The organism is Pseudomonas sp. UV AK001, from assembly GCF_046097675.1.
Classification (GTDB): Bacteria; Pseudomonadota; Gammaproteobacteria; order Pseudomonadales; family Pseudomonadaceae; genus Aquipseudomonas; species Aquipseudomonas kribbensis.
The window spans coordinates 171,056-266,522 of sequence record NZ_JBJUVZ010000011.1; the positions used below are offsets into that span (position 1 = coordinate 171,056).

At 61.2% G+C, this 95,467-nt stretch carries 91 protein-coding genes and 1 pseudogene (1 of these 92 only partly in view); 17 read left to right on the top strand and 75 right to left on the bottom strand.

Annotated elements, in window-relative coordinates; translation table 11 throughout:
• The 3 genes in view from ACKLNA_RS25575 to ACKLNA_RS25585 are tightly spaced (at most 12 nt apart) and all read right to left on the bottom strand, a layout consistent with a single transcriptional unit that may run on beyond the window.
• Positions 1 to 1,122, bottom strand: the 5' end (the start) of a protein-coding gene (locus ACKLNA_RS25575; RefSeq protein ID WP_408987491.1) for an efflux RND transporter permease subunit. Its footprint begins 2,001 nt before the window's first position; 1,122 of the gene's 3,123 nt are visible here — the first part of the coding sequence; its start codon is at positions 1,120 to 1,122; its stop codon lies off the left edge, out of view.
• A complete protein-coding gene (locus tag ACKLNA_RS25580; RefSeq protein WP_408987492.1) occupies positions 1,112 to 4,195 on the bottom strand; it encodes an efflux RND transporter permease subunit in 3,084 nt (1,027 codons plus the stop codon). Before ACKLNA_RS25580 ends, ACKLNA_RS25575 begins: the two co-directional genes overlap by 11 nt.
• A 12-nt stretch (positions 4,196 to 4,207) precedes the next feature.
• Positions 4,208 to 5,335: an efflux RND transporter periplasmic adaptor subunit gene (locus ACKLNA_RS25585; protein ID WP_408987493.1), complete on the bottom strand. Its 1,128-nt coding sequence runs from the start codon at positions 5,333 to 5,335 to the stop codon at positions 4,208 to 4,210.
• Positions 5,336 to 5,528: 193 nt separating this feature from the next.
• Here ACKLNA_RS25585 and ACKLNA_RS25590 point away from each other — a divergent pair, with 193 nt between their 5' ends.
• Positions 5,529 to 6,134 (top strand): TetR/AcrR family transcriptional regulator, encoded by a 606-nt coding sequence (locus tag ACKLNA_RS25590; RefSeq protein WP_085710525.1) that lies wholly within the window; start codon positions 5,529 to 5,531, stop codon positions 6,132 to 6,134.
• Between the two features lie 93 nt (positions 6,135 to 6,227).
• Here ACKLNA_RS25590 and ACKLNA_RS25595 read toward each other — a convergent pair whose 3' ends face one another.
• A complete protein-coding gene (locus ACKLNA_RS25595; RefSeq protein WP_085710524.1) occupies positions 6,228 to 6,668 on the bottom strand; it encodes a heme-binding protein in 441 nt (146 codons plus the stop codon).
• 268 nt (positions 6,669 to 6,936) lie between these two features.
• On the opposite strand from ACKLNA_RS25595, the gene gcl reads away from it, so the two are divergent.
• The 8 genes from gcl (at position 6,937) to ACKLNA_RS25635 (ending at position 16,277) form a co-directional block, all read left to right on the top strand.
• On the top strand, positions 6,937 to 8,712 hold the full coding sequence (gcl, locus tag ACKLNA_RS25600) for a glyoxylate carboligase (protein WP_134825910.1): 1,776 nt from the start codon (positions 6,937 to 6,939) through the stop codon (positions 8,710 to 8,712).
• Positions 8,713 to 8,773: 61 nt separating this feature from the next.
• Positions 8,774 to 9,556, top strand: a complete 783-nt coding sequence (hyi, locus tag ACKLNA_RS25605) for a hydroxypyruvate isomerase (protein WP_249484164.1) — start codon at positions 8,774 to 8,776, stop codon at positions 9,554 to 9,556.
• 43 nt (positions 9,557 to 9,599) lie between these two features.
• Complete coding sequence (locus ACKLNA_RS25610; protein ID WP_047292610.1) at positions 9,600 to 10,493, top strand: 2-hydroxy-3-oxopropionate reductase; 894 nt, start codon at positions 9,600 to 9,602, stop codon at positions 10,491 to 10,493.
• A gap of 88 nt (positions 10,494 to 10,581) precedes the next feature.
• Complete coding sequence (locus ACKLNA_RS25615; RefSeq protein WP_085710520.1) at positions 10,582 to 11,856, top strand: glycerate kinase; 1,275 nt, start codon at positions 10,582 to 10,584, stop codon at positions 11,854 to 11,856.
• Positions 11,853 to 13,268 (top strand): pyruvate kinase, encoded by a 1,416-nt coding sequence (gene pyk / locus ACKLNA_RS25620; protein WP_408987494.1) that lies wholly within the window; start codon positions 11,853 to 11,855, stop codon positions 13,266 to 13,268. The genes ACKLNA_RS25615 and pyk overlap by 4 nt, the downstream gene beginning before the upstream one ends.
• A 145-nt stretch (positions 13,269 to 13,413) precedes the next feature.
• Positions 13,414 to 14,328 carry an urea transporter gene (locus tag ACKLNA_RS25625; RefSeq protein ID WP_408987495.1) on the top strand — a complete coding sequence of 305 codons (915 nt, stop codon included), beginning with the start codon at positions 13,414 to 13,416 and terminating at the stop codon, positions 14,326 to 14,328.
• 21 nt (positions 14,329 to 14,349) lie between these two features.
• A complete protein-coding gene (locus ACKLNA_RS25630) occupies positions 14,350 to 15,174 on the top strand; it encodes an ion transporter (protein WP_408987496.1) in 825 nt (274 codons plus the stop codon).
• Between the two features lie 104 nt (positions 15,175 to 15,278).
• Entirely contained in the window at positions 15,279 to 16,277 is a 999-nt protein-coding gene (locus ACKLNA_RS25635; RefSeq protein WP_248742937.1) for a sulfate ABC transporter substrate-binding protein, read from the top strand.
• 55 nt (positions 16,278 to 16,332) lie between these two features.
• Here the strand turns inward: ACKLNA_RS25635 and ACKLNA_RS25640 are convergent, their stop codons facing one another.
• Positions 16,333 to 16,953: a hypothetical protein gene (locus ACKLNA_RS25640; RefSeq protein ID WP_408987497.1), complete on the bottom strand. Its 621-nt coding sequence runs from the start codon at positions 16,951 to 16,953 to the stop codon at positions 16,333 to 16,335.
• A 243-nt stretch (positions 16,954 to 17,196) separates the two neighbouring features.
• On the opposite strand from ACKLNA_RS25640, the gene ACKLNA_RS25645 reads away from it, so the two are divergent.
• The gene (locus ACKLNA_RS25645; protein WP_408987498.1) at positions 17,197 to 18,384 is read left to right on the top strand and encodes an MFS transporter; all 1,188 of its coding nucleotides are present in this window, start codon (positions 17,197 to 17,199) and stop codon (positions 18,382 to 18,384) included.
• Positions 18,385 to 18,421: 37 nt separating this feature from the next.
• Here ACKLNA_RS25645 and ACKLNA_RS25650 read toward each other — a convergent pair whose 3' ends face one another.
• A complete protein-coding gene (locus ACKLNA_RS25650; RefSeq protein WP_265811929.1) occupies positions 18,422 to 18,826 on the bottom strand; it encodes a type II toxin-antitoxin system HicB family antitoxin in 405 nt (134 codons plus the stop codon).
• 169 nt (positions 18,827 to 18,995) lie between these two features.
• Between ACKLNA_RS25650 and ACKLNA_RS25655 the strand changes: the two genes are divergently transcribed.
• From ACKLNA_RS25655 to ACKLNA_RS25665, 3 genes and pseudogenes are all read left to right on the top strand, one after another.
• Entirely contained in the window at positions 18,996 to 19,883 is an 888-nt protein-coding gene (locus ACKLNA_RS25655) for a LysR family transcriptional regulator (protein WP_408987499.1), read from the top strand.
• An 84-nt stretch (positions 19,884 to 19,967) separates the two neighbouring features.
• A complete protein-coding gene (locus ACKLNA_RS25660; protein WP_408987500.1) occupies positions 19,968 to 20,435 on the top strand; it encodes a helix-turn-helix domain-containing protein in 468 nt (155 codons plus the stop codon).
• Positions 20,432 to 20,972, top strand: a pseudogene (locus ACKLNA_RS25665) (PIN domain-containing protein). The gene ACKLNA_RS25660 and the pseudogene ACKLNA_RS25665 overlap by 4 nt, the downstream one beginning before the upstream one ends.
• 88 nt (positions 20,973 to 21,060) lie before the next feature.
• Here the strand turns inward: ACKLNA_RS25665 and ACKLNA_RS25670 are convergent.
• The 10 genes from ACKLNA_RS25670 to ccmA form a co-directional block, all read right to left on the bottom strand.
• Entirely contained in the window at positions 21,061 to 21,468 is a 408-nt protein-coding gene (locus ACKLNA_RS25670; RefSeq protein WP_085710507.1) for a hypothetical protein, read from the bottom strand.
• Between the two features lie 25 nt (positions 21,469 to 21,493).
• Positions 21,494 to 22,693 (bottom strand): c-type cytochrome biogenesis protein CcmI, encoded by a 1,200-nt coding sequence (gene ccmI / locus ACKLNA_RS25675; RefSeq protein WP_408987501.1) that lies wholly within the window; start codon positions 22,691 to 22,693, stop codon positions 21,494 to 21,496.
• A complete protein-coding gene (locus ACKLNA_RS25680; protein ID WP_114881915.1) occupies positions 22,690 to 23,160 on the bottom strand; it encodes a cytochrome c-type biogenesis protein in 471 nt (156 codons plus the stop codon). The genes ccmI and ACKLNA_RS25680 overlap by 4 nt, the downstream gene beginning before the upstream one ends.
• Entirely contained in the window at positions 23,157 to 23,693 is a 537-nt protein-coding gene (locus tag ACKLNA_RS25685) for a DsbE family thiol:disulfide interchange protein (RefSeq protein WP_011333088.1), read from the bottom strand. Before ACKLNA_RS25685 ends, ACKLNA_RS25680 begins: the two co-directional genes overlap by 4 nt.
• Positions 23,690 to 25,678 carry a heme lyase CcmF/NrfE family subunit gene (locus ACKLNA_RS25690; RefSeq protein ID WP_408987502.1) on the bottom strand — a complete coding sequence of 663 codons (1,989 nt, stop codon included), beginning with the start codon at positions 25,676 to 25,678 and terminating at the stop codon, positions 23,690 to 23,692. The genes ACKLNA_RS25685 and ACKLNA_RS25690 overlap by 4 nt, the downstream gene beginning before the upstream one ends.
• A 3-nt stretch (positions 25,679 to 25,681) precedes the next feature.
• Entirely contained in the window at positions 25,682 to 26,137 is a 456-nt protein-coding gene (gene ccmE / locus ACKLNA_RS25695; protein ID WP_065261104.1) for a cytochrome c maturation protein CcmE, read from the bottom strand.
• The gene (ccmD, locus tag ACKLNA_RS25700) at positions 26,134 to 26,310 is read right to left on the bottom strand and encodes a heme exporter protein CcmD (protein WP_011333085.1); all 177 of its coding nucleotides are present in this window, start codon (positions 26,308 to 26,310) and stop codon (positions 26,134 to 26,136) included. Before ccmD ends, ccmE begins: the two co-directional genes overlap by 4 nt.
• On the bottom strand, positions 26,307 to 27,062 hold the full coding sequence (locus ACKLNA_RS25705; protein ID WP_085733725.1) for a heme ABC transporter permease: 756 nt from the start codon (positions 27,060 to 27,062) through the stop codon (positions 26,307 to 26,309). The genes ccmD and ACKLNA_RS25705 overlap by 4 nt, the downstream gene beginning before the upstream one ends.
• A gap of 78 nt (positions 27,063 to 27,140) precedes the next feature.
• Entirely contained in the window at positions 27,141 to 27,809 is a 669-nt protein-coding gene (gene ccmB / locus ACKLNA_RS25710) for a heme exporter protein CcmB (RefSeq protein ID WP_085710502.1), read from the bottom strand.
• The gene (ccmA, locus tag ACKLNA_RS25715) at positions 27,806 to 28,441 is read right to left on the bottom strand and encodes a cytochrome c biogenesis heme-transporting ATPase CcmA (protein ID WP_408987503.1); all 636 of its coding nucleotides are present in this window, start codon (positions 28,439 to 28,441) and stop codon (positions 27,806 to 27,808) included. The genes ccmB and ccmA overlap by 4 nt, the downstream gene beginning before the upstream one ends.
• 198 nt (positions 28,442 to 28,639) lie before the next feature.
• On the opposite strand from ccmA, the gene ACKLNA_RS25720 reads away from it, so the two are divergent.
• Together ACKLNA_RS25720 and ACKLNA_RS25725 are read left to right on the top strand one after the other, a co-directional pair.
• Complete coding sequence (locus tag ACKLNA_RS25720; RefSeq protein WP_408987504.1) at positions 28,640 to 30,214, top strand: flagellar hook-length control protein FliK; 1,575 nt, start codon at positions 28,640 to 28,642, stop codon at positions 30,212 to 30,214.
• Positions 30,211 to 30,540 carry an EscU/YscU/HrcU family type III secretion system export apparatus switch protein gene (locus tag ACKLNA_RS25725; RefSeq protein ID WP_085710498.1) on the top strand — a complete coding sequence of 110 codons (330 nt, stop codon included), beginning with the start codon at positions 30,211 to 30,213 and terminating at the stop codon, positions 30,538 to 30,540. Before ACKLNA_RS25720 ends, ACKLNA_RS25725 begins: the two co-directional genes overlap by 4 nt.
• 54 nt (positions 30,541 to 30,594) lie before the next feature.
• On the opposite strand, the gene ACKLNA_RS25730 is transcribed toward ACKLNA_RS25725, so the two are convergent.
• The 14 genes from ACKLNA_RS25730 to flhA form a co-directional block, all read right to left on the bottom strand.
• A complete protein-coding gene (locus ACKLNA_RS25730) occupies positions 30,595 to 30,990 on the bottom strand; it encodes a DUF2802 domain-containing protein (RefSeq protein ID WP_085710496.1) in 396 nt (131 codons plus the stop codon).
• The gene (locus ACKLNA_RS25735) at positions 30,991 to 31,476 is read right to left on the bottom strand and encodes a chemotaxis protein CheW (RefSeq protein WP_007959223.1); all 486 of its coding nucleotides are present in this window, start codon (positions 31,474 to 31,476) and stop codon (positions 30,991 to 30,993) included.
• Positions 31,477 to 31,561: 85 nt separating this feature from the next.
• Positions 31,562 to 32,515, bottom strand: a complete 954-nt coding sequence (locus ACKLNA_RS25740; RefSeq protein WP_408987505.1) for a CheW domain-containing protein — start codon at positions 32,513 to 32,515, stop codon at positions 31,562 to 31,564.
• Between the two features lie 2 nt (positions 32,516 to 32,517).
• On the bottom strand, positions 32,518 to 33,306 hold the full coding sequence (locus ACKLNA_RS25745) for a ParA family protein (protein ID WP_007959220.1): 789 nt from the start codon (positions 33,304 to 33,306) through the stop codon (positions 32,518 to 32,520).
• 43 nt (positions 33,307 to 33,349) lie between these two features.
• Positions 33,350 to 34,240 (bottom strand): flagellar motor protein MotD, encoded by an 891-nt coding sequence (gene motD / locus ACKLNA_RS25750; protein ID WP_085710492.1) that lies wholly within the window; start codon positions 34,238 to 34,240, stop codon positions 33,350 to 33,352.
• 12 nt (positions 34,241 to 34,252) lie between these two features.
• Positions 34,253 to 34,993: a flagellar motor protein gene (locus tag ACKLNA_RS25755; protein ID WP_085710490.1), complete on the bottom strand. Its 741-nt coding sequence runs from the start codon at positions 34,991 to 34,993 to the stop codon at positions 34,253 to 34,255.
• A complete protein-coding gene (locus ACKLNA_RS25760) occupies positions 34,993 to 36,126 on the bottom strand; it encodes a chemotaxis response regulator protein-glutamate methylesterase (RefSeq protein ID WP_408987506.1) in 1,134 nt (377 codons plus the stop codon). Before ACKLNA_RS25760 ends, ACKLNA_RS25755 begins: the two co-directional genes overlap by 1 nt.
• Positions 36,127 to 36,175: 49 nt before the next feature.
• A complete protein-coding gene (locus tag ACKLNA_RS25765; protein ID WP_408987507.1) occupies positions 36,176 to 38,461 on the bottom strand; it encodes a chemotaxis protein CheA in 2,286 nt (761 codons plus the stop codon).
• 37 nt (positions 38,462 to 38,498) lie between these two features.
• Positions 38,499 to 39,287 carry a protein phosphatase CheZ gene (locus tag ACKLNA_RS25770; RefSeq protein ID WP_085710486.1) on the bottom strand — a complete coding sequence of 263 codons (789 nt, stop codon included), beginning with the start codon at positions 39,285 to 39,287 and terminating at the stop codon, positions 38,499 to 38,501.
• 17 nt (positions 39,288 to 39,304) lie between these two features.
• Complete coding sequence (locus ACKLNA_RS25775) at positions 39,305 to 39,676, bottom strand: chemotaxis response regulator CheY (RefSeq protein WP_003183998.1); 372 nt, start codon at positions 39,674 to 39,676, stop codon at positions 39,305 to 39,307.
• 167 nt (positions 39,677 to 39,843) lie between these two features.
• Positions 39,844 to 40,584: an RNA polymerase sigma factor FliA gene (fliA, locus tag ACKLNA_RS25780; RefSeq protein ID WP_007951959.1), complete on the bottom strand. Its 741-nt coding sequence runs from the start codon at positions 40,582 to 40,584 to the stop codon at positions 39,844 to 39,846.
• On the bottom strand, positions 40,581 to 41,411 hold the full coding sequence (gene fleN / locus ACKLNA_RS25785) for a flagellar synthesis regulator FleN (protein ID WP_003222917.1): 831 nt from the start codon (positions 41,409 to 41,411) through the stop codon (positions 40,581 to 40,583). The genes fliA and fleN overlap by 4 nt, the downstream gene beginning before the upstream one ends.
• Before the next feature lie 113 nt (positions 41,412 to 41,524).
• Positions 41,525 to 42,865: a flagellar biosynthesis protein FlhF gene (gene flhF, locus ACKLNA_RS25790; protein WP_085710485.1), complete on the bottom strand. Its 1,341-nt coding sequence runs from the start codon at positions 42,863 to 42,865 to the stop codon at positions 41,525 to 41,527.
• 11 nt (positions 42,866 to 42,876) lie between these two features.
• Complete coding sequence (gene flhA, locus ACKLNA_RS25795) at positions 42,877 to 45,006, bottom strand: flagellar biosynthesis protein FlhA (protein ID WP_408987508.1); 2,130 nt, start codon at positions 45,004 to 45,006, stop codon at positions 42,877 to 42,879.
• 239 nt (positions 45,007 to 45,245) lie between these two features.
• On the opposite strand from flhA, the gene ACKLNA_RS25800 reads away from it, so the two are divergent.
• Both ACKLNA_RS25800 and ACKLNA_RS25805 read left to right on the top strand, forming a co-directional pair.
• Positions 45,246 to 47,597: a hypothetical protein gene (locus ACKLNA_RS25800; RefSeq protein ID WP_408987509.1), complete on the top strand. Its 2,352-nt coding sequence runs from the start codon at positions 45,246 to 45,248 to the stop codon at positions 47,595 to 47,597.
• A 512-nt stretch (positions 47,598 to 48,109) separates the two neighbouring features.
• A complete protein-coding gene (locus ACKLNA_RS25805; RefSeq protein WP_408987510.1) occupies positions 48,110 to 48,484 on the top strand; it encodes a DUF6124 family protein in 375 nt (124 codons plus the stop codon).
• A 100-nt stretch (positions 48,485 to 48,584) separates the two neighbouring features.
• On the opposite strand, the gene flhB is transcribed toward ACKLNA_RS25805, so the two are convergent.
• The 45 genes from flhB to ACKLNA_RS26030 form a co-directional block, all read right to left on the bottom strand.
• Positions 48,585 to 49,724 carry a flagellar biosynthesis protein FlhB gene (flhB, locus tag ACKLNA_RS25810; RefSeq protein ID WP_408987511.1) on the bottom strand — a complete coding sequence of 380 codons (1,140 nt, stop codon included), beginning with the start codon at positions 49,722 to 49,724 and terminating at the stop codon, positions 48,585 to 48,587.
• Between the two features lie 3 nt (positions 49,725 to 49,727).
• Positions 49,728 to 50,513 carry a flagellar biosynthetic protein FliR gene (gene fliR / locus ACKLNA_RS25815; protein ID WP_408987512.1) on the bottom strand — a complete coding sequence of 262 codons (786 nt, stop codon included), beginning with the start codon at positions 50,511 to 50,513 and terminating at the stop codon, positions 49,728 to 49,730.
• 3 nt (positions 50,514 to 50,516) lie between these two features.
• Complete coding sequence (gene fliQ, locus ACKLNA_RS25820; RefSeq protein WP_085710476.1) at positions 50,517 to 50,786, bottom strand: flagellar biosynthesis protein FliQ; 270 nt, start codon at positions 50,784 to 50,786, stop codon at positions 50,517 to 50,519.
• Positions 50,783 to 51,541 (bottom strand): flagellar type III secretion system pore protein FliP, encoded by a 759-nt coding sequence (gene fliP / locus ACKLNA_RS25825; RefSeq protein ID WP_085710474.1) that lies wholly within the window; start codon positions 51,539 to 51,541, stop codon positions 50,783 to 50,785. The genes fliQ and fliP overlap by 4 nt, the downstream gene beginning before the upstream one ends.
• Positions 51,541 to 51,963 (bottom strand): flagellar biosynthetic protein FliO, encoded by a 423-nt coding sequence (gene fliO, locus ACKLNA_RS25830; protein ID WP_408987537.1) that lies wholly within the window; start codon positions 51,961 to 51,963, stop codon positions 51,541 to 51,543. Before fliO ends, fliP begins: the two co-directional genes overlap by 1 nt.
• A gap of 57 nt (positions 51,964 to 52,020) precedes the next feature.
• The gene (gene fliN, locus ACKLNA_RS25835; protein WP_408987513.1) at positions 52,021 to 52,479 is read right to left on the bottom strand and encodes a flagellar motor switch protein FliN; all 459 of its coding nucleotides are present in this window, start codon (positions 52,477 to 52,479) and stop codon (positions 52,021 to 52,023) included.
• Between the two features lie 56 nt (positions 52,480 to 52,535).
• Positions 52,536 to 53,504 (bottom strand): flagellar motor switch protein FliM, encoded by a 969-nt coding sequence (gene fliM / locus ACKLNA_RS25840; protein WP_003222890.1) that lies wholly within the window; start codon positions 53,502 to 53,504, stop codon positions 52,536 to 52,538.
• 9 nt (positions 53,505 to 53,513) lie between these two features.
• Positions 53,514 to 54,017, bottom strand: a complete 504-nt coding sequence (gene fliL / locus ACKLNA_RS25845) for a flagellar basal body-associated protein FliL (protein ID WP_085733741.1) — start codon at positions 54,015 to 54,017, stop codon at positions 53,514 to 53,516.
• Between the two features lie 145 nt (positions 54,018 to 54,162).
• The gene (locus ACKLNA_RS25850) at positions 54,163 to 55,539 is read right to left on the bottom strand and encodes a flagellar hook-length control protein FliK (protein WP_408987514.1); all 1,377 of its coding nucleotides are present in this window, start codon (positions 55,537 to 55,539) and stop codon (positions 54,163 to 54,165) included.
• 105 nt (positions 55,540 to 55,644) lie between these two features.
• Entirely contained in the window at positions 55,645 to 55,992 is a 348-nt protein-coding gene (locus ACKLNA_RS25855) for an Hpt domain-containing protein (RefSeq protein WP_085710468.1), read from the bottom strand.
• A 30-nt stretch (positions 55,993 to 56,022) separates the two neighbouring features.
• A complete protein-coding gene (locus ACKLNA_RS25860; protein WP_408987515.1) occupies positions 56,023 to 57,726 on the bottom strand; it encodes a SpoIIE family protein phosphatase in 1,704 nt (567 codons plus the stop codon).
• Positions 57,727 to 57,731: 5 nt separating this feature from the next.
• A complete protein-coding gene (locus tag ACKLNA_RS25865) occupies positions 57,732 to 58,037 on the bottom strand; it encodes an STAS domain-containing protein (RefSeq protein ID WP_119428818.1) in 306 nt (101 codons plus the stop codon).
• Between the two features lie 101 nt (positions 58,038 to 58,138).
• Entirely contained in the window at positions 58,139 to 58,588 is a 450-nt protein-coding gene (gene fliJ / locus ACKLNA_RS25870) for a flagellar export protein FliJ (RefSeq protein ID WP_114881898.1), read from the bottom strand.
• 6 nt (positions 58,589 to 58,594) lie between these two features.
• The gene (gene fliI, locus ACKLNA_RS25875) at positions 58,595 to 59,953 is read right to left on the bottom strand and encodes a flagellar protein export ATPase FliI (RefSeq protein WP_085710464.1); all 1,359 of its coding nucleotides are present in this window, start codon (positions 59,951 to 59,953) and stop codon (positions 58,595 to 58,597) included.
• Positions 59,943 to 60,749 (bottom strand): flagellar assembly protein FliH, encoded by an 807-nt coding sequence (gene fliH / locus ACKLNA_RS25880; RefSeq protein WP_408987516.1) that lies wholly within the window; start codon positions 60,747 to 60,749, stop codon positions 59,943 to 59,945. Before fliH ends, fliI begins: the two co-directional genes overlap by 11 nt.
• A 4-nt stretch (positions 60,750 to 60,753) precedes the next feature.
• Positions 60,754 to 61,773, bottom strand: coding sequence for a flagellar motor switch protein FliG (fliG, locus tag ACKLNA_RS25885; RefSeq protein WP_007958288.1), 1,020 nt, complete (start codon positions 61,771 to 61,773; stop codon positions 60,754 to 60,756).
• Complete coding sequence (gene fliF, locus ACKLNA_RS25890; protein ID WP_085710461.1) at positions 61,766 to 63,553, bottom strand: flagellar basal-body MS-ring/collar protein FliF; 1,788 nt, start codon at positions 63,551 to 63,553, stop codon at positions 61,766 to 61,768. The genes fliG and fliF overlap by 8 nt, the downstream gene beginning before the upstream one ends.
• A 15-nt stretch (positions 63,554 to 63,568) precedes the next feature.
• Positions 63,569 to 63,898, bottom strand: a complete 330-nt coding sequence (gene fliE, locus ACKLNA_RS25895; protein WP_085710460.1) for a flagellar hook-basal body complex protein FliE — start codon at positions 63,896 to 63,898, stop codon at positions 63,569 to 63,571.
• Between the two features lie 128 nt (positions 63,899 to 64,026).
• The gene (locus ACKLNA_RS25900) at positions 64,027 to 65,418 is read right to left on the bottom strand and encodes a sigma-54-dependent transcriptional regulator (protein WP_408987517.1); all 1,392 of its coding nucleotides are present in this window, start codon (positions 65,416 to 65,418) and stop codon (positions 64,027 to 64,029) included.
• A 5-nt stretch (positions 65,419 to 65,423) separates the two neighbouring features.
• Positions 65,424 to 66,635 carry a sensor histidine kinase gene (locus ACKLNA_RS25905; protein WP_408987518.1) on the bottom strand — a complete coding sequence of 404 codons (1,212 nt, stop codon included), beginning with the start codon at positions 66,633 to 66,635 and terminating at the stop codon, positions 65,424 to 65,426.
• A 110-nt stretch (positions 66,636 to 66,745) separates the two neighbouring features.
• On the bottom strand, positions 66,746 to 68,221 hold the full coding sequence (locus ACKLNA_RS25910) for a sigma-54 dependent transcriptional regulator (protein ID WP_003222863.1): 1,476 nt from the start codon (positions 68,219 to 68,221) through the stop codon (positions 66,746 to 66,748).
• Positions 68,222 to 68,393: 172 nt separating this feature from the next.
• A complete protein-coding gene (locus ACKLNA_RS25915) occupies positions 68,394 to 68,690 on the bottom strand; it encodes a hypothetical protein (RefSeq protein WP_011333045.1) in 297 nt (98 codons plus the stop codon).
• Between the two features lie 10 nt (positions 68,691 to 68,700).
• A complete protein-coding gene (gene fliS, locus ACKLNA_RS25920) occupies positions 68,701 to 69,099 on the bottom strand; it encodes a flagellar export chaperone FliS (protein WP_085710456.1) in 399 nt (132 codons plus the stop codon).
• 129 nt (positions 69,100 to 69,228) lie between these two features.
• Positions 69,229 to 70,692 carry a flagellar filament capping protein FliD gene (fliD, locus tag ACKLNA_RS25925; RefSeq protein WP_408987519.1) on the bottom strand — a complete coding sequence of 488 codons (1,464 nt, stop codon included), beginning with the start codon at positions 70,690 to 70,692 and terminating at the stop codon, positions 69,229 to 69,231.
• A gap of 81 nt (positions 70,693 to 70,773) precedes the next feature.
• Positions 70,774 to 71,130, bottom strand: coding sequence for a flagellar protein FlaG (locus ACKLNA_RS25930; RefSeq protein WP_085733754.1), 357 nt, complete (start codon positions 71,128 to 71,130; stop codon positions 70,774 to 70,776).
• A 71-nt stretch (positions 71,131 to 71,201) separates the two neighbouring features.
• Positions 71,202 to 72,053 carry a flagellin domain-containing protein gene (locus tag ACKLNA_RS25935; protein ID WP_064594348.1) on the bottom strand — a complete coding sequence of 284 codons (852 nt, stop codon included), beginning with the start codon at positions 72,051 to 72,053 and terminating at the stop codon, positions 71,202 to 71,204.
• Positions 72,054 to 72,297: 244 nt separating this feature from the next.
• The gene (locus ACKLNA_RS25940) at positions 72,298 to 72,564 is read right to left on the bottom strand and encodes a hypothetical protein (protein WP_408987520.1); all 267 of its coding nucleotides are present in this window, start codon (positions 72,562 to 72,564) and stop codon (positions 72,298 to 72,300) included.
• Complete coding sequence (locus ACKLNA_RS25945; RefSeq protein WP_408987521.1) at positions 72,561 to 73,853, bottom strand: motility associated factor glycosyltransferase family protein; 1,293 nt, start codon at positions 73,851 to 73,853, stop codon at positions 72,561 to 72,563. The genes ACKLNA_RS25940 and ACKLNA_RS25945 overlap by 4 nt, the downstream gene beginning before the upstream one ends.
• Positions 73,854 to 73,940: 87 nt before the next feature.
• A complete protein-coding gene (locus ACKLNA_RS25950; RefSeq protein ID WP_085710450.1) occupies positions 73,941 to 74,867 on the bottom strand; it encodes a ketoacyl-ACP synthase III in 927 nt (308 codons plus the stop codon).
• 226 nt (positions 74,868 to 75,093) lie between these two features.
• On the bottom strand, positions 75,094 to 76,146 hold the full coding sequence (gene pseI, locus ACKLNA_RS25955) for a pseudaminic acid synthase (protein ID WP_408987522.1): 1,053 nt from the start codon (positions 76,144 to 76,146) through the stop codon (positions 75,094 to 75,096).
• Positions 76,143 to 77,645, bottom strand: a complete 1,503-nt coding sequence (gene pseG, locus ACKLNA_RS25960) for a UDP-2,4-diacetamido-2,4,6-trideoxy-beta-L-altropyranose hydrolase (protein WP_408987523.1) — start codon at positions 77,643 to 77,645, stop codon at positions 76,143 to 76,145. Before pseG ends, pseI begins: the two co-directional genes overlap by 4 nt.
• The gene (gene pseF, locus ACKLNA_RS25965; protein ID WP_408987524.1) at positions 77,642 to 78,337 is read right to left on the bottom strand and encodes a pseudaminic acid cytidylyltransferase; all 696 of its coding nucleotides are present in this window, start codon (positions 78,335 to 78,337) and stop codon (positions 77,642 to 77,644) included. Before pseF ends, pseG begins: the two co-directional genes overlap by 4 nt.
• Positions 78,334 to 78,954, bottom strand: a complete 621-nt coding sequence (locus tag ACKLNA_RS25970; protein WP_408987525.1) for a pseudaminic acid biosynthesis-associated methylase — start codon at positions 78,952 to 78,954, stop codon at positions 78,334 to 78,336. The genes pseF and ACKLNA_RS25970 overlap by 4 nt, the downstream gene beginning before the upstream one ends.
• 31 nt (positions 78,955 to 78,985) lie before the next feature.
• A complete protein-coding gene (gene pseC, locus ACKLNA_RS25975) occupies positions 78,986 to 80,143 on the bottom strand; it encodes a UDP-4-amino-4,6-dideoxy-N-acetyl-beta-L-altrosamine transaminase (protein ID WP_408987526.1) in 1,158 nt (385 codons plus the stop codon).
• Positions 80,140 to 81,141 carry a UDP-N-acetylglucosamine 4,6-dehydratase (inverting) gene (gene pseB, locus ACKLNA_RS25980; protein ID WP_085710442.1) on the bottom strand — a complete coding sequence of 334 codons (1,002 nt, stop codon included), beginning with the start codon at positions 81,139 to 81,141 and terminating at the stop codon, positions 80,140 to 80,142. The genes pseC and pseB overlap by 4 nt, the downstream gene beginning before the upstream one ends.
• A 25-nt stretch (positions 81,142 to 81,166) precedes the next feature.
• Positions 81,167 to 84,091 carry a TIGR00180 family glycosyltransferase gene (locus ACKLNA_RS25985; RefSeq protein ID WP_408987527.1) on the bottom strand — a complete coding sequence of 975 codons (2,925 nt, stop codon included), beginning with the start codon at positions 84,089 to 84,091 and terminating at the stop codon, positions 81,167 to 81,169.
• A gap of 49 nt (positions 84,092 to 84,140) precedes the next feature.
• On the bottom strand, positions 84,141 to 84,869 hold the full coding sequence (locus ACKLNA_RS25990) for a cephalosporin hydroxylase family protein (RefSeq protein WP_085733765.1): 729 nt from the start codon (positions 84,867 to 84,869) through the stop codon (positions 84,141 to 84,143).
• Between the two features lie 29 nt (positions 84,870 to 84,898).
• Positions 84,899 to 85,564 carry an acetyltransferase gene (locus ACKLNA_RS25995; protein WP_119428837.1) on the bottom strand — a complete coding sequence of 222 codons (666 nt, stop codon included), beginning with the start codon at positions 85,562 to 85,564 and terminating at the stop codon, positions 84,899 to 84,901.
• Entirely contained in the window at positions 85,561 to 86,682 is a 1,122-nt protein-coding gene (locus ACKLNA_RS26000; protein WP_408987528.1) for a DegT/DnrJ/EryC1/StrS family aminotransferase, read from the bottom strand. Before ACKLNA_RS26000 ends, ACKLNA_RS25995 begins: the two co-directional genes overlap by 4 nt.
• On the bottom strand, positions 86,679 to 87,905 hold the full coding sequence (locus ACKLNA_RS26005) for a methyltransferase domain-containing protein (protein WP_408987529.1): 1,227 nt from the start codon (positions 87,903 to 87,905) through the stop codon (positions 86,679 to 86,681). The genes ACKLNA_RS26000 and ACKLNA_RS26005 overlap by 4 nt, the downstream gene beginning before the upstream one ends.
• Positions 87,902 to 88,462: a dTDP-4-dehydrorhamnose 3,5-epimerase gene (gene rfbC, locus ACKLNA_RS26010; RefSeq protein WP_408987530.1), complete on the bottom strand. Its 561-nt coding sequence runs from the start codon at positions 88,460 to 88,462 to the stop codon at positions 87,902 to 87,904. The genes ACKLNA_RS26005 and rfbC overlap by 4 nt, the downstream gene beginning before the upstream one ends.
• A complete protein-coding gene (gene rfbG / locus ACKLNA_RS26015; protein WP_408987531.1) occupies positions 88,459 to 89,541 on the bottom strand; it encodes a CDP-glucose 4,6-dehydratase in 1,083 nt (360 codons plus the stop codon). Before rfbG ends, rfbC begins: the two co-directional genes overlap by 4 nt.
• The gene (gene rfbF, locus ACKLNA_RS26020) at positions 89,523 to 90,296 is read right to left on the bottom strand and encodes a glucose-1-phosphate cytidylyltransferase (protein WP_085733770.1); all 774 of its coding nucleotides are present in this window, start codon (positions 90,294 to 90,296) and stop codon (positions 89,523 to 89,525) included. The genes rfbG and rfbF overlap by 19 nt, the downstream gene beginning before the upstream one ends.
• 250 nt (positions 90,297 to 90,546) lie before the next feature.
• Positions 90,547 to 92,955: a calcium-binding protein gene (locus ACKLNA_RS26025; RefSeq protein ID WP_408987532.1), complete on the bottom strand. Its 2,409-nt coding sequence runs from the start codon at positions 92,953 to 92,955 to the stop codon at positions 90,547 to 90,549.
• 220 nt (positions 92,956 to 93,175) lie between these two features.
• Positions 93,176 to 95,467: beta strand repeat-containing protein (locus ACKLNA_RS26030; protein WP_408987533.1), on the bottom strand; the 2,292-nt coding region annotated here is incomplete at its 5' end.

The window sequence follows — 95,467 nt, forward strand, 5'->3', positions numbered from 1 at the left end:
GAAAGTGCCGAGCAGCGACAACGGCACGACGATGGCCGGGATCAGCGTGCTGCGCCAGTCGCGGAAGAAGCCGAAGGTCACCAGCGTCACCAGCGCGATCGAAATCAGCAGGGTCACTTCCACGTCGTGCAGCGAGGCGCGAATGGTGGTGGTGCGGTCCATCAGGATATTGATCTTGATCGCCGAGGGGATCGAACTCTGCAGGAACGGCAGGTCGGCTTTCACCGCATCCACCGTGTCGATCACATTGGCGCCGGGCTGCTTGAACACCACCAGCAACACCGCCGGTTTGCCGTTGGACAGACCGAAGTTGCGCAGGTCTTCGACGTCTTCGCTGACGTCACCGAGATCGGAAATGCGCACCAGATCGCCGTTGCGCTGCTTGACCACCAATGGTCCGTAATCGCTGCCCTGATAGAGCATGTCGTTGGCCTTCAGGCCATAGGACTGATCGCCGACCAACACCGTGCCTTTGGGCAGATTCACGTTGGACGCCTGAATAACCTGACGCACTTGCTCCAGGCTGACGCCATAGCGATTGAGCCGGTCCGGATTGAGCTCGATGCGCACCGCCGGCAATGCCGCGCCGCCCACCGTGACATCGCCTACACCCGTGGTCTGCAACAGCCGCTGTTCGAGCAGGGTCGAGGCCACGTCGTACATCTGGCCACGGGTCGCCGAATCGGAAGTCAGGCTGAGAATCAGGATCGGTGAGTCGGCCGGGTTGACCTTGCGGTAGGTCGGGTTGCCGGACAGGTCGCTCGGCAGGCTGCTGCGGGCGGCGTTGATCGCCGCTTGCACGTCCCGCGCCGCGCCATCGATGTCGCGATTGAGGTCGAACTGCAAGGTGATGCGGGTCGCCCCCAGCGAACTGGACGAGGTCATTTCAGTGACCCCGGCAATCTGCCCGAACTGACGCTCCAGCGGCGTCGCCACCGATGACGCCACCGTACTCGGGTCGGCACCGGGCAACGAGGCACGCACGCTGATGGTCGGGAAATCCACCTCCGGCAGCGGCGCCACCGGCAGCAGGTTGAACGCCAATACGCCAAACAACGCCAGCCCGACCGCCAGCAGCGTGGTGGCGATGGGGCGCTGGATAAATGGCGCGCTAAGGTTCATCGCGCAAGGCCTCGGCCGCCACTGGCCGGCGCCGGGCGAAGCGCTGCTCGAGGCCATGCATGGCGAGGAAAATCACCGGGGTCGAGAACAGCGTCAGCAACTGGCTCAGCAACAGCCCGCCGATGATCGCGATTCCCAACGGATGGCGCAGCTCCGAGCCGATCCCGGTGCCCAGCGCCAGCGGCACCGCGCCGAACAAGGAAGCCATGCTGGTCATCAGGATCGGCCGGAAACGCAGCTCGGCAGCCTGACGGATCGCCGCCACCGGATCGAGTCCGCCCTTGCGCTCCAGCTCCAGGGCGAAGTCGACCATCATGATGCCGTTCTTCATAACGATGCCGATCAGCAGCACGATGCCGATCAAGCCGATGATGTCGAACTGCGTGCCGGTGATCAGCAATGCCAGCAAGGCGCCGAGCGCGGCGGACAGCAGGGTCGAGAGAATCGTCACCGGGTGCACGAAGCTCTCGTAGAGAATCCCCAGCATCAGGTACACCACGATGATCGCCGCCAGCACCAGAAACACCTGATTGGACAACGACGCCTCGAACGTCGCCGCCGCCCCTTCCAGATTGGCCTGCACCGACAGCGGCAGGCCGGCCCGGGTTTCGATGTCCTTGAGCCGCGTCACCGCCGTGCCGAGGGTCTGGCCGGGGGCGAGGTTGAACGAGACATCGGCGTAGGGAAACTGCCCCAGACGATTGATTGTTACCGGCGCGCGAATCACCTGCATCGTCGCCATGCTCGACAGCGGCGCCACCCCGCCGCCGGGAATGTCGACGTAGAGCCCGGTCAACAGATCCGCCAGATTGTGTGGCGGATGGTCGGTGGCGATCACCACGTGATACTGGTTGAGCTGGGTGTAGATGGTCGACACCTGACGCTGGCCGAAAGCGTCATACAACACGTCGTCGATGGCTTGCGGCGTGATGCCCAGACGCGACGCGGTGGCGCGGTCAAAGTTGAGCTGGATCTGATTGCCGAACTGCATCGCCTGGCTTTGCACGTCGGTGAACATCGGGTCCTGCTTGATCGCCGCCAGCAGTTTGTTGGTCCAGGTTTCCAGTTCGCCCGGGTCAGTGGCTTGCAGGCCGAGGCGGTAACTGGTGGTCGAGACGGTGGCGTCCAGCGTCAGGTCCTGCACGCTGTGCAGGTACAGGCGAATCCCGGCGTCGTCGGCATTGGCGTCGGAGAGCCGGCGAATCACCGCTGCACTGCTGTCACGGTCGCCGTGGGGCTTGAGGTTGATCAGCAGGTTGCCCTGATTGATCGTCGGGTTGGTCTGGTCGATGCCGACGAATGACGACAGGCTCGCCACCGCCGGATCCTTGAGAATCCGCGCCGCCAGCCGCTGTTGCTCGCTCTGCATCTGCTGGAAGGAAATGCCCGGCGAGGCCTGGGAAATGCCCTGGATCAGCCCGGTGTCCTGCTCGGGAAAAAAGCCCTTGGGCATGATCACGATGATCAACAGCGTCAGCAACCCGGTGAGCACCACCGAGATCAACGTCAGCCCGCGATGCAGCAGCACCCAGTCGAGACCTTTGACGTAATAGCCGTTGACCCGGTCGAAGAAATCGACCCGGCGTTCCTCGTGTTTGTGCTTGAGCATCCGCGAACACATCATCGGCGTCAGGGTCAGGGTGATCAGCGCCGAGATGACGATGGTCACCGCCACGGTCATGGCGAATTCGCGAAACAGCCGGCCGACCACATCGCCCATGAACAGCAGCGGAATCATCACTGCGATCAGCGCCACCGACAGCGAAATGATGGTGAAGCCGATCTGCTCCGCGCCCTTGAGCGCAGCCTGCATCGGCGAGTCGCCGGCTTCGATGTAGCGGGTAATGTTTTCGATCATGACGATGGCGTCATCGACCACAAAACCGATGGCGATAGTCAGCGCCATCAGCGTCAGGTTGTTCAGCGAAAACCCCACCGCGTAGGCCACCGCCAGGGTGCCGACCAGCGTCAGCGGCACGGTCACCGCCGGGATGATCGTCGCCGCCACGTTGCGCAGGAACAGGAAAATCACGATCACCACCAGCAACACCGCCACCGCCAGTTCGTATTGCACGTCGGTGACCGAGGCGCGGATGGTTTGCGTGCGATCGGTGAGCACGTTGACCTTCAGTGTCGCCGGCAAACTGGCGCGCAGCTTGGGCAGCAGTTGTTGCACGCGGTCGACCACATCAATCACGTTGGCCCCGGGCTGGCGCTGGATGTTCAGAACAATCGACGGCGTGCTGTCGGTCCATGCTGCTTGCCGAGGATTTTCCGGGCCCTGGGTCGACGAAGCGATCTGCGACAGGCGAATCGGCGCGCCGTTCTTGTAGGCGATCACCAGATCGCGGTACTCCTCGGCCGACTGCAACTGGTCGTTGGTGCCAATGGAATACGCCTGATATTTGCCGTCGATATTGCCCTTGGCCTGATTGACGTTGGCCGTGCCCAGCGAGGTGCGCAGGTCATCGAGGGACAGCCCCAGACTGTTCAGCGCCGAGGTGTTGGCCTCGACCCGCACCGCCGGGCGCTGACCGCCGCTGAGGGTGACCAGGCCGACACCGGTGATCTGCGAAATCTTTTGCGCCAGCCGCGTGTCGGCCAAGTCTTCGACCTTGGTCAGCGGCAACACGTCAGAGGTCAGCGACAGCGTCAGCACCGGCGCATCGGCCGGGTTGACCTTACTGTAGACCGGCGGGTACGGCAGGTTCGCCGGCAGGAAGGTGCCGGCGGCGTTGATCGCGGCCTGCACTTCCTGCTCGGCGACATCAAGCGACAGTGAAAGATCGAATTGCAGGGTCACCACCGAAGCGCCGTCGGAGCTGGTGGAGTTCATCGACTTGAGCCCCGGCATCTCGCCGAGCTGGCGTTCCAGCGGCGCGGTGATCGACGAACTGATGACCTCGGGACTGGCACCGGGGTATTGGGTAAACACCTGAATGGTCGGGTAATCCACCTCCGGCAACGCCGACACCGACAACAAGTGATAACCCAGCAGACCCAGCAACAGTACGGCGACCATCAACAGCGTGGTGGCCACCGGGCGTTCGATGAAGGGGCGCGAGACGTTCATGGGCTACGCCTCCTATTGCGCGACGACTTTCACCGCCGAGCCATCGTCGAGTTTGTCGGCGCCCTCGGTGACGACCTGCTCGCCCTCCTTCACCCCGTTGTCGAGCACCGCCGAGACATCGCCCGTGGCCGGCCCGGTCCTGATGTTGCGCAGGCTGACCTTGTTGCCGGGATCGACCACCACAAAAACGAAATCGCCCTTGCTGCCGTGCTGGATCGCCCGGGTCGGCACCACGGGGTTCTGACTCAGGGTGTCGGCCTTGAGCCGGGCGTTGACGAACTGATTGGGGAACAGCGCCTTGCCGGAGTCGTCGAACTGCGCCTTGACCTTGATCGTGCCGGTGCTGGTATCGACCTGGTTATCCAGCGCCAGCAGATTGCCGGTGGCCAGCAGGTTATGTTTGTTGCGGTCGTAGGCCAGCACCGTCACCACGCCTTTGGCCATGGCCTGATTGATCGCACCCAGATCATCCTCGGGCACGGCGAACACCACAGTGGCCGGAGTCATCTGGGTGATCACGGCAATCCCGGTGGTGCTGGTGGTGGTCACGTAGTTACCGGGGTCGACCTGGCGCAAACCGACCACGCCATCCACCGGCGAAGTGATCGTGCAATAGCTCAACTGGACTTCGAGGTTCTGCACGCTGCCCTGATCCGAAGCGACCGTGCCTTGCAGTTGCTGCACCAGCGAGGCCTGGGTATCGAGGGTTTGCTGGGTGGTAGAGCCGACCTTGATCAGTTCACGATAACGCGCCAGATCGCGCACGGCGTTGGCGAGCAGTGCCTGATCGTGCATCAGCGTGCCCTTGGCCACCGCCAGTTGTGCCTTCAGCGCGCGATCGTCGATGCGGGCGATGACTTGGCCTTTGGCGACGTGCTGGCCTTCCTTGAACTCGACCGAGCTGAGAATGCCGTTGACCTGGGTCACTACGGTCACGCTGCGGGTCGGGGTCACCGTGCCCAACGCGTCGATGTAGACCGGCACGTCCTGCAACCTGACCGGGACCGTCGCGACCGGCTCGGCGGCCGGCGGGGGTTTGACCCGACGCTGACCGGCGCTCAGGTAGAACCACAGGGCAAGCCCCAGCAACAGCACAATGCCAATGATCAACAGGACTTTGCCGCGCCTGCGTTTCGCCATGACCGCCCGCCTCTTGCCCCCGCGTCTGCCTTGACTCTAGCAGCGTCCCGACAGCCATCGCGGGGCATGGCGAACTTGTTCAGGCTGGCGACAGACTGACACGACGAGCGCCACCAACGGGCATTGTTGAGCGGCGCGCGAGGCCGGTGCTACCATGCGCAACCGCCAGAACAGGCAAGGAACCACCGGGTTTATGAGCACAATCCGCGAGCGCAACAAAGAACTGATCCTGCGTGCCGCCAGTGAAGAGTTTGCCGACAAGGGCTTCGCTGCGACCAAAACCAGCGACATCGCCGCCAAGGCGGGATTGCCCAAGCCCAACGTCTACTACTACTTCAAGTCCAAGGAAAACCTCTACCGCGAGGTTCTGGAAAGCATCATCGTGCCGATCCTGCAGGCCTCGACCCCGTTCAACCCGGACGGCGTGCCGAGCGAAGTGCTGAGCGGCTACATCCGCTCGAAGATCCGCATCTCCCGCGACCTGCCGTTTGCCTCGAAGGTGTTCGCCAGCGAAATCATGCACGGCGCCCCACACCTGAGCGCCGACCTGGTCGAGCAACTGAACAGCCAGGCCAAGCACAACATCGACTGCATCCAGAGCTGGATCGACCGCGGGCAGATCGCCCCGATCGACCCCAACCACCTGATGTTCAGCATCTGGGCCGCGACCCAGACCTACGCCGACTTCGACTGGCAGATCTCCGCCGTGACCGGCAAGGAAAAGCTCGACGAAGCCGATTATGAGTCCGCGGCACAAACCATCATCCGGTTGGTGCTCAAGGGCTGCGAGCCGGACTGAAACCAACACCTCCAGACACAAACAAGCCCGCCCTCACAGAACGTCCTGTGAGGGCGGGCTTGTTCATTTCAGCGACTATCCGGCATTAGCCACTCAGGCCGCCACCCCCGCATCCGCCCGCAGGTCCAAAGCCTCCACAGCCTTGATCGCCACCTGCTCATCGACATCCGACAGATCGCCGCTGATGCCGATCGCTCCCAGCACGTTGCCCGCCTGATCACGGATCAACACGCCGCCCGGTGCCGGGACGACGCTGCCCTGCCCCATGCTGTTGAGCGCGGCGATGAACGCCGGGCGTTGTTGCGCGTCCAGCGCCAGCAGGCGTGAGCCCTTGCCCAGGGCAATGGCGCCCCAGGCTTTGCCGATGGCGATGTTCGGGCGCAGCAGGCTGGCGCCGTCTTCGCGTTGCAAGGTGACCAGGTGGCCGCCGGTATCCAGTACTGCAATGGTCAGCGGCGCAGCGGAGATCGCCCGCCCTGCGCTGATGGCTTCGTTGACCAGGTTGACTGCGACTTTCAAGGTTAAAGCGCTCATGGTGCCGTCCTCATTTTGTTATTGGGAAAGCCGTTGGGCTGCGCGTTTGTGCCGCAGCCGGATGCAACAAATAGAACACAATGAATTATTTTTTTGTATACAATAATTATCGAAAAGCGCCCCATGCGACGAAAAGCCACAGTAGAAACGGCTTCCGACGAATGAAACAGGCGCTTGAGAAAATGGATTGACCTGCGCCGTCCGCCGTGAATACACTCTGCGCAAAGCCACTTGTATACAATTACAAAACGTAAAGAGGCACAAAACCATGAGCAAAATGAGAGCAATCGAAGCCGCCGTTCTGGTGATGCGCCGTGAAGGGGTTGATACCGCTTTTGGCATTCCGGGTGCTGCGATCAACCCGCTGTATTCCGCCCTGAAGAAAGTCGGTGGCATCGATCACGTCCTCGCTCGCCACGTTGAAGGCGCCTCGCACATGGCCGAGGGCTACACCCGCACCAAGGCCGGCAACATCGGCGTGTGCATCGGTACTTCCGGCCCTGCCGGTACCGACATGGTCACCGGTCTGTACAGCGCCTCCGCGGACTCGATCCCGATCCTCTGCATCACCGGCCAGGCCCCCCGCGCCCGTATGCACAAGGAAGATTTCCAGGCCGTCGACATCACCAGCATCGTCAAGCCAGTGACCAAGTGGGCAACCACCGTTCTGGAGCCGGGCCAGGTGCCTTACGCGTTCCAGAAAGCCTTCTACGAAATGCGCTCCGGCCGTCCTGGCCCGGTGCTGATCGACCTGCCGTTCGACGTGCAGATGGCTGAAATCGAATTCGACATCGACGCCTACCAGCCACTGCCGCTGGCCAAGCCGAGCGCAACTCGCGTGCAGGTTGAAAAGGCTCTGGCGCTGCTCGATCAGGCTGAACGTCCATTGCTGGTGGCCGGTGGCGGCATCATCAACGCCGACGCCAGCGATCTGCTGGTGGAATTCGCCGAGCTGACCGGCATCCCGGTCATCCCGACCCTGATGGGCTGGGGCACCATTCCGGACGATCACCCGCTGATGGTCGGCATGGTCGGTCTGCAGACTTCGCACCGTTACGGCAACGCCACGATGCTGAAATCCGACGTGGTGCTGGGTATCGGTAACCGCTGGGCCAACCGTCACACCGGTTCGGTCGACGTGTACACCGAAGGTCGCAAGTTCATTCACGTCGACATCGAAGGCACCCAGATCGGCCGCGTGTTCACCCCGGACCTGGGCATCGTTTCCGACGCCGCCGCCGCGCTGACCGTGTTCATCGAAGTCGCCCGTGAATGGCAAGCCGCCGGCAAACTGAAAAACCGCAGTGCATGGCTGCAGGACTGCCAGCAGCGCAAGTCCAGCCTGCAACGCAAGACCCACTTCGACAACGTGCCGGTCAAGCCGCAGCGCGTGTATGAAGAAATGAACCAGGTGTTCGGCAAGGACACCTGCTACGTCAGCACCATCGGCCTGTCGCAGATTGCCGGCGCGCAGTTCCTGCACGTCTACAAGCCGCGTCACTGGATCAACTGCGGCCAGGCAGGCCCGTTGGGCTGGACCATTCCGGCGGCGCTGGGCGTGGTGAAGGCCGATCCGAACCGTAAAGTCGTGGCCCTGTCGGGGGACTATGACTTCCAGTTCATGATCGAAGAACTGGCGGTCGGCGCTCAGTTCAATCTGCCGTACATCCACGTCGTGGTGAACAACTCGTACCTGGGTCTGATCCGTCAGGCACAGCGCGGATTCGAAATGGACTACTGCGTGCAGCTGTCCTTCGATAACCTGAACGCGCCGGAACTCAACGGTTACGGTGTCGACCACGTCGCAGTCGCCGAAGGCCTGGGCTGCAAGGCGCTGCGTGTGTTCGAACCGGCTGACATCGCCCCTGCCCTGCGCAAGGCCGAAGAGCTGATCGAAGAGTTCAAGGTGCCGGTGATCGTCGAGATCATTCTGGAACGTGTGACCAACATCTCCATGGGTACCGAGATCAACGCCGTCAACGAATTCGAAGACCTGGCGCTGGTCGGCAACGATGCGCCTACCGCGATTTCGCTGCTCGATTAAAACTGCTTGCCGTTCGTTCCCGCGCCGGGCGCGGGAACGATCACTCTAACGGGAGACCACCATGCCGCGTTTCGCAGCCAACCTGTCCATGCTGTTCACCGAACAGGATTTCCTTGCCCGTTTCGACGCCGCCGCCAAGGCTGGCTTCAGCGGTGTCGAGTACCTGTTCCCGTACGATTTCAGCTCCGCCGAAATCAAGGCCAAACTCGACGCCAACGGTCTGACCCAAGTGCTGTTCAACCTGCCGGCCGGTGACTGGGCCAAGGGCGAACGCGGTATCGCGTGCCTGCCGGACCGGGTCGAAGAGTTCCGCGCCGGTGTCGATCTGGCCATCGCTTACGCACAGGTTCTGGGCAACACCCAGGTCAACTGCCTGGCCGGTATCCGTCCGCAGGGCGTGGACGATGCCACCGTTGAAAAGACCTTCGTCGCCAACCTCAAGTACGCCGCCGAAAAGCTGCAAGCCGTCGGCATCAAACTGGTGATGGAAGCGATCAACACCCGCGACATCCCGGGTTTCTACCTGAACAACACGGCGCAGGCCCTGTCGATTCGCGAGCAGGTCGGCAGCGCCAATCTGTTCCTGCAATACGACATCTATCACATGCAAATCATGGAAGGCGATCTGGCCCGCACCCTGCAATCGCACCTGGGCGAGATCAACCATGTGCAGTTGGCCGACAACCCGGGCCGCAACGAGCCGGGCACTGGCGAGATCAACTACCGCTTCCTGTTCGAACACCTCGATCGCATCGGTTATCAGGGCTGGGTCGGCTGCGAGTACAAACCGCTGACCACCACTGAAGCGGGCCTCGGCTGGCTGAAGACCCACAACGCGATCTGACCCCCTATTTGCTTGAGCAAGACAAAAACAAGAGGAATTTCTCATGGCTAAAATCGGATTTATCGGCACCGGCATCATGGGCCACCCAATGGCTTCGAACCTGCAGAAAGCCGGTCACAGCCTGTTCCTGTCGGCGCACCACGACGCCGCTCCTGCCGATCTGGTCGCTGCTGGCGCCGTGGCCCTGGCCAACCCGCGCGAAGTGGCCCAGGAAGCTGAGTTCATCATCGTCATGGTGCCGGATACCCCGCAGGTCGACGACGTGCTGTTCCGCGCCGACGGCGTTGCTGCCGGCATCGGCAAAGGCAAAGTGGTGATCGACATGAGCTCGATCTCGCCGACCGCCACCAAGGCTTTCGCCGCGAAGATCAACGAAAAAGGCGCGCAATACCTCGACGCTCCGGTGTCCGGTGGTGAAGTCGGCGCCAAGGCCGCGACCCTGAGCATCATGGTCGGTGGCGATGCCGATGCCTTCGAACGCGCACTGCCGCTGTTCCAGGCCATGGGCAAGAACATCACCCTGGTCGGCGGCAATGGTGACGGTCAGACCGCCAAGGTGGCGAACCAGATCATCGTTGCCCTGAACATTCAGGCCGTGGCCGAAGCCCTGCTGTTTGCTTCGAAAAACGGTGCCGATCCGGCCAAGGTGCGTGAAGCGCTGATGGGTGGTTTCGCCTCCTCGAAGATCCTCGAAGTGCACGGCGAGCGCATGATCAAGGGCACCTTCGATCCGGGCTTCCGCATCAGCCTGCACCAGAAGGACCTGAACCTGGCCCTGCAAGGCGCCAAGGAGCTGAACATCAACCTGCCGAACACCGCCAACGCCCAGCAAGTGTTCAGCACCTGCGCGGCCATCGGCGGCAGCAACTGGGACCACTCGGCGCTGATCAAGGGCCTGGAACACATGGCCAACTTCTCGATTCGCGACAAGAAGTAAGCCCTGCCCCGTCCCCGGTGTGGAAGCAGCCCTGCTTCCACACTGGACCGAGTTGCCCTTCCAATAACAAGAATTCCGGGAGCCCGCCATGTCGGTCGATCCGCAACAACTGCTGCGCGAGCTGTTTGCCACAGCCATCGACGCGGCCCATCCGAACCAGGTCCTCGAAGCCCATTTGCCTGCCGATCGCACAGGTCGCGTGATCGTCATCGGTGCCGGCAAGGCTGCCGCTGCCATGGCGCAAGTGGTCGAGCGCTGCTGGGAAGGTGAAGTCTCGGGCCTTGTGGTGACCCGCTACGGTCACGGCGCCCCGTGCGAAAAAATCGAAGTGGTCGAAGCCGCGCACCCGGTGCCGGACGCAGCCGGCCTGGCCGTGGCCAAGCGCGTGCTGGATCTGGTCAGCAACCTGACCGAAGACGACCGCGTGATCTTCCTGCTGTCCGGCGGCGGTTCTGCCCTGCTGGCGCTGCCGGCCGAAGGCATCACCCTGGCCGACAAACAGTCGATCAACAAAGCCCTGCTCAAATCCGGCGCGACCATCGGCGAGATGAACTGCGTGCGCAAGCACCTCTCGGCGATCAAGGGCGGACGCCTGGGCAAGGCCTGCTGGCCGGCGACTGTTTATACCTACGCGATTTCCGATGTACCGGGCGACCTCGCCACGGTCATCGCCTCCGGCCCGACCGTGGCCGACCCGAGCACCAGCGCCGAAGCGCTGGCAATCATCAAGCGCTACGGCATCGAGATCCCGGCTTCCGTGCGCACCTGGCTGCAAAGCCCGGAATCGGAAACCGTCAAACCCGGCGATCCGAGCCTGGCCCGCAGTCACTTCCAGCTGATCGCCCGTCCTCAGCAATCGCTGGATGCGGCGGCGGTGAAATGCCGTCAGGCCGGTTTCAGCACGCTGATCCTCGGCGACCTGGAAGGCGAATCCCGCGAGGTGGCAAAAGTCCACGCCGGCATCGCGCGCCAGATCATCCATCACGGCCAGCCGCTGGCAGCACCGTGCGTGATTCTCTCCGGCGGCGAAACCACGGTGACCGTGCGCGGCAATGGCCGTGGCGGACGCAACGCCGAATTCCTCCTCAGCCTCACCGACAGCCTCAAGGGCCAGCCCGGCGTCTATGCGCTGGCCGGTGACACCGACGGCATAGACGGCTCGGAAGACAACGCCGGCGCGATCATGACCCCGGACAGCTACGCCCGCGCCGCCGCCCTGGGCCTGAGCGCCAGCGACGAGCTGGATAACAACAACGGTTACGGCTACTTCGCGGCGCTCGATGCGCTGATCGTCACCGAGCCGACCCGCACCAACGTCAACGACTTCCGCGCCATCCTGATCCTCGAGAGCTCTAAATCATGACGCCTGACAAAAAGGTCAAAATCCTCGCCACCCTCGGGCCTGCCGTCGACGGCATCGAAGACATCCGCGAGCTGGTCGAGGCCGGGGTCAATATCTTCCGCCTCAACTTCAGCCACGGCGATCACGCCGACCACGCCAAGCGCTATCAGTGGATCCGCGAAGTCGAGCGCCAGCTCAACTACCCGCTCGGCATCCTGATGGACCTGCAGGGGCCGAAACTGCGGGTCGGCAAGTTCGCAGACGGCAAGGTTCAACTGCATCGCGGCCAGGCCTTCCGCCTCGATATGGACGCGACACCGGGCGACGAACGCCGGGTGAACCTGCCGCATCCGGAGATCATCGCCGCGCTGGAAGCCGGGATGGATCTGCTGCTCGACGACGGCAAACTGCGCCTGCGGGTCGTGACCAAATACAGCGATGCGATCGACACCACCGTGCTCAACGGTGGCGAACTGTCGGATCGCAAAGGCGTGAACGTTCCGCAAGCGGTACTCGATCTGAGCCCGCTGACCACCAAGGACCGCCGCGACCTGAGCTTCGGTCTGGAACTGGGTGTGGACTGGGTGGCGCTGTCGTTCGTACAGCGTCCGCAAGACATCATCGAGGCCCGCGAGCTGATCGGCGACAAGGCGTTCCTGATGGCGAAAATCGAGAAGCCGTCGGCCGTCGAACAACTGCGCGAAATCGCCGAGCTGAGCGACGCGATCATGGTTGCCCGCGGCGACCTGGGCGTGGAAGTGCCGGCCGAAAGCGTGCCGCAGATCCAGAAAAACATCATCACCACCTGCCGCCAGCTCGGCAAACCGGTGGTGGTGGCGACACAGATGCTCGAGTCGATGCGCTTCTCGCCGGCGCCGACCCGCGCCGAAGTCACCGACGTGGCCAACGCCGTGGCCGAAGGCGCCGATGCGGTGATGCTGTCGGCAGAAACCGCGTCCGGCGAATACCCGCTGGAAGCCGTGCAGATGATGAGCAAGATCATCCGCCAGGTGGAGAACGGTCCGGACTACCAGACCCAACTCGACGTCAGCCGGCCGAAAGCCGAAGCGACCGTGTCCGATGCCATCAGCTGTGCGATTCGCCGGATCAGCAACGTGCTGCCGGTGGCGGTGCTGGTCAACTACAGCGAGTCCGGTGCATCGAGTCTGCGTGCGGCGCGGGAGCGGCCGAAAGCGCCGATCCTCAACCTGACGCCGAACCTGCAGACCGCCCGCCGCTTGAGCGTGGCGTGGGGCATTCATTCGGTGGTCAATGATCGCCTGCGTCAGGTGGATGAAGTGTGCTCGACCGCGCTGGAAATCGCTCAGGCTCAAGGAATGGCCGAGCGTGGCGATACGTTGCTGATCACTGCGGGTGTGCCGTTTGGCCAGCCGGGATCGACTAATTCGCTGCGGATCGAAACATTGATTTAAGCAACACCTGTGTGGCGAGGGAGCGTGTTCCCTTCGCTCGGTATGACGGTTTCCACAAGAGACACCGCATTCACCGGGCATGAACTCCCTCACCACAGCTTCAAGCAAGACCTTTTGATTGTCCTACTGCCCAGATTGTCCAGACATGCCTGCCAACCATTTCAACACCCACTGCCCCGACTGGGCCGAAGCCTTGCTCAATGGCTTCAGTCAGATCTTCCTCCAGCGCCACCCGTTGTGTGGACTGCTGTGCCTTTTGGCCATTTTATTCACCGCGCCGGTGCTGTTCGCCGGCGCGCTGCTCGGCGCGGTCGCCGGGTTGCTCACCGCGCAGCGGCGCAACTACGCCAAGGCTGATCGCCAGGCCGGGCTGTTCAGCTACAACGGCGTGCTGGTCGGCCTGTTGCTGAGCCTGTATTTCCCCTGGTCGCCGATGTTGCCACCGCTGATTCTGGCGGCCGGCGGTCTGAGCGCGATGATCACGCAGCAATGGCTCAAACGTGCACGCCTCACCGAGTACCTGCCCGCCTACACCGCGCCGTTCGTATTGTTGAGCTGGGTGTTCCTGTGTTTCGCCGAGCCTTCGACGCCGGCTCCGGCGCTTGAACTGAACACGCTGAACCTGCTTGGTGCCGCGCTGAAGGGGCTGGGCCAGGTGATGTTCCTCGACCATCCGCTGGCCGGTGCATTGATCGCTGCCGGTCTGCTGATCGCCGATCGCCGGGCCTTTGTCTGGGCAATGGCGGCCTCGGCGATTGGTCTGGGCTCCAGCCTGTTGCATCACGACAGCCAGGTCGCGCTGCTCGGTCTGGGGGGCTACAACGCGGTGCTCGCCGCCCTCGCCTTCAGCACCCAGCGCCAGCAACCGTGGTTGCCGCTGTTCGGCATCGGCCTGGCGCTGCTGGTGACACCGCTGTTCAGTGCCCTGGGCCTGGCGACGCTCACCGCACCGTTCATTCTTGCCTGCTGGCTGCTGCGCACCGGCATTCGCCTGATGCGCCAACCGGAGATACATACCGCGCCTTGCGCTGACGGGGAGAATCAACCTAGGCTGCGCTGATTTATGGCCAGGGCGATTCGCATGAACGGCAACAACACGTGGCGTGATCGCCTGTACGTGATCATCTTTCAGACTGACACAGTAGCGGGACGTCGATTCGACAAGACCCTGCTGCTGATCATCCTCGCCAGTCTGGTGACGGTGATCCTCGACAGCATCGATGACGTCCACCAGAACTATGCCGATGTGCTGGCGTACATCGAGTGGGGCTTCACGGTCATCTTTCTCGGCGAATACCTGCTGCGCCTGTATTGCTCGCCCAAGCCGCTGCGCTACGCCTTCAGTTTCTACGGGTTGGTGGACCTGCTGGCGATCGTGCCCGGCATCCTCGCGCTGTATTACAGCGATGCCCAGTACTTGCTGATCATCCGGGTGATCCGGATGCTGCGGATCTTCCGCGTACTCAAGCTCGGCCCGTACCTGAAACAGGCGCATTACCTGCTCGACGCCCTGCGCGGCAGCAAACAGAAGATCCTCGTGTTCCTGCTCAGCGTCTGCACCCTGGTCACGGTGTTCGGCACCCTGATGTACGTGGTCGAAGGCCCGGAACATGGCTTCACCAGCATTCCAAAAGGCATCTATTGGGCTATCGTGACCCTGACCACCGTGGGTTACGGCGACATCGTGCCGAGGACCATTCTGGGCCAGGTAATTTCGTCGCTGGTGATGATCACCGGTTATTCGATCATCGCCGTGCCCACGGGGATTTTCACCGCCGAACTGGCCACCGCCATGCGTGGCGGTCAGCTGCAGCACGACTGCCCGGTGTGCAAGAAAAACAGCCATGAACACGAAGCCTCGTTCTGCTCCCGTTGTGGCAATGCGCTGTTCAATAAAATGGAATAAGCAAAGTTCTTTTTAATCTTTAAGCGACTATGCGCGCCCCGCTATAGTCGCTGGCAAATGGCCTCACCTTTGTAAAAACACCCCCACAGAACAAGGAATGCGCAGTGAAAAAACTCTTTGGCGCCTCACTTCTCGCCGCTGGTCTTGCCTTCGGCAGCGTGGCTCAGGCCGCACCGACCCTGCTTAACGTTTCCTACGACGTGATGCGCGATTTCTACAAGGACTACAACACTGCGTTCCAGAAACACTGGCAGGCTGAACACAACGAAAACATCACAGTGCAGATGTCTTTCGGCGGTTCGAGCAAACAAGCCCGCTCCGTGATCGACGGCCTGCCGGCTGACGTCATCACCATGAACATGGCCACCGACATCAACGCTCTCGCAGATAACGGTCAACTGGTGCCAAAGGACTGGGTCACCCGTCTGCCGAACAACAGTGCGCCGTTCACCTCCGCGACCGTGTTCATCGTGCGCAAGGGCAATCCGAAAGCCCTGAAAGACTGGCCGGACCTGCTCAAGGACGGCGTGCAAGTAATCGTGCCGAACCCGAAAACCTCGGGCAACGGCCGCTACACCTACCTGTCGGCCTGGGGCTACGTGCTGAAAAACGGCGGTGACGAGAACAAGGCCAAAGACTTCGTCGGCAAACTGTTCAAGCAGGCGCCAGTGCTGGACACCGGTGGCCGTGCCGCGACCACCACGTTCATGACCAACCAGATCGGTGACGTGCTGGTGACCTTCGAGAACGAAGCTGAAATGATCGCCCGCGAGTTCGGCCGCGACCAGTTCGAAGTCATCTACCCGAGCGTCTCCGCCGAAGCCGAGCCACCGGTGTCGGTAGTCGACAAAGTTGTCGAGAAGAAAGGCTCCCGCGCGGCGGCCGAGGAATACCTGAAGTACCTGTGGTCGCCGGAAGGTCAGGAAATCGCTGCCGCCAACTACCTGCGTCCGCGTGACCCGGCGGTCCTGGCCAAGTACACCGACCGTTTCCCGAAAGTCGACTTCCTGTCGGTCGAGAAAACCTTCGGTGACTGGCGCACCGTGCAGAAGACCCACTTCAACGACGGCGGGATCTTCGACCAGATCTACAACGGCCAGTAAGGCGTGAGCTGACATGAAAAAGGCGACCTGAAGCGGTCGCCTTTTTTGTGGTCGGCTACATGGGCGGCTTGACGCCATCCTTGCCGGCCGAAACCGATTGCGCGGTCAACGTGCCGTCCGCGCTCTGGGTCACGAAGGTGACGATCTTCACCCCGACCTTGAGCAGGCTGCGGTCGCCCGGTGTCAGGTTGACGATCGGCACGTCCTCCGGCACCAGGATCTTCTGCTGGCCGCCCTTGTAGTTGACGGTCAGCACCCGGCCGTTGCTCACCACCAGATCGCCGACGCTGCCATTGGTCATGCTGCTGCCCTTGGCCAGGTCGAATGGCCGGTGGCCGTCGCCGCTGCCGGCCAGCTCCGGCGGGAAGACGTGAACCTCCAGCGCCTTGAGCGTGCCATCCTCCTGGGGAATGGCCGCCGAACCGATGTAGCTGCCGGGCTTGATGTCTTCGATATTGGCCAGGGTGACGGCGCGGACCTTGGTGTCCGGGGTCAACTGGACCACTACATTTTCGCCCGTGTTGACGTGCACCTTGAGGGAGTCGGGGCTGACCCCGGTGATTTCGCCGCGTATGCCCATGCGCATGCCCGGGGCTTCGCCGGCGTAGACGCTGCCGGCACTGAGTACGCCGATCATCAAAAGAGTCGTGGTGTGGCGAAGCAACTGACGAAACATCGCAATCCTCCCGTTGAATACACATGGAAATCCAGGCGCAACATAAGCACGCTATCGAACAAGATGTAAGTGAATGTATCATCGTCCCTCTTCGGTCGGACGCAAGGTTCGCCGATGGACGACGGATTGTTCGACGCGATCTATTCCGCAACGGAATAACTGATATCGATCCAGGGCTTCTACCGCCCGCCCGTTTCGTCCCTTAGCCTCACCGCATTCCTTTTCGCTGGATCGAGAAACCCTATGACCGCCACAACTCACGCAATGACCCGAGGCATGGTGCTGCTGTTCGCTTTCTGCTGCGGCGCAATCGTTGCCAACATCTACTATGCCCAGCCGATCATCGGCCTGATCGCGCCGGACATCGGCCTGACCGACACCATGGCCAGTTTCATCGTGTCGTTGACCCAGATCGGTTATGCGCTGGGCCTGTTCTTCCTGGTGCCGCTGGCGGATCTGCTGGAAAACCGCCGTCTGATGATCATCACCACCGTGGTGGCGATTGCCAGTCTGCTGGGGGCGGCATTTACCGATCAGCCCAACGTGTTCCTGTTGATTTCGCTGCTGGTGGGTTTCAGTTCGGTGTCGGTGCAGATCCTGATTCCATTGGCGGCGCACCTGGCGCCGGAAGAATCCCGTGGCCGGGTGGTCGGCGGGATCATGGGCGGTTTGCTGCTGGGGATTCTGCTGGCACGGCCGGTGTCGAGCGTGGTCGCCGACCATCTCGGCTGGCGGGCGATGTTCATGATCGCCGCAGCCTTGATGGCAGCGATCAGCGTGGTGTTGGCGCTGACCGTGCCCAAGCGCCAGCCGGATCACAGCGCCTCCTACGGCCAGTTGCTGGGTTCGTTGTGGACGCTGCTGCGCAAACAACCGGTGCTGCGTCAGCGCGCGTTTTACCAGGCCTGCATGTTCGCCACGTTCAGCCTGTTCTGGACCGCCGTGCCGCTGGAACTGGCGCGTAACCATGGCTTGTCCCAGAGTGAAATCGCGATCTTCGCCCTGGTCGGCGCCATCGGTGCCATCGCCGCCCCGATCAGCGGTCGCCTGGCCGACGCCGGCCACACCCGCATCGCCTCGCTGCTGGCCATGCTGTTCGCCAGCCTGAGCTTCCTGCCGGCCTTCATCCACCCGGCCTACAGCGTCATCGGTCTGGCCGTGACCGGCGTGGTGCTCGATTTCTGTGTGCAGATGAACATGGTGCTCGGCCAGCGCGCAGTCTACTCCCTCGACGCCAAAAGCCGCGGCCGCCTCAACGCGCTGTACATGACCAGCATCTTCGTCGGCGGCGCCTTCGGCTCGTCGGTAGCCAGTGCGGTGTACGAGCATGGCGGCTGGTTGTGGATCGTGATTGTCGGCAGCGCGTTCCCGCTGCTGGCACTGGTGCGGTTTTTGAGTGCTTCGCAGAAAACAGTGATGGCGACTGCTTGAGAGGTGCGAGGCGCTGCCAACCGGCAGCGCCCGACGCTCAATGCCGGACCAGTTTCTCCATGGCAGCATCCGCCAGAAAGGATGAACGACTTTTGACGTTGTGCTCCCGTACATAGCGGTCGATCCGCTGGATGACGTAACCGGGCAACGTCACATTGACCTTCTCGGTCTTGCCCATGTACGGCGAGATGTCCAGCTCCAGCATGCCCCAGCCCATCTCGGCAAATTCCGGGTTGTTGCGGTGGGTGGCCGCTGAGGTCGGCATCGGAATCGGATCACCATCCGCCGCGATCTCCTGCAGCATGATGTGGGCAATCTCGACGGCTGCGTTGTAGGCATCCTCAAACGTATCACCGGCCGTTACCGCGCCGGGAATATCGGGGATCTGAATACCGATGGCGGTGTTCTCGTCACCCCACTCGATGCAGATTGGGTATTGCATTGTGAAATTGCCTCGCCCATTAAAGTAACTCTAGAGGTACCTTTAGTGGCCTGCAGAAGCCTGTGACACAACGTTGGTTGTTTTGCAGAATGTTTTGACCTCCTTAGCTGTAAGGCAAAACTGCCTACGAAGACTCACAATTTTTTAACAAGACTGCACAGGACCGTCGATGGACCGCCTCGCCGCCATGGAAACCTTCGTCTACGTCGTGGAAACCGGCTCGTTTTCCGCCGCTGCCCGGCGGTTGAATATCGGTCAGCCCGCCGTGTCGAAAACCATCGCCCAACTCGAAACCCGCCTCGGCGTGCGCCTGCTGTTGCGTTCGACCCGAGGCTTGACGCCGACCGAAGCGGGCGTGGCCTTTTTCGAGCGAGCCAGGCGTGCGCTCGAAGAAGCCGACGAGGCTGACAACGCTGCCCGAGGCGTGGCCGGCGGTCTGAGCGGCAATCTGCGGGTCAGCACGGCCGTGACCTTCGGCCGGATGCATGTGGTGCCACATCTGGGGCCGTTTCTCGATCAACATCCACAACTCAACGTCGACCTGTTGCTAGACGATCAGAACATCAACCTCGTGGAGGAAGGCATCGACGTCGCCCTGCGCCTGGGCCCGCTCAGCGACTCAGGCCTGACCGTGCGCAAGATCGCCGAATGCCGGCGCGTCATCGTTGGCACTCCGACCTACTTCGCCAGTCACGGTGAACCCGCCTGCCCTGCCGATCTGAGCCGGCACCGCGCCGTCATCTACCACCGTGGCGGCGGCGCGACCTGGCACTTGAACAAGGATGGCGAAGAACAGACCGTGACCGTCAATGGCCGCCTGCGCGTCAGCGCCGCCGAAGGGTTGCGTGAGGCAGTGCTGACCCATCAGGGGCTGGGGATGGGCTCGGAGTGGATGTTTGCACCGGAACTGGCCAGTGGCGCAGTGAAGGCTGTCATGGGCGATTGGGTGTTGCCGAAGCAGGAGCTGTGGGCGGTGTTTCCGACGGGCAGGATGGCCAGCGCCAAGGCGCGGGCGTTTGTTGAGTATGTGCAGGGAATGTTGATAAAAAAGCCTTAAAGCAGCACTCGTTTCGTTTATTGCGATTTTCGCTTATTTCGAATAACGTTCCCGGCATTACTCATTCCCAAAGCCGGACTCGCCATGTCGACCGTTATTCATCCCTCCATCAGCCTCCCCGTAGAACGCGAAGTCAAAGCCGCCATTGAAGGGCAGCGCGCCTTGGCTGCCTATCTCGCGACCGGTTTCGAGACTCAGCACATCCAGATTTTCGACGAGCAGAATGAAGCTCATCGCGTCGAACTGCCCACCTCGGCCCTGCGCCTGCTGATCGACATTCTGGCGGAGCTGGCAGCCGGCAACGCGGTCCAGGTCGTGCCGGTGCATGCCGAATTGACGACTCAGGAAGCCGCCGACCTGCTCAACGTCTCACGTCCACACCTCATAAAACTGCTGGAAAGCGGCGAGTTGTCCTACCACAAAACAGGCAAGCACCGACGTGTGCGCTTTGCCGATCTGATGGACTATAAGACCCGGCGCACCACCGCCAGCGAGCAGGCAATGGCGCTTCTCGCAGAGCAAGCTCAGGCGTTAAGGACAGGTTACGAGTGAGGCATTCCTCTTTTACCGCTTTGTACGATGCATGCGTCTTGTACCCCGCCCCCTTGAGAGACTTCCTCATGTGGCTTGCGCTCTCGGGACGATTTCGGGCGCGATGGACCCAGTAGATTCACTGCGAATGGAAACGCAATCTGCTGAAGAACCGCCCGGACCTGACGATGGAGCAGCTGGATCGCACCTCAAACCTTATGGATCAAGCAATACCTGACGCCTGCGTCCATGACTATGAAGACCTGATTGCCGGCCTCACCTTGCCCGACTGCGATGATCGTCACGTTCTGGCAGCGGCCATCCGCTGCGGCGCAAGCGTGATAGTGACGTTCAACCAGAAAGACTTTCCCTGCAGATCGCTGGAGCCTTTCGGCATCGAAGCGCAGCATCCGGACGAGTTCGTCGACAACCTCTTGGGGCTTGAATCCGGCAGCAGTGGTTGCAGCGGCCCAAAAGCAGCGTCGGCAGCTGAAAATGCCTGCCATGGACGTCGAACCCTTTCTTGATCTACTGCAACGACAAGGCCTGACTAAATAGGTCCAGGCACTAAGCAGCTATCACTCGATTCTTTGAAAGCTCATGACCCTGGATAGCAAAACGGCGATCCAAAGATCGCCGTTTTTCATTACTCCCCGAACTGCTTGCCCAACCCCGCCGGCACACCGTGGATATTGGTGTCCTCCCACGGTCCGTTCGGGCTGATCGAGCGGCTCCAGCCGTTGTTCCAGCGGTAGTAGGTGCGCTGGCGGTAGAAGGTGTTGGGCTGGTCATCCAGCACGTACACGCCCAGTTTCTGATCCCAGTGGCTGTTGCCGCCCGGTGGCGGGGCGAAGCTGGCTGAGGTGCGCGGGGCGGGTTTCGAGGGTTTGGCCGGGATGCCCGGTTTGCCCGGCGTCGGACTGGTCGACGGGGTCGGGCTCGGCTGTGATGGCGGGATCGGCGGCAGCCGTGTCGTCGGCTCAGGCCGTTGCACCGCACATGCGCTCAAGCCCAGGGCCAGTGTGAGGACTGTGATTCGGGCGATGGCGTTCATGGCGGTGCGTTCCTGATGGTTCCGGCTATTTGTCCGGGCTGTCGATGGTCAGTTTTTGTGGCGCGGTGGTGCTGCTGGCCAGAGGCCCGCTGCGGCCTACCCACTCACCGGCGGTCGGCTGACCGGCACGGGAGACGCGCGCAACCAGTTGGACTTCAGGAAAGTTCGACAGTTTCAACTGCGGCATCATTGCATCGGCATCGCCCAGCTCGACGGTTACCGGCAGGTCAGCGACGGTCAGACGCTTGGCTGCCAGCGGCGCTGGAGGACCGGAAACGGCGCGGGCGAAGATGAACACGCTGTCACCCGGTTGCACCTTGCCCTTGAGCTCGCTGGCCAGATCGACGCTGACTTTGAGCAGCGCGGTTTTCGCGGCCGGCGCCTGAGCCACCTTGCCGCCGCTGGCTTCAAGTTTCTCGGTCGCTCGCGCGATACCGCCCTGCAGGGCTTCGCGGGATTTGTCATTCGCTGGCATTTGCTCCAGCAGGCGGTTCCAGTAGTCGATAGCTTGCTGATAGCGCTCGCCTTCGAACGCGGCGATCCCCAGCAGACCGAGACTGGTGACTTCTTTCGGATCAGCCTTCAGCGCTTCGTCGGTCAGGGCCTGGATCTTGTCCGACCACTTCTTGCCATCGGCGAAGTACTGCGCCTGCGCCCACTGGCCGAGCAGTTCCGGTTGACGACCGGCCAGGTTGGCGGCGCGTTCGAACATCTTCGCCGCGTCCGCCGGACGATCCTGAGCCATGTAGGTACGACCGAGGAAATACAGGCCCTCGGCGGAATCCGGTTGCGCGGCCACGGCGCGCTCCAGGCGCCGGGTCATCTCTTCCATCGACTGCGGCGCCTGGGCGAACTCGCGGGTCAGCTCGACTTTGTCAGCGGCACCGAAATGCAGGTACAGACCGAGGCCCAATACCGGCACCAGCAAAGCTGCCAGCAACGGCAACGGCTTGCCCAGTTTCGAAACCCGTGTCGGCGCCACACCTTCGGTGTCGGCCAGCAACTCACGGGCCGCTTCAGCACGGCCGCTATCCATTTGCGCGGCATCGAGCACGCCTTCAGCCTGCTGCGCTTGCAGCTCGGCAACGCGCTCCTGATACAACGCGACGTTCAGGGCAGTCCGATCCTCTTCACGCTGGGCGCGACGTTCGCGCAAAACAGGGATCAGCAGAAAACTCAGGGCAACCAGAAGCAACAGCCCTGCGGCAAGCCAGAAATCAATCATTCTTGGTTTTTATCCAACAGTTGGTCGAGGCGCTGACGCTCTTCGGGGGACAGCGATTGCGGAGTCTCGGCGCGTTGCCCGCGACGGCGGCGGACGATCACGGCGATGACGACAAAACCGCCGAGCAGCAATCCCGCCGGGCCGAACCACAGCAGCGCGGTCTTGGCATTCAGCGCCGGTTTGTAGCGCACGAAATCACCGTAGCGATCGACCATGAAGTCGATGATCTGCTGATTGTCCTTGCCCTCGCCGAGCATGCGGAAAATCTCTTTGCGCAGGTCGGCGGCAATCGGCGCGTTGGAGTCGGCGATGTCCTGGTTCTGGCACTTGGGGCAGCGCAGTTCCTTGGTCAGTTCGCGGAAGCGCTCGCGATCGCCCTCTTTGGCGAACTCGTAAGTATCGATGGCGGCGTGGGCCACGCCGGCCAGACTCAGCCCCAGTACCACGGCAGCAATAAAACGCTTCATGGTTTGGCCTCATCGACCAGCGCCTGATACTTGGCCGCCAGTTTTTCGCGCCAGACCTGCTCGTCGATCACCCCGACGTACTTGTCGCGGATGATGCCCTTGGCGTCGATGAAGAAGGTTTCCGGCGCGCCGTAAACACCCAGATTCAGGCCCAGGGAGCCTTCGTCATCGCGGATGTCCAGTTGATACGGGTTGTGGAATTCGGCCAGCCACTTCAACGCATCGGCGTTGGTGTCCTTGTAATTGATGCCGTAGATCACCACGCCGCGCTCGGCGAGCTTGTTCAGCACCGGGTGTTCGACCCGGCAGGAAATGCACCAGGTGCCCCAGACGTTGACCAGTGCCGGTTTGCCGAGGATGTCGGCCTTGGTCAGGGTCTTGTCGCCCTGCACCGCCGGCAGGGAAAACTCCGGGAACGGTTTGCCGATCATCGCCGACGGCAGTTCCGCCGGATCCAGGTACAGACCGCGATAAAGAAATACCGCCACCAGCAGGAAAATCGCCAGCGGCACCAGCATCAACCAACGTCTCATGCAGCGGCTCCTTCCATGCCCAGCGCTTCACGCACCCTGGCTTTGACCTTGACCCGGTAACGCCGGTCCAGCGCCGCCAGAATCCCGCCCAGACCGGTCAGCAGACCGCCAAACCAGATCCAGCGCACAAACGGTTTCACATGCACCCGCACCGCCCAAGCGCCGTCGCCCAGTGGTTCACCCAGTGCGACGTAGAGGTCGCGGGTGAAACCGGCATCGATCCCGGCTTCGGTCATCATCGAACTCTGCACGGTGTACAGGCGTTTTTCCGGGTGCAGCACGCTGACTTCGCGACCATCGCGGATCACCCGGATGGTGCCTTTGTCGGAAGTGAAATTCGGGCCTTCGAAGTGTTTGGCACCTTCGAACACGAACTGATAACCGGCCAGTTCCATCGACTCGCCCGGCGCCAGACGCAGGTCGCGCTCGGCACTGTTCTGGCTCGACAACACCACGCCCAGCGCACACACGGCGATGCCGATGTGGGCCAGTTGCATGCCCCAGTAGCTGCGGGTCAGGGTCGGCAGGCCTTTGATCAGGCCTTTGTGGCGCGTCTTGTCGAAGATGTCGCGCACGCCGGCCAGCAACACCCAGGCCGCGAGCAGGAAGGTTGCGATCACCGCCCAGTTGAAATCGCCGTAGGCGACACCGGCAACGACCGCCAGGGCGACACTGCCCAGCAGCACCGGGGTCAGCATGTTGGCCAGCCATTTCACCGGTGTGTCTTTCCAGCGCACGATCACGCCGACCGCCATCACCACCATCAGCAGCGCCATCAACGGAATGAACAGCGCGTTGAAGTACGGCGGGCCGACCGACAGCTTGGCGCCGCTGATCGCATCGAGAATCAGCGGATACAGGGTGCCGAGCAGGATCATCGACGCGGCCACCACCAGCACCAGGTTGTTACCCAGCAGCAGGGTTTCCCGCGACCACAGGTTGAAGCCGACCTGGCTCTTGACCACCGGGGCGCGCAAGGCAAACAGCGTCAGCGAACCGCCGACCACGAACAGCAGGAAGATCAGGATGAACACGCCGCGCTCAGGATCTGAGGCAAACGCGTGTACCGATGTCAGCACACCGGAACGTACGAGGAACGTCCCGAGCAGGCTCAGGGAGAACGCGGCAATCGCCAGCAACACTGTCCAGCTCTTGAATACGCCACGTTTCTCGGTGACCGCCAGCGAGTGGATCAGCGCCGTGCCCACCAGCCATGGCATGAACGAGGCGTTTTCCACCGGGTCCCAGAACCACCAGCCGCCCCAGCCGAGTTCGTAGTAGGCCCACCACGAACCGAGGGTGATGCCGATGCCGAGGAAGGCCCAGGCAACGATGGTCCACGGACGCGACCAGCGTGCCCACGCGGCATCCAGACGACCGCCGAGCAGTGCGGCGATAGCGAAGGCGAATGCCACCGAGAACCCGACATAACCCATGTACAGCATCGGCGGATGCACGATCAGGCCGATGTCTTGCAGCAGCGGATTGAGGTCACGACCGTCGGCCGGGATCTGCGGCAGGATCCGCGAGAACGGGTTCGAGGTAAGGATCAGGAACAGCAGGAAACCCGTGCTGATCATGCCCATCACCGCCAATACACGGGCGAGCATGACTTGCGGCAACTGCCGGGAGAACACCGACACCGCGAAAGTCCAGCCACCGAGGATCAACGCCCACAGCAGCAGCGACCCTTCGTGGGCGCCCCACACCGCGCTGAATTTGTAGTACCACGGCAGCGCGCTGTTGGAGTTCATCGCGACGTAGGCCACGGAGAAGTCGTCTGTCATGAACGCGTAGGTCAGAACGCCGAAGGCGAACAACAGGAACGCGAACTGCCCCCACGCTGCCGGCTGGGCTAATCCCATCCACAGACGGTCGCCGCGCCAGGCACCGAGCAACGGCACCACGGCCTGCACCAGCGCGAAACACAGCGCCAGAATCATCGCCAGATGGCCAAGCTCGGGAATAAAAATCGTTGAAGTCATCGATCAACCCTCCTTCGCTTGGGTTGGCGCGGATTGACCACTGTCCTTCAGGGCCTTGGTCACTTCCGGCGGCATGTATTTCTCGTCGTGCTTGGCCAGCACTTCATCGGCGACCACGACGCCGTCGGCGTTGAGCTTGCCCAGTGCGACGATGCCCTGCCCTTCGCGGAACAGGTCCGGCAGGATGCCGCGGTAGGTGATGGTCACGGACTTGTTGAAGTCAGTGACCACGAATTTCACGTCCAGAGAGTCCGGGGAGCGTTGCAGCGAACCTTTCTCGACCATGCCGCCGGCGCGGATGCGGGTGTCCTGCGGCGCTTCGCCGTTGGCGATCTGGGTCGGGGTGTAAAACAGATTGATATTCTGCTGCAGGGCGCTCAGGGCCAGGCCGACGGCAGCGCCGACCCCGACCAGAATCGCCAGAATGATGATAAGACGCTTTTTGCGCAGCGGATTCACTTGCCGTTCTCCCGGCGCAGACGACGCGCCTCTTGTTGCAGATAACGCTTGCGGGCCGCAATCGGCGCCGCCACGTTGAGGATCAGTACCGCCAGACAGATGCCGTAGGCCGACCAGACGTACAGGCCGTGATGGCCCATGGCGAGGAAGTCGCCGAATGACGCGAAACTCATCGAGCGGCCTCCAGGCTGTTCTGCACTTCTTCTTTCACCCAACTGGCGCGGGCTTCGCGCTTGAGCACTTCAAGACGCATGCGCAGCAACAGCACGGCACCGAAGAAACAGTAGAAACCCAGCACCGTCAGCAGCAGCGGCAGCCACATCTCGGCGGGCATCGCCGGTTTTTCGGTGAGGGTGAAGGTCGCGCCCTGATGCAGGGTGTTCCACCACTCCACCGAGTATTTGATGATCGGAATGTTGATCACGCCGACAATGGCCAGTACCGCGCAGGCCTTGGCGGCGCTGTCGCGATTGCTGATGGCATTGCCCAAGGCGATCACGCCGAAGTACAGGAACAACAAAATCAGCATCGAGGTCAGCCGCGCGTCCCAGACCCACCACGAACCCCAGGTCGGCTTGCCCCAGATCGCCCCGGTGACCAGCGCCACAGCGGTCATCCACGCGCCGATCGGTGCGGCGCATTGCAGGGCGACGTCGGCCAGTTTCATCTTCCACACCAGCCCGACCACGCCGCACACCGCCAGCATCACGTAGATCGACTGGGCGAGCATCGCGGCGGGAACGTGGATGTAGATGATGCGAAAGCTGTTGCCTTGCTGATAGTCCGGCGGCGCGAAGGCCAGGCCCCAGACGACGCCGACAGCGATCAGCAGCAACGCTGCAATGCTCAGCCACGGCAGGAACTTGCTGCTGATGCCGTAGAACCACTTGGGCGAGCCGAGCTTGTGAAACCAGGTCCAGTTCATACTGTTTCCATCACGGGTGCCGCTCATCGGTGTGAGCAGTCTCAGGGTCTTTGCTGGTTAAATTTTAACCAGACCTCATTATTCGCCGACGCTGATCTTCAGGCCAGCAGCTATTGCAAAAGGTGTCAGGGTTATCGCCAGGGCGGTCAGGCTGCCAAGCCACAACAGATAACCCGTCGCCGGCATGCCCTGCAGCGCCGCCTGCAAGGCGCCACTGCCGAGGATCAACACCGGGATGTACAACGGCAGAATCAGCAGCGCCAGCAACAGGCCACCGCGTTTCAGACCGACCGTCAGCGCCGCGCCCACCGCGCCGAGCAAGCTCAGCACCGGCGTTCCCAGCAGCAACGAAAGCAGCAATACCGGCAAGCACGCAGCCGGCAACCCGAGCATCAACGCCAGTAACGGCGAGAGCAAAACCAGTGCCAGCCCGGAAAAAAGCCAGTGTGCCAGCACCTTGGCCAACACCAGAAGTGGCAGGGGGTGCGGCGAAAGGACCCACTGTTCAAGGGATCCGTCTTCGAAATCACTGCGGAAAAGCCCGTCCAGCGAGAGCAGGACCGACAAAAGCGCCGCCACCCAGACTAACCCCGGGGACAAGTTTTGCAATACTTGAGTTTCCGGTCCGACGGCCAGCGGGAACAATGCGATGACGATGGCAAAGAAAATCAGCGGATTGGCCAGCTCCGCCGGGCGGCGGAACAGCAGTCGGGATTCACGGGCAACCAGCAGGCCGAACACACTCATACTGCCCAGTTCCCCAGATCGATGTCGCGATAACCAGCCGGCATCCGGCTCAGCGTGTGGTGAGTGGTCAACACCACCAGACCGCCCTGCTCGCAGTGTTTGGCCAGGTGTTCTTCGAGCTGCGCCACGCCTTGTTTGTCCAGCGCGGTGAACGGCTCATCGAGGATCCACAGCGGCGGGCTGTCCAGATACAAGCGTGCCAGCGCCACGCGGCGCTGCTGACCGGCGGACAGGCTATGGCAGGGAACATCCTCGAAACCGCGCAATCCAACCGCCGCCAGTGCCTGCCAGATCGCCTCGCGTCCGGCGGGTTGATGCAGGGCGCAGAGCCAGGCGAGGTTTTCTTCCGGGGTCAGCAGATCCTTGATTCCGGCAGCATGGCCGATCCACAGCAGGTTGCGCGCAAGTTCGCTGCGTTGCTCGGCCAGGGGCTGGCCGTTGAGCAGCACCTGACCGTCGGTCGGTTGCATCAGGCCGGCCAGCAGGCGCAAGAGACTCGTCTTGCCGCTGCCGTTGGGACCGCTGATCTGCACCATATCGCCACTGGCCAGTCTCAATTCGAGATTCTCGAAGAGCAGTCTGAGATCGCGCTCACAGGCGAGGCCGACGGTTTGCAGGACAGGGCTGGTCAAGGGTTCACGGGCCTTATACGGTTCAAGTCGGCTCTGGGGCGGCCGTTAAAGAGTTGCAGCATAAATGCAATGACGGCTCAATCCAGAGAGCTGGGTCAAACAATTGCTATGTTTTTTTGAACGAACGGAAGGACGGGCGGCATTATACATGGCGTCCCCTGCTCTCCCGAGTGCATTTTCCTCAGGTTGTGTCCGCGTATGACAGGCGAAATGAACATCCTCCCGCTCCCGCCCACCACCCCGGCGACCGCTCGCCCGCAGGTGGGTGAGCTGCTCAAGTTGCTGACGCCGATGGACGGGCTGATTGCCGCCGGCCAGAGCGCCAAGGCCGAGGTGTTGTCGCTGAAACCGGCGGACCAAGCCTTTCAGGTGCTGCTCAAGGTCACCCTCGACAGCGGCCGTCAGACCACCGTGCAGGCGACCAGCCCCCTGCCGCTGCCGCAAGGCACCAACCTGGCGGTCACCCAGCCGTCGGCGGGCAATCTGGCGGTTACCGTGCAACAGGCCATCGCCACGGCTGTCGCCACCCTCACCCGCATCGATACCGCGCAATTGCCGGTCGGGACGCTGCTACAAGGCAAGGTGCTGACCAATCAGGCGTTGCCGCAGGTGCCGGGGCAGCCGACGGTGTTCCGCTCGACGGTCAGCCTGCTCAATACAGTGTTGAGCGGCAGCACCCTGAGCATCGACAGCCCGCAGCCGTTGCGCATCGGCACCCTGCTGTCGGCGCTGGTGCAGGATTCCCAGACCCTGAAATTCCTGCCGCTGAGCAATCGCCAGGAACAACTCGCGGTCAGTCAGCAACTGGTCAGCCAGCAGAGCCGCCAGGGTTCGCTGGATGGCCTGCTGAAAATGCTCCAGAGCCTGCCGCCCGCCGACGATCAGACCTCCAGTGATCTGCGCGCGGCCGTGGACCGACTGCTGGCGAACCTGCCGGACGTCGGGCAACTGACCACACCCAAAGGCCTGGCCCAGGCGCTGCTCAACAGCGGCGCGTTTCTTGAAGCCAAATTGCTCGCCGGGCAAAACCCGACGCTGACCCCGGACATGAAAGGCGACCTGCTCAAGCTGATCGCGCAACTCACCCCCGGCCTGCCCGGCAATACCAATCTCAATGCAATCATCGCCGCCAACACTCTGGCCCAGGCGATGCCGAGCTTCGTGCGCAATGCCCTCGGCATGCTCGGCCAGGTCAGCGCCAAACCGGTGCCGGGCAGTTTCCCGCTACCGGACCGGCTGCTGCAAAGCCTGGAAGGCGAAGGCGATCTGGAACACTTGCTGCGCCTGGCCGCCGCCGCGGTCTCGCGCCTGCAAAGCCATCAACTGTCGAGCCTGGAACAGACCGGCGTGACCGACGACGGGCGTCTGCTCAGCACCTGGCAACTGGAAATCCCGATGCGCAACCTGCAGGACATCGTGCCGCTGCAGGTCAAATTCCAGCGCGAAGAAGCGCCACAAGACGAAAAACAGAACGAACGCCGTGACAGCGAGCGCGAAACCAAACAACAGTTGTGGCGCGTCGATCTGGCCTTCGACATGGAACCGCTGGGGCCGATGCAGGTTCAGGCGCAACTGATCAACGGCAGCCTGTCGAGCCAGCTATGGGCCGAACGGCCGTACACTGCCGACCTGATCGAAACCAATCTGGCCGCATTGCGTCAACGCCTGCTGGATCGCGGGCTCAACGTCGGCGATCTCGACTGCCACCTCGGCACCCCGCCGCAAGGCATCCAAACCCGTCTCGAACACCGCTGGGTCGACGAAACCGCATGAACGATTCCACTGCTCCACGCCAGGCCATCGCCCTCAAGTACGACGGCAGCCATGCCCCGACCCTCACCGCCAAGGGCGACGACGAACTGGCCGAGGAAATCCTGCGCATCGCTCGCGACTGTGAAGTGCCGATCTACGAGAACGCCGAACTGGTGAAGTTGCTGGCGCGCATGGAACTGGGCGACAGCATCCCGCAGGAGCTGTACCTGACGATTGCCGAGATCATCGCGTTTGCCTGGAACCTCAAGGGCAAGTTCCCGCAAGGACACGACCCGGATGCACCGATGGTCGAGAAGGACATCACCGACCGCGGCGACGATTACTGAGGGCAAAAAAAATCGCAGTCATCGACTGCGATTTTTTTGTTCCGCTCGAAACCCTCAACTGCTTCTGTGCAACTTGCGCATCAACTCCGCCTCAGCCTGGGTCAACCCGCAGGACTGAGTCAGCTCATCGACACTCGCGCCCATCCCCACCAGTTTCGCCGCCTGGGCGAATGACAGGCTGGACGGGTCGCGCTGTTCGAGCTGGGTGATCTTGTCCGGGATCGGACTGACGACCGCGCGCAGCTCGTGCAGGGCTTCGCCCATGCGCACGTTGCCGTTCTGGTAATCGTCGACACGCTTGGCCAGGTCCTTGATGCGCTGATCACGCAGCGCATCGCCCTGGGCCTGTTGCGCAGCGATCACCCGTTGCGCCTTGATGTACGCCAGAAACATCGCCAGCGTGCCTGCCCAGAACAGGAACAGGACAATGACCGCTACCTCGAGAATCAATCAGATATTCTCCAGTTCCGACCATTCTTCTTCGCTCATCATCTTGTCCAGCTCGACCAGGATGAGCAACTCGTTGTTCTTGTTGCACACGCCCTGGATGAACTTGGCCGACTCTTCGTTACCGACGTTCGGTGCGGTCTCGATTTCCGACTGACGCAGGTAAACCACTTCAGCCACGCTGTCGACCATGATGCCGACCACTTGCTTGTCGGCTTCGATGATGACGATACGGGTGTTGTCGCTGATCTCGCCGCTCATCAGGCCGAAGCGCTGACGGGTGTCGATCACGGTCACCACGTTGCCGCGCAGGTTGATGATGCCCAGCACGTAGCTTGGAGCACCCGGAACCGGAGCGATCTCGGTGTAGCGCAGGACTTCCTGAACGCGCATCACGTTGATGCCGTAGGTTTCGTTGTCCAGCTTGAAGGTCACCCATTGCAGGATCGGATCTTCGGAACCCTTTGCCGCCGTAGCCTTGTCGTTCATACCCTAGCCCCTCGAAAAACCGCGCCTGGCGGTGTGTGTTCTGTGCGCCGCCATGCGTATGCCGGTGCTGTCTGTTATGTAAGTGTTATGTCGGTTTGTGGTTCGGCTTACTGCCGGACATGTGCTTTGCCCCACCGCTGGCGATCAGCTCGGCCAGTGCGGAGACGTCGAGCAAGGCGCACATGTGTTCAATCACCGTGCCCGCGAGCCATGGCCGCTGACCCCGGTGACTTCTCCATTTGATTTCATTCGGGTCCAGGCGCAACGAGCGGCTGACCTGATGCACCGCCAGCCCCCACTCGTAACCTTGTACCGAAATCACGTATTGCAGGCCCTGACGGAAGTCATCGCGATAGCGATCCGGCATGACCCAGCGTGCGGTGTCCAGCACCTTCAGATTCCCCGCCTGGCTTGGCAGGATGCCGAGGAACCACTCCGGTTGACCGAACAGCGGCGTCAGCTCATGGCCGGCCAGCGAATAGATCGAGCCGAGGCACACCAGCGGCACGGCCAGGGTCAACCCGGCCACATCGAACAACAGGCATTCGAAGGCTTCCGACGCCCAGGCCGGGCGACCGTCGGTTTCCACCGGTGGCGGCGTATTGCTGGGTGGCAGATGCACTTCCACCAGTGGCGCAACCAGAGTCGGCTCGACCGGGGCCGGAGCAGGCGCTTCGGGTTCAGGCGCTGGCGCCGCCGGAACCGCAGGCGTTCGCAGAAGTTGGGTTTGCAGCAGCGGTGCCAGGGTCGAGACCACGCGCACCGGCTCAGGCTCTTTGATCAACGTTGCAGGTGCCTTCGCTACCACAGCCGCAGGCGCTGCAACCGGGGCGACCGGCCGGGCGGCTTGCTGCGCATCCCGGGCCTGCTCTTCAAGCACGGCGGCCTGGAATTCATCGAGTACGACGGTGTTCTCGACCACCTCGACCGGCGCTGCGACTTCCTGCTCGACCTCGTCCGTCACTTCCTGCAGCAAGCCGTCCAGATAGGACTGCAGCGCCAGTTGCGGCTTCGATGTCAGCTTGATCGGCCGATTCATGCTCAGGCCACCTGCGGAACGAGTTGTTGCGCCAGCAGATGCTTGAGCAGCGCGCGGTAGGCCAGCACGCCACGGCTCTTGCCGTCGAATTGCGAAGGCGTGACACCGGCGCGGCTGGCGTCGCGCAGACGGGTATCGACCGGGATGTAACCCTGCCAGATCTCGTCGGGGAATTTGTCGCGCAGCACGCGCAAGGTGCCCATCGACGCCTGAGTGCGGCGGTCGAACAGGGTCGGCACGATGCTGAACGGCAGCGCCTGTTTGCGCGAACGGTTGATCATCGCCAGAGTGTTGACCATGCGCTCCAGGCCTTTGACGGCCAGGTGCTCGGTCTGCACCGGGATCACCAGTTGCTGGCTCGCAGCCAGAGCGTTGACCATCAGCACACCGAGCAATGGCGGGCTGTCGATGATCGCGTAATCGAAGTCCTGCCACAGCTGCGCCAGACTCTTGGCGATCACCAGGCCCAGGCCACTCTGCCCCGGCGACTGACGCTCGAGGGTGGCCAGCGCGGTGCTCGACGGCAGCAGGGAAATGCGTTCATCGCTGGTGGATAGCAGCAACTGGCCCGGCAGGCCTTGCGGCACACTGCCCTTGTGCAGGAACAGGTCGTAGTTGCTGTGTTCCAGGCTGTCGGGGTCGTAGCCGAAATAGCTGGTCATCGAGCCGTGCGGGTCGAGATCGACCACGACCACGCGTTTGCCCGCCTCGGCCAGCAAACCGGCTAAAGCGATGGAAGAAGTGGTTTTACCAACACCACCCTTTTGATTGGCGACTGCCCAGACTCTCATTCGGATTGTTCCTCCCGGCCGAGATGCTCGGCCGAGACATGGCTCAGCGTATTAATGCGGGCGACGGAGAATTGACGGCACTCTCGCGTCCCGGCGTCTTGACCGGGGTCGGTGCAGTTTGTGTGCCAGCACGCTTCAACGCGGCGTCCGGTGTTGCATTGGCGGTCCCGGTGCCGGTCAGGCTGCGGCGCACATCGAGATTGCGCGACACCACCAGCACCACGCGACGGTTCTTCGCCCGGCCTTCGGCGGTGGCGTTGTTGGCCACCGGCTGGAATTCGCCGTAACCCACCGAGGCCATGCGGCCAGGGTTGACGCCCTGCATCGCCAGCATGCGCACGATGCTCGCCGAACGCGCCGAAGACAGTTCCCAGTTGGTCGGGTATTGCGCGGTGCGGATCGGTTGATCGTCGGTGAAGCCTTCGACGTGGATCGGGTTGTCGAACGGTTTGAGGATCGCCGCAACCTTGTCGATGATATTGAACGCGATGTCGCTCGGCATCGCATCACCGCTGCCGAACAACAGGCTGGAGTTGAGTTCGATCTCGACCCACAGTTCGTTGCCGCGCACGGTCATCTGGTTGCTCGCGATCAGGTCGCCGAACGCGGCGCTGATATCGTCGGCGATGCTTTTCAGCGGATCGCTGGCCCCGGCGATGCCGGCATCGACCTGCTCGCTGTCCTTGACCAGCGGCTTGGCCGGGGTCACGGTTTTCGGGCGTTCTTCACCGATCGGGATCGGCTTGAGCGAGCGGTCGGAGTCTGTGAAGACCCCGATCAGCGCTTCGGAGATGACCTTGTACTTGCCTTCGTTGATCGACGAGATGGAGTACATCACCACGAAAAAGGCAAAGAGCAAGGTGATGAAGTCGGCGTAGGAAACCAGCCAACGTTCATGGTTTACGTGCTCTTCATGCTGGCGACGACGTGCCATGAGGTTAGTCCCTTAATCCATGAAGCCCTGAAGCTTCAACTCGATGGAGCGTGGGTTTTCACCTTCAGCGATCGACAAAATACCTTCCAACAACATTTCGCGATAACGCGACTGCCGCAACGCAATTGACTTGAGCTTGGCAGCGACCGGCAGCAACACCAGGTTGGCACTGGCCACACCGTAGATGGTGGCGACGAAGGCCACGGCGATGCCGTTGCCCAGTTGCGACGGATCGGCCAGGTTGCCCATCACGTGGATCAGGCCCATCACCGCACCGATGATACCGATGGTCGGCGCGTAGCCGCCCATACTTTCAAAGACCTTGGCGGCTTCGATGTCGCGGGCTTCCTGGGTGTAGAAATCCACTTCGAGGATGCTGCGGATCGCTTCCGGCTCGGCGCCGTCGACCAGCAGTTGCAAGCCTTTGCGCGAGTAGGCGTCGGGCTCCGCATCCGCCACGCCTTCCAGGCCCAGCAGGCCTTCCTTGCGTGCGGTGAGGCTCCAGTTGACGACACGGTCGATGCCGCCAGCCAGATCCACACGGGGCGGGAAAAAGATCCAGGCCAGAATCTGCATGGCACGCTTGAACGCGCTCATCGGCGATTGCAGCAAGGCGGCACCGATGGTCCCGCCGAGCACGATCAGCGCCGCCGGGCCGTTGGCCAGTGCGCCGAGGTGACCGCCTTCAAGGAAGTTGCCGCCGATGATGGCGACAAACGCCATGATGATCCCGATAAGGCTTAGAACATCCATCAGATACACGCCTCGACGATGTGCTTGCCGATATCGTCCAGACCGTACACCGCATCGGCGAGGTCAGCTTTGACGATCGCCATCGGCATGCCGTAGATCACGCAACTGGCTTCGTCCTGGGCCCAGACAGTGCTGCCGCCCTGCTTGAGCAGACGCGCGCCTTCGCGACCGTCGGCGCCCATGCCGGTCAACACGACCGCCAGAACTTTGTCGCTGTAGGATTTCGCCGCAGAACCGAAGGTGATGTCCACGCAAGGCTTGTAGTTCAGACGCTCGTCGCCCGGCAGGATTTTCACCGCGCCACGGCCGTCGATCATCATCTGCTTGCCACCCGGTGCCAGCAGCGCCAGGCCCGGACGCAGGATGTCGCCATCCTCGGCTTCCTTGACGCTGATGCGGCACAGCTTGTCGAGACGCTCGGCAAAGGCCTTGGTGAAGGCCGCCGGCATGTGCTGGATCAGCACGATCGGCGCCGGGAAGTTGGCCGGCAACTGGGTCAGAACCCGTTGCAGCGCAACCGGGCCACCGGTCGAGGTGCCGATCGCCACCAGCTTGTAGGCCTTGCGTTTCGGCGCCGGCGACGAAGCGCTGGCTGCCGGAGCGCGAGCCGGGGCAGGCGCCGGTGCCGGACGAGCCGGTGCGCTGTGGCTGCCAAAGCTCGATGTCGGCGCCGGAGCCGGTGCAGGCGTCGGTGCAGCGGCTGGCGCCGGCGCACTGTAGGCACTGAAACGACGGTTACTGCGCGAGATGCTGTGCACCTTCTCGCACAGCAGTTGCTTGACCTTCTCCGGATTGCGGGAGATGTCTTCGAAATTCTTCGGCAGGAAATCCACCGCGCCGGCATCCAGCGCATCCAGAGTCACCCGGGCGCCTTCATGGGTCAGCGAGGAGAACATCAACACCGGGGTCGGGCAGCGCTGCATGATGTGCCGCACCGCCGTGATGCCATCCATCATCGGCATCTCGTAGTCCATGGTGATCACGTCCGGCTTGAGGGCCAGGGCCTGATCGATCGCCTCTTTACCGTTGGTTGCCGTACCGACAACCTGGATGCTCGGATCCGCTGAAAGAATTTCCGAGACGCGGCGGCGGAAAAAACCCGAATCGTCCACCACCAGGACTTTGACTGCCATAAACACTCCATTAGGTGCAGCGGGACGTTGTCGCCCCGCTGCCCCGGATTCAAATACGCCGTGCGGCGTAACGCTTGAGCATGCTTGGAACATCGAGAATCAGCGCAATGCGGCCGTCACCGGTAATGGTGGCGCCGGACATGCCCGGGGTTCCCTGCAGCATTTTGCCCAATGGCTTGATGACCACTTCTTCCTGGCCGACCAGTTGATCGACGACGAAGCCGATCCGCTGGGTGCCCACCGAAAGGATCACCACATGGCCTTCGCGCTGCTCTTCGTGAGCGGCGGAGCTGACCAGCCAGCGCTTGAGGTAGAACAATGGCAGCGCCTTGTCCCGCACGATCACCACTTCCTGGCCGTCCACCACGTTGGTGGTCGACAGGTCGAGGTGGAAGATTTCGTTGACGTTCACCAGCGGGAACGCGAACGCCTGGTTGCCGAGCATCACCATCAGAGTCGGCATGATCGCCAGCGTCAGCGGCACCTTGATGACGATTTTCGAGCCGGCGCCCTTGGTCGAGTAGATGTTGATCGAACCGTTGAGCTGGGAAATCTTGGTCTTCACCACGTCCATGCCGACACCACGGCCGGACACGTCGGAGATCTCGGTCTTGGTCGAGAAACCCGGGGCGAAGATCAGGTTGTAGCACTCGGTGTCGCTCAGGCGATCGGCGGCATCCTTGTCCATCACACCGCGTTTCACGGCGATGGCGCGCAGGACGTTCGGGTCCATGCCTTTGCCGTCGTCGGAGATCGACAACAGGATGTGGTCGCCTTCCTGCTCGGCCGCCAGGATCACCTTGCCGCCACGGGCCTTGCCCGAGGCTTCGCGTTCTTCCGGCGACTCGATGCCGTGGTCGACCGCGTTGCGCACCAAGTGGACCAGCGGGTCGGCCAGTGCCTCGACGAGGTTCTTGTCGAGGTCGGTCTCTTCGCCCACCAGCTCCAGGTTGATCTCTTTCTTGAGCTGACGCGCGAGGTCGCGAACCAGTCGCGGGAAGCGGCCGAAGACTTTCTTGATCGGCTGCATCCGGGTCTTCATTACCGCGGTCTGCAGGTCGGCGGTGACCACGTCGAGGTTCGACACGGCCTTCTGCATCGACTCGTCGCCGCTGTTCAGGCCCAGGCGCACCAGACGGTTACGCACCAGCACCAGCTCGCCAACCATGTTCATGATTTCGTCGAGACGTGCGGTGTCCACACGCACGGTAGTCTCGGCTTCGCTCGCCGGTTTTTCCGGTGGCGGAGTCGCCGGCGCACGGGCCGGAGCGGGTGCCGCAGCGGCAGCCGGTTTGGCCGGTTCGGCTTTGGGCTCAGGCGCTTTTGCAGCGGGTTTTGCCGCAGCGGCTGGCGTCTTCGCAGCCGGCGTCGCAACCGCCGAAGCATTGCCGGCCGTCACGACGGCACCGGTGGCGACGTCAGTGAACTTGCCTTTGCCATGCAGATCGTCGAGCAGCGATTCGAACTCGTGATCGGTGATCAGATCGCTACCGGCTGCAGCCGCTGCCGGGGCAGCATTTGCATTCGCAGGGACGGACGCAATCGCCGACTCCAGCGCATCGACGGCAAAGTTGCCCTTGCCATGCAACTGATCGAGCAAGGCTTCGAATTCGTCGTCGGTGATGTCCGAGCTGTCACCCGCCGCCGGAGCCGCAGGCGCAGCGGCAGCCGGTGCCACGGCGTCGGCCGCGAACTGACCCTTGCCGTGCAACTGGTCGAGCAGCGACTCGAACTCGGCGTCGGTGATTTCATCGCTGGCCGCCTCATCGGAAACAGGCGCAGCGGCAGCCGCCGGGGCTTCGGCTTCGGCCTTGACGGCGTTCAGCGAGTCCAGCAGCTGTTCAAATTCGTTATCGGTGATGTCGCCGGAGTCGCCGGTTTCGTTTTCAACGACCAGCTCTTCGATCATCTCGGCCACGGGCGAAGCCGGAGCTTCATCCGCCGATTGCGGTTCGGCCAGGCGCGCCAGGGCGGCCAGCAGTTCCGGGGTTGCAGCGGTAATCGGGCTGCGATCGCGGACTTCGCTGAACATGCTGTTCACCGCGTCCAGCGCTTCGAGCACCACGTCCATCAGTTCTGCATCTACGCGACGCTCACCCTTGCGCAGGATGTCGAACACGTTTTCGGCGATGTGACAGCACTCCACCAGCTCGTTGAGCTGAAGGAAGCCGGCGCCCCCTTTTACAGTGTGGAAACCGCGAAAAATTGCGTTGAGCAGATCTGCGTCATCCGGGCGGCTTTCCAGCTCGACCAGTTGTTCGGACAGTTGCTCAAGAATCTCGCCGGCCTCAACCAGGAAATCCTGAAGGATCTCTTCATCGGCGCCGAAGCTCATTAATGGGGTGCTCCTACAGGTCTAAAAACCCAGAAAACTAAAATCCAAGGCTGGATAGCAAATCGTCCACATCGTCCTGACCGGACACAACGTCTTCTCGTTTATCGGCATGAATCTGCGGACCTTCACCCTGCGAGAGATGTTTTTGTGGATCTTTTTCAGCGAGCATCGCCGCACGGTCATGTTCGATGCCCGCGAAGCGGTCAACCTGACTGGCCATAAGGACGAGTTTGAGCAGATTGCTTTCGACTTCGGTGACCAGTTGGGTCACGCGCTTGATCACCTGACCGGTGAGGTCCTGGTAATCCTGGGCCAGCAGGATGTCGTTGAGGTTGCTCGACACCGCGCGGTTGTCCGCGCTGCTGCGTGACAGAAAACCGTCGACCCGACGCGCCAGTTCGCGGAACTCTTCAGCCCCGACTTCGCGGCGCATGAAACGTCCCCAGTCGGCACTCAACGCCTGGGCTTCATCAGCCAGACCATTGACCACCGGCGTGGCGCTTTCCACCAGATCCATGGTGCGGTTGGCCGCAGCTTCGGTCAGCTTGACCACATAGCCCAGGCGCTCGGTCGCATCAGTGATCTGCGACACTTCCTCGGCCTGCGGCATGTGCGGGTCGATCTGGAAGTTAACGATTGCACTGTGCAGTTCGCGCGTGAGCTTGCCGACTTCCTGGTACAGGCCACGGTCACGGGTCTGATTGAGCTCATGGATCAGTTGCACAGCGTCGCCGAACCTGCCTTTTTCGAGGCTTTCGACCAGTTCGACCGCGTGTTTTTTCAGCGTCGACTCGAAGTCGCCCTGTGAAGATTCTTTATGCTCCATAGCTCCCCCGCGCGTCATCAGCCGATGCGTTCGAAAATCTTCTCGATTTTTTCTTTCAGCGCCTGAGCCGTGAAAGGTTTGACCACGTAGCCGTTAACGCCGGCCTGGGCCGCTTCGATGATCTGCTCGCGCTTGGCTTCAGCGGTCACCATCAGCACCGGCAGGTGCTTGAGTTTTTCATCGGCGCGCACGTGACGCAGCAGGTCGATACCGGTCATGCCGGGCATGTTCCAGTCGGTCACCAGAAAGTCGATGCTGCCGCTGTTGAGCACCGGAATGGCAGTGGTGCCATCGTCGGCTTCAACGGTGTTGGTGAACCCGAGGTCACGCAACAGGTTCTTGATGATCCGCCGCATCGTTGAGAAGTCATCAACGATGAGGATTTTCATGTCTTTGTTCAATTCGACCTCCAAGCAGTCTTAAACGCGTCCAGCACCTGAACGCGCCATTTCAATCAATCCGGCAAAGCACTCGATGACTGTCTGGAGCACAACAGAGCAAGACCGGTGCCGTTCACCACCGCACCAGCCTCGTTCGCAGTGTCCCCACACTGCCTTCAGCGCGCTCGCCACTCCCCCAAACGCCCCCGCAAGCGGGCCGCGCACTGGCTGTGTAACTGGCTGACCCGCGATTCACTGACGCCAAGGACTTCACCGATTTCCTTGAGGTTCAGTTCTTCGTCGTAGTACAGCGCCAACACCAGTCGCTCACGCTCCGGCAAATTGGCAATCGCGTCCGCCAGCGCCGCCTGGAAGCGTTCATCTTCCAGATCGCGTGACGGCTCAAGATGAGCACTGGCGCCATCCTCGTGCAGCCCTTCGTGTTCGCCGTCCTGCAACAGGTCGTCGAAACTGAACAGTCGGCTGCCCAGGGTGTCGTTCAAAATCCCGTAGTAATCGTCGAGACTCAACTGGAGTTCGGCCGCAACCTCGTGATCTTTAGCGTCACGGCCGGTTTTAGCTTCAATCGAGCGAATCGCGTCGCTGACCATACGGGTATTGCGGTGAACCGAGCGCGGTGCCCAGTCCCCCTTGCGGACTTCATCGAGCATCGCGCCGCGGATCCGGATGCCCGCGTACGTTTCGAAACTGGCGCCCTTGCTGGCGTCGTATTTGGTCGAGACTTCGAGCAGGCCGATCATCCCGGCCTGGATCAGGTCTTCGACCTGCACACTGGCCGGCAACCGCGCCAGCAAGTGGTAGGCGATGCGTTTGACCAGCGGCGCGTAACGCTCGATCAGCTCGTACTGCGCGTCACGCGCCGACTTTTTGTAAAGGTTCATACCGCTGGCGGTCATAGCACAGGTCCTGCCGTTTGCTGCACGAGGCGCTCGACGAAAAATTCGAGATGGCCGCGCGGGTTGGCGGGCAGCGGCCAGGTGTCGACCTTTTGCGCGATCGCCTTGAATGCCAGTGCGCACTTGGAACGCGGGAAGGCTTCATAGACCGCACGCTGCTTCTGCACCGCCTTGCGCACGCTTTCGTCGTAAGGCACCGCACCGACGTATTGTAAGGCGACGTCGAGGAAGCGATCCGTGACCTTGGTCAACTTCGCGAACAGGTTGCGACCTTCCTGCGGGCTCTGGGCCATGTTGGCCAGGACGCGGAAGCGGTTCATGCCGTAATCGCGGTTGAGCAGCTTGATCAGCGCGTAGGCGTCGGTGATCGAGGTCGGCTCGTCGCAGACCACCAGCAACACTTCTTGCGCAGCGCGAACGAAACTGACTACCGAGTCACCAATACCCGCAGCGGTGTCGATCACCAGCACGTCGAGATTGTCGCCGATATCACTGAATGCCTGGATGAGGCCGGCATGCTGGGCCGGGCTCAGGTGAACCATGCTTTGCGTGCCGGAAGCGGCCGGCACTATGCGGATCCCGCCGGGACCTTGCAACAGCACGTCGCGCAGTTCGCAGCGACCCTCGATCACATCGGCCAGAGTACGTTTGGGCGTCAGGCCCAGCAGAACGTCGACGTTCGCCAGACCCAGGTCGGCATCCAGCAGCATGACCCGACGGCCAAGCTCTGCCAGCGCCAGGGACAAGTTCACTGACACGTTAGTCTTGCCGACGCCACCTTTGCCGCCGGTCACCGCGATCACCTGTACGGGATGCATGCTGCCCATGTTATTTCTTTACCTTGTCTTGCATAGACGGAGGCCACATTACTGGCTGCGCGTTCACAACCGGAACAATGCGTGGCAGACCATCGATGTAGGTACAAAAACTGTTCATTACCTCAGCCAACCTGCTTGGTCGGGCTGTGGTAGATATCAGCGAACATGTCAGCCATGGCTTCTTCGCTGGGTTCTTCCTGCATTTGCACGCTGACGGCGCGGCTGACCAATTGATGACGGCGCGGCAGATGCAGATCATCCGGAATCCGCGGGCCGTCGGTCAGGTAGGCGACCGGCAGTTCATGACTGATCGCCAGGCTCAGCACTTCGCCAAGGCTGGCCGTCTCATCCAGTTTAGTCAGGATGCACCCGGCGAGCCCGCAACGCTTGTAACTGTGATAAGCGGCGGTTAGAACCTGTTTCTGGCTGGTGGTTGCCAGCACCAGATAATTTTTCGACCGAATGCCACGACCGGCCAGACTTTCCAGCTGCATGCGCAGTGCCGGATCGCTGGCCTGCAGGCCGGCGGTATCGATCAGCACCACGCGTTTGCGCAGCAGTGGATCCAGCGCCTGCACCAGGGACTGGCCCGGGTCGACGTGGGTCACCGACACATTGAGGATCCGGCCCAGGGTTTTCAACTGTTCCTGAGCACCGATGCGGAAACTGTCCATGCTCACCAGCGCAATGTTCTGTGCGCCGTACTTGAGCACATAACGGGCAGCGAGCTTGGCGAGGGTGGTGGTCTTGCCCATGCCGGCCGGGCCGACCATGGCAATCACACCGCCCTCTTCCAGCGGCTCGACTTCCGGTGTGGCGATCATCCGCGCCAGGTGCGCGAGCAACATGCGCCAGGCCTGACGAGGTTCTTCGATATCGCTGGTCAGCGCCAGCAGGTCGCGGGACAACGGGCCGGACAGGCCGATGCGTTGCAGACGACGATAGAGGTTCGCCTGAGCCGGACGGCTGCCTTGCAGCTGATTCCAGGCCAGGGTGCCGAGCTGCACTTCCATCAGCTCGCGCAGGCTGTTGAGTTCGAAACGCATCGAGTCCAGCGCACGCGGATCGACACCAGCGGCAGCCGGCGCAGGTGCCGGGGCTGGACGGGCCGGTGCGGCGTACGTCGGCTCTGTCAGAGGCTCGGCAGCCGTCAACGGCAGGCCGGCGGTCAATGGCAGACCGGAGAACAACTGGCGATTGGTGTTGCCGTCGGCCTCACCACGCATGCTCAGCTCGGCCTGGGCGGTGACGATGCGCGACTGGGTCTTGCGCAGCTCGTCTTCGAGTTCCATGTTCGGAACCCGTGGCGCCAGCGCCGACAGTTTGTAATCCAGCGCCGCCGTCAGCTCGACGCCGCCGGCAATGCGGCGGTTGCCAATGATGGCGGCATCAGCGCCCAGCTCATCACGAACCAGCTTCATGGCCTGACGCATATCGGCGGCGAAAAAACGCTTAACTTGCATAAACCACTACCTCAGCCGTTGGGCCCTACTGTCGCAACGATGGTCACTTGCTTGTTGTCCGGAATTTCCTGGTAGGCCAGCACATGCAGTCCGGGAACTGCCAGGCGACCAAAGCGCGAGAGCATCGCGCGAACCGGGCCTGCTACCAACAGGATCACCGGCTGACCTTGCATTTCCTGACGCTGCGCCGCTTCGATGAGCGAACGTTGCAGCTTCTCGGCCATGCTTGGCTCCAGCAGAACGCCCTCTTCCGAGCCTTGTCCTGCCTTCTGCAGACTATTGAGCAATATTTGTTCCAACCTTGGCTCCAGCGTGATGACTGGCAGCTCGGACTCAGTCCCTACAATGCTTTGGACGATTGCACGGGATACGCCAACACGCACAGCGGCCACCAAAGCGGCGGTATCTTGACTCTTGGCGGCATTGTTGGCGATGGCTTCGGCAATGCTGCGGATGTCGCGCACCGGCACGTGTTCGGCCAGCAGCGCCTGCAACACTTTCAACAGCTGCGACAACGTGACCACACCCGGCACCAGTTCTTCCGCCAGTTTCGGCGAGCTCTTGGCCAGCAATTGCATGAGTTGCTGCACTTCTTCGTGACCGATCAGCTCGCTGGAGTGCTTGTACAGAATCTGGTTCAAGTGGGTGGCGACCACGGTGCTGGCGTCCACCACGGTGTAACCGAGCGATTGCGCCTGGGCGCGCTGGCTGACTTCGATCCACACCGCCTCCAGGCCGAAAGCCGGATCTTTGGCGGTAATACCGTTGAGCGCGCCGTAGACCTGCCCCGGGTTGATCGCCAGTTCACGATCCGGGTAGATCTCGGCTTCGGCCAGAATCACGCCCATCAGGGTCAGGCGGTAGGCGCTCGGTGCCAGGTCGAGGTTGTCGCGGATGTGCACGGTCGGCATCAGGAAGCCCAGATCCTGCGAGAGCTTCTTGCGCACGCCCTTGATCCGCGCCAGCAACTGACCGCCCTGGTTGCGGTCCACCAGCGGAATCAGGCGATAGCCGACTTCCAGGCCGATCATGTCGATGGGCGTCACGTCGTCCCAGCCCAGTTCCTTGGTTTCCATGGCGCGGGCCGGCGACGGCAGCAGTTCCTGCTGACGCTTGACCTCTTCCAGCGCCTGCACCTTGGCCACGTTCTGCTTCTTCCAGAACAGGTAAGCACCACCGGCGGCCAGTGCGGCCATGGTCAGGAACGAGAAGTGCGGCATGCCCGGCACCAGGCCCATGACCGCCATCAGACCGGCCGCCACCGCCAGCGCTTTCGGCGAGGCGAACATCTGGCGATTGATCTGCTTGCCCATGTCTTCCGAACCGGAAGCACGGGTCACCATGATCGCTGCAGCTGTAGATAACAACAGTGATGGCAATTGCGCCACTAAACCGTCACCGATGGTCAGCAAGGCGTACACCTTGCCGGCGTCAGCGAAGGACATGTTGTGCTGGAAAATACCGACGGCCATGCCGCCGATGAGGTTGATGAACAGAATCAGCAGGCCGGCGATGGCGTCACCGCGCACGAACTTGCTGGCACCGTCCATCGAACCGTAGAACTCTGCTTCCTGGGCCACTTCCTGACGGCGGGCCTTGGCCTGGGTCTGGTCGATCAGGCCGGCGTTGAGGTCGGCGTCGATGGCCATTTGTTTGCCGGGCATCGCATCGAGGGTGAAGCGCGCGCTCACCTCGGAAATCCGCCCGGCACCCTTGGTCACCACGACGAAGTTGATGATCATCAAAATCGCGAAGACCACGATACCGACCACGTAGTTACCGCCGATCACCACCTCACCGAAGGCCTGGATCACCTTACCGGCAGCGGCGTGGCCGTCCTGACCGTGGAGCATCACCACCCGCGTCGACGCTACGTTCAGCGCCAGCCGCAACAGCGTCGCCACCAGCAGGATCGTCGGAAACACCGCGAAATCCAGCGGCCGCAAGGCGTACACGCAGACCAGCAGCACGACGATCGACAGGGCAATGTTGAAGGTGAAGAACACGTCGAGCAGGAACGGCGGCACCGGCAACATCATCATCGCCAGCATGACCAGCAGCAACAGCGGCACACCCAGATTGCCCCGACTGAGATCGGCAATGTTCGAGCGAGCACTGTTGATTAACTGAGAGCGATCCACCGGTTTTCCCCGTTCCTTTAAAGCAAACTTTTGACGCCCGGAGCGGGCGCACGGCGGCTACTGCAAGAAGCCTTCCAACTTTTGCACCGAAAAAAAGATCACCGTAGAAAGGCGCTATTTTGCTTTGAATGTCGTGCCAATCACCGCTTGTCGGCACCTGTCAGATCTGACAGGTGTGGGGTCTGTATTTCAGCGATTAAATGGCACCTGACCGTTCCGACCACGCAGGAGCCTCATTCATGACCGCCTCGACCCCACCGGACAACACCGTTCTCGTTCTCTATCCGCCATCCGTCAATGGCCAGACCACGCCCGTAGAAGGTGCGCATATCGGAGTGCCCCTGGTCGCCTATGATCTGGTCACCGATGGTGAAGGCGCTGTCGTTCTCGTCGATCCGCCGTCGTCGGGCACCATGGATCCCGGGGACGTCATGGAGCTTTGGCTTGAGGGGGAACAGGCTGCACTGGACAGCAAAACCATCGTCGATCCGAACGCGCGTACCACACTGCGCATTCCCAAGGGTCGACTACACCCGGACCGGATCAACATGCTGTATTACACGGTCAGGCGTGGAAGCAGCAATTTAGGGACGTCCACACCCCCGCTCGAAATACTCTATAACCGCATCCGCCCCGGCCTGAAGGATCGCCTGACCGATCCCGGTGGCCACTCTGAACTCAAGCTCCTTCTGCCTGACGAGTTCAAGAACGGCGTCGGCCCGGATTTCGTCAGCGCCGAAGTGTGTGTGGCCTATCCATATTGCCGGGCGTATGACCTCATCACCCTCAAATGCAATGGCGAACTGCTGGAGCCCAAGCCCAGGGTCAATCCGAATCAGGCGCCACAACCGCCGAATCCCGGTGACGAAGACCCCATCACCATTTGTTTCACCGTTACCCGCGCGTATCTGGATAAGGCGAAACGTCAGGACAAGAAACTGCATTTTTCCTACACCGTCACCGATCAGCTTGGCAACGGTCCGGACACCGATGCTCCGTGGTCGCCGGTGCAGACGGTGGATGAGGACCTGGATGGCAAGCGTCTGCCGATGGCGATCCTGCTGGAGCGGATGGAGGATTATCCCGGCGACGACGCCGAGGAAATCGATCTGGAGAAACTGGCGGGCAAGCCATTGCTGCTGGTGGTCCTGACGATAGATCAGCGTTTTGTCGCGGGCTATGAAGTCATCGCGACGTACACAGCGAAAAACACGGGGCAACCCGCAGATGTGGTGGTAACCGTCAGCGGCAAAGTCGAAGCGGATCCGTTCGGGCAGAAGAAACCCTGCATCCTTGAAGTGCCGAACAACAAGATCTTTGCCGGTAGCAACGTCATCGTGACTTACGAACTGCGCAAGCCGAACGGTGATCTGGTGGGCAGCTCCAGACCGGCGACCGGCACCGTAACAGGATCGACTCCGGAGGATTTGCTACCGCCATTTCTGGTGGCTCCGGCCGCCAACCCTATCGATGTGTTGGCCTATCTGAATGGAGTGACAGTACGCATCGAACACCTGCAGGCGCGGGACGGCGACCGGGCACGACTGGTGGAGATCAATCCACCAGCGGGCTCGCCGCAGTTTCCGCTGGTGGCGTTCAACAGCAACAAGCGAGTGAACACCGTATTGAGCCCTGCATTTCTTGCCGCGCGGCATGGTCAGGATATTGAGGTTCGATGGAATTTGAATCGTTATGGGGGACAGGCGGGAAAATCGAAAGCGATGAAATTCAGCGTGATGGAGATTGCTAACGAAGATCCACGACTGCCAACTCCGGAAGTACCCCAAGCAACGGATGAAGGCTATTTGATTCTCTATAGTTTCAAGGATGACGCCCAAGTCAGGGTAGCACCATGGACAGGCATGCTGGCAGGCCAAAAGGCCGACTTGAAGGCATACGGTTTTAAGGATGACGACTCAGCCCATACCATTTCTCTATTAAGCAGCCACACCGTCACAGACGACGACCTAATTAATGGGTTGAAGGCCGATTTATTAAGGAACGAACTCATTCAACTAAAACACAACAGCGAATTAACAATAGCAGCCAAAATAAACTTCGCACCAAACGGAAACTTTATAAAGGAGGTAGCATGCCCAAAACGCTTGCTAAAATTCCTAAAACAAAAAACAGCTTCAGGATCTGAAACATGGGAACAAAGAGCGCCGCAAGTATTTAGACAAAACACCCCTGTAAAACTTGCAAACGGGTTCACGGTACATGTCATTAGAGAAAAGCCTAACTCACCATATTATGTGCAAATACTTCATGCCCCTACAGGTTTCCCGCCGAGCTTCGGCTCCAAGGTACTGCTTGCAGACGGGACCTCACTATTCAGACTAGAACTCGATGGAGTAGCACAAAAGGTGAAACTAGAGTTCAGTGCCGTGCACGTATTCGGTACGGAATTAAAATTCTGCAATTCAAACGGAGAAACATTGCACCGCGTGCAAATCCCAGTAACTGCCAACCCACATATTTATACATCTTCGTACACAGCACCAATTGGAAAACACATCGTCTACGTAGAGATATTAGTAGGCCCAGAAAACGATGGCGGAATTTGGATTGACAATATTGAATATGAGTAAAATTTTTTTCAATCAAATGAAAATTAGCTAGAAAAAATAGAGAGCAACGAGGACGTATTTATTTACCAGCTAGCTCGCTCCCACAGGGAAATGCATTCCAAATGTGGGAGCGAGCTTGCTCGCGAAGGGGGACGATAAATCAGCACCCAGTGTCTTTTAAACTCAGGCGTTTAAAAGACACCTCAAGACACGCCTTGGAGGCTACGAATCCTTGCGCCATTGCCTACAGCTACGCCAGAATCCGCCGGCTTGTGCGCCTTGGGGTCGGGTTTTATTGTGGGTCGGTCGCTGACGAATCAGCGATCGGGTTTAGCGACTCGCTCAGATTAAAGGTGCACCAGCGTTCCAGGCTTCGTTGCGGATCTGTATGTCTGCGATTTCGTTATGGTGGCTGTATGCGGGAGACCCTCGGGTCTGCCGGGTGCCTTTGACCGGTTCGCTAACCTGCGTACAGCCGCCACCTTCCTGTTTAGCGACTGGATCTGGCGGCTCCACCCCAAAGGAGCTTCACCATGATCAAACCAACACCCAACCCACCCGAAACCGATCCCGCCTCGCCCTACGAATCCCTCGACTCCAGAAAGCTTCACGAAGCCGCCGACCGCGCCCTCGATCACTATCTCTGCCCGCCCGGCGCCACGCCACCGCCACGCAGAACCCGCCGGATGTTTGCCGTCACCGCAGACTTCAAAAACGAAGAGCTGCTGGTCGAGCTCTGCGAAACCCTCGCCTCCGCCAGAACCATCGCCAATGACTTCGCCCACCTCATGCCCGCCTCCCAGCGCAGAACGCTGACGGGTATCGGGCAACTGATCATGCTCGGGGAGCTGGCTGCGAATCGGGTGCTGAATAATCTGGAGCTACAACCGTCGCAAACCTCTGCGTAAAGGGTTGAGAAATGCGTCGTGGCGGCCTCAACGCCAACGCAGGTCATCAGGCATAAAAAAACCGCCTTCGGACTCAACCGGAAGGCGGTTTTTTGTTTCATCAAGAATCGCGCCGCAGATCCGGCGGAATCGGCAGGTCGTCCTTGAGCGGCTCCGGGAACTTGCCCTTGCCCGCGCGGTGCTGGCGGATCTGGTAGACGTAGGCCAGTACCTGAGCGACCGCCAGGTACAGGCCGCCGGGGATCTCTTCTTCCAGCTCGGTGGAGTAGTAGATCGAACGCGCCAGGGCCGGCGATTCGAGCAGCATGACTTCGTTGGCCACGGCGATTTCGCGGATCTTCAGCGCCAGGAAGTCGCTGCCCTTGGCCAGCAGCACCGGCGCCCCGCCCTTCTCCGAGTCGTACTTGAGCGCAACGGCGTAGTGGGTCGGGTTGGTGATGACCACGTCGGCATCCGGAATCGCCGCCATCATCCGCCGCTGCGACATTTCGCGCTGGACCTGACGGATCCGCTGCTTGACCTCCGGCCGGCCTTCCTGGTCCTTGTGCTCGTCGCGCACTTCCTGCTTGGTCATCTTGAGCTTTTTGATGCTCTCCCAGATCTGCACGGGTACATCGACGGCCGCGATGATGATCAATCCGCAGGCCATCCACAGCGTGCTCCAGCCCACCACTTGCAGGCTGTGAATGATGGCCCGGTCCATCGGTTCATGGGCGATGCGCAGCAGGTCGTCGACATCCCCGGACAGCACCACCAGCGCCACGGCCAGAATGATCAGGAATTTGGCCAGCGCCTTGAGCAGCTCGATCACCGACTTCGCGGAGAACATGCGCTTGAGGCCGGAGGCGGGATTCATCCGGCTGAACTTGGGCGCCAGGGAGCCGGCGGCGAACAGCCAGCCACCGAGGGCGATCGGCCCGAGAAACGCCGCCAGCAGCAACGTGATCATGATCGGCTGAATCGCCACCAGCGCAGTGAGGCCGGAATTCATCAGGAACTTGCCCATGGCGCCCTGATCCATGATTACTTCCCGCGACAGCGTGAAGTTCATGCGCATCAGTTCCATCAGGTCCTGCGCGAGCATGCCGCCGAACACCAGCAGCGCGCCGGAACCGGCAAGCATGATCGCCAGGGTGTTGAGCTCCTTGGAGCGCGCAATCTCGCCCTTTTCCCGGGAGTCCTTCTTGCGCTTCTCCGTGGGGTCTTCTGTCTTGTCCTGACCGCTCTCGCTCTCTGCCATGACTCAGCGCGCCTGTGCCAGTTCGCGTAGCAGCTGCAAGGCCTCGACGGCCAGCGGCTGATACTGGTTGAGAATGTCCGCCAGACCGACCCAGACAATGAACAGGCCGAGCACGAGGGTCAGCGGGAAACCGATGGAGAAGATGTTCAGTTGCGGCGCCGCCCGGGTCATCACGCCGAACGCAATGTTGACCACCAGCAGCGCAGTGACCGCCGGCAGCACCAGCATCAATGCCGCACCGAGCACCCAACCGAGCTTGCCGGCCAGCTCCCAGTAATGCGCGGTCATCAGGCCTGCACCGACCGGCAGCGTGGTGAAGCTTTCAGTCAGCACCTCGAAGACCACGAGGTGACCGTTCATGCCGAGGAACAGCAGCGTCACCAGCATGGTGAAGAACTGCCCGATCACCGCCACCGACACGCCGTTGGTGGGGTCGATCATCGAGGCGAAGCCCATGCCCATCTGGATTGCAACGATCTGACCCGCGATCACGAACGCCTGGAAGAACAGCTGCAAGGAGAAGCCCAGCACGGCACCGACCAGAATCTGCTCGGAGATCAACAACAAGCCGCTGAGATCGAGAGGACTGACCGCCGGCATGGGCGGCAGGTTGGGCGAGATCACCACGGTGATCGCCAGTGCGAGATACAGGCGGATGCGCTTGGGAACCAGCGTGGTGCCGAAGACCGGCATCACCATCAGCATCGAGCCGATGCGAAACAGCGGCAACATGAACGTCGCCACCCAGGTGCTGATCTGGGTGTCGGTCAACTGAAGCAGCGACTGCATGGCCTAGCCGATGACCAGCGGAATGTTTTTGTACAGCTGGATGATGTATTCCATGAAGGTCTGGATGATCCACGGACCGCCGACGATCAGGGTCACCAGCATCACCAGCAGACGCGGCAGAAAGCTCAGGGTCTGTTCGTTGATCTGCGTCGCCGCCTGGAACATCGACACCAGCAGGCCCACCAGCAGACTCGGGACCACCAGGATCGCGACCATCATCGTGGTCAGCCACAAGGCTTCGCGAAAGATGTCGACCGCTACTTCTGGGGTCATGGCGAAACACCTCCGAAACTGCTGGCCAGGGTGCCGATGATCAGCGCCCATCCGTCAACCAGCACGAACAGCATGATCTTGAACGGCAGGGAAATGATCAGCGGCGACAGCATCATCATACCCATCGCCATCAGCACACTGGCCACGACCAGGTCGATGATCAGGAACGGGATGAAGATCATGAAGCCGATCTGGAACGCGGTTTTCAGCTCGGACGTAACGAACGCCGGCACCAGAATGGTCAGCGGCGCCTGATCCGGCGTCGCGATGTCGGTGCGCTTGGACAGGCGCATGAACAGCTCCAGATCGCTGGAGCGCGTCTGCGCGAGCATGAAGTCCTTGATCGGCACCTGGGCCTTTTCCACCGCTTGCTGGGCGGTGAGTTTCTCCGCCAGATACGGTTGCAGAGCATCGTTGTTCACCCGGTCGAACACCGGCGCCATGATGAACAGGGTCAGGAACAGCGCCATGCCGGTGAGGATCTGGTTCGACGGCGTCTGTTGCAGGCCGAGGGCCTGACGCAGGATCGAGAAGACGATGATGATCCGGGTGAAGCTGGTCATCAGGATGACGGCGGCCGGGATGAAGCTCAGCGCCGTCATGATCAGCAGGATCTGCAGGCTGACCGAATACTCCTGCGCCCCGTTGGCGTTGGTGCCCAGGGTGACCGCCGGGATCGACAACGGATCGGCGGCGAACGCCAGTGGCGCGGCCAACATCAGGGCCAGGGTCAAGACGATGCGCAACGCACCCATTACTTCTTATCCTTCTGATCCTTGCCGAGGATCTTCAACAGATGCTGGGCAAATTCCGGAGTCGCTTTTTCGGAGGTGGCCGGGACGTCCACCGGCTCCTTGAGTACGTGCAGCGCGGTGATCGTGCCAGGGCTCAGACCAAGCAGGATCTGCTCGTTGCCGACCTGCACCAGCATCAAGCGGTCACGCGGACCGAGCGCCCGGGAACCGATCAGTTCGATCACATGGCCCTTGCCCGCCGGCCCTGCGTTCTGCACCCGGCGCAGCAGCCAGGCGAGGAAGAAGATCAACCCCAGCACCAGCAGCAGGCCGAACACCAGTTGCGTCAATTGACCGGCGACGCCACTGCTGACCGCCGGAGCAATCGTGGGCGCCGCAGGAGCCGCCGCAGCAGCAGTCACGGCTGCAGGCTCGGCGGCCATGACCGTCAATGGCAGCGCCAGCACCGCGGCCAGCAAGGAACCCAGAACCTTTTTCACTCAGCGCAGCTTCTTGATGCGTTCGCTTGGGCTGATCACGTCGGTCAGGCGGATGCCGAACTTTTCGTTGACCACAACCACTTCGCCGTGAGCGATGAGGGTGCCGTTGACCAGCACGTCCAGCGGCTCACCGGCCAGACGGTCAAGCTCGATCACCGAACCCTGGTTGAGTTGCAGCAGGTTGCGGATGTTGATGTCGGTGCTGCCCACTTCCATCGAGATCGACACCGGGATGTCGAGAATCACGTCCAGATTCGGACCGTCCAGACTGACCGGCTCGTTGCTCTTCGGCACGCTGCCGAACTCTTCCATCGGCAGACGGTTGGAGCTCGCAACGCCAGCGTCGGCGGCCAGCAGCGCGTCGATGTCGGCCTGCCCGGCTTCACCGGTTTCTTCCAGGGCGGCAGCCCACTCGTCGGCCAGTGCCTGATCGTCCTGGGCGTTCATTTCGTCGTTCATCATTTGTCCTCGGCGGGCAACAATTCAGTTAAAGGCGTAAGGGGTGTTGCGCCGCTTCAGCGACGCTCGATCGGCTCGATGACTTGCAACGCGAGGTTGCCTTTGTGCGAGCCCATCTTGACCTTGAAGGCCGGCACGCCGTTGGCGCGCATGATCATGTCTTCCGGCATCTCGACCGGGATCACGTCACCCGGCTGCATGTGCAGGATGTCGCGCAGTTTCAGCTGGCGGCGAGCCACGGTGGCGCCGATCGGCACGTCAACATCCAGCACGTCCTGGCGCAGGGCGTTGACCCAGCGCTCGTCCTGGTCGTCGAGGTCCGACTGGAAACCGGCGTCGAGCATTTCGCGCACCGGCTCGATCATCGAGTACGGCATGGTCACGTGCAGGTCGCCGCCACCGCCGTCGAGTTCGATGTGGAACGTGGAGACCACGATCGCTTCGCTCGGGCCGACGATGTTGGCCATGGCCGGGTTCACTTCCGAGTTGATGTACTCGAAGTTGACTTCCATGATCGCCTGCCAGGCTTCTTTCAGGTCGACGAACGCCTGCTCCAGCACCATGCGCACCACGCGCAGTTCGGTCGGGGTGAATTCACGCCCTTCGATCTTGGCGTGACGGCCGTCGCCGCCGAAGAAGTTGTCCACCAGCTTGAACACCAGTTTGGCGTCGAGGATGAACAGCGCGGTGCCGCGCAGGGGTTTGATCTTGACCAGGTTCAGACTGGTCGGTACGTACAGCGAGTGCACGTATTCGCCGAACTTCATCACCTGCACGCCACCGACGGCAACGTCCGCCGAGCGGCGCAGCATGTTGAACATGCTGATGCGGGTGTAGCGGGCAAAACGCTCGTTGATCATCTCCAGAGTCGGCATGCGTCCACGGACGATGCGATCCTGGCTGGTCAGGTCGTAGCTTTTGACACTGCCGGGTTCGGCAGCGTTATCGGTCTGTACCAGACCATCGTCGACGCCATGCAACAGCGCGTCGATTTCATCCTGGGACAGCAGATCCTGCACGGCCATGTCGTGTTCCTACTGCAGTACGAAGTTAGTGAAAAGCAACTGTTCGATCACCACTTTGCCCAGCTCTTTCTGCGCCACTTCCTGGACGCTGGCCGTGGCCTTCTGGCGCAACATCTCCTGACCGACCGGGGTCGCCAGTGTGGCGAAGTCCTGACCGGAGAAGAGCATCACCAGGTTGTTGCGGATCACCGGCATGTGCACTTTGAGCGCTTCCAGATCGGCCTGGTTGCGCGCCAGCATGGTGATGCTCACCTGCATGTAGCGCTGACGGCCGTTCTGGTTGTAGTTGGCCACGAAGGCCGGCGCCATCGGCTCGAAAATCGCCGGCTGCTTGCCGACCGGAGCGGTTTCCACGGCAGCCGCAGGTTTGCTCTGGGCGCTGTGCATGAAGAACCACGTCGCCCCCACAGACGCGCCGATGGCCAGCAGCAACCCGAGCACGATCGCGATGATCATCTTGAGTTTGCCTTTGGTTGCGGGGTCTTTTACTGCTGCTGCTTCGCTCTTCGCCATGCCAATAATCCGTCACTAATCGGGTTTTCACAGTCGCACGGCAAGGCAAGAGCAAGTGTTATGCCAGAAGTGTCGGAGGGGAATGGAGAGCGGTGGCAAAACAGATGAGGGAGCGGACAGGGCCGCTCCCTCGGGGAAGGATGAATCAGGCGTAATAGTCGACGGCGCTGGAGCCGATCACGTGAGTGGTCGCGGCAGCCGCTTCAGCCACGGCCGCAGACGTCAGCTCTTCTTCCGACGAGTCCAGGCGACCGCCGGCGGCGCTGGTGCGCCCCGTCTGGCCCTGTTGCGCCTGCTCCTGACCCTGCCCTTGCCAGCCACGGTTCTGGTCGGAAACGTTGACATCGACCTGTCCCATGCCCTGTTGAGTGAACATGTCACGCAGGCGATGCATCTGGCCGTCGAGGGCTTCGCGAACGCTCGGGTGAGCACTCATGAAGGTCACCTGGGTCTGCTGGTCCGGCACCATGTTCACCCGGATATCCAGGCGACCCAGTTCAGCCGGCTGCAACTGGATATCGGCAGATTTCAGGTTATTGCTCGACAGGTACATGACGCGGTTGACCACCTCCTCGGTCCAGCCGTTCTGATGCATGGCGATCGGCTGGTTCACCGGCACCGCGTTGGCGGTTTTCGGTGTGGCCGCCTGGGTCAGTGCCGCCAGACGGTTGGCGAAATCATCGACGCGGGTATCGCTGGTGGCGGATTTCAGGTCTTTCAGGCCATCGTCGATCAGACCACTGAAGGCCTTTTCGCCGCCCTGACTGGTGCTGTCCTTGTCGGCCTGCACATCCAGCATGCTGGCCATGCCGGCAGCGAAGGTCTGGGCCGAGGTCAGTTCGCCGTCGGCCTGGGTCTGGGCCGGGGTCGTCTTGGGTTGCGACTGGCTGGACGCGGAAATGTGACCGCTCTGCTCCATCGCCATGCGCAAGGCCGGCATTGAATCGAGCGGATCGGCCTCGGGATCGAAATCACTGTCAACGACAGGCGTCGTCGCAGTGGCGGCTGCTGGCAATGCCGCCACTGCCGGCGCCTGGGTCTCAGGCTTCACCGGAGGTGTTTCAACGACCGGCGCAGCAACAACCGGTGGCGTGACGACCGGCTGCACGACCTGCATCAGCGCCGGGTCCAGCGTCGGATCCACAACCGGGGTGATGTCGGCGACCGGCGTGGTCGGCGTATCGGACGTATCGTCGCTGGCCACCGGATCATCCGTTGCGGTCGACGAGGTTTTGTCGGCGGGCAAGGCTTTGCCGCTATCGGCAACCGTCGCGTCCGGAGCGGCAGACTGATCCTTGCCGGCGTCCTTCTTGCCGCTGTTGTCGGCGACCTTGTCGCGTGCGGGTTTTACCGAGTTGTCGACCGTGACGGCAGGCTTGTTCTGCCCCTGATCGGCAAACACCTGAGCGAAGCTCGAAGCCTTGTCCCCGGGGCCTGCGGCCACCACTGACGGTTTGGCAGAGGCGGCTTGCGCCTTGGCCTGGGCGGCAGTCTGAAGAAGAATGTTAGGGGTTGCAGGCATGGCACGGTCTCCGCTGCACTGGGATCATAGGTACAGTTGAACGAGATGACTGCAAGTGCCGGGCCAGTTTCGTCCGGCGCCGGATAAAAACGCCGGACGGTTGACTCAATGGGCGGGAGAGCGCTGTCGCTCGGCCTCATAGACGGGGCGCACATCCGCAAACTCGTCATGGATGTCGGCCACCAGCTTGATGATTTCGGACGGGCTCTTGTCTCTGGCGTGCTGCTCCAGCTCCTGACAAAGTTCAGCAAGACGGGTCGCCCCCATATTGCTGCTACTGCCTTTGAAGCTATGAGCCACCGACGACAAGGCGTCGGCATCGGCGGTTTTTTGCAGTTCACGCAGGCGCGCTTCGGAATCTGCCAGGAACGTATCCAGCAATTCCGGATAGCCATCCTCCATGACTTCTTGCAACGCACTCAGTACGTCGCGATCTACACAGGCATCAGTCACTTGTTCACTCCTTGATCAAGAATGCGCGGATTATGCCAGAGCCTCCCAGAAAAACTCCACGCGAGCACTACGACCATCGTCCGACCAGCTTGGATTCCTGCTCAATTGCCGGATCAGACTGACGCCGCGCCCCGACAGGCGGACACCGTCGAGCGGCCGCTCCATCACACGAGCCACGTCAAAGCCCTTGCCACTGTCTTCGACACGCACGATCAGACAACCGCCCTCGCCCTCGGGACGAACCTCCAGATGCACGCGCACATATCCATCCTGCAGGGCATCGAGGCGCGCATTGCGTTGCTCATAGTAACGGGCGAAACCCGATGCGTCGCGCTTGAGGCTGGAATCCAGTCCCAGCACCCCATGCTCCAGCGCATTGGAGTAAAGCTCGGCGAGCACGCTGTACAGTGCGCCACTCTGCGTGCGCAAGCCATGCACTTCGAGCAGCAATTGCAGCAGGTAGGGCAAAGGATTGAAGCGTTTGAGCGTGGCGCCGCGAAATTCGAAACTCACCGACCAGTCCAGCGGGCACGACTGACCGCTGTCGGAATACACCGGTGCCGACGGATTGACCTGCGCCATTTCCAGCAGGCTGACCTCGACCATGCTCACATCGTCCCGGGCTTCGCCGCGAAAATCCTGCAACGCCTGCTCGATCTCGGCGAACAGCCGATCCGGCTGGCGATTGCCGGAAAACACCCGCTGCAAGCGCTCGACACCGAACAGCTGATCATTGGCGTCGCAGGTGTCGATCACCCCGTCGGACAACAGGAACACCCGATCACCCACCGCCATCGACAGCACTTCGGTGCGGTCATCGAAAGCCTGCGGGCTGAGCACCCCCAAAGGCAGATGCCGCGCCGCCAGCGGTACCCGCTCGCCCGTAGCGATGCGATGCAGATAACCGTCAGGCATGCCGCCGTTCCAGATCTCCACGCTGCGCCGCTGAAAACTCAGGCAGAGCAGCGTGGCGCAGCAGAACATGTCCACCGGCAGGATACGCTTGAGCTTGGCGTTCATTTCCCGCAGGGTTTCGGCAAGCCCGTAACCCTTGGCGGTCATGCCGTAGAACACTTCCGCCAGCGGCATGGCACCGACCGCCGCCGGCAGACCGTGCCCGGTGAAGTCACCGAGCAATACATGCATGTCGCCGGCCGGCGTGTAGGCCGCCAGTAGCAGATCGCCGTTGAACAGCGCATAGGGCGATTGCAGGTAACGGATATTCGGCGCACTCAGGCAACCGGAATGCGCGACCTTGTCGAACACTGCCTTGGCGACCCGCTGCTCGTTGAGCAGGTAGTCGTGGTGCCGGGCAATCAGGTCGCGCTGTTCAAGCACCGTGGCTTGCAGGCGGCGCAAGCGATCCATCGCCTTGATTTTGGCGGACAGGATCACCTGGTTGTATGGCTTCGCCAGAAAGTCGTCACCGCCGGCCTCCAGGCATCGCACCAAGGCTTCGCTCTCGGTCAGCGACGTGAGGAATATGATCGGCACCAGGTTCTCACCCGCCAGTACCTTGATCTGGCGTGCGGCTTCGAAGCCGTCCATGACCGGCATCATCGCGTCCATCAGCACCAGATGCGGCTGCTGGCTGGAAAACACCTCGACCGCTTCGGCCCCATTGGCGGCCGTCAGTACCGCATGCCCCTGGCGTCGCACGATGGTCGACAACAGCAGCCGGTCAGCGGCGCTGTCCTCGGCGATCAGGATCGTCAGGGGCTCTTGCGGCTGCATGGCCGTCAACTGATGTCGAACAGTTTGTCGAAGTTGGAGATGGCGAGGATCTTGCGCACATCCGAATTGCTGTTGACCACCCGCACGTCCGAGTCGTCACCGCCGGCGTGGTCACGCAGCAGAAGCAGCATGCCCAAGGCCGAGCTGTCGAGATAGGTGGCATCCTTGAGATCCACCACGATGGAGTCGGGCTTTTTATTGAGTCGCTCGTAGGACTCGCGAAATTCCTGATGGCGACCGAAATCGAACCGGCCCTTGATCGAGATCGTCAGCTTTTGGCCATCCGGAGAAACTTCTGTAACGACTGACATGTACTGGCTTCCTTGTCATTGACGAACCTGTACAAGGTTTAGCACTTGCTAGGGTAAGGGGCAAGGCAGGAAGTCACCGCAAACTGTCAGAGATCAACCCGTCAGTAGGCATCACGGCGCGGCAGGCGCTGGGACAGTTCGTCCAGCAGCTTTTGCTCGCGCTTGTCTTCGACTCGCTGGGCTTCATCGCGGTAGCGTTGTACAAGTTTTCGCAAGCCTTCGACCCGGGCAAACGCCTGCTGCCAGGCCTCGCGAGCCTTGTCCAGATTGTTCTGGTGCCATTGCAGGCTTTGCCGTTGCTGGTCGACCGCCGTATCGAGCTGGGTCAGAAATCCCTGGAACCCGAGCAGCCACTGCCCGGTCACCCCGGTGCTGCCGCGCACGATCCATTGCTCGGAGTAATCCAGACGAAAGGCATGTAGGTCGGCGAGTTTGCTTTCGGCCACTTTCACCTGTCCCTGGAAATACCCGAGACGTTGCACGGCGGTTTTTTCGGCCTTCTCGGCCATTTCCACCACCGGTGCCAGACGTGCGGCGCGGCTCAGGGCCATGGCCGGTTACCCGCCGGTCGCAGGGGCGAGAATTGTTTCGAGGTAGGCCTCGCTTTCGCCCAGGCTGATGCTGTCGTTCAGACCCTGGCGCAGGTATCTGACCAGTTGCGGCTGCAGATTGATGGCAAGGTCAGTCTCGCGATCACCACCGGCGACATAGGCACCGACACTGATCAGGTCGCGACTTTGCTGGTAACGCGACCACAGCTGCTTGAAGAATTGCGCCCGGACCATGTGATCGGGCGGCACCACGGCCGGCATTACCCGGCTGATCGAGGCTTCGATATCGATGGCCGGGTAATGCCCTTCTTCGGCCAGGCGCCGGGACAATACGATGTGACCGTCGAGCACGCCTCGCGCCGAGTCGGCGATCGGGTCCTGCTGGTCATCGCCCTCGGACAGCACGGTATAGAACGCGGTAATCGAACCACCGCCCTTCTCCGCGTTACCGGCGCGCTCCACCAGTTTCGGCAGCTTGGCAAACACAGAAGGCGGATAACCCTTGGTCGCCGGCGGCTCCCCAATGGCCAGGGCGATTTCCCGCTGGGCCTGGGCGAAACGGGTCAGGGAATCCATCAGCAACAGGACATTCTTGCCCTTGTCGCGGAAATACTCGGCGATGCGCGTGCAGTACATCGCCGCGCGCAGACGCATCAGTGGTGCGTCGTCCGCAGGGGATGCAACCACCACGGAACGCTTGAGGCCTTCTTCACCGAGAATGTGCTCGATGAACTCTTTAACTTCTCGACCCCGCTCACCGATCAGACCGACGACGATGATGTCGGCCTCGGTGAAGCGGGTCATCATGCCCAGCAGCACCGACTTACCGACACCAGTACCGGCGAACAGACCCAGACGCTGACCGCGACCGACCGTCAACAAACCGTTGATGCAACGAATGCCGACGTCCAGCGGCACGCTGATCGGGTCACGGTTGAGCGGGTTGATGGTCGGACCGTCCATCGGCACCCAGTCTTCGGCCTTCATGCCGCCCTTGCCGTCCAGCGCACGTCCGGCGCCGTCCAGCACACGACCAAGCATGCTCATGCCCATCGGCAAACGACCGGTATCGGCCAGCGGCACCACACGGGCACCCGGCGCGATACCGGCAACGCTGCCAACAGGCATCAGGAAAACTTTGCTGCCGGAGAAACCCATCACTTCAGCTTCGACCTGCGACGGGTGATAGCTGTCGTCGTTGATCACCATGCAGCGGGTGCCCATGGCCGCGCGCAGGCCTTCGGCTTCGAGGGTCAGACCGACCATGCGCAGCAGGCGTCCTTCGAGGATCGGCGCACCGGGGATTTCGGTGGCCTCCGCATAGGTGCTCAGGCGCTTGGCGAAACTGGTGCGTTCAAGGCGCATCGGGGGCGTCCGCGAGCGGCTCGTCGGTGACAGGGGCCGGTTTCGGCGCTTCCGGCAAGTCGAGGCTCAGATCCGGTTCGGCCGGGTGCAAGGCCTGTTCGTGCAACTGGTCGAACAGCTTGGCCATGACCTGACCGACACGGGTTTCGATGCTCGCATCGATCCGGCTGTGCTCGGTTTCAACCCGGCAACCGCCCGGCAGCAGCGACTCGTCCTCGACGATACGCCAGGTTTCCTCATGGCGTTCGCGCAGGGCTTTGACCTGCTCGAAATCCTGCGGATTGACGTACAGCCGCACATTGCCCACGCCCAGCGGCAACAGCTTGAGGGCGTCGCGCATGACGTGTTCGATCTGCGTCGAGTCGATGGCCAGTTCGCGCTGGATCACCTGACGCGCGATGTGCTGCACGAGGTCGACCAGCGACTTTTCAATCTGCGTGTCTTGTTCGGCGATGGGCTCGAACAGGTTCACCATCAACTGCTCGAGGCTGTTGACCTTGGCGGAGAGAACCACTTCGGCTTCCTGGCGCACCTTGAGGGTAGCGCTGTGGAAACCTTCTTTTTCGCCGATGGCGAAGCCCTCGTTGTAAGCCTCCTGACGGATGCTTTCGAGTTCTTCGAGGGTCAGTGGCTGGACTTCCTCCAGCGGCACTTCCTCCATCTCCGGCGGTTCGGGCTCCGGTTCCGGCTCGGGTTCCGGTGGCGGCGGGTCGAAACTCGGGATGGCCCAGGTTTCGAAACCGCGGACGTCCCGGGCACGGATCAGGTCCGTCACATCGTCGTCGTTCTTGCCCATGGTGTTAGATCATTTCCTCGCCGCCCTTGCCACCGAGCACGATTTCTCCGGCTTCGGCCATACGGCGGGCGATGGTGAGGATTTCCTTCTGCGCGGTTTCCACGTCGCTGACACGCACCGGGCCTTTGGCCTCGAGGTCGTCGCGCAGCAGTTCGGCAGCACGTTTGGACATGTTCTTGAAGATCTTTTCCTTGACGCCTTCGTCCGACCCCTTGAGGGCCAGCACCAGCACATCGGAGGACACTTCGCGCAACAGCGCCTGGATACCGCGGTCGTCGACATCGGCCAGGTTGTTGAACACGAACATGAGGTCTTCGATCTGACCGGACAGGTCTTCGTCGACTTCGCGGATCGAGTCCATGAGCTGGCCTTCGATCGAGCTGTCGAGGAAGTTCATGATGTCCGCCGCCCGCTTGATGCCACCCAGGGTGGTGCGCGAGGCGTTCGAGTTGCCCGAGAACTGCTTCTCGAGGATCTGGTTCAATTCTTTCAGTGCCGCCGGCTGCACGGTGTTCAACGACGAGACGCGCAGGATGATGTCCAGACGCACCTTGTGGTCGAAGTTGCCCAGCACTTCACCGGCCTGGTCCGGATCGAGGTACGCGACCACGATCGCCTGGATCTGCGGGTGCTCGTAGCGGATCACGTCGGCTACGGCGCGCGGCTCCATCCATTTCAGGCTGTCGAGGCCGCTGGTGTTGCCGCCCAGCAGGATGCGGTCGATCAGGCCGTTGGCCTTGTCTTCACCCAGGGCCTGGGTGAGCATTTTGCGCACGTAGTCGTCGGAGCCGACGCCCAGGCTGGTCTGGTCGCCGACGATGTCGACGAACTCGCTCATGACCTGCTCGACCTGCTCGCGGTGGACGTTGCCCATCTGGGCCATGGCCACGCCGACTCGCTGAACCTCTTTCGGGCCCATGTGGCGCAGCACTTGTGCAGCATCGGTCGAACCCAGGGACAGCAGCAGAATCGCGGCTTTATCGACCCGGGACAGTTTGGCGACGGCGGCTCGGTTATCACTCATCTGCGTTAATCCACTCTTTCACGACCTGGGCCACACGACCCGGGTCTTCTGCCACCAGACTCTTGATTGCGTTCAACTGAGCGTCATAGCCTTCGCTCGGGCTCGGCAGCAGGATGCTGGTCGGGCCGCCGAGGCTGACGCGATCGTTGGACAGTTCACCGTCCAGACCGCCCATGCCACCCAGTTCCACGTCACCGCCCAGACCGGCCAGTTCCTTGCCTTTGCCGCCGCCGGTGATGTTGTTGAGCACCGGACGCAGCACGCCGAACACCAGCACCAGGATGAACAACACACCCAGCACTTGTTTGACGATGTCCCAGAACCATGGCTGGGAGTAGAACGGAATGTCGGCAATCACTTCGCCGCGCTCGGCGGAGAACGGCATGTTGATCACGCTGACGCTGTCGCCACGGCTGGCGTCGAAACCGACGGCGTCCTGCACCAGACGAGTGAAGCGCGCCAATTCGTCGGCGCTCCACGGCGCACGGGTGGTTTCGCCGTTGGCCGGGTTGATCTTGACCTGATCGTCCACCACCACCGACACCGACAGGCGATTCAGGCGACCCTGCTGCTGCTTGGTGTGGCTGATGGAACGGTCGAGTTCAAAGTTCTTGGTGGATTGTTGACGCTTGTCTGCCGGGTACGGCGCGAGCATCGGCTGGCCGGTGGCCGGGTCCATGATCTGCTGACCGTTGGCATCGACCAGTGGCTGGCCAGGTTGCACCATGCCGGTCGAAGCCTGGGCGCCACCGGTGGTTTGCGGCGCCGAAGCCGGCGACGGCGGCTGGTTGCTCAGGGCACCTGGTACGCCTTGCGGGCCATTGCTGGCGGTGCGCTGCTCGTTGACCGATTGCTCGCTGCGCAGCGCCGGCTGATCCGGGTTGAACTGCTCGGCGGTGGATTCGACGGCACTGAAATCGATGTCGGCCGACACTTCAGCCTTGTAGCGATCGTTGCCCAGTACCGGTTGCAGAATATTGTGCACACGCTGGGTCAGCATGCTTTCCATGCGGCGGCTGTAATCGAACTGCTTGCCGGCCATGGTCATTTCGGAATTTTCCGCCTGATCCGACAGCAGGTTGCCCTTCTGGTCGACGACGGTGATCTGCGACTTGCTCAGCTCGGGAACGGAAGTGGCCACCAGGTTGATGATGGCAACGACCTGACCCGGCTCCAGCGAACGGCCGGAGTACAACTCGACCAGTACCGAAGCGCTTGGCTTGCGTTCGTCACGGACGAACACCGAGCTTTTCGGGATCGCCAGGTGAACGCGTGCGCCCTTGACGTTGTTCAGGGCGGAGATGGTGCGGGCCAGTTCGCCTTCGAGGCCGCGACGGTAACGGGTCGCTTCCATGAACTGGCTGGTGCCCAGACCCTGTTCCTTGTCGAGAATCTCGAAACCGATGTTGCCGTCGCTGGGAGTGACACCAGCAGCGGCGAGTTTCAGTCGCGCACGGGACAGGTCATCGGCCTTGACCAGCAAGGCACCGGAGTTCGGCTCGACGGTGTAGGGAATGTCGGCGGAGGCCAGGGTGTCCATGACCTGCTTGGCGTCCATACCGGCAAGGCTGCCGTACAGAGGCCGGTAGTCCGGTTGCTGTGACCACAGCACCACGGCAAAGCCAATCGCCACGCTCGCAGCCAGGCCGACCAACAGGCCCACCTGACGCAGCATGGTCATCTCGGAGAGGTTTTCCAGGAAGGACAGGCCGAACAGCGGCGGTTTGCCGTCTATCGGGGTGGCCTTGGCCGGAACATTATCGGCGACTGCTTCTGCCATGACTCAATCTCGTCCTTAAACCGGCATCTGCATGATGTCTTGATAAGCCTGAACCAGTTTGTTGCGCACCTGGGTCAGAGCCTGGAACGACACGCTGGCCTTTTGCGAGGAAATCATCACGTCCGTCAAATCGACGCCGCTCTTGCCGATTTCGAACGCGTTGGCCAATTGGCTCGAGGCCTGTTGGGTATCGTTCACTTTGTTGATGGCCTGACCGAGCATGTCGGAAAAGCTGCTGCCTGCCACTTCAGGGACGGCGGCAGTCGATTTCGGCTTCGACATGGCGTCCATTTGCATGGCCTTCATGTCCATCATCAACCGATTAAATTCAATACCTTGGCTCATGGTCTACTCTCTTGGGCGGCCCGCAATTTTTTGACACTCACTCGGCGGGTACTCAGGTGTTAGCAACAACGGTGCCAGCTCACGGGCACCGCTTCGAGAAATGCGTTTTCAAACGTTTGCGCCACCGCTTACGTGGCGAACAGATACCCTTCGACGTCCATCCCCGCATCGCGCATCTGCGCCAGTTTGTAGCGCAATGTACGCGGGCTGATACCGAGTTTTTCGGCGGCTTCCTTGCGCCGACCGCGTTCGGTGCGCAGGGTGTCGATGATCATCTGGAACTCGCGACGACGCAGGTCATCGCCCAGCGCGCCGGCCGAATCCGCCTCGATCTCGACCTCACGAATGACCGCTGCTGCCGGCACGGCCACTGGCAACGGCGCGAACAGCGCAGGCCCGGAGAGACAGAAATCCTGCGGCTGGATCAGCCCGCCCTGCTGCAGGATCAACGCCCGCTGCACCGCGTTATCCAGCTCACGCACGTTGCCCGGCCAGGGATAACCGATCAGGCACGCCTGCGCCTCGGGCGAGAACTTCGCCATCGCATGCTTCATTTTATTGACGTGCTTGGCCAGCAGACGCTCGGCCAGCGGCAGGATGTCGGCGGTGCGCTCACGCAGCGGACGCCAGGCCAGCGGAAACACCGACAGGCGATAGTAGAGGTCTTCACGGAACCGCCCCGCCGCCACTTCACCCGCCAGATCACGGTTGGTGGTGGCGACGACACGAATGTCGAGGGTGATCGGCTTGCGTGCGCCGACCCGTTCCACTTCACGCTCCTGCAGCACACGCAGCAACTTGGCCTGCAGCCCCAGAGGCATCTCGGAAATCTCGTCGAGCAGAATGGTGCCGCCGTCGGCCTGCTCGAACTTGCCGGCCTGCGCCGCGATGGCGCCGGTGAACGAACCTTTCTCGTGACCGAACAATGTCGCTTCAAGCATGTTGTCCGGGATCGCCGCGCAGTTGATCGCAATGAACGGCTGACTGGCGCGATGGGATTGCTGGTGGATGTAGCGCGCCAGCACCTCCTTGCCGGTGCCGGACTCGCCGGAAATCAGCACGGTGGAATCGCTGCGGGCGACCCGCGCCGCCAGATCCAGCAACTGCGCACTGGCCGGCTCGACGGCAACCGGCCCTTCTGCGTCAGTTGTACCGAGATTGCCCAGAGCATGGCGCGCAACCAGATCCAGCAGCGCCTTGGGCTCGAAGGGCTTGACCAGATAATCCGCCGCGCCCTGACGCATGGCATCCACCGCACGCTCGACGGCACCGTGAGCCGTCATCAGCAGCACCGGCAATTGCGGTTGGCGCGCGCGCAGCAGGCCGAGCAACTGGTGACCGTCCATGCCCGGCATGTTGACGTCGCTGACCACCAGGCTGAACGCCTCGCACTCCACGGCTTTCAGCGCCTCCTCGGCAGAACCCACGGCGTGATAGTCGTGACCGGCCAGCAGCAGCGTATCGGCCAGCGCCTCGCGCAATGAACGGTCATCCTCGACCAGCAGAACCTTGATGCCCATGACCTTCACTCAGCTCCCTGTACAGCGGAAAACATCGGCAGGACGACCTGCGCGCACGTGCCGCGCCCGACCCGCGAGCGCAGTTGCAATTCTCCCTGATGCGCACGGGCCACGGCCTTGACCACGGTCAGGCCCAGGCCGGTGCCGGTGACCTTGGTGGTGAAAAATGGCTCGCCCAGCCGCGCCAGCACCGCCGACTCGATACCGCCGCCATTGTCACTGACGCAAAGGCGCAGGGTGTTGTCGCGGGTGTAGCAATGCACTTTCAGGCGCACGTCACCGCCACTGGCCTGAATCGCGTTTTCAATCAGATTGAGCACAGCACCAACCAGCGTGTCGCGATTGCACAGCAACTCGCCTGCATGGCTGTCGCACTGCCAGCGAATTGGCAGATCCTGCACGTGGGTCAACGCTGCCGCCTGCAACGACTGCATCAGGGCATTGGGCGTGACGCGGTCGGTCAGCGGCAATTCACCGCGAGCGAACACCAGCATGTCGCGCACCTGATGCTCCAGCTCATGCAGACGCTCCTTCAGGCGCCCGGCAAACCGCTGCTGGGTGGCGACCGGCAGCGCCTGCTCGGTCAAATGGCTGGCATACAGCAGCGCGGCGGAAAGCGGCGTACGAATTTGATGAGCCAGCGAGGCGACCATGCGCCCCAACGACGACAGGCGTTCGTGGCGTGCGAGCTGATCCTGCAAGTGACGGGTTTCAGTCAGGTCATTGAGCAGCACCAATTGCCCCGGCTCGGCATCCAGCGAGCGGGTGGCAATCGACAGGCGTCGACCGTTTCTCAGGGATATTTCATGACCGTCGTCTTCACGGGGCGCGAAGCAACGGGCAATGACATGGCGCCACAGCTCACCTTCCAGCGGCAGGCCCAGCAGATCGATGGCGGCCGGATTGGCCTCGCACACGATGCCGTGACCATCGATGACGATGACACCACCGGGCAACAGATCGAGGAGATTTTGCAGACGGTTGGCCAGACGCTCCTTTTCCGCCAGCTCCTGCATGCGCTGGGCGCTGACCACGGCCAGCTCACCCTTGAGCTCGGTGACCCGCGCCTCAAGCATGCTGTAGGAGTCGGTCAATTGACTCGACATCTGGTTGAACAGCGCGAACGCCTGCTCAAGACCCTGCCGACTGGCCTGCTCTACGGACGGCAGTTGCCCCGAGGACTCGGGAACAGAAGACATCTGGGAGGCTTGGGGCATTGTGCTCTCTCGCTTGGCTGACCGTCAGTTAAACGGAACGTTGCGAGGGATGTAGCAATACCCGTGCCTAAAAAAAATTGCTTATAAATGAAGAAGTTGAAAAACAGGCGTCAATCATCCGCCTGTTCATCACCTTCACGCCGGCTCATGCCGTACTTGCGCATTTTCTCCACCAGCGTGGTGCGACGGATGCGCAGGCGTTCGGCGGCCCGGGCCACGATGCCGTTGGCATCATCCAGCGCCTGCTGAATCAGGCCCTGCTCCAGACCACCGAGGTAGTCCTTCAGATCCAGGCCTTCCGGCGGCAGCATGGCGTTGGCGGTGAAGTCCGGCGTGTGGCCGTTGATTGCCACGCGCTCTTCCAGATCGCTGCGCAGGCTGTCGACCATTTGCTCGTCTTCGTCGTCGACGTAGCGGAATTTCTTCGGCAGTTCGACCACACCGATCACCCCGTACGGGTGCATGATCGCCATGCGTTCCACCAGGTTGGCCAGTTCGCGGACGTTGCCCGGCCAGCCGTGACGGCACAGGGACATGATCGCAGCGGAGTTGAAACGGATCGAACCGCGCTTCTCGTGCTCCATGCGCGAAATCAGTTCGTTCATCAGCAGCGGAATGTCTTCGACACGCTCACGCAGCGGCGCCATCTCGATCGGGAACACGTTCAGGCGATAGTAGAGGTCTTCGCGGAAGGTACCGATCTCGATCATGCTTTCGAGATTCTTGTGGGTCGCGGCGATGATGCGCACGTCGACGCTCTGGGTCTTGTTGCTGCCCACACGCTCGAAGGTGCGCTCCTGCAGCACGCGCAGCAGCTTGACCTGCATCGGCAGCGGCATGTCACCGATTTCGTCGAGGAACAGCGTACCGCCGTTGGCCAGCTCGAAGCGGCCGGCACGGCTGGTGATCGCGCCGGTGAAGGCGCCCTTCTCGTGGCCGAACAGCTCGCTTTCCAGCAGCTCTGCCGGGATCGCCCCGCAATTGACCGGCACGAACGGCGCATCACGACGCTTGGAATGGTAATGCAGGTTACGCGCAACCACTTCCTTGCCGGTGCCGGACTCACCAAGGATCAGCACGCTGGCGTCGGTGTCGGCCACCTGCTGCATCATCTGGCGCACGTGCTGGATCGCACGGCTGGTGCCGACGAGGCTGCGGAACAGGTTGGGTTCGCGATGACGGCCGCGCTCGCGGGCCTGGTCGTACATTTCGCGATAGACCTGGGCACGGTGCAGGGAGTCCAGCAATTTGCTGTAGCTCGGCGGCATCTCGAGAGTCGAAAGCACCCGGCGGCGTTGGTCTTCGGGCAAGTCCACCGAAGAATTATCGCCCATCAGCAAAACCGGAAGGAACTCATCCCAGGTTGAGAGTGTCTTTAACAGGCCCAAAAGCGCACCAGGAGCATTGACCGTCCCGATCAGTACGCAAATGACCTCACGACTAGACGACAAAGAGCCGACTGCCTGCTGCCAGTCATGGCTTCCGCAGGGTAAATTTTCTTCGCCAAGAAAATTTAAAATCACCGCCAGGTCGCGGCGGCGGACGCTATCGTCATCGATCAGCAGAATTTTGGTTTCACGCCACATGCAATAGCAACTTCCCTAGTCAACTCAATGCCCGAAACGAGGGGCAAGCGAGACGCTTGCAGGACACTTCGTGCCTGTAGACGCCTGAAATCTGAAAACAGCCACTAGTTAAGTCAAAAAACCGTGCACAGTCAAATTTATGGCGCACATGTCTGGATTAACTGAGGGTTAATTAACCAAACAGATGGTAAACCTTTGCCGCGTTCTGCGCTTGGGTGATCTGCGACATCTCGTCGACTATCGCCTGACGCTCACCCATCGCGACCTCAAGAAGCTGCTTGTAGACATGCAGCAGCTCCTCGAGATTGTCACGCAGCGCCACTTCATCCAGCGAAGCCTCACTCAAGACATCTTCCATGCAGGAACGGCAATCGAGGTCCAGTTGACCGATCGCCTCCCAGTTGCGCTCGGCCAGGGCACCGACCAACGCCACTCGGGTTTCTTCGATTCGCTGCAATACAAGACTCATGGTGATCTCCTTAAAACTGAGGAGCAGGCGTGGGAGCAATGGCATCCCAGCCTTCTTTTACCGTACTCAGCAAGCCGGCGACTTCATCGAGAATGCGCGGATCGCTGTTTATGTTGGCCTCGGCAAGACGCTTCATCATGTAGATGTACAGCCCGTCGAGATCAGCCAGCGTATCGGCGGAGTTCTCCAGATCCAGGCCTTCACGCAGGCCGCTGACGATGCCAATGGCCTTGCTGATTGCCGTGCACTTGGCAGGAATGTCCTTGCGTTCGATCGCACCTTTGGCCTGAGCAATACGTGCCAGGCCACCTTCCATCAGCATTTGCACCAGACGGTGAGGGCTCGCTTCGGACGTCTGAGCGTGGGCGCCAACTTTCTGGTATTGCCGAAGGGCTAACATCGGATTCATGTTCTACCTCATTTGCCACAATGACTCGTATGACCAGTGTATCGCCAGCGAGTCGAAAAACTTTAGACCATAAGACAAAAACCCGGCACACGCTCGAAAGCGTAGCCGGGTTTTTGTCGCTCTTACATGTTACTTCGCAGATTGCTGAGCGTTCAGCGAGCTGAAGAACGATGTGATGTTGCTTGCGGTTGCCTTCATCTGTCCTACCAGCAAGTCCATGGCGTTGTACTTGGCTGTCAGCGTCTTGGTCAGGTTGGCGACACGCAGATCCAGCGCCAATTGCTGACTGGTGATGTTTTTGGTGTTGTTGTTCAGGATGGTCAGGCGCTGATCCAGCAGACCGCTCGTGGTCTTGCCATCGGGCGAAGCCTTCAGGTAAGGATCGACCGCCTTGCTCATGCGGGTCAACAGACCATTGGTGTCGTTGGTGCCGGTGAACATGTCCTGGACCTTGCCGGTCATGCCCGGCGTGGACATGGCCTTGGTGAACGCAGCCGTGTCGAACGTCAGGTTACCGGTATTGCGGTCGGTCATGACGCCCAACTGCGACAGATAAGCCATCGGGGTGCCAGCGGTAGCACTCTCGGCCGTCAATTGTCCGCGGATATCGGCAACCAATGAGCGCGCCAGGGAGTCACCGGTGAACGCCGCCTGAACGGTCAGCTTGCCATCTTCATCCGGTGTCGCCTTGGACAAGGTGTCGATGGTGCTTTTCAAGGTGTTGTAGGCATCGACGAACGCCTGAACCGACGTCTGCAAACCCTTGGTGTTACCGTCGACAGTCACCGTGACAGGTGTCGGCGGAGTACCCGGACTGGTCGTTACCAGGTTCATTGTCAGACCGCTGATAGCACCGGTGACCGTGTTGCTCTTGCTGGTCACCGCCAGGCCATCAATGCTCAACGACGCATCCTGAGCGAGACCATTGACCGCGCCGGAAGCGCCAGCGGCAGGGTTGGTACCCATCGGTTGGGTGCCGTCGATTTCCAGACCGGCAATGCCGCTGACCGTCAGGTCGGAACCAGCGCCCGTCTTGCTCGAACTGATCACCAGGCGCGAAGCACCCGAGCTGTCAGTCACGATGTTGGCGGAAATACCGTTGACGGCCTGAGCCGAGTTGATCGCATCCCGAGTGCTCTGCAAAGTGGCATTGGCCGGGATCGTGACATTGTAATCAGTGCCATTCTGACTGATTTTCAGGGTACCACTCGGAATGGCACTGGCAGCACCGCCGGCAAAGGATGCACTGGCGACTTTCGAGCCGGTGGCCAGCTTGTTCACAACGACACTGTAAGTACCCGACACTGCAGTGTTATCCGCAGAGACGCCCAGCACGGCAGGAGTACCCGAAGTCGCCGTGTAACCGGCAAAGGCAGGGTTGGTCTTGCTGCCCAGGTTGGTCATCGCTGTCTGGAATGCAGTCAGCGCACTCTTCAGCGTACCGATACCGGAAATCTTCAGCGTGTTGGTTTTGGTGGCGTTATCGATCTGCGTCTGCTTCGGCGACTTGTCCGCGTTGACCAGCGCAGTAACGATCGCACCGATGTCCAGGCCGGAACCCAGGCCCGTACCCGGTAAAATTGGACTTGCCATGTGCATCTCCCTTGGGGTTGTTGCCAGTCTTTTGACCCGTGCAGGCGCCTAAAGAACTTCAAACACGATTCATGCCAGCTATCAGACTTTGGCGTCGAACAACACGTGGCTCGCGTTGGCGAGGCTGTCTGCCAGCTTCAGCGCTTCTGCGGAGGGGATCTGCCGTACGACTTCGCCCGTCTCGCTTGCAATCACTTTGACGATGACTTTCCCGGAATGCTCATCAATCGAGAACTCCAGATTGCGCTTGATCGACTGCACGAACTTCTCGATCTCCTGCACCGCCAACTTCAATTTGCTTTCATCCGTTTCCTGACTGTCTTTCACGGCAGTAACGGCATCAGCAGCCTGCGGCTTCGTTTCCGACGGCTTGTCAGTGACAGTATTGGCTGGTTTGGGAGCCGGATAAGTCACGTTAAGCTTTACGCTCATGTCCATGCTCATCACCTCTTAACGTGAAAAAGCGAGAGAGCACGCAAGCGCACTCCCCCGCCAAACTCATTCCGAAATTACTGAAGCAGCTTCAGTACAGCGGAAGGCAGTTGGTTGGCTTGAGCCAGAACAGAGGTCGAAGCCTGTTGCAGGGTTTGCTGCTTGGTCAGGTTAGCAGTCTCTGCGGCGAAGTCGGTATCTTGTACGCGACCTTGTGCAGCAGTGGTGTTCTCGGTGATGTTCTGCAAGTTCTGGATGGTGCTGGTCAGACGGTTTTGCGAAGCACCCAGAGCGGCGCGGGTGGCGTTGATGTTCGCAATTGCAGCGTCGATCGCGGTGATCGCGTTGTCGATGTTCGAAGCGGCGGCAGCCGAAGTAGCACCGGTCAGAACAACAGTACCGCTACCTACCGACAGGCTGACGGCGTCGAACTTGCCGCTCAGTACCAGGTCGATGTGGTTGGCGGAGCCAGTGTTGGCGCCAACTTGCAGGGTCACAGTACCAGCCGAACCGTCCAGCAGGTTTTTGCCGTTCAGGTTGGTAGCAGCCGAGATACGGGTGATTTCGTCAGACATCTGAGCGAATTCAGCGTTGGTTGCGGTCTGGTCAGCAGTGCCGTTGGTACCGTTACGAGCTTTAACAGCCAGTTCACGCATACGCTGCAGGATGTCGGTCGAAGCTTGCAGAGCGCCTTCAGCGGTCTGGGCAACGGAGATACCGTCGTTGGCGTTCTGGATAGCCTGGGTGTTACCACGGATCTGCGAGGACATGCGGGTAGCGATCTGCAGGCCAGCGGCGTCGTCTTTAGCGCTGTTGATTTTCAGGCCGGAAGACAGGCGCTGCATCGAAGTCGACAGAGCGTCGGAGGCGCGGTTCAGGTTTTTCTGAACGTTCAACGACGTGGTGTTGGTGTTTACTGTTAAAGCCATGACGAATTCCTCGTTGGTTGGGTACTGCGGCTTCCGGCCCTGGCAACCGCCGGGTATGGCCTAGAGAACCTTCGTAATAGTTATCGTCGGGTTTGCAGGTTGCTTGAGGGCTTTTTTGAAAATTTTTGCCATCACCCTGCCACCCCCGAGAAAACAAAGACTTAGCAGCACTTCACCCTCGAAAAAATGACGCCATAAAACCGTCCGCAGCGCAAACCTGCGGGCCAGTGCTGTCGGTGATCTTTTATGCCGAAGAACTTTCCAGCAGCTGGATTAATTCGTACTCCATGAAATCGGCAAGACCGAGCCAGTCCTGACGCTCCTGACAATCGAGCATTTGCGTGAGCAGGTGCGCCCACGACTGCTGCACATCGGGCGTTGCCGATATCAGCAAATGCTGCGCACCATCGAACACGTCCACCATGTCCAGCGCCGCTTCAACATCACGCCCCAGGCGAAACAGCCCGGAACAGCGTCGGCATTCGTCGACACAACCTTGCAGCGCACTCATTGCACGAACTCCTGATTGAAACGTGTCCCGGCAATCAATGCGCCTGAGCGGCTGCTGTTGAAAAACTCGACGTGCGGCTGACTGGCGATGTATCGCTCCAGCACACACAGATAACCGCGAAAATTGAGCTGCGTACTGACCCGCTCACCGAATCCGTCACGCACCCAGTGCCGCGCCTGATTCACCGATGGCCCCAGATCACCATCACTCCAGCCGGCGTGGGTCTTGTTCATCGGAAACGCGAAGTCGGCGCCAAACAGCGTGATCCGCGCCGCGCCCATCTTCACCGCCAGATCCACCGCCGGGTGAATCACACTGCCGCCCACATGCAACAGCGCCCTTGGGTGTTGCTCACGCAATGCCGCATAGACCGGGCTCAGCGAATAGCCGCCGTAGCGCTTGCCCTTCCAGGCTCTCAATACCTCAGGATCGCTCATGGGCAGATACACCAGCGGGATGCCGTCGGATTCTTCGAAAGGCAAATGCCGGAAGCTGATGCGCTGGTCGATGCTTACCACCAAATCGGGCACGATCCCGTGCTCACGCAGCGGCCGGTAAGCGGTATCGACGCAAATGAACAGCGGGCGCTCGTCTCGCTCGCGAATGGCGGCCAGTCGCTCGAAATGCTGCTCAAGGGTCGGCCCGGTGCCGATCACATAGATCTCCCGGCCAGCGCAGGTGCCGAACAATTGCGCCACGTCATCGTCAGCGAGCAACACCGGCAGGCAGTCCCGCAGACGCTGCTGAATGAAGGGCGACTGCGGATCGAACTCACGATTGTTGAAGCTCAGGTGCACTTCACTGACCAGACGATCGCGTATCTTCGCGCTGAAGTCGTCGGCCAGCAGCATTTCGGCGGGCAAGGCAAAGAACGGCGTGCAGATGTCCGGCAGGTCACCGGCGTACAGAAGCTCTACCCGGGGATCCTCCAGCCATTGCTGCTGATCAATCAATTGCAACACCAGGGCGAACAACGCGCCATTGAGGATATGCACATACAAGCGCTCGAGCCCGGTACGCTCCAGCAGCACGGTCGGCAAATCTCCGAGGCCGGTGCCATAGACGTGCAATCGCGGCTTGCCCGCAGGCAGGCTTTCGGCCTGAATCCGGGCCTCATGGACGCGGTCGTGACGGCTGGTGAGCTGAATGCCGTTGATGCTTAGTGTCGAACCCAGCCCTTGCGTCAGCTCGGCCTGGATCGTCGAACTGTCTTCGCTCATCAACCGTGCGAACAGCGCCGGCCAGCGGCGCTCGATGATGTCTGCGTTAGCCTGGAAAAACTCGCTCATGATGCCTCGCGCTCCATTCAGGCAAAAAAAATAGCGTTCAAGGTTAACCCTTGAACGCTATTTTTGTATCCGTCGTTTTTGGTGGGTTCAAGGACGATAGATAATCGCCGAACCCCACGAAAGACCGACGCCGAAGCCGCTGAGCGCCACTCGGTTCCAACTGGAATCCAGCGCGTGCTTCTCCAGCAGCAGCGGAATGCTCGATGAAACGGTGTTGCCTGTCTCGACCATGTCCTTGATGAACTTCTCCGGCTCGCCTTCGAAGCGCCGCGCCACGGCATCGACAATCGCCGCGCTGCCCTGGTGAATGCAGAACGCATCGATGTCATCGGCGTTGAGGCCGGAGTCGTCGAGCAATTCATGCAAGTGCGCCGGGACTTTCAACAATGCAAAGTTGAACACCTGGCGACCGTTCATGAAGAACACGCCATCGGTGACTTTCAGGTGCGGCGCACCCGAACCGTCGGTGCCGAACTTGGCCTTGCCCAGCGCCCAGACCGGGTCTTCACCCATCCAGGTCGCAGTGGCGGCATCGCCGAACAGCATGGTGGTGTTGCGATCTTCCGGATCGACGATTTTCGAATACGGATCGGCGGTGATCAGCAGGCCATTCTTCAGGCCGGCGGCTTCCATGAAGCCCTTGATCGCGTAGATGCCATAGACGTAACCGGAGCAGCCCAGGGAAATGTCAAACGCGGCGACGTTGGTTGGCAGGCCCAGTTTGTCCTGGACGATCGCTGCGGTATGCGGCAGGCCTTCTTCGTCACCGTTCTGGGTCACGACGATCAGCGCATCGATGGATTCACGCTTCAGTTCAGGATTGCTGGCAAACAGCGCATTGGCCGCTTCAACGCACAGATCGGAAGTTTCCTGCTCTGCGTCTTTACGTGGCAGGAAGGCCGAACCGATCTTGCCGAGGATGAATTCTTCATCCTTCTCGAATTTTGCACCTTGTGCGTAATTGTCCACGCCGGCTACAGGAACGTAGCTCGCAATGCTTTTTATGCCAATCATTACGGCTTCCCAATAATAAACAGCCCAATACCACCGCTCGCAAGGATTTCGAGGGGCGCCGACAAACAGAAAACGGCCGCCACAACGGGCAGCCACGGGGAGCGCAAAGGGCTATCACTGGAACCGCTAACGGGCCAGGCGCCATCTCCCCGGTCAATACAATACAGTGAAGATGCGCGTTATGACTCGCAGGTCACGCTATTTTGCCGAATCGGTGCAGATCGGGTTATTCGACCAGCGACCAGTCCAGCGGCGTGCCGCGTTTGATCGGCGCGCGCGCGCGGCGGCCGAGGACGGCATCGGTGTGCTTGGGCGGCAGGCCGAGACCGGGACGAATGGCGCGCAGATTGGCCGCCGTGAAGGGTTCACCGGCCGCCATGTCGGCCGTGACGTACAGCGACCGACGGTAAACCAGAGACTTTTTCTCAGCCTCGGTCACGCCGTAATGCACCTGGCCCATGGCCTGCCATGCGCGCTCGGTTTCGACCACCAGGCTGGCCATTTCCGCGGGCTCCAGCGAGAAACTCGCGTCCACCCCGCCCGCCGCGCGGTCGAGGGTGAAGTGTTTCTCCACCACGGTTGCGCCCAGCGCCACTGCCGCCACCGACACGCCGACGCCCATCGAATGATCGGACAGACCGACCTGACAACCGAACAGTTCTCGCAGATGCGGGATCGTGCGCACATTGCTGTTGAGCGGCGTCGCCGGGTAGGTGCTGGTGCACTTGAGCAGCACCAGATCCTTGCACCCGGCTTCACGGGCCGCGCGCACGGTTTCGTCGAGCTCGGCGATGCTGGCCATGCCGGTGGAAATGATCATTGGCTTGCCGGTCGCCGCGACGCGACGAATCAGCGGCAGATCCGTGTTTTCGAAGCTGGCGATCTTGTAGGCCGGCACGTCGAGGCTCTCGAGAAAGTCCACGGCGCTGTCATCGAACGGCGTCGAAAACGCGAGCATGCCCAGCTCCTTGGCCCGGGCAAAGATCGGCGCGTGCCATTCCCACGGTGTGTGGGCCTTTTCGTACAGATCGTAAAGCGACGTGCCGGCCCACAGGCTGTTCGGATCATTGATGAAGAATTCACCCTCCGCCAGATCCAGGGTCATGGTGTCGGCGGTGTAGGTTTGCAGCTTCAAGGCATGGGCACCGGCCTTGGCCGCCGCCTCGACAATCTGCAGGGCGACGTCCAGCGACTGGTTATGGTTGCCGCTCATTTCAGCAATGATGAACGGCGGTGCGTCGGCACCGATCAGGCGATCGCCAATCTTGAAACTGTTCATGAACGGTGTTCCTTCAAATCCTTGGTGAACGCGCAGGCACTCTGGGTGAACCCGGCGTCACGAAATATATTCAATGAGGCCCGATTGGCCGGCAAGACCTGTGCGCTGATCGCGGTCATCTGCGGCCAGTGCGTCGTGACGAACGCCTCGCCCTGTGTCAGCAGCGCCCTGCCCCAGCCGAGACCGAAACGCCCCTCCAGCAGATACAGCGAAACCTCGGCCTCGAAACCGCGCAGATCGTAGCGCAACACACCGACCGGCCCGTCATCGGCCTCGGCGATCAACAACAGCCGTTGAGGATTGCGCAGACTGGCGTTCAACCAGTTCAGATGCTGCGACCACTCGATCTCGCCGCTTTCCAGCGACCAGCGACGCACCGCTTCGGCATTGCGCCCGTCAAACAGCAACTGCGCATCGTCCAGTGTTGCCTCACGCACCTTGAGCACCGCGCCCGCCAATGCCGCGGCAACCCGCAATGCCCCCCGCCCGTCGACCAGTTGCCGCGAACGCTCGGCCAGGCTCTGCCGCAGGTAAAAATTATCGACGACAAAACCGATGGCATCACGCAGTTGCTCGACGCTGACCTGCTCCCGCGCGCCCATGAACACATGGGCCCCGGCCGCCGCCATCACCTCGCCGTTGGCCTGCTGGTTGTTCGATACCGCAATGCAGATCGTCGGCAGGCCCATGGCCGCGCGCTCCCAACTGGTGCCACCGCCGGCGCCGATGAACAGGTCGGCTTCAGTCATGCGTCGATGAAAATCGCTGACAAAACTGTGCAGGTGCCAGTTCGAGCGCGTCTCGGCCAGTGCCTGCATCTCTGTCCATGCCGGGTTGTCTGCACCGGCGACAAAGTCCACTTCAAGCCCGGAAAAATCCGCCAGCGCCCGCATCGCGTGATGGGTCTGGCGGGCAGCGTCGAAGCCGCCGAAGTTCACCAGCACCCGTCGTGCCACGGGTTTGATCTCGATGGCCGGGCCGCTGAACTCTTCGCGCAGCATGGCAAAGCGCGGACCGAGCAGCGTTAGGCACCCGGCCGGCAGCAGCGGCTGATAGTTTTCACTGAGGCCGGAGAGGTTCTGATTGAGCAGCAGATCCACGCTGTAGCGACGGGTCGCCAGATCGTCCACGGCGGCGATCCGTGGTGCGAAGCGCCGGGCAGCGGTCTGCCAGTGATGATCGAGGCCGTAATGGTCGGCGATGACCCAGTCGAATTCGGCCTGCCCTTCCAGCTGCGTCGCCAGTGCATCGATATCCGCCTGCCACGGCAGCATCGATTCGATGGCCTGCTCCGGGTCTTCACCGGCGTAGCGATCCGGCAACGCGAACGTCTCGAAGCCTTCGGCCTGCAACGCATCAAGCCGATGCCCCGGCAAACGACGACAGGCAAATGCCACGTGACTGCCCTGGACGCGCAACACCCGCGCCAGCGTCAGGCACCGGGCGATATGGCCGCTGCCAATGGTCGGCGAGGCGTCGGCGCGGATCAGCACTCTCATTGCAGCTCCCCGCCGGCCTTGAGTGCCGCGTAGAGATACTCGGCGCGTTTCCAGTCCTCGGCAGTGTCGATGTCCTGCACCAGATGCCGGGGCAGGATCACCGGCAGGCTGGCCGGCGAATACAGAATCTCGCCACGCAGCCAGGCCTCGCTGCGCCCCCAGTAAAACTGCCCGGCATCCTGAAAGGCAGCCGGGAGATCCTGCGATCGGGTATTGCGAAACTCGGGATACAACGCCGTCAGCGCGCCCTGCCCGTCGAGGGTCAATGCACGCTGCACCGGAAAGCCGAAATCGGTGACCGAAAACGCAAAGGACTTATCCGGATGCCGCCCCAGTAATTCATAACCCTCACGCAGGAACCGCGCCTGCAACAACGGCGCCGTGGCGTACACGCAGCAGGCGTAATCAAAGTGCGGCAGTTGCTGCAAGGCATGCACGATCACCGCTGCGGTGCCGGTGAAGTCATCGGCCAGCTCCGCCGGTCGCAGGAACGGCACTTGCGCACCATAAGCCTGCGCCAGCTCGGCGATCTCTTCGTCATCGGTGCTGACCACCACCTGCTCGAACAACCCCGAATCCAGTGCCGTGCGAATCGAGCGGGCAATCATCGGCACTCCGTCGAACGGTTTGAGATTCTTGCGCGGAATGCGTTTGCTTCCGCCACGGGCCGGGATGATTGCGAGGTTGCTCAAGGGCGTTTTTCCAGCAGGAACCAGGTTATGTCGTCCAGCGGAAATTGTGGATCACGGCGATAACCGAAGCCGTAATCCAGCAGTTGCAGATCCGGATAGCGATCGAGCATTTCCCCGGCGAAATCGCGCTTGAACAACTTGCCGCTGTTGCCGCGATAGGACACTTCCACCGGTGAGGGATTGTAGTATTCGGCGATCAGAATGTAGCGCTGGCTCAGTTCGTACAACTGCGCATAAGCGGTCGGCAACAGCTCCGGGGCCAGATGAATCAGCACGCCTTTGCTGAGCGTCAGATCGTAGCGGCGCTCACGGGGGAAATCGAACAGCGAGCCGTGCCAGATCTGTGCAATGTCCAGCGCCCGGGCCTGGGCACAGGCGCTGGCGTTGATTTCGACACCGAACAGCTCGCAGCGCGGCAACAGCTGACGCAGCGCCTGCAAGTTGTTGCCGGCGTTGGTGCCCAGCTCCAGCAAACTGTCGATACGCCCTGCCCGGGTCAGCGCCTTGGCGAACAACGCCAGATTGGCGGCCACCAGCGGTTGCCCGACGTTGCGGTCGACGTACTGGTTGCCGAATTCGCCCTGCCAGAATTGTTCCTGTTCGCTCAGATCACGCATTGCCGTTTTCCACCCACCGCCGCAGCGGCACTCATTCAGTCAATAGACGCAATTGCTCGACCACGAAATCCTGCTGTTGATCGCTCAGCAACGGAAACAGCGGCAAGCTGATCGCTTCGGCGTAATAACGCTCGGCTTCGGGGAAGTCTCCCTCGGCGAAACCCAGTTCACGATAGTAAGGCTGCAGGTGTACGGGAATGTAGTGCAGGTTCACGCCGATGCCGGCCGCGCGCAAGCCTTCGAACACCTGACGGTGGCTGAGGCTGATGCGCTCGGTCTGCAAGCGCACCACGTAAAGGTGCCAGGCCGATTCGGCGTCCGGCTGGATGCCCGGCACGGTAACCGGCAAGTACGCCAGCAAGCGGTCGTAACGTGCGGCCAGTTCCCGGCGACGGGCGATGAAGTCGTCCAGTTTGCCCAGCTGTGACAGGCCCAACGCGGCTTGCAGATCGGTGATCCGGTAGTTGAAACCCAACTCGACCTGCTGGTAGTACCACGGCCCGTGGCTGGGCTCGGTCATCTGCTGCGGATCGCGGGTCATGCCGTGGCTGCGCAGGCGTTGCAGACGCTCGGCCAGTTCCGGGCGATTGGTCAGCACCATGCCGCCTTCGCCGCTGGTGATGATCTTCACCGGGTGGAAGCTGAACACCGTCATCGCTGCGAATTCGCCACAACCCACCGGACGCCCGGCGTAGCTGGCGCCAACCGCGTGGGAGGCGTCTTCGATCACGGTGAAGTTGTAGCGCTCGGCCAGTTCGGCGATTCGCCGCATGTCACAGCTCTGCCCGGAGAACGCCACCGCCACCAGCACTTTGGGCAAGGTGCCGTCGCGCTCGGCAGCGTCGAGTTTGCTGGCCAGAACTTCGGCATCGAGGTTCCAGGTCAGCGGATCGATGTCCACGAAGTCAACGTCGGCGCCACAGTAACGGCCGCAGTTGGCCGACGCGAGAAAGGTGTTCGGCGTGGTCCACAAGCGGTCGCCCGCTCCCAGTCCTGCGGCCAGGCAGGCAATGTGCAGCGCCGCCGTGGCGTTGCACACCGCGACCGCGAAATCCGCCTGGCAACGCTCGGCCATCACCTGCTCGAAGCGCTCGATGGTCGGCCCCTGAGTCAGCCAGTCGGACTGCAACACCTCGACGACCGCGTCGATGTCCGTCTGGTCGAGGCTTTGCCGGCCGTAGGGAATCATACCGACAGCTTCGCGTGCAGGTCGGCGATCTGCCCCACCGAGAGGAAGTGCGGATTGGTATCGGAGCGGTATTCAAAGTCCTCGCCCACCGGCCGCCCGTGCTCGCCGAGTTTATCGACGGCAAAGTCGACATCGACGCTGGTGAAGCGGATCGACGGCTGGATGGTGTAGTGATCTTCGAACTCCAGGGTCATCCGCGCATCGTCCAGCGGCACCATCAGTTCGTGCAGTTTCTCGCCGGGACGGATGCCGACGTTCTTGTGCGGCAGATGTTCGGCCATGCCACGCGCCAGATCGACAATGCGGATCGACGGGATCTTCGGCACGAACACTTCACCGCCGTGCATCCGTGCAAAACTGTCGAGGACGAATTGCACGCCGTGATCGAGGGTGATCCAGAAACGGGTCATGCGCTCGTCAGTGATCGGCAGCTCTGTCGCGCCATCGGCAATCAGCTTGCTGAAGAACGGCACCACGGACCCGCGCGAACCCGCCACGTTGCCGTAGCGCACCACGGCAAAACGCGTCTGTTGCTCACCGGCGATGTTGTTGGCCGCGACGAACAACTTGTCCGACAGCAGCTTGGTGGCGCCGTACAGATTGATCGGACTCGCCGCCTTGTCGGTGGACAGTGCGACGACTTTCTTCACGCCGTTGTCGATGGCCGCGGCGATGATGTTCTCCGCGCCGTTGACGTTGGTGCGGATGCATTCGGTCGGGTTGTACTCCGCCGCCGGCACCTGCTTCAACGCCGCGGCATGCACCACGTAATCGATGCCGCGCATGGCCTGGCGCAGACGCTCGGCGTCGCGCACATCACCAAGGAAGTAACGCATGCACGGCGCGTTGAACGTCTGCTGCATCTCGTATTGCTTGAGTTCATCCCGGGAGAACACCACCACGCGCTTGGGCTGGTATTGCTCGAGCAGGCGAGCAATGAATTTGCGCCCGAACGAGCCGGTGCCACCGGAGATGAAAATCGATTTACCGTTGAACATGTCTTGAGTCCCGTTCCCTGTCGACCTAGGCGATCAACTGTGCCCAGTTCAGCGAAGCGCTTTCGTCCAGGACAAAGCCTTTGCCAATCAGGCTCAGGTTGGCGTTGTAAGCCGAATCGCCCGCGAACGCGCCAGACCATTTCTCACGCAATGCCTGAAGCGCTTGCGGCGTCTGCGCCTGTTGACCGGAATGAATCACCTGGACCAGCGGCGTCCAGACGGTGAGGAAACCGGCCTGGCCCGCCTTCAGGCACAGATCGACATCGCTGTAACCGTCGGCGAATGCCTGTTCATCCAGGCCACCCAACGCATCGAACAGTTCCTTGCGCACCATCAGGCAGACGCCCGATACCGCCGAGTAGTTCTGCTCCACCGCCAGGCGATGCATGTAACCGTTGGCGTCGTGCTTCTCACCGACAAAGGCAGAACCTACGCCGCCATTCAAGCCGAGAATCAGACCCGCCTGGGAGATCTTGCCGTCACGGTCGACCAGTTTCGCACCGACGATACCGACCTCCGGCCGCAGGGCATGATTGAGCAACTGCTCGATCCAGTTCGGGTTGACCACTTCACCATCGGCCGCCATCAGCACCAGGAACTCGCCCTGTGCCTCCTGGCTGGCAGCATTGCACAGAGCCACGTCGCTCAGGACCTGCTCGGCGCGCAGCACGCGGACCTTGGCGTTGCGCAGGGTTCCCAGCCAGTCATTGACGTCAGCCGAGAGGTTCGGATTGGCCGCGATCAACACTTCATAACGGGTGTAGCGCGTTCTGAGCAAAATACCTTCCAGGCAACGCTGCAGTGCTGGCAGATCATCACTGGCAGGCAGGATGACCGATACCAGCGGCTGCTCGGTGTGACGGTAGTCGACCTGATAGGTGCCAGGTTGCGTCGAGGTGATCTTGGCCTTGTAGCCGCGATTGCCCAGATGCCGCAGCAGGGCCTGACGCTCGTCGGCGTTTTCTTCCGGTTCCACTGCCCGGGAAATCAGCAACGGTTCATCGAGGTGCGCCAGACCATTGAGACCGCCCTGCTCGATGATGCGCAGCAGCAGATCGAACTCCAGCGCCTTGCTGAAATCGGCCTGATAGCCGCCGGCCTCGACCAGTACGTCACGACGGATCAGCCAGTGCCGCGCCATCTGCGCCGGCAGGCTTTGCAGCAGGTCAAGGTTGAAGCCCGGACGGAAGGCATCGATCAATGCGCCTTCGGCGGTACGCAGGATTTCATCGGTGGCCACGGCACGGCATTCACCGGCCGACATCAGTTCCAGGCCGGCGCGCAACAGACCGCCCGCAGTGAATTCGTCGCCCGCTTCTGCCAGCAGCAGCCAGTCGCAAGGCGATTGACGCACGCTCAGATTCAGCTTGTCGACGAAATTGCTCTGGGTGACCCGCACAAAGTGCAGGGTGTTCTGCGCGGTGGTTGCCGCCGGTGGCTCTCCGGTGGTGAATACCACCACTTTGAACGCCTTGCTGTGACCTTCGAGCAAGCTGTCCAGGGTGACCTGCAACTTGTCGATGTCGTTATCCAGATCGAGCAGGAAAATGCCGAACTGAGGACCGCCGCCGTTCGCCGCCAGGTGCCGGGCAATCGCTTCGGCCTGCTCGGTGTCGGGCTGACGCGCATCGAGCCACTTGAGCAAGCGGCCAGTGCGCATTTTGCTGAATGTCGCCTGATTGCCTTCCAGCAATGCCGCTTCCAGACGCGCATTCCACTTACGCAGCTTTTCAGCGTCCTCGTCTTCACCCAGCAACTGCAACTGAGCTACCAGACGTTTGATGACGGTACGGTTGAACACGTTGGCGTCGTGGGCTTGCCACAAACGGTCCACCACACTTTCCGGCGTGTCGTTGTTGCGGGCCAGCATCAGGTTTTCCTGGCGGGCCCAGATGCCTTCCAGCCCTTGCAACTGAATGCGGCCGGCCGGCATGGCGTGCAGCAGAAACTCGAACTGAGTCAGTTGATCGAAAAACGCCTGATTGTAGAACGGCATTTCAACGTATTGGCGCGGCCCGAAACGGCGCTGCGGGCCGGCTTCGATATCCGTCCAGGCCGACTCGATAATCAGCTCGGCGGTCAATGCCCGGCCGGTACGCAGGCTGTCGGCAAGGGCCTCGAAACTCTCCAGGACAAACTGTTTGCCCTGCTGTGGGTCCTGATGCTCGACCTGGGTCGGCAGGCCGGCCAGGAAAGTGGCGAAGGCTTCGCGCTCGGACACCGACTTGGCGTCCGTGTACGCCAACGAGTGGAAGATCTCGGTGTTGTGATCGGAGTGCTGGTAGTTGATTTCACGCACAACATAAGGGATCGGCAGGATACGTGCCTTGCCCCGCGCCAGCATGTAATAGGTGTGACCGACTTCCTGCCACTGGAAGATCGTGTCTTCGGGCATCGCCTTGTACCAGTCGCGCAGGACATCGGAGCGCTGCACCGCATAAAACGGCGGCAGGTACTGCGACATGTAATCCAGCAGACGATCCTGGGCACGATCGGACGCGTAGTCTTCGCAGACTTTCTTGTCACGCCGGTAGTAGCTCACGCCGTTGGCCAGCGTCAGGTACATCATGCTGTAGCCGTGGCACAGGCTGTAATCGGGATTGGCGTCCATGAAGGCAACGGCTTCGTGCAAGGCATCGTGCACCAGGAAGTCATCGTCGGCGGCGAACACCATGTACGGGGTCTGCAACTGCTCGATACCGTAGGCCAGCTTGGCGCGAATGCCCCAATAGCCGAACTGCGGAAGGTGCTGATAATCCACGTTGGTGAATTGCCCGGCGACGCCCGGCAGCGCCTCGGCGGACGAATCCAGCACCAGGATCCGGCACGGCAGCGTGCTGTAGAAACGCACGGCCCTGCGCAGAAACGCCGGGCGTTCGTGAGAGATCAGCACAACGGTCAACTGGTCGTTGAGTGCCACACCGTGTTCAGAACTGTTCTTGCCTTGCATATTTTCCCCACAAGCGGCGAGTCGCCGAAAACTCTGCGTTGTTTGTCGATTAACGTACGCGGCGCAGATAACCATCCGGCGCGACTGTGATCAGCAACTTGCTGTGAATGGCCTGGTCGATCTCGAAATCGCGGTTCTCTTCCAGGTACGCCCACACGGCGGTTTTCGGGTTGTCACCCTTGCCCCACGGACGATCCGGAAAGGCGTCTTCCGGCATGTCTTCGACCACGGTGTCCATGACCACGCAGTAGCTGCCCACCGACACCAGCGGTGCATAGAGGCGCAGTTCCTCGAGGACGTGCTCGTGGGTATGGTTGGAGTCCAGCACCACCAGCACCTTCTTGCCCTGCACGCGCTCGCGGACCTGGTCGACGATGGCCTGATCGATGCTCGAACCCTGGATCATGCTGATGCGTTTGAACATCGGATGCGCTTCGATGGCTTCACGGTTGTGCTGACGAATGTCGATGTCGACGCCCAGCACTTCACCATGACCGATCAGCTCCAGGATCGATGCGTAGAACACCAGCGAACCGCCGTGGGCGATACCGGTTTCAACGATCACGTCCGGACGCAGGTTCCAGATGATTTCCTGCATGGCGACCATGTCCTGCGGGAACTGGATGATCGGCCGGCCCATCCAGCTGAAGTTGTAGGTGTATTTGTGCTTTGCGGTGGTGCCGACCCAGTCCAGGGACTCGGTTTGCAATGCTTTGTCTTTCTGCAGGCCTTCGATGTTGGCCTTCACTTCTTCGCGAAACTGCTCATGTGGATTCATTGCAACTCTCCAAAAATTCGGGAAACGGCTTACTTGAACACCTTGGCGTCCGGGTAAGGCACCGTGTTGTTCTTGATGATCCTGGCGGGATTGCCCACCACGACCGAAAAATCCGGGACATCTTTCGTCACCACGGCGCCCGCGCCGATGGTCACCCAGCGGCCGATGCGCAGGCGCGGCAGGATCGTGGCGTTGGTACCGATAAAGGTGCCGTCACCGATTTCCACGCAGCCGGCGATACAGACGCCGGGCGCCATGAACACCGAATGGCCGATCCGCCCTTCATGCCCCACCACGCTGCCGGCGCTGATACTGGTGTTGTCGCCAAGTTCGACTTCGGCCTGCATCAACACGCCTTCCTGCAGGTAACTGCCCTGCCCCATGCGGATCATGCTCAGGTCGATGCCGGGATGGATGAACTGGCCCAATTGCGCGCCGGCCTCTACCAACTGGCAGGTGGTTTCGTAGCGTAAACGGGTACTGCCGGTGATCAGGTTGACGAAGCGCACGTCCGGTCCATTGAGCTCAGCCACCCGCTCCGACCCGCCGACCACCGGCACGCCGTAAAACAGCGTGCCGTGCTTGCGCGGATCGTTGTCGAGAAACGCAAACTCGATGTTCGGCGTGCTGCGCTTGACGGCCTGCAGCATGCGCACTGCTTCCGGGTTGGCAGCGCCCAGCAGATACATCTTCACGATGCGTTCCCGCTGGCCAGCAAGTCGAGCACCACTTGCACCACGCGCTGCTGATCGGCGTCAGTCATTTCGTGATAACTCGGCAGATTGAAAGCCCGCTCCGGCAGGGCAAAGGACACCGGGGTGTCAACGTTGTGCTCGCTGAACATCGGCAGCGTCGACAGCGGCCAGAAAAACACTCGGGCATCGATGTCGGCGGCCTGGAACGCCGCGATCAGTTGCTCGCGATGGATACCGGTACCGGCATCGAACACCACGGTCGGCATCCAGTAACCGTTGCGCCCGTGAGCCGGCTCGGGATTGAGCGACACGCCCGGCACGCCTTCCAGCGCCTGCGCATAGTTGGCAAAGATCGCCCGCTTGCGCGCGATCAACTCTTCGATCCGCTCGACCTGCGCGCAGCCGACCGCTGCCTGCAGGTTGCTCATTTTGTATTTGAAACCGACGAATTCCGGCCAGAACTGCTTGGTGCAACCCGCTACACGGCCATGATTGGACAGGGTCAGCACGCGCTCATACAAGGCCTTGTCCGAAGTGACGAACATGCCGCCCTCGCCAGTGGTCATGGTCTTGGTGCCATGGAACGAAAACGCTCCGAAAGCCCCCAGCGAACCGGCAGCCTGGCCACGCCACTGCGAGCCGATGGCTTCGGCGGCGTCCTCGATCACCGGAATGCCGAACTCCTTGCCGATGGCCAGCAAGGCATCCATGTCGCAAAGATTGCCGTAGAGGTGCACCGCAAGAATGGCTTTGGTTCGCGGAGAAATGGCGTTCCGGACCTGCTGCGGATCAAGGCACCAGCTGTCGGCCAGGACATCGACAAACACCGGCGTGGCACCCAGGTAGGTGATCGGTGCTGCGGAGGCGATCCAGTTGGTGTTGGCCAGGATCACTTCGTCGCCGGCACCGATGCCCAATGCCGCCATGCCCATGTGCAGGGCACCGGTGCAACTGGAAGTAGCGATCGCGTAGGTCGACCCCAGATGCTCGGCGAAACCGTGTTCGAAACGGGTCAGGTATTCGTAGCAACGCGCGCCCCAGCCGTTCTGCACGGCGTCCTGGGCATATTGCGCTTCGAGTTCGCCGACACTCGGTTTGGTGTAGTGAATTCTGCTCATTGAATGATCAACTCCGGAACGGCGACGACAAAGCGTGCGCCCCATGCTTTGGCCGACGACAACTGCTGCGTCACTTCGCTCAGCAGATTCCACGGCAGAACCAGGATGTAGTCAGGCCGCTCTTGCGCAATGCGCTCGGGCGCCACGATCGGAATGCGGCTGCCCGGCAGGCACTTGCCCTGCTTGTGCGGGTTGGCATCGGCGACCCAGGCCAACAGATCCGGCTTGACCCCGGCGTAGTTGAGCAAGGTGTTGCCCTTGGCGGCGGCGCCGTAGCCGACCACACGCTTGCCATCGGCCCTGGCCTGCAACAGGAAGCGCAGCAGGTCATGCTTGATGCGTTCGGCGGCCGGCGCCAGCGTGGCGTAGTACTCAGTGGTTTTCACACCTGCGTCGAGCTCGGCCTGCAACTGCTGTTGCACCGCTGGCTGCACGGCGCGGCGTTCGCCATCCTTGCGTTGCACGAACACCCGCAGCGAGCCGCCGTGGGTGCTCAACTGGCTGACGTCGAACACTTCCAGGCCGTTGCGCTCACACAACGTCTGCACAGCAGTCAGGGACAGGTAGGAATAGTGCTCGTGGTACAGCGTGTCGAACTGCGCGCCGGCCATCAGCGTCAGCAGTTGCGGGAATTCGAAGGTGGCGACGCCGGTCGGCTTGAGCAGCGCGGCGAAACCACCGAGGAAGTCATTGATGTCCGGCACGTGGGCCAGCACGTTGTTGGCCGCCATCAGGTCGGCGGCCCAGCCTTCGCTTTTCAGCTGTGCGGCGGTGGAGCGACCGAAGAACAGCTCACGGATCTCCAGGCCTTTTTCCCGGGCAGCCTGTGCGGTGCTGCGGGTCGGCTCGACGCCCAGGCACGGGATGCCGCGAGCGGCGACGTATTGCAGCAGATAACCGTCGTTGGCGGCGACTTCCACGACCCGACTGTCGGCGGTCAGACCGAAGCGCTCGACCATATTCGCCACGTAACGCTCGGCATGGGCCAGCCAGGTGCTGGAGAACGAGCTGAAGTAGGCGTACTCGGCGTCGAACAGGCTGTCGGCACTGGTGTAATCCTCGGTCTGCACCAGCCAGCATTGCTGACACACGGCGACCTTCAGCGGCACCCATTGCTCGGCCTGCTCCAGCCGATCGGCATGCACGTAGGCGTTGGACGGTGGCGAGGTGCCGAGGTCGATCAGCGGCAGACTCAACGGTGCGGCGCACCCACGGCAATTCATAGACGCACTCCAGCAAAGTGTTGATCGAGCGCGGGATGGCTGGAATCACGCGCTGACAAATTATTGACAGGCAACGGCCAGGCAATCGCCAGCCGTGGATCGTTTACCGACAGCCCGCCCTCGTGCTCCGGCGCGTAATCGGCGCTGTGCAGATAAAGCAGCTCGGCATCGTCGGTGAGGGTCTGGAAACCGTGGGCGAAGCCGGCGGGGATCAACAGGCTGCGACCGTCGCCGGCCTTCAGATGCTCGGCGTGCCAGTGCAGGAAGGTTTCGGAATCCGGACGCAGGTCCACCGCCACGTCCCACACTTCGCCGCGCAGGCAGGTGATCAGTTTGGCTTCCGGGGCGTTGGCGTTCTGGTAATGCAGACCGCGCACACTGCCCTTTTCACGGGTGCAGGAATGGTTGATCTGGCGGATGTGAAATTCGTTGCCGAACGCTTTCAGACTGCCCTCGCAGAACAGCCGGGCGAAATGCCCGCGCTGATCTTCGAAGCGTTTGTGCTGGACGCTGAACAGACCGGCCAGCGGCAACTGCTTCAAGGAAAATTCGCTCACAGCGCGCCCCGGTACAGGTTCAGTTGGCCGAGGGTCACGGTGCGCATGTCGTCACCGTTCTGCCAGGCCAGGTGCCAGTCGAGGGTCTGGGTCAGGCATTGCTGCAACGACCAGCGTGGTTGCCAGCCCAGCACTTGGCGGGCGCGGCTGCTGTCCAGGCGCAGCAGGCCGGCTTCGTGCAGTTCGCTCGGTTCGATGCGCAGACCACGAGCCTGAGGCCAGCGGTTGGCGAGCAGCTCAACCACTTCGCCGACGCGGCACATGTCCGCTTCGCCCGGGCCGAAGTTCCACGCCCCGGCGTATTCCGGACCTTCTTCGTAGAGCCCGGCAGCCAGTTGCAGGTAACCGGCCAGTGGCTCCAGTGCGTGTTGCCATGGGCGCACGGCTTGCGGGTAGCGCAGGGTCACCGGCTCGTCTGCCGACCAGGCTTTCAGTACATCGGGAATCAGCCGTTCAGGGGCGAAGTCACCGCCGCCCAACACGTTGCCGGCCCGTGCGGTGGCCAGGGCCAGACCGTGCTCGGCGTACTTGTCGGCCGGGAAGAACGATGCCGCATAAGACTGCGCCAGCAACTCGCAGCAAGCCTTGCTGCTGCTGTAAGGGTCGTGACCACCAAGGGCTTCGTCTTCGCGGTACGGCCACAGCCATTCCTTGTTGGCGTAGACCTTGTCGGTGGTCACCAGCACACAGGCGCGCACGCAACCGACCTGACGAATCGCTTCAAGCAGATTGAGAGTGCCCATGACGTTGCTGGAATAGGTGCCGAGCGGATCGCGATAACCTTCGCGCACCAGCGGCTGGGCCGCCAGATGCAGGACGATTTCCGGCTCGGTGTCGGCGATGATCTCAAGCAAGGCGCCGAGGTCACGCAGATCACCGCGCTGATCGTCGATGCCTTCGTGTACCCGCGCCAGTTCGAACAGGCTCGGCTCGGTCGAAGGATCGAGGGAGAAACCGCTGACTTGCGCGCCGAGGCTTTGCAGCCACAGGGTCAGCCAGCTGCCCTTGAAACCGGTATGACCGGTAACCAGAACCCGCTTGCCGCGCCAGAACTCAGGACTCAGGCCCATTGCTTCCATGGGGCCTCCCCGCTCTGCCACAGCGCTTCGAGATGGTTCTTGTCGCGCAGGGTGTCCATTGGCTGCCAGAAACCTTCGTGCTGGTAGGCCAACAGTTCACCGCGCTCGGCCAGACCGTCCAGCGGACCGGATTCCCAAGAGGTCGAATCACCTTCGATCAGCGGCAGGACTTTCGGTGACAGCACGAAGAAACCGCCGTTGATCCAGCCACCGTCACCCCGCGGTTTTTCGGTGAACCCGAGGACCCGGTCACCGTCGCGATCCAGAGCACCATAGCGGCCGGGTGGCTGCACGGCAGTCACTGTAGCCAGCTTGCCGTGGGTCAGATGGAAGTCGACCAGTGCGCTGATGTTCAGATCCGAAACGCCGTCGCCATAGGTGAAGCAGAAGGCTTTTTCGTCTTCCAGATAGCGCGAAACCCGGCGCAGACGGCCACCGGTCATGGTTTCCTCACCCGTGTCCACCAGCGTCACGCGCCATGGCTCGCTGTAGTTCTGGTGAACGTCCATGCGGTTTTCACGCATGTCGAAGGTCACGTCGGAAGTGTGCAGGAAGTAGTTGGCGAAGAAGTCCTTGATCGCGTAGCCCTTGTAGCCGAGGCAAATCACGAAGTCGTGAATTCCGTGGGCGGAATACTGTTTCATGATGTGCCAGAGAATTGGCTTGCCACCGATCTCGATCATCGGTTTCGGCTTGAGGTGCGACTCTTCACTGATGCGCGTGCCCAGGCCACCCGCCAAAATAACTGCCTTCATGGTCTCCCCTCTCGTTCGTCACAGGGCTGCGCGCGGCTTTCCAAGCTTTGCGGCCGTCTGGCTAAACCTTTCTGCCGGTCCGGGCGCCGGGGCAATGGCCGCGAGCGCTCGTTTTATGGCGATTTGAGGGGGACTTGCAGGAAACGCGCCAGCTCCACAGGCACTGCGTCGGTGGGGACACGGGCATGAAAAAAGGGATGAGTCCGTTGCCGGCCTCATCCCTTTCATCGAGCGGCTTCAATCAATCGGATCAACCGAACAGGGCAAATCCATCGGTAGCGGCTGGCAGGGTGAACGCGTGGCCGTCTGCGGTCTGGATGTGTTCGATGTTGTTGAAACCCGCATACCAGCCTGCCAGTTTCACGCCACCGGTCGGCGCACCGACACTGCCGTCATTGGCGCTGTGCAAATAGGCGTCGTCGCCGATACGGGTCACGTTCAACTGGCTGGCGTTGGCAATGGTGTTCAGGATCAGGGTGTCATTCAGGCTGGTGCCGCTGTCCTGAATCACCACCAGACCGGAGGTGTTCACCACGTAAGTATCATCACCGTCACCGCCATTGGCGAAACCACCGGAGGTCTGCTGGCCGGCAAGGTTGAGAATCAACCGGTCGTCACCCTCACCTCCGAACAACGAGTAGCTGCTGCCCTTGCCGGTCAATACGTCGTTGCCGATACCGCCGATGGCGCTGCCGTTGACCACCGTCACGGTGTCATTGCCGTCTTCACCGAATGCGTTGGTGCCCAGATCGTTTTCGGCACTGACAATCACATCATCGCCCGCCCCGCCATACAACTGATCGGCCTGCGCATTATCGGCCACACCTTCAAGGCTGAACGGTCCGATGTCGGATACCAGGCCGCCGTAGATAACGTCGTTGCCGTCACCGCCATTGATCAGATCGCTGCCGCGCCCGCCTTCCAGGTAGTTGTCCGCTTCGTTGCCGGTCAAGGTGTCGTCGAAATGACTGCCCATCACGCCTTCGACATTGGTCAGCGTATCGCCCTGTGCATCGCCACCCAGGTTGATGCCGGTCTGCAGATTGATCTCTACCGCCGAGGCACTGGTGAGATACCAGACGTTATCGATGCCGTCGCGACCATCGATCACATCACCGCCGCCACCACCGATGAACGTTTCGTTGCCGGCCGAACCGATGAAGAAATCAACGTACTGACTGCCCTCGATCAATTCGATGCTGGTGTATTCAGGCATCGGGTCCCAGGGCTTGTAGGCTGAACCGCTCAGGTCGATCGTCATCGGCATGAAGGCGTATTTGAAACTGAGCAGATCCTGCCCCTGTCCGCCATCCAGGCCGAAATACCAGGCCATGCCGGTCGCGTAAAAGGTGTCGCTGAAGTCACTGCCACGGATGATCTCGATGTTCTGGAACGTATCGCCGTCAGCGATCCCCGAGAATTCCTGGGTTGCCCAGTTCAGCGTCATGGCAACCGTGCTGTCGCCGTAGCTGAGCACATCGATACCGTCGCCACCGTCAAAGGAGTCGCCTTTGGCTCCGCCGTACAGCACGTCGTTGCCACTGCCGCCGACGATCGTGTTCCAGGTGTCGTTGCCGTAGCCGGTAAAGTCGCCGGTCCCGGTGTACGTCAGGTTTTCAACGAACGGATCCAGGTGCATCACGGACAGCGTGGTGTAGACCTGATCGGTACCGCCCATGAAGCCCTCGACTTCTTCGATGGTCACACCGGTGCTGTTGATGATGTACACATCGTTCCAATCGCCACCGGCCAGGGTCACGCCACCGATGTTGGCGGTAAACTGATCGGCATTGTTGGTGCCAATGATCTTTTCGACATTGCGAAAGGTGTCGCCCACTGCATTGATACCACTGCCGATCTCGATGCTGACGGGCCCCGCGCTCCATTGGTAGCTCACCGTGTCGTAGCCATCGGAACCGTCAATGATCATCGACCCTTCGGAGCGATAGATCAGATCGTCGAACTTCGAACCTTCAATGGCTTCGATACCGGTGAAGGTGTCTCCGTAGGCAATGGTCAATCCGTCGTAGTTGGTCCAGTCGGCGATTCTCACCCCTTCGAGACTGTCGCTGTAGCTCACGGTATCGAAACCTTCGCCACCCACGAAGTGATCCGCCCCGTCACCGCCCCACATCCAGTCGTTGCCGGCACCGCCAACGATCTCGTTGTCGGTGTCACTGCCATAGGCCTTGAAATCACCTGTTCCGGTGAACGTCAGTTTTTCGATGAAGGGATCCATCTTGATGGTGTTGAGGCTGGTGCGCAGCTCGTCGTAACCGCCGTAGCTATCTTCGATGATGGTCACGCCTTCGCTGCCGACGATATACACATCGTCACCCCAGCTACCGTCCAGCGTCACACCGGCAATGTTGCCGGTGAAGGTGTCGTTGAAAGATGTGCCGATGACTTTCTCGACGTTGAGCAAGGTGTCGTGCTTGCCCTCGGCACCCGTGACAGTCGACGCGTCATTGCCGATCTCGACACTGACGGCCGAAGACAGTACGCGATAATCCGCCGTATCAAACCCCTCCCCACCATCCAGTACGTCCGATCCGGCACTGCCAATCAGTTGGTCATCCGACTCCAGTCCATAGAGTTCATCATTGCCATCGGTGCCCACCAGGTAATCCACGTCACTCGTTCCATTCACTACTGACATTTGTTTCTTCCTTGCGTTGTTGTTGAACCGGATACCGTCAAAGAGCGCTGAGCGTCAGCTTGCTGAAAATAAACTTCGAACCCATGACTCCGGTCATTTCAAACGACGTCGCAGGGAAGGAATCGACTCGAAAAAAAATAAAAAAACAGGCGATCCGGGATCGCCTGTTTTCAATCATCAATGCCCCCACCAAACCATCGTGAAGGCATTTGTCCTGCTATCAACCGAACATGGCGAACCCGTCATTGCCGGTTGGCAGGTTGATGAACTTGCCGTCAGACGTCTGGATATATTCAATATTGTTGAAACCGGCGAACCAGTCCTTCAGTCGCACGCCGTCTTCCGGAGTCTGGCCTTCGAAGACGCTGTACTGATGCAGGAACAGGTCATTGCCGACCCGGTCAAGCAACAGTTGCTGAGTACTGATGTTCGTCAGGATCAACTTGTCGCCGGAACTGGTGCCGGTGTCCTGAATGGTGACCAGTTTCGTGGTATTGACGATGTAGGTGTCATTATCCTCGCCGCCGAACGCCGAACCCGGACCACCTACCAGAACCAGTTTGTCAGCACCCGCGCCACCGAACAGCGAGTAGCCGGCGCCAATCCCGGTCAGCAGATCGTTGCCCTCACCACCGTCAGCCATGCCATACCCCACGGTAATGGTGTCATTGCCGGCTTCACCAAAGGCCTGGGTGCCTCGGTCATCGGTGGCGGCAACGATGACGTCGTCGCCATTGCCGCCATACAGAAGGTCAGCCTGCGGCCCACCTGCTGCGACATTCACGGCGAACGGTCCGAGCTGGGTGTACAGGCTGCCATAGATGACATCGTTGCCATCCCCGCCATAAATGACGTCGTTACCCAGACCACCCTCCAGACCATTGGCGGCAGCATTGCCGATCAACGTGTCATTGAAGTTCGTCCCGATCAGACTCTCGACATTGATGAAGACATCGCCCTCGGCATCACCACCCTGGCTGACACCGGTCTGCAGGTTGATATTCACGGCAGTGGCGTTGTTGGCGTACCAGACCGTGTCGATGCCTTCACGACCGTCGAACACGTCGGCACCGGCTCCACCCACGAAGTTGTCGTTGGCGGTGGAACCCAGGAACGTGTCAGCGAAACGAGTGCCCTGGAAGATCTCGATCCCGGCGAAGGTATCGCCCGCGGCATCGCCGGCGTTGGCGTTGGTTTTCAGGTCGATGGTGACCGCGCTGTCCGATGACTCATAGCTGACCATGTCCAGGCCAAGACCGCCGTTGATTGCGATTGCCGCAGAATTGCCGACGAAGATATCGTTGTACTTCGAGCCCGTCATTGCCTCGATGCTGTTGTAGGTGTCGCCTGCTGCGATCCCCGAGTTGACACCGGTTTTCAGGTTGATGCTGACGCCCGTTGTGCTGTCGTCATAGGACACGGTGTCCATGCCTGCGCCACCGATGAACTGGTCGGCACCGCCACCACCATAGAACACGTCGTTGCCGTTGCCGCCGGTGATGATGTTGTCGCCGGCGTTGCCCCAGCCGGTGAACGCAGCCGTCCCGGTGTAGGTCATGCGCTCGACGTTGGCTGCCATCGTGTGGGTATTCCAGCTGACGCGAATCTCGTCGTTGCCGCCACCTTCCTGCTCGATGATCGTGACGCCGCCACCATTGACGTAGTAGATGTCATCGCCGGCACCGCCCTCGAAGGTCGCGAAGCTGACAGCCGCTGCGGTGAAGGTGTCGTTGAAGGCCGAGCCAACGACTTTCTCGATGTTGGTCAGCGTCACACCTTGCGAATCACCACCAACACCCGCCAGGCTGGTGCCCGGGCGAATGTCGACGTTCACGGCAGCGGATGATGTCGAGTAATCGACCGTGTCGAAACCGGCACCGCCATCCACAGCCGGGATCCGGTTATCGACCACGAAGGTGTCGTTGTAGTTGGAGCCCGCGATGGTCTCGATACTGTTGTAGGTATCGCCTGCTGCGATCCCCGAGTTGACTCCGGTTTTCAGGTTGATGCTCACCGCCGCCGCACTGTCGCCGTAAGACACCGTATCCATGCCCGCACCGCCGAAGAACTGGTCGGCACCGCCACCGCCATACAACACGTCATTGCCGTTGCCGCTGGTGATGATGTTGTCGCTGGCGTTGCCCCAGCCGGTAAACGAACCGGTGCCGGTGTAGGTCAGACGCTCGACGTTGGCCGCCAGCGTGTGCTCTTTGTAGCTGACACGCACTTCATCGTTGCCACCACCAGCCTGCTCGATGACGGTCACGCCACCGCCGTTGACGTAGTAGATGTCGTCACCGGCACCACCGTCGTAAGTGGCGAAGAGGTAGGCGTCGGTCGTGAAGGTATCGTTGAAGGCCGAACCGATGACTTTCTCGACGTTGGTCAGCGTCACACCTTGCGAATCACCACCAACACCCGGCAGGCTGGTGCCCGGGCGAATGTCGACGTTCACGGCAGCGGACGACGTCGAGTAATCGACGGTATCAAAACCTTCACCGCCATCGACGCT

What these genes read in the sequence shown, in the direction of transcription:
- ACKLNA_RS25640 (WP_408987497.1), bottom strand. Translation starts at nt 16,953, where the DNA reads ATGTTTCGTCAGTTGCTTCGCCACACCACGACTCTTTTGATGATCGGC.
- ACKLNA_RS25690 (WP_408987502.1), bottom strand. Translation starts at nt 25,678, where the DNA reads ATGACTTCAACGATTTTTATTCCCGAGCTTGGCCATCTGGCGATGATT.
- pyk (WP_408987494.1), top strand. Translation starts at nt 11,853, where the DNA reads ATGACGCCTGACAAAAAGGTCAAAATCCTCGCCACCCTCGGGCCTGCC.
- ACKLNA_RS25735 (WP_007959223.1), bottom strand. Translation starts at nt 31,476, where the DNA reads ATGAACGACAAGGCTACGGCGGCAAAGGGTTCCGAAGATCCGATCCTG.
- ACKLNA_RS25860 (WP_408987515.1), bottom strand. Translation starts at nt 57,726, where the DNA reads ATGCAGCCGCAAGAGCCCCTGACGATCCTGATCGCCGAGGACAGCGCC.
- ACKLNA_RS25765 (WP_408987507.1), bottom strand. Translation starts at nt 38,461, where the DNA reads ATGAGCTTCGGCGCCGATGAAGAGATCCTTCAGGATTTCCTGGTTGAG.
- pseC (WP_408987526.1), bottom strand. Translation starts at nt 80,143, where the DNA reads ATGATTCCCTACGGCCGGCAAAGCCTCGACCAGACGGACATCGACGCG.
- ACKLNA_RS25910 (WP_003222863.1), bottom strand. Translation starts at nt 68,221, where the DNA reads ATGTGGCGTGAAACCAAAATTCTGCTGATCGATGACGATAGCGTCCGC.
- fliO (WP_408987537.1), bottom strand. Translation starts at nt 51,963, where the DNA reads ATGGCCGCCGAGCCTGCAGCCGTGACTGCTGCTGCGGCGGCTCCTGCG.
- fliE (WP_085710460.1), bottom strand. Translation starts at nt 63,898, where the DNA reads ATGAGCCAAGGTATTGAATTTAATCGGTTGATGATGGACATGAAGGCC.
- ccmD (WP_011333085.1), bottom strand. Translation starts at nt 26,310, where the DNA reads ATGAGTTTCGCGTCATTCGGCGACTTCCTCGCCATGGGCCATCACGGC.
- ACKLNA_RS25685 (WP_011333088.1), bottom strand. Translation starts at nt 23,693, where the DNA reads ATGAGACGTTGGTTGATGCTGGTGCCGCTGGCGATTTTCCTGCTGGTG.
- ACKLNA_RS25615 (WP_085710520.1), top strand. Translation starts at nt 10,582, where the DNA reads ATGTCGGTCGATCCGCAACAACTGCTGCGCGAGCTGTTTGCCACAGCC.
- ACKLNA_RS25645 (WP_408987498.1), top strand. Translation starts at nt 17,197, where the DNA reads ATGACCGCCACAACTCACGCAATGACCCGAGGCATGGTGCTGCTGTTC.
- ACKLNA_RS25760 (WP_408987506.1), bottom strand. Translation starts at nt 36,126, where the DNA reads ATGGCAGTCAAAGTCCTGGTGGTGGACGATTCGGGTTTTTTCCGCCGC.
- ACKLNA_RS25800 (WP_408987509.1), top strand. Translation starts at nt 45,246, where the DNA reads ATGACCGCCTCGACCCCACCGGACAACACCGTTCTCGTTCTCTATCCG.
- fliL (WP_085733741.1), bottom strand. Translation starts at nt 54,017, where the DNA reads ATGGCGAAGAGCGAAGCAGCAGCAGTAAAAGACCCCGCAACCAAAGGC.
- pseI (WP_408987522.1), bottom strand. Translation starts at nt 76,146, where the DNA reads ATGAACAGTTTCAAGATTGGCGATCGCCTGATCGGTGCCGACGCACCG.
- ACKLNA_RS25630 (WP_408987496.1), top strand. Translation starts at nt 14,350, where the DNA reads ATGAACGGCAACAACACGTGGCGTGATCGCCTGTACGTGATCATCTTT.
- ACKLNA_RS25865 (WP_119428818.1), bottom strand. Translation starts at nt 58,037, where the DNA reads ATGTCAGTCGTTACAGAAGTTTCTCCGGATGGCCAAAAGCTGACGATC.
- ACKLNA_RS25595 (WP_085710524.1), bottom strand. Translation starts at nt 6,668, where the DNA reads ATGAGCGCTTTAACCTTGAAAGTCGCAGTCAACCTGGTCAACGAAGCC.
- ACKLNA_RS25720 (WP_408987504.1), top strand. Translation starts at nt 28,640, where the DNA reads ATGACAGGCGAAATGAACATCCTCCCGCTCCCGCCCACCACCCCGGCG.
- ACKLNA_RS25850 (WP_408987514.1), bottom strand. Translation starts at nt 55,539, where the DNA reads ATGCCTGCAACCCCTAACATTCTTCTTCAGACTGCCGCCCAGGCCAAG.
- flhF (WP_085710485.1), bottom strand. Translation starts at nt 42,865, where the DNA reads ATGCAAGTTAAGCGTTTTTTCGCCGCCGATATGCGTCAGGCCATGAAG.
- ACKLNA_RS25990 (WP_085733765.1), bottom strand. Translation starts at nt 84,869, where the DNA reads ATGAATCCACATGAGCAGTTTCGCGAAGAAGTGAAGGCCAACATCGAA.
- fliD (WP_408987519.1), bottom strand. Translation starts at nt 70,692, where the DNA reads ATGGCAAGTCCAATTTTACCGGGTACGGGCCTGGGTTCCGGCCTGGAC.
- ACKLNA_RS25970 (WP_408987525.1), bottom strand. Translation starts at nt 78,954, where the DNA reads ATGCGTGATCTGAGCGAACAGGAACAATTCTGGCAGGGCGAATTCGGC.
- pseG (WP_408987523.1), bottom strand. Translation starts at nt 77,645, where the DNA reads ATGAGAGTGCTGATCCGCGCCGACGCCTCGCCGACCATTGGCAGCGGC.
- ACKLNA_RS25590 (WP_085710525.1), top strand. Translation starts at nt 5,529, where the DNA reads ATGAGCACAATCCGCGAGCGCAACAAAGAACTGATCCTGCGTGCCGCC.
- ACKLNA_RS25660 (WP_408987500.1), top strand. Translation starts at nt 19,968, where the DNA reads ATGTCGACCGTTATTCATCCCTCCATCAGCCTCCCCGTAGAACGCGAA.
- rfbF (WP_085733770.1), bottom strand. Translation starts at nt 90,296, where the DNA reads ATGAAGGCAGTTATTTTGGCGGGTGGCCTGGGCACGCGCATCAGTGAA.
- ACKLNA_RS25755 (WP_085710490.1), bottom strand. Translation starts at nt 34,993, where the DNA reads ATGGATGTTCTAAGCCTTATCGGGATCATCATGGCGTTTGTCGCCATC.
- fliF (WP_085710461.1), bottom strand. Translation starts at nt 63,553, where the DNA reads ATGGCAGAAGCAGTCGCCGATAATGTTCCGGCCAAGGCCACCCCGATA.
- ACKLNA_RS25680 (WP_114881915.1), bottom strand. Translation starts at nt 23,160, where the DNA reads ATGAAGCGTTTTATTGCTGCCGTGGTACTGGGGCTGAGTCTGGCCGGC.
- ACKLNA_RS26005 (WP_408987529.1), bottom strand. Translation starts at nt 87,905, where the DNA reads ATGAATTGCCGTGGGTGCGCCGCACCGTTGAGTCTGCCGCTGATCGAC.
- fliP (WP_085710474.1), bottom strand. Translation starts at nt 51,541, where the DNA reads ATGGGTGCGTTGCGCATCGTCTTGACCCTGGCCCTGATGTTGGCCGCG.
- motD (WP_085710492.1), bottom strand. Translation starts at nt 34,240, where the DNA reads ATGGCACGTCGTCGCCAGCATGAAGAGCACGTAAACCATGAACGTTGG.
- fleN (WP_003222917.1), bottom strand. Translation starts at nt 41,411, where the DNA reads ATGGGCAGCATGCATCCCGTACAGGTGATCGCGGTGACCGGCGGCAAA.
- fliS (WP_085710456.1), bottom strand. Translation starts at nt 69,099, where the DNA reads ATGAATCCGATGTTAGCCCTTCGGCAATACCAGAAAGTTGGCGCCCAC.
- flhB (WP_408987511.1), bottom strand. Translation starts at nt 49,724, where the DNA reads ATGGCAGAGAGCGAGAGCGGTCAGGACAAGACAGAAGACCCCACGGAG.
- ACKLNA_RS25670 (WP_085710507.1), bottom strand. Translation starts at nt 21,468, where the DNA reads ATGAACGCCATCGCCCGAATCACAGTCCTCACACTGGCCCTGGGCTTG.
- fliH (WP_408987516.1), bottom strand. Translation starts at nt 60,749, where the DNA reads ATGGGCAAGAACGACGACGATGTGACGGACCTGATCCGTGCCCGGGAC.
- ACKLNA_RS26025 (WP_408987532.1), bottom strand. Translation starts at nt 92,955, where the DNA reads ATGTCAGTAGTGAATGGAACGAGTGACGTGGATTACCTGGTGGGCACC.
- ACKLNA_RS25950 (WP_085710450.1), bottom strand. Translation starts at nt 74,867, where the DNA reads ATGATTGGCATAAAAAGCATTGCGAGCTACGTTCCTGTAGCCGGCGTG.
- ACKLNA_RS25915 (WP_011333045.1), bottom strand. Translation starts at nt 68,690, where the DNA reads ATGAGTCTTGTATTGCAGCGAATCGAAGAAACCCGAGTGGCGTTGGTC.
- ACKLNA_RS25930 (WP_085733754.1), bottom strand. Translation starts at nt 71,130, where the DNA reads ATGGACATGAGCGTAAAGCTTAACGTGACTTATCCGGCTCCCAAACCA.
- ACKLNA_RS25655 (WP_408987499.1), top strand. Translation starts at nt 18,996, where the DNA reads ATGGACCGCCTCGCCGCCATGGAAACCTTCGTCTACGTCGTGGAAACC.
- ACKLNA_RS25805 (WP_408987510.1), top strand. Translation starts at nt 48,110, where the DNA reads ATGATCAAACCAACACCCAACCCACCCGAAACCGATCCCGCCTCGCCC.
- ACKLNA_RS25625 (WP_408987495.1), top strand. Translation starts at nt 13,414, where the DNA reads ATGCCTGCCAACCATTTCAACACCCACTGCCCCGACTGGGCCGAAGCC.
- ACKLNA_RS25945 (WP_408987521.1), bottom strand. Translation starts at nt 73,853, where the DNA reads ATGAGCGAGTTTTTCCAGGCTAACGCAGACATCATCGAGCGCCGCTGG.
- ACKLNA_RS25610 (WP_047292610.1), top strand. Translation starts at nt 9,600, where the DNA reads ATGGCTAAAATCGGATTTATCGGCACCGGCATCATGGGCCACCCAATG.
- ACKLNA_RS25935 (WP_064594348.1), bottom strand. Translation starts at nt 72,053, where the DNA reads ATGGCTTTAACAGTAAACACCAACACCACGTCGTTGAACGTTCAGAAA.
- ACKLNA_RS25770 (WP_085710486.1), bottom strand. Translation starts at nt 39,287, where the DNA reads ATGGAGCATAAAGAATCTTCACAGGGCGACTTCGAGTCGACGCTGAAA.
- fliQ (WP_085710476.1), bottom strand. Translation starts at nt 50,786, where the DNA reads ATGACCCCAGAAGTAGCGGTCGACATCTTTCGCGAAGCCTTGTGGCTG.
- ACKLNA_RS25900 (WP_408987517.1), bottom strand. Translation starts at nt 65,418, where the DNA reads ATGGGCATCAAGGTTCTGCTGGTCGAGGATGACCGTTCATTGCGCGAG.
- ACKLNA_RS26000 (WP_408987528.1), bottom strand. Translation starts at nt 86,682, where the DNA reads ATGAGCAGAATTCACTACACCAAACCGAGTGTCGGCGAACTCGAAGCG.
- fliM (WP_003222890.1), bottom strand. Translation starts at nt 53,504, where the DNA reads ATGGCCGTGCAGGATCTGCTGTCCCAGGATGAAATCGACGCGCTGTTG.
- hyi (WP_249484164.1), top strand. Translation starts at nt 8,774, where the DNA reads ATGCCGCGTTTCGCAGCCAACCTGTCCATGCTGTTCACCGAACAGGAT.
- fliI (WP_085710464.1), bottom strand. Translation starts at nt 59,953, where the DNA reads ATGCGCCTTGAACGCACCAGTTTCGCCAAGCGCCTGAGCACCTATGCG.
- ccmB (WP_085710502.1), bottom strand. Translation starts at nt 27,809, where the DNA reads ATGAGTGTGTTCGGCCTGCTGGTTGCCCGTGAATCCCGACTGCTGTTC.
- ACKLNA_RS25650 (WP_265811929.1), bottom strand. Translation starts at nt 18,826, where the DNA reads ATGCAATACCCAATCTGCATCGAGTGGGGTGACGAGAACACCGCCATC.
- gcl (WP_134825910.1), top strand. Translation starts at nt 6,937, where the DNA reads ATGAGCAAAATGAGAGCAATCGAAGCCGCCGTTCTGGTGATGCGCCGT.
- ACKLNA_RS25940 (WP_408987520.1), bottom strand. Translation starts at nt 72,564, where the DNA reads ATGAGTGCGCTGCAAGGTTGTGTCGACGAATGCCGACGCTGTTCCGGG.
- ACKLNA_RS25740 (WP_408987505.1), bottom strand. Translation starts at nt 32,515, where the DNA reads ATGAATCGGCCGATCAAGCTGACATCGAAGCCGCAACTGGCGCTGCAG.
- fliN (WP_408987513.1), bottom strand. Translation starts at nt 52,479, where the DNA reads ATGAACGACGAAATGAACGCCCAGGACGATCAGGCACTGGCCGACGAG.
- rfbG (WP_408987531.1), bottom strand. Translation starts at nt 89,541, where the DNA reads ATGGAAGCAATGGGCCTGAGTCCTGAGTTCTGGCGCGGCAAGCGGGTT.
- ACKLNA_RS25985 (WP_408987527.1), bottom strand. Translation starts at nt 84,091, where the DNA reads ATGCAAGGCAAGAACAGTTCTGAACACGGTGTGGCACTCAACGACCAG.
- fliA (WP_007951959.1), bottom strand. Translation starts at nt 40,584, where the DNA reads ATGACCGCCAGCGGTATGAACCTTTACAAAAAGTCGGCGCGTGACGCG.
- fliJ (WP_114881898.1), bottom strand. Translation starts at nt 58,588, where the DNA reads ATGGCCCTGAGCCGCGCCGCACGTCTGGCACCGGTGGTGGAAATGGCC.
- ACKLNA_RS25705 (WP_085733725.1), bottom strand. Translation starts at nt 27,062, where the DNA reads ATGAACTGGACCTGGTTTCACAAGCTCGGCTCGCCCAAGTGGTTCTAC.
- ACKLNA_RS25580 (WP_408987492.1), bottom strand. Translation starts at nt 4,195, where the DNA reads ATGAACGTCTCGCGCCCCTTCATCGAACGCCCGGTGGCCACCACGCTG.
- ACKLNA_RS25585 (WP_408987493.1), bottom strand. Translation starts at nt 5,335, where the DNA reads ATGGCGAAACGCAGGCGCGGCAAAGTCCTGTTGATCATTGGCATTGTG.
- fliG (WP_007958288.1), bottom strand. Translation starts at nt 61,773, where the DNA reads ATGAGTGATAACCGAGCCGCCGTCGCCAAACTGTCCCGGGTCGATAAA.
- ACKLNA_RS25745 (WP_007959220.1), bottom strand. Translation starts at nt 33,306, where the DNA reads ATGAGAGTCTGGGCAGTCGCCAATCAAAAGGGTGGTGTTGGTAAAACC.
- ACKLNA_RS25905 (WP_408987518.1), bottom strand. Translation starts at nt 66,635, where the DNA reads ATGCCCCAAGCCTCCCAGATGTCTTCTGTTCCCGAGTCCTCGGGGCAA.
- ccmI (WP_408987501.1), bottom strand. Translation starts at nt 22,693, where the DNA reads ATGATTGATTTCTGGCTTGCCGCAGGGCTGTTGCTTCTGGTTGCCCTG.
- ACKLNA_RS25775 (WP_003183998.1), bottom strand. Translation starts at nt 39,676, where the DNA reads ATGAAAATCCTCATCGTTGATGACTTCTCAACGATGCGGCGGATCATC.
- ACKLNA_RS25725 (WP_085710498.1), top strand. Translation starts at nt 30,211, where the DNA reads ATGAACGATTCCACTGCTCCACGCCAGGCCATCGCCCTCAAGTACGAC.
- fliR (WP_408987512.1), bottom strand. Translation starts at nt 50,513, where the DNA reads ATGCAGTCGCTGCTTCAGTTGACCGACACCCAGATCAGCACCTGGGTG.
- pseB (WP_085710442.1), bottom strand. Translation starts at nt 81,141, where the DNA reads ATGTTCAACGGTAAATCGATTTTCATCTCCGGTGGCACCGGCTCGTTC.